Annotated in this window: 107 protein-coding genes and 3 pseudogenes (2 of these 110 running past the window's edge); 40 read left to right on the top strand and 70 right to left on the bottom strand. The window is 50.5% G+C overall.

All coding sequences use genetic code 11. The features are described from left to right. The 4 genes in view from C812_RS19885 to C812_RS19900 are tightly spaced (at most 37 nt apart) and all read right to left on the bottom strand, a layout consistent with a single transcriptional unit that may run on beyond the window. Positions 1 to 899, bottom strand: the 5' portion of a protein-coding gene (locus tag C812_RS19885; RefSeq protein ID WP_016314442.1) for a sugar ABC transporter ATP-binding protein. Its footprint begins 610 nt before the window's first position; the window shows 899 of its 1,509 coding nt (coding positions 1-899); it begins with the start codon at positions 897 to 899; the stop codon falls past the left edge of the window. A 16-nt stretch (positions 900 to 915) separates the two neighbouring features. Beyond that, entirely contained in the window at positions 916 to 1,311 is a 396-nt protein-coding gene (rbsD, locus tag C812_RS19890) for a D-ribose pyranase (RefSeq protein ID WP_016314443.1), read from the bottom strand. Between the two features lie 3 nt (positions 1,312 to 1,314). Next, on the bottom strand, positions 1,315 to 2,253 hold the full coding sequence (gene rbsK / locus C812_RS19895) for a ribokinase (protein WP_016314444.1): 939 nt from the start codon (positions 2,251 to 2,253) through the stop codon (positions 1,315 to 1,317). Positions 2,254 to 2,290: 37 nt separating this feature from the next. Further along, positions 2,291 to 3,295 (bottom strand): LacI family DNA-binding transcriptional regulator, encoded by a 1,005-nt coding sequence (locus C812_RS19900; protein WP_036626172.1) that lies wholly within the window; start codon positions 3,293 to 3,295, stop codon positions 2,291 to 2,293. Between the two features lie 217 nt (positions 3,296 to 3,512). Between C812_RS19900 and C812_RS19905 the strand changes: the two are divergent. Continuing rightward, positions 3,513 to 3,707, top strand: a pseudogene (locus C812_RS19905) (LacI family DNA-binding transcriptional regulator); the annotation flags it as partial. A 75-nt stretch (positions 3,708 to 3,782) separates the two neighbouring features. Here C812_RS19905 and C812_RS19910 read toward each other — a convergent pair. The 5 genes from C812_RS19910 to C812_RS19930 form a co-directional block, all read right to left on the bottom strand. Beyond that, positions 3,783 to 4,193, bottom strand: a complete 411-nt coding sequence (locus C812_RS19910) for a hypothetical protein (protein ID WP_016314447.1) — start codon at positions 4,191 to 4,193, stop codon at positions 3,783 to 3,785. 66 nt (positions 4,194 to 4,259) lie between these two features. After that, on the bottom strand, positions 4,260 to 5,177 hold the full coding sequence (gene hprK / locus C812_RS19915) for an HPr(Ser) kinase/phosphatase (RefSeq protein ID WP_016314448.1): 918 nt from the start codon (positions 5,175 to 5,177) through the stop codon (positions 4,260 to 4,262). Positions 5,178 to 5,197: 20 nt separating this feature from the next. Continuing rightward, positions 5,198 to 5,992 carry an AAC(3) family N-acetyltransferase gene (locus C812_RS19920; RefSeq protein WP_016314449.1) on the bottom strand — a complete coding sequence of 265 codons (795 nt, stop codon included), beginning with the start codon at positions 5,990 to 5,992 and terminating at the stop codon, positions 5,198 to 5,200. Then, a complete protein-coding gene (locus C812_RS19925; RefSeq protein WP_016314450.1) occupies positions 5,989 to 6,810 on the bottom strand; it encodes a sugar phosphate isomerase/epimerase family protein in 822 nt (273 codons plus the stop codon). Before C812_RS19925 ends, C812_RS19920 begins: the two co-directional genes overlap by 4 nt. Before the next feature lie 62 nt (positions 6,811 to 6,872). Beyond that, positions 6,873 to 7,442 (bottom strand): TetR/AcrR family transcriptional regulator, encoded by a 570-nt coding sequence (locus C812_RS19930; protein ID WP_016314451.1) that lies wholly within the window; start codon positions 7,440 to 7,442, stop codon positions 6,873 to 6,875. A 227-nt stretch (positions 7,443 to 7,669) separates the two neighbouring features. Here C812_RS19930 and C812_RS19935 point away from each other — a divergent pair, with 227 nt between their 5' ends. Then, positions 7,670 to 9,118, top strand: a complete 1,449-nt coding sequence (locus C812_RS19935) for an MDR family MFS transporter (protein WP_157274761.1) — start codon at positions 7,670 to 7,672, stop codon at positions 9,116 to 9,118. A 40-nt stretch (positions 9,119 to 9,158) separates the two neighbouring features. Here the strand turns inward: C812_RS19935 and C812_RS19940 are convergent, their stop codons facing one another. Next, positions 9,159 to 9,341 carry a hypothetical protein gene (locus C812_RS19940; RefSeq protein ID WP_016314453.1) on the bottom strand — a complete coding sequence of 61 codons (183 nt, stop codon included), beginning with the start codon at positions 9,339 to 9,341 and terminating at the stop codon, positions 9,159 to 9,161. Positions 9,342 to 9,544: 203 nt separating this feature from the next. Between C812_RS19940 and C812_RS19945 the strand changes: the two genes are divergently transcribed. Next, positions 9,545 to 11,785: a bifunctional 2',3'-cyclic-nucleotide 2'-phosphodiesterase/3'-nucleotidase gene (locus C812_RS19945; RefSeq protein WP_016314454.1), complete on the top strand. Its 2,241-nt coding sequence runs from the start codon at positions 9,545 to 9,547 to the stop codon at positions 11,783 to 11,785. A gap of 89 nt (positions 11,786 to 11,874) precedes the next feature. Here C812_RS19945 and C812_RS19950 read toward each other — a convergent pair whose 3' ends face one another. The 4 genes from C812_RS19950 to C812_RS22435 all read right to left on the bottom strand — a co-directional run bounded on the left by C812_RS19950 (position 11,875) and on the right by C812_RS22435 (position 15,233). Beyond that, positions 11,875 to 12,366 (bottom strand): pyridoxamine 5'-phosphate oxidase family protein, encoded by a 492-nt coding sequence (locus C812_RS19950; RefSeq protein ID WP_016314455.1) that lies wholly within the window; start codon positions 12,364 to 12,366, stop codon positions 11,875 to 11,877. 356 nt (positions 12,367 to 12,722) lie between these two features. Further along, a complete protein-coding gene (locus C812_RS19955; protein WP_016314456.1) occupies positions 12,723 to 13,676 on the bottom strand; it encodes an SMI1/KNR4 family protein in 954 nt (317 codons plus the stop codon). Between the two features lie 97 nt (positions 13,677 to 13,773). Continuing rightward, positions 13,774 to 14,697, bottom strand: coding sequence for a PadR family transcriptional regulator (locus C812_RS19960; RefSeq protein ID WP_016314457.1), 924 nt, complete (start codon positions 14,695 to 14,697; stop codon positions 13,774 to 13,776). A 365-nt stretch (positions 14,698 to 15,062) separates the two neighbouring features. Next, complete coding sequence (locus C812_RS22435; protein WP_016314458.1) at positions 15,063 to 15,233, bottom strand: hypothetical protein; 171 nt, start codon at positions 15,231 to 15,233, stop codon at positions 15,063 to 15,065. A 38-nt stretch (positions 15,234 to 15,271) separates the two neighbouring features. On the opposite strand from C812_RS22435, the gene C812_RS19965 reads away from it, so the two are divergent. Continuing rightward, positions 15,272 to 15,901 (top strand): TetR/AcrR family transcriptional regulator, encoded by a 630-nt coding sequence (locus tag C812_RS19965; RefSeq protein WP_016314459.1) that lies wholly within the window; start codon positions 15,272 to 15,274, stop codon positions 15,899 to 15,901. A gap of 296 nt (positions 15,902 to 16,197) precedes the next feature. Then, positions 16,198 to 16,842: a peroxiredoxin-like family protein gene (locus tag C812_RS19970; RefSeq protein ID WP_016314460.1), complete on the top strand. Its 645-nt coding sequence runs from the start codon at positions 16,198 to 16,200 to the stop codon at positions 16,840 to 16,842. Here the strand turns inward: C812_RS19970 and C812_RS19975 are convergent, their stop codons facing one another. Together C812_RS19975 and C812_RS19980 are read right to left on the bottom strand one after the other, a co-directional pair. Further along, on the bottom strand, positions 16,843 to 18,735 hold the full coding sequence (locus C812_RS19975; RefSeq protein WP_016314461.1) for a heavy metal translocating P-type ATPase: 1,893 nt from the start codon (positions 18,733 to 18,735) through the stop codon (positions 16,843 to 16,845). Continuing rightward, the gene (locus C812_RS19980; protein ID WP_016314462.1) at positions 18,719 to 18,958 is read right to left on the bottom strand and encodes a heavy-metal-associated domain-containing protein; all 240 of its coding nucleotides are present in this window, start codon (positions 18,956 to 18,958) and stop codon (positions 18,719 to 18,721) included. Before C812_RS19980 ends, C812_RS19975 begins: the two co-directional genes overlap by 17 nt. Positions 18,959 to 20,266: 1,308 nt before the next feature. Here C812_RS19980 and C812_RS19985 point away from each other — a divergent pair. From C812_RS19985 to C812_RS19995, 3 genes are all read left to right on the top strand, one after another. Beyond that, positions 20,267 to 21,520 carry a saccharopine dehydrogenase family protein gene (locus tag C812_RS19985; RefSeq protein WP_016314463.1) on the top strand — a complete coding sequence of 418 codons (1,254 nt, stop codon included), beginning with the start codon at positions 20,267 to 20,269 and terminating at the stop codon, positions 21,518 to 21,520. A gap of 1 nt (position 21,521) precedes the next feature. Continuing rightward, positions 21,522 to 22,649 carry a carboxynorspermidine decarboxylase gene (gene nspC, locus C812_RS19990; RefSeq protein ID WP_016314464.1) on the top strand — a complete coding sequence of 376 codons (1,128 nt, stop codon included), beginning with the start codon at positions 21,522 to 21,524 and terminating at the stop codon, positions 22,647 to 22,649. A 304-nt stretch (positions 22,650 to 22,953) separates the two neighbouring features. Further along, positions 22,954 to 26,940 (top strand): carbohydrate-binding protein, encoded by a 3,987-nt coding sequence (locus tag C812_RS19995; RefSeq protein WP_036626030.1) that lies wholly within the window; start codon positions 22,954 to 22,956, stop codon positions 26,938 to 26,940. Positions 26,941 to 27,054: 114 nt separating this feature from the next. On the opposite strand, the gene C812_RS20000 is transcribed toward C812_RS19995, so the two are convergent. From C812_RS20000 to C812_RS20025, 6 genes are all read right to left on the bottom strand, one after another. After that, entirely contained in the window at positions 27,055 to 27,726 is a 672-nt protein-coding gene (locus C812_RS20000; protein ID WP_016314466.1) for a GNAT family N-acetyltransferase, read from the bottom strand. A 16-nt stretch (positions 27,727 to 27,742) separates the two neighbouring features. Continuing rightward, positions 27,743 to 28,423: a GNAT family N-acetyltransferase gene (locus tag C812_RS20005; protein WP_028538442.1), complete on the bottom strand. Its 681-nt coding sequence runs from the start codon at positions 28,421 to 28,423 to the stop codon at positions 27,743 to 27,745. Between the two features lie 37 nt (positions 28,424 to 28,460). After that, entirely contained in the window at positions 28,461 to 29,318 is an 858-nt protein-coding gene (locus C812_RS20010) for a carbon-nitrogen hydrolase family protein (RefSeq protein ID WP_016314468.1), read from the bottom strand. 91 nt (positions 29,319 to 29,409) lie between these two features. After that, positions 29,410 to 30,096, bottom strand: a complete 687-nt coding sequence (gene sfsA, locus C812_RS20015; protein ID WP_016314469.1) for a DNA/RNA nuclease SfsA — start codon at positions 30,094 to 30,096, stop codon at positions 29,410 to 29,412. Between the two features lie 22 nt (positions 30,097 to 30,118). Next, the gene (locus C812_RS20020) at positions 30,119 to 31,720 is read right to left on the bottom strand and encodes a gamma-glutamyltransferase family protein (RefSeq protein ID WP_016314470.1); all 1,602 of its coding nucleotides are present in this window, start codon (positions 31,718 to 31,720) and stop codon (positions 30,119 to 30,121) included. A gap of 180 nt (positions 31,721 to 31,900) precedes the next feature. Further along, the gene (locus tag C812_RS20025; RefSeq protein ID WP_167669346.1) at positions 31,901 to 32,959 is read right to left on the bottom strand and encodes an S-layer homology domain-containing protein; all 1,059 of its coding nucleotides are present in this window, start codon (positions 32,957 to 32,959) and stop codon (positions 31,901 to 31,903) included. A 40-nt stretch (positions 32,960 to 32,999) separates the two neighbouring features. Between C812_RS20025 and C812_RS22655 the strand changes: the two are divergent. Further along, positions 33,000 to 33,236, top strand: a pseudogene (locus C812_RS22655) (TetR-like C-terminal domain-containing protein); the annotation flags it as partial. A gap of 143 nt (positions 33,237 to 33,379) precedes the next feature. After that, positions 33,380 to 34,711, top strand: coding sequence for an NCS2 family permease (locus C812_RS20030; protein ID WP_425270105.1), 1,332 nt, complete (start codon positions 33,380 to 33,382; stop codon positions 34,709 to 34,711). Positions 34,712 to 34,791: 80 nt separating this feature from the next. Here C812_RS20030 and C812_RS20035 read toward each other — a convergent pair whose 3' ends face one another. Beyond that, on the bottom strand, positions 34,792 to 35,634 hold the full coding sequence (locus C812_RS20035; RefSeq protein WP_016314473.1) for an alpha/beta fold hydrolase: 843 nt from the start codon (positions 35,632 to 35,634) through the stop codon (positions 34,792 to 34,794). A gap of 178 nt (positions 35,635 to 35,812) precedes the next feature. On the opposite strand from C812_RS20035, the gene C812_RS20040 reads away from it, so the two are divergent. Next, positions 35,813 to 36,262 carry a MarR family winged helix-turn-helix transcriptional regulator gene (locus tag C812_RS20040; protein WP_016314474.1) on the top strand — a complete coding sequence of 150 codons (450 nt, stop codon included), beginning with the start codon at positions 35,813 to 35,815 and terminating at the stop codon, positions 36,260 to 36,262. Between the two features lie 4 nt (positions 36,263 to 36,266). Here C812_RS20040 and C812_RS20045 read toward each other — a convergent pair whose 3' ends face one another. Then, entirely contained in the window at positions 36,267 to 36,974 is a 708-nt protein-coding gene (locus C812_RS20045) for a MerR family DNA-binding transcriptional regulator (protein WP_016314475.1), read from the bottom strand. A gap of 153 nt (positions 36,975 to 37,127) precedes the next feature. On the opposite strand from C812_RS20045, the gene C812_RS23010 reads away from it, so the two are divergent. Both C812_RS23010 and C812_RS23015 read left to right on the top strand, forming a co-directional pair. Then, a complete protein-coding gene (locus C812_RS23010) occupies positions 37,128 to 37,694 on the top strand; it encodes an alpha/beta fold hydrolase (RefSeq protein WP_016314476.1) in 567 nt (188 codons plus the stop codon). A 41-nt stretch (positions 37,695 to 37,735) separates the two neighbouring features. Further along, entirely contained in the window at positions 37,736 to 38,008 is a 273-nt protein-coding gene (locus tag C812_RS23015) for a hypothetical protein (protein WP_341860326.1), read from the top strand. 194 nt (positions 38,009 to 38,202) lie between these two features. On the opposite strand, the gene C812_RS20055 is transcribed toward C812_RS23015, so the two are convergent. Beyond that, positions 38,203 to 39,714, bottom strand: coding sequence for a malate:quinone oxidoreductase (locus tag C812_RS20055; protein WP_016314478.1), 1,512 nt, complete (start codon positions 39,712 to 39,714; stop codon positions 38,203 to 38,205). 334 nt (positions 39,715 to 40,048) lie between these two features. On the opposite strand from C812_RS20055, the gene C812_RS20060 reads away from it, so the two are divergent. From C812_RS20060 to C812_RS20090, 7 genes are all read left to right on the top strand, one after another. After that, the gene (locus C812_RS20060; protein ID WP_016314479.1) at positions 40,049 to 40,531 is read left to right on the top strand and encodes a DUF2975 domain-containing protein; all 483 of its coding nucleotides are present in this window, start codon (positions 40,049 to 40,051) and stop codon (positions 40,529 to 40,531) included. A gap of 12 nt (positions 40,532 to 40,543) precedes the next feature. Then, positions 40,544 to 40,756 (top strand): helix-turn-helix domain-containing protein, encoded by a 213-nt coding sequence (locus C812_RS20065; RefSeq protein ID WP_009223422.1) that lies wholly within the window; start codon positions 40,544 to 40,546, stop codon positions 40,754 to 40,756. Then, a complete protein-coding gene (locus tag C812_RS20070) occupies positions 40,746 to 41,570 on the top strand; it encodes a DUF817 domain-containing protein (RefSeq protein ID WP_244268370.1) in 825 nt (274 codons plus the stop codon). The genes C812_RS20065 and C812_RS20070 overlap by 11 nt, the downstream gene beginning before the upstream one ends. A gap of 184 nt (positions 41,571 to 41,754) precedes the next feature. Further along, positions 41,755 to 42,321, top strand: a complete 567-nt coding sequence (locus C812_RS20075; RefSeq protein WP_016314481.1) for a TetR/AcrR family transcriptional regulator — start codon at positions 41,755 to 41,757, stop codon at positions 42,319 to 42,321. Between the two features lie 123 nt (positions 42,322 to 42,444). Next, a complete protein-coding gene (locus C812_RS20080) occupies positions 42,445 to 43,566 on the top strand; it encodes an ABC transporter permease (protein ID WP_016314482.1) in 1,122 nt (373 codons plus the stop codon). After that, on the top strand, positions 43,566 to 44,267 hold the full coding sequence (locus C812_RS20085) for an ABC transporter ATP-binding protein (protein ID WP_016314483.1): 702 nt from the start codon (positions 43,566 to 43,568) through the stop codon (positions 44,265 to 44,267). The genes C812_RS20080 and C812_RS20085 overlap by 1 nt, the downstream gene beginning before the upstream one ends. Before the next feature lie 23 nt (positions 44,268 to 44,290). Beyond that, the gene (locus tag C812_RS20090; protein ID WP_016314484.1) at positions 44,291 to 44,620 is read left to right on the top strand and encodes a heme oxygenase; all 330 of its coding nucleotides are present in this window, start codon (positions 44,291 to 44,293) and stop codon (positions 44,618 to 44,620) included. Positions 44,621 to 44,731: 111 nt separating this feature from the next. On the opposite strand, the gene C812_RS21685 is transcribed toward C812_RS20090, so the two are convergent. After that, on the bottom strand, positions 44,732 to 47,293 hold the full coding sequence (locus C812_RS21685) for a DUF7948 domain-containing protein (RefSeq protein ID WP_016314485.1): 2,562 nt from the start codon (positions 47,291 to 47,293) through the stop codon (positions 44,732 to 44,734). Positions 47,294 to 47,609: 316 nt separating this feature from the next. Between C812_RS21685 and C812_RS21690 the strand changes: the two genes are divergently transcribed. Further along, positions 47,610 to 49,988 carry an S-layer homology domain-containing protein gene (locus C812_RS21690; RefSeq protein WP_016314486.1) on the top strand — a complete coding sequence of 793 codons (2,379 nt, stop codon included), beginning with the start codon at positions 47,610 to 47,612 and terminating at the stop codon, positions 49,986 to 49,988. A gap of 240 nt (positions 49,989 to 50,228) precedes the next feature. Here the strand turns inward: C812_RS21690 and C812_RS20110 are convergent, their stop codons facing one another. Then, positions 50,229 to 50,954: a 3-ketoacyl-ACP reductase gene (locus C812_RS20110; RefSeq protein WP_016314487.1), complete on the bottom strand. Its 726-nt coding sequence runs from the start codon at positions 50,952 to 50,954 to the stop codon at positions 50,229 to 50,231. Positions 50,955 to 51,118: 164 nt separating this feature from the next. Here C812_RS20110 and C812_RS20115 point away from each other — a divergent pair, with 164 nt between their 5' ends. Both C812_RS20115 and C812_RS20120 read left to right on the top strand, forming a co-directional pair. Further along, positions 51,119 to 51,496 (top strand): MerR family transcriptional regulator, encoded by a 378-nt coding sequence (locus C812_RS20115; protein ID WP_036626035.1) that lies wholly within the window; start codon positions 51,119 to 51,121, stop codon positions 51,494 to 51,496. Then, positions 51,493 to 52,254 carry an SDR family oxidoreductase gene (locus tag C812_RS20120; RefSeq protein ID WP_016314489.1) on the top strand — a complete coding sequence of 254 codons (762 nt, stop codon included), beginning with the start codon at positions 51,493 to 51,495 and terminating at the stop codon, positions 52,252 to 52,254. Before C812_RS20115 ends, C812_RS20120 begins: the two co-directional genes overlap by 4 nt. 173 nt (positions 52,255 to 52,427) lie before the next feature. On the opposite strand, the gene C812_RS20125 is transcribed toward C812_RS20120, so the two are convergent. From C812_RS20125 to C812_RS20145, 5 genes are all read right to left on the bottom strand, one after another. Beyond that, positions 52,428 to 53,633 (bottom strand): MFS transporter, encoded by a 1,206-nt coding sequence (locus tag C812_RS20125; RefSeq protein WP_016314490.1) that lies wholly within the window; start codon positions 53,631 to 53,633, stop codon positions 52,428 to 52,430. Then, positions 53,620 to 54,072, bottom strand: a complete 453-nt coding sequence (locus tag C812_RS20130; RefSeq protein WP_016314491.1) for a MarR family winged helix-turn-helix transcriptional regulator — start codon at positions 54,070 to 54,072, stop codon at positions 53,620 to 53,622. The genes C812_RS20125 and C812_RS20130 overlap by 14 nt, the downstream gene beginning before the upstream one ends. A 195-nt stretch (positions 54,073 to 54,267) precedes the next feature. Then, positions 54,268 to 55,659 (bottom strand): MATE family efflux transporter, encoded by a 1,392-nt coding sequence (locus C812_RS20135; RefSeq protein WP_016314492.1) that lies wholly within the window; start codon positions 55,657 to 55,659, stop codon positions 54,268 to 54,270. A 144-nt stretch (positions 55,660 to 55,803) separates the two neighbouring features. Further along, positions 55,804 to 56,229 (bottom strand): SRPBCC family protein, encoded by a 426-nt coding sequence (locus C812_RS20140; RefSeq protein ID WP_016314493.1) that lies wholly within the window; start codon positions 56,227 to 56,229, stop codon positions 55,804 to 55,806. 75 nt (positions 56,230 to 56,304) lie between these two features. Beyond that, on the bottom strand, positions 56,305 to 57,261 hold the full coding sequence (locus C812_RS20145) for a sigma-70 family RNA polymerase sigma factor (RefSeq protein ID WP_016314494.1): 957 nt from the start codon (positions 57,259 to 57,261) through the stop codon (positions 56,305 to 56,307). A 346-nt stretch (positions 57,262 to 57,607) separates the two neighbouring features. Here C812_RS20145 and C812_RS20150 point away from each other — a divergent pair, with 346 nt between their 5' ends. Further along, a complete protein-coding gene (locus C812_RS20150; protein WP_016314495.1) occupies positions 57,608 to 59,995 on the top strand; it encodes a glycoside hydrolase family 16 protein in 2,388 nt (795 codons plus the stop codon). A gap of 93 nt (positions 59,996 to 60,088) precedes the next feature. On the opposite strand, the gene C812_RS20155 is transcribed toward C812_RS20150, so the two are convergent. Beyond that, positions 60,089 to 60,841, bottom strand: coding sequence for an SDR family oxidoreductase (locus tag C812_RS20155; protein ID WP_016314496.1), 753 nt, complete (start codon positions 60,839 to 60,841; stop codon positions 60,089 to 60,091). A gap of 21 nt (positions 60,842 to 60,862) precedes the next feature. Beyond that, a complete protein-coding gene (locus tag C812_RS20160; RefSeq protein ID WP_307719224.1) occupies positions 60,863 to 61,675 on the bottom strand; it encodes an SDR family NAD(P)-dependent oxidoreductase in 813 nt (270 codons plus the stop codon). 136 nt (positions 61,676 to 61,811) lie between these two features. Between C812_RS20160 and C812_RS20165 the strand changes: the two genes are divergently transcribed. Together C812_RS20165 and C812_RS20170 are read left to right on the top strand one after the other, a co-directional pair. After that, entirely contained in the window at positions 61,812 to 62,378 is a 567-nt protein-coding gene (locus tag C812_RS20165) for a TetR family transcriptional regulator (protein ID WP_016314498.1), read from the top strand. 144 nt (positions 62,379 to 62,522) lie between these two features. Then, positions 62,523 to 62,909: an ester cyclase gene (locus tag C812_RS20170; RefSeq protein ID WP_016314499.1), complete on the top strand. Its 387-nt coding sequence runs from the start codon at positions 62,523 to 62,525 to the stop codon at positions 62,907 to 62,909. Between the two features lie 57 nt (positions 62,910 to 62,966). Here C812_RS20170 and C812_RS20175 read toward each other — a convergent pair whose 3' ends face one another. Continuing rightward, on the bottom strand, positions 62,967 to 63,443 hold the full coding sequence (locus C812_RS20175; protein ID WP_016314500.1) for a hypothetical protein: 477 nt from the start codon (positions 63,441 to 63,443) through the stop codon (positions 62,967 to 62,969). Between the two features lie 21 nt (positions 63,444 to 63,464). After that, positions 63,465 to 63,950 carry a GyrI-like domain-containing protein gene (locus C812_RS20180; protein WP_016314501.1) on the bottom strand — a complete coding sequence of 162 codons (486 nt, stop codon included), beginning with the start codon at positions 63,948 to 63,950 and terminating at the stop codon, positions 63,465 to 63,467. A gap of 99 nt (positions 63,951 to 64,049) precedes the next feature. On the opposite strand from C812_RS20180, the gene C812_RS20185 reads away from it, so the two are divergent. The 3 genes from C812_RS20185 (at position 64,050) to C812_RS20195 (ending at position 68,433) form a co-directional block, all read left to right on the top strand. After that, positions 64,050 to 65,021: a helix-turn-helix transcriptional regulator gene (locus C812_RS20185; RefSeq protein ID WP_016314502.1), complete on the top strand. Its 972-nt coding sequence runs from the start codon at positions 64,050 to 64,052 to the stop codon at positions 65,019 to 65,021. Positions 65,022 to 65,175: 154 nt separating this feature from the next. Next, positions 65,176 to 66,699 (top strand): MFS transporter, encoded by a 1,524-nt coding sequence (locus C812_RS20190; RefSeq protein ID WP_016314503.1) that lies wholly within the window; start codon positions 65,176 to 65,178, stop codon positions 66,697 to 66,699. 240 nt (positions 66,700 to 66,939) lie between these two features. Continuing rightward, a complete protein-coding gene (locus C812_RS20195; RefSeq protein WP_016314504.1) occupies positions 66,940 to 68,433 on the top strand; it encodes a peptide MFS transporter in 1,494 nt (497 codons plus the stop codon). A 73-nt stretch (positions 68,434 to 68,506) separates the two neighbouring features. On the opposite strand, the gene C812_RS20200 is transcribed toward C812_RS20195, so the two are convergent. From C812_RS20200 to C812_RS23120, 11 genes are all read right to left on the bottom strand, one after another. Beyond that, positions 68,507 to 68,902, bottom strand: coding sequence for a VOC family protein (locus tag C812_RS20200; protein ID WP_016314505.1), 396 nt, complete (start codon positions 68,900 to 68,902; stop codon positions 68,507 to 68,509). A 158-nt stretch (positions 68,903 to 69,060) separates the two neighbouring features. Continuing rightward, the gene (locus tag C812_RS20205) at positions 69,061 to 69,966 is read right to left on the bottom strand and encodes a hypothetical protein (RefSeq protein ID WP_016314506.1); all 906 of its coding nucleotides are present in this window, start codon (positions 69,964 to 69,966) and stop codon (positions 69,061 to 69,063) included. Next, positions 69,963 to 70,514, bottom strand: a complete 552-nt coding sequence (locus tag C812_RS20210; RefSeq protein WP_016314507.1) for a GNAT family N-acetyltransferase — start codon at positions 70,512 to 70,514, stop codon at positions 69,963 to 69,965. The genes C812_RS20205 and C812_RS20210 overlap by 4 nt, the downstream gene beginning before the upstream one ends. A gap of 137 nt (positions 70,515 to 70,651) precedes the next feature. Further along, entirely contained in the window at positions 70,652 to 71,422 is a 771-nt protein-coding gene (locus tag C812_RS20215; protein ID WP_016314508.1) for an MgtC/SapB family protein, read from the bottom strand. A 35-nt stretch (positions 71,423 to 71,457) separates the two neighbouring features. Next, complete coding sequence (locus tag C812_RS20220; protein WP_016314509.1) at positions 71,458 to 72,237, bottom strand: endonuclease/exonuclease/phosphatase family protein; 780 nt, start codon at positions 72,235 to 72,237, stop codon at positions 71,458 to 71,460. A 46-nt stretch (positions 72,238 to 72,283) separates the two neighbouring features. Further along, positions 72,284 to 73,999 (bottom strand): ABC transporter permease, encoded by a 1,716-nt coding sequence (locus C812_RS20225; protein ID WP_016314510.1) that lies wholly within the window; start codon positions 73,997 to 73,999, stop codon positions 72,284 to 72,286. Then, positions 73,996 to 75,024, bottom strand: a complete 1,029-nt coding sequence (locus C812_RS20230) for an ABC transporter ATP-binding protein (protein ID WP_016314511.1) — start codon at positions 75,022 to 75,024, stop codon at positions 73,996 to 73,998. Before C812_RS20230 ends, C812_RS20225 begins: the two co-directional genes overlap by 4 nt. An 84-nt stretch (positions 75,025 to 75,108) precedes the next feature. Further along, the gene (locus C812_RS20235) at positions 75,109 to 76,200 is read right to left on the bottom strand and encodes an extracellular solute-binding protein (protein WP_016314512.1); all 1,092 of its coding nucleotides are present in this window, start codon (positions 76,198 to 76,200) and stop codon (positions 75,109 to 75,111) included. Between the two features lies 1 nt (position 76,201). Beyond that, complete coding sequence (locus tag C812_RS20240; protein WP_016314513.1) at positions 76,202 to 77,380, bottom strand: GntR family transcriptional regulator; 1,179 nt, start codon at positions 77,378 to 77,380, stop codon at positions 76,202 to 76,204. Between the two features lie 277 nt (positions 77,381 to 77,657). Then, the gene (locus tag C812_RS20245; RefSeq protein WP_084770890.1) at positions 77,658 to 78,968 is read right to left on the bottom strand and encodes an MFS transporter; all 1,311 of its coding nucleotides are present in this window, start codon (positions 78,966 to 78,968) and stop codon (positions 77,658 to 77,660) included. A gap of 243 nt (positions 78,969 to 79,211) precedes the next feature. Then, complete coding sequence (locus C812_RS23120) at positions 79,212 to 79,514, bottom strand: CPBP family intramembrane glutamic endopeptidase (RefSeq protein WP_084770891.1); 303 nt, start codon at positions 79,512 to 79,514, stop codon at positions 79,212 to 79,214. Here C812_RS23120 and C812_RS23125 point away from each other — a divergent pair. Next, positions 79,513 to 79,668: a response regulator transcription factor gene (locus C812_RS23125; RefSeq protein WP_084628839.1), complete on the top strand. Its 156-nt coding sequence runs from the start codon at positions 79,513 to 79,515 to the stop codon at positions 79,666 to 79,668. The two genes, C812_RS23120 and C812_RS23125, sit on opposite strands and share 2 nt — an antisense overlap. Before the next feature lie 136 nt (positions 79,669 to 79,804). Here C812_RS23125 and C812_RS20250 read toward each other — a convergent pair whose 3' ends face one another. The 11 genes from C812_RS20250 to C812_RS20300 form a co-directional block, all read right to left on the bottom strand. Next, positions 79,805 to 80,557, bottom strand: a complete 753-nt coding sequence (locus C812_RS20250) for an SDR family oxidoreductase (protein WP_016314515.1) — start codon at positions 80,555 to 80,557, stop codon at positions 79,805 to 79,807. A 133-nt stretch (positions 80,558 to 80,690) separates the two neighbouring features. Next, positions 80,691 to 81,143 (bottom strand): helix-turn-helix domain-containing protein, encoded by a 453-nt coding sequence (locus C812_RS20255; RefSeq protein ID WP_016314516.1) that lies wholly within the window; start codon positions 81,141 to 81,143, stop codon positions 80,691 to 80,693. A 134-nt stretch (positions 81,144 to 81,277) separates the two neighbouring features. Further along, positions 81,278 to 82,507: an MFS transporter gene (locus C812_RS20260; RefSeq protein WP_016314517.1), complete on the bottom strand. Its 1,230-nt coding sequence runs from the start codon at positions 82,505 to 82,507 to the stop codon at positions 81,278 to 81,280. A 16-nt stretch (positions 82,508 to 82,523) separates the two neighbouring features. Further along, the gene (locus C812_RS20265) at positions 82,524 to 83,399 is read right to left on the bottom strand and encodes an NAD(P)-dependent oxidoreductase (RefSeq protein ID WP_016314518.1); all 876 of its coding nucleotides are present in this window, start codon (positions 83,397 to 83,399) and stop codon (positions 82,524 to 82,526) included. A 117-nt stretch (positions 83,400 to 83,516) separates the two neighbouring features. Then, positions 83,517 to 84,221 (bottom strand): TetR/AcrR family transcriptional regulator, encoded by a 705-nt coding sequence (locus C812_RS20270; protein ID WP_232228305.1) that lies wholly within the window; start codon positions 84,219 to 84,221, stop codon positions 83,517 to 83,519. A gap of 46 nt (positions 84,222 to 84,267) precedes the next feature. Next, complete coding sequence (locus tag C812_RS20275) at positions 84,268 to 85,857, bottom strand: methyl-accepting chemotaxis protein (protein WP_167669348.1); 1,590 nt, start codon at positions 85,855 to 85,857, stop codon at positions 84,268 to 84,270. 43 nt (positions 85,858 to 85,900) lie between these two features. Beyond that, positions 85,901 to 86,395, bottom strand: coding sequence for a hypothetical protein (locus C812_RS20280; protein ID WP_036626042.1), 495 nt, complete (start codon positions 86,393 to 86,395; stop codon positions 85,901 to 85,903). A 591-nt stretch (positions 86,396 to 86,986) separates the two neighbouring features. Then, complete coding sequence (locus C812_RS20285) at positions 86,987 to 87,568, bottom strand: DinB family protein (protein ID WP_036626045.1); 582 nt, start codon at positions 87,566 to 87,568, stop codon at positions 86,987 to 86,989. Between the two features lie 67 nt (positions 87,569 to 87,635). Continuing rightward, positions 87,636 to 88,583: a helix-turn-helix transcriptional regulator gene (locus tag C812_RS20290; protein WP_036626198.1), complete on the bottom strand. Its 948-nt coding sequence runs from the start codon at positions 88,581 to 88,583 to the stop codon at positions 87,636 to 87,638. A 55-nt stretch (positions 88,584 to 88,638) separates the two neighbouring features. After that, entirely contained in the window at positions 88,639 to 89,205 is a 567-nt protein-coding gene (locus tag C812_RS20295; RefSeq protein WP_016314525.1) for a hypothetical protein, read from the bottom strand. Between the two features lie 151 nt (positions 89,206 to 89,356). Continuing rightward, positions 89,357 to 89,968, bottom strand: coding sequence for a stalk domain-containing protein (locus tag C812_RS20300; RefSeq protein WP_016314526.1), 612 nt, complete (start codon positions 89,966 to 89,968; stop codon positions 89,357 to 89,359). A gap of 248 nt (positions 89,969 to 90,216) precedes the next feature. Between C812_RS20300 and C812_RS20305 the strand changes: the two genes are divergently transcribed. The 6 genes from C812_RS20305 to C812_RS20330 all read left to right on the top strand — a co-directional run bounded on the left by C812_RS20305 (position 90,217) and on the right by C812_RS20330 (position 97,090). Continuing rightward, positions 90,217 to 91,395, top strand: a complete 1,179-nt coding sequence (locus C812_RS20305; protein ID WP_244268371.1) for a sensor histidine kinase — start codon at positions 90,217 to 90,219, stop codon at positions 91,393 to 91,395. Further along, positions 91,382 to 92,020, top strand: a complete 639-nt coding sequence (locus C812_RS20310; protein WP_016314528.1) for a response regulator transcription factor — start codon at positions 91,382 to 91,384, stop codon at positions 92,018 to 92,020. The genes C812_RS20305 and C812_RS20310 overlap by 14 nt, the downstream gene beginning before the upstream one ends. Positions 92,021 to 92,107: 87 nt before the next feature. Further along, positions 92,108 to 92,950: a CPBP family intramembrane glutamic endopeptidase gene (locus tag C812_RS20315; RefSeq protein ID WP_016314529.1), complete on the top strand. Its 843-nt coding sequence runs from the start codon at positions 92,108 to 92,110 to the stop codon at positions 92,948 to 92,950. Between the two features lie 137 nt (positions 92,951 to 93,087). Then, the gene (locus tag C812_RS20320) at positions 93,088 to 93,558 is read left to right on the top strand and encodes a pyridoxamine 5'-phosphate oxidase family protein (protein WP_016314530.1); all 471 of its coding nucleotides are present in this window, start codon (positions 93,088 to 93,090) and stop codon (positions 93,556 to 93,558) included. Positions 93,559 to 93,734: 176 nt separating this feature from the next. Then, complete coding sequence (locus tag C812_RS22440) at positions 93,735 to 94,889, top strand: stalk domain-containing protein (protein WP_016314531.1); 1,155 nt, start codon at positions 93,735 to 93,737, stop codon at positions 94,887 to 94,889. Positions 94,890 to 95,065: 176 nt separating this feature from the next. After that, positions 95,066 to 97,090, top strand: coding sequence for a right-handed parallel beta-helix repeat-containing protein (locus C812_RS20330; protein ID WP_016314532.1), 2,025 nt, complete (start codon positions 95,066 to 95,068; stop codon positions 97,088 to 97,090). A 122-nt stretch (positions 97,091 to 97,212) separates the two neighbouring features. Here C812_RS20330 and C812_RS21695 read toward each other — a convergent pair whose 3' ends face one another. The 3 genes from C812_RS21695 to C812_RS20350 all read right to left on the bottom strand — a co-directional run bounded on the left by C812_RS21695 (position 97,213) and on the right by C812_RS20350 (position 102,366). Next, positions 97,213 to 99,891, bottom strand: a complete 2,679-nt coding sequence (locus tag C812_RS21695) for an S-layer homology domain-containing protein (RefSeq protein WP_016314533.1) — start codon at positions 99,889 to 99,891, stop codon at positions 97,213 to 97,215. A gap of 439 nt (positions 99,892 to 100,330) precedes the next feature. Continuing rightward, positions 100,331 to 101,481 (bottom strand): IS3 family transposase gene (locus C812_RS20340; protein ID WP_248931314.1). Its coding sequence is split into 2 segments (ribosomal slippage): positions 100,331 to 101,226 and positions 101,226 to 101,481, totalling 1,152 coding nucleotides; the frame shifts between segments, so codons are not numbered across the junction. 30 nt (positions 101,482 to 101,511) lie between these two features. Then, positions 101,512 to 102,366, bottom strand: a complete 855-nt coding sequence (locus C812_RS20350) for a helix-turn-helix transcriptional regulator (protein ID WP_016314534.1) — start codon at positions 102,364 to 102,366, stop codon at positions 101,512 to 101,514. A 117-nt stretch (positions 102,367 to 102,483) separates the two neighbouring features. Between C812_RS20350 and C812_RS20355 the strand changes: the two genes are divergently transcribed. Beyond that, positions 102,484 to 103,326, top strand: coding sequence for an NAD-dependent epimerase/dehydratase family protein (locus C812_RS20355; protein ID WP_016314535.1), 843 nt, complete (start codon positions 102,484 to 102,486; stop codon positions 103,324 to 103,326). A 53-nt stretch (positions 103,327 to 103,379) separates the two neighbouring features. Here the strand turns inward: C812_RS20355 and C812_RS22055 are convergent. Beyond that, positions 103,380 to 103,662, bottom strand: a pseudogene (locus C812_RS22055) (zinc ribbon domain-containing protein YjdM). A gap of 95 nt (positions 103,663 to 103,757) precedes the next feature. Further along, positions 103,758 to 104,156, bottom strand: a complete 399-nt coding sequence (locus C812_RS20360; RefSeq protein ID WP_016314536.1) for a nuclear transport factor 2 family protein — start codon at positions 104,154 to 104,156, stop codon at positions 103,758 to 103,760. A 522-nt stretch (positions 104,157 to 104,678) separates the two neighbouring features. Here C812_RS20360 and C812_RS20370 point away from each other — a divergent pair. Next, complete coding sequence (locus tag C812_RS20370) at positions 104,679 to 105,596, top strand: LysR family transcriptional regulator (protein ID WP_016314537.1); 918 nt, start codon at positions 104,679 to 104,681, stop codon at positions 105,594 to 105,596. Between the two features lie 345 nt (positions 105,597 to 105,941). Here C812_RS20370 and C812_RS20375 read toward each other — a convergent pair whose 3' ends face one another. The 6 genes from C812_RS20375 to C812_RS20395 form a co-directional block, all read right to left on the bottom strand. After that, entirely contained in the window at positions 105,942 to 106,538 is a 597-nt protein-coding gene (locus tag C812_RS20375; RefSeq protein ID WP_016314538.1) for a dihydrofolate reductase family protein, read from the bottom strand. A 113-nt stretch (positions 106,539 to 106,651) separates the two neighbouring features. Continuing rightward, on the bottom strand, positions 106,652 to 107,131 hold the full coding sequence (gene rlmH / locus C812_RS20380) for a 23S rRNA (pseudouridine(1915)-N(3))-methyltransferase RlmH (protein ID WP_016314539.1): 480 nt from the start codon (positions 107,129 to 107,131) through the stop codon (positions 106,652 to 106,654). A gap of 177 nt (positions 107,132 to 107,308) precedes the next feature. Then, on the bottom strand, positions 107,309 to 107,476 hold the full coding sequence (locus C812_RS22060) for a CxxH/CxxC protein (RefSeq protein WP_009223395.1): 168 nt from the start codon (positions 107,474 to 107,476) through the stop codon (positions 107,309 to 107,311). Between the two features lie 177 nt (positions 107,477 to 107,653). Beyond that, positions 107,654 to 109,075, bottom strand: coding sequence for a CAP-associated domain-containing protein (locus C812_RS20385; protein ID WP_016314540.1), 1,422 nt, complete (start codon positions 109,073 to 109,075; stop codon positions 107,654 to 107,656). Between the two features lie 130 nt (positions 109,076 to 109,205). Then, entirely contained in the window at positions 109,206 to 110,909 is a 1,704-nt protein-coding gene (locus C812_RS20390) for a glycerol-3-phosphate dehydrogenase/oxidase (RefSeq protein WP_016314541.1), read from the bottom strand. 105 nt (positions 110,910 to 111,014) lie between these two features. Then, positions 111,015 to 112,283 (bottom strand): S1C family serine protease, encoded by a 1,269-nt coding sequence (locus C812_RS20395; RefSeq protein ID WP_016314542.1) that lies wholly within the window; start codon positions 112,281 to 112,283, stop codon positions 111,015 to 111,017. 404 nt (positions 112,284 to 112,687) lie between these two features. On the opposite strand from C812_RS20395, the gene C812_RS20400 reads away from it, so the two are divergent. After that, positions 112,688 to 112,897: a hypothetical protein gene (locus C812_RS20400; RefSeq protein ID WP_016314543.1), complete on the top strand. Its 210-nt coding sequence runs from the start codon at positions 112,688 to 112,690 to the stop codon at positions 112,895 to 112,897. A gap of 72 nt (positions 112,898 to 112,969) precedes the next feature. On the opposite strand, the gene C812_RS20405 is transcribed toward C812_RS20400, so the two are convergent. After that, positions 112,970 to 113,851 carry an AraC family transcriptional regulator gene (locus tag C812_RS20405; RefSeq protein ID WP_016314544.1) on the bottom strand — a complete coding sequence of 294 codons (882 nt, stop codon included), beginning with the start codon at positions 113,849 to 113,851 and terminating at the stop codon, positions 112,970 to 112,972. Between the two features lie 135 nt (positions 113,852 to 113,986). Here C812_RS20405 and C812_RS20410 point away from each other — a divergent pair, with 135 nt between their 5' ends. Continuing rightward, positions 113,987 to 115,343, top strand: the 5' portion of a protein-coding gene (locus tag C812_RS20410; RefSeq protein ID WP_016314545.1) for a family 4 glycosyl hydrolase. Its footprint extends 41 nt past the window's final position; 1,357 of the gene's 1,398 nt are visible here — the first part of the coding sequence; it begins with the start codon at positions 113,987 to 113,989; its stop codon lies off the right edge, out of view.

Genomic DNA, 115,343 nt, shown 5'->3' on the forward strand with positions numbered 1-115,343 from the left:
GCTTTGGCCAGTTCCGTGCGTCCCGCTCCCATCAGGCCGGCGATGCCAACAATTTCACCAGCCCGGACGGAAAAGGAGATGTCGTGCAACACACCTTTTTGCGAGAGGTTCTCCACCCTAAGCTTCTCTTCGCCAAAATCGATGTGCGCTTTAGGGAAACGGTCCTTGATTTCCCGGCCAACCATCATTTTGACGATTTGATCCATGTTCGTCTCGGCCACCTTCTCCGTTCCGACATAGCGGCCGTCCCGCATCACCGTAATCCGGTCGCAAATCTGAAAAATCTCCTCCATCCGGTGCGAGATGTAGATCATCCCAACCCCTTGCCGCTTCAAGGAAGCGATCACCTGAAACAGCCCTTCAATTTCCCGGTTCGTCAGCGCAGCCGTCGGTTCGTCCAGCACCAAAATTTCCGTATTCATCGACAGGGCCTTGGCGATTTCGACCATCTGCTGCTGGCCAACGGACAATTCTCCGACTATGGCCTCCGGAGGAATCATCAGCCCAAGCTGCGACAAATACCGGGCCGACTCCCGCTTCATTTTGCACCAATCGATCAGCCGGGTGGGGCCAAGCGTAAATTCCCGTCCGAGAAAAATATTTTCCATCACCGTCAAATGCGGGATCAGATTCAGCTCCTGGTGAATCATCACGATGCCAAGCTCTTGCGCGGCCGACGGCGACAAAATGGACCGCTCCTTGCCCTTAACCCGCACCGTTCCGCTGTCTTTCGTATAGATGCCGTTTAATATTTTCATCAGGGTCGATTTTCCAGCGCCATTTTCCCCCATCAAGGCGTGCACTTCGCCGGCTTCAAGCGTAAATTTCACCTGCTCCAGCACTTTTACGCCGGAAAAGCTTTTGTCGATTCCTTCCATCTCCAAAAGCGGCGTATTCATCTATAGCCCCCCCATCCTAAAAAATGACTCCCGCGTGCAAAATTACGTTGGCGTACGGCGTACATTCGCCGGTACGAACGACCGCTTTGGCCTCGCGGGTCAACTGCTTGAACCGCTCGTGCGTTACGTTGCCTTCGGCCGCCCCTTCAAGCAGAAGCGCCGTCTTTTCGTACAATTCCGGGCTGGCCTCCTTCATTTCAGCGGCGACCGTGTACCGCTCCACCTGCATTTCCTCCAAAATCGTCTCCAGCGTCTCCACATATCCGGGCACCCCGCGCTTCAGCGCCAGATCGATCCGTCTTACGCCGGGAGGAATCGGCAGCCCGCAATCGGCAATGACGATGGTGTCCGTATGGCCGAGTTCGCTGATCACTCTTGACAATTCGCTGTTGATGATTCCGATTTTTTTCATCGCTCATTCTCCTGTCTTGTTTTTCAGCTTTGCGGCGAACCGCTCCGCTTCCGCTTCGGAAGGCATGCCCGCCTGAGCGCCGAATTTCGTAACGGCGAGCGCAGATACGAGCGCCGCATATTCAACCGCTTCGCGCAAGCTCCGTCCCTTAGCGAGCGATACGGCCAAACCGGCATTGTAGCAGTCACCCGCTCCCGTCGTATCCACCACCTTAACCTGATGGCCCGGGACGGTTCGCACCTCGCCGTCCTCCGTCAAATAAGCGGAACCGTCCGCTCCAAGCGTCGTAATAATGTGCTTAGCTTCCATCTCTTTCATACGCCGCATCGCCGCCGCAAGCTTTGTCCCGTCCGCATCCATACCGGTGTAACGGCTTAGCTCCGTACGGTTTGGCGTAACGTAGTCGACATAGCCGAACAATTCCGGCGGCAAAGGCTGCGCGGGCGCGGGATTCAGCACGACCGTCTTGCCGAACGACTTCGCTTTCTGCGCCGCGTAGAAGACGGTGTCCACCGGAATTTCAAGCTGCAGCAGCACGATATCCGCACGGCGAAGCTTGTCTTCGTTCTCATCGATGTCCTCCGGGCTCACCCGGTAGTTTGCGCCGGGCACAACCACGATGCTGTTGTCTCCTTCCGCGACATAAATCGAAGCTACGCCCGTCGTGCAGCCGGGCAGGCGCTTCACGCCGCTGATGTCAACGCCATCCTGCCGCAGAGCTTCGAGCAGTTCCCGGCCAAAAGCGTCCTCGCCAACCGCGCCGATCATCACCGTCTCCGCGCCAAGCCGCGCCGCCGCAACCGCTTGGTTCGCCCCTTTCCCCCCGGGGATGAAGCGAATCTGTTCGCCAAGCAGCGTCTCCCCAACCTGCGGATGCTGGCGCGTTTCCACCACAATATCCATATTCAAGCTGCCAATGACCGCCACTTTCGGTTTATTCATCGCACTCTATCCTTCCTGAAAATTGGGTATCTTTATCTTATTTAGGATCAAACGCCAACGTCGAGTCTCTGGCGATCAGCTTCACGTCAAGCTCGTAAAGCCGATCCTCCTCCAGCGTGCCTTCGATCTTCTTGATCAGCAGGCGCGAAATCAGCGCGCCCATTTCATAAATCGGCTGCGCGATCGTCGTCAGCTCGGGCACCGTAATTTCCGTCGTCTGGATGCCGTCGAAGCCGCACAGCGCCACCTGCTTGCCAACTTTGATGCCCATGCGGTTAAGCGCTTTCAATGCGCCGATCGCCATCAGATCGTTGCCTGCAAAAATGCCGTCGATATCAGGGTGACGCCGCATCAGCCGCTCGGTCGCGTTCATCCCGCCGCGAATCCGAAAGTCGCCTTCTTCAAGCAAGGTCGGCGTGTACCAATTAAACCGCTGCACCTCCTCTTCAAAGCCGATCAGCCGCTCCTTTCCGGTGATCAAATGCTGCGGGCCGTAGATGTGGGCGATTTTCCGGCAGCCGATCTCAAGCAGATGCCGAACCGCCATCGCCGCGCCTTCTTTGTTTTTTGATCGGACGACGCTGGAGCTTTGCTCCGACGGGCCGCGGTCCAGGCAAACGTAAGGAATGCCGAGCTTGGTCAGCATTTCCGCATCGCCGGGTCCGAACGTCTGGGAAGCGAAAATAAAGCCGTCGATATATTTCTTCTTGAGCGTTTCGATATATCGTCTTTCCTTATCCCCCTGATCGTCCGAATTGCCCAAAATCACCGTATATCCGTAAGTGGCGGCGACGTCCTCCACCGCTCGGGCCAGATCCGAGAAAAACAGGTTCGAAATATCCGGCAAAATGAGCGCAATCGTCTTCGTCTTCTTTCCGGCCAGCCCCCGCGCCACCTGATTCGGCGCATAATCGAGCTTCTCGATCGCGGCTTTGATCGACCGCTGCGTTTCCCCGTTGACATAACCGCTTTTGTTCAAATAACGCGATACGGTCGAGACGGACACGCCGGCCAATTTGGCCACATCACGAATCGTTGCGATAACAATCCCTCCCGCCGCTAAACATGGTATCGGTACCACAAAAATTTAAATAACATATCACGGAAAATTTATACATATAGAATTAAGATTTGTTATTTGAATGTGGTAACGGTACCACATTTCTTGCTGTAAATATACCATGCCGGCGAAAAAAAAGCAACCCGGCTTGTCGAATCCACAAACAGCAGGTTGTAATCTTCGTTTTTAGCGAGGTGCCATGGTTACTATTAAAGATATCGCGCGGGTCGCCGGCGTCTCGCATACCACCGTATCAAGAGCGCTGAACGGAAACCCGCTGATCAAAAAAGAGACTCGTGAGTGGATTGAAAAAATCGCCGCCGAACTAAACTATATTCCCAATTACAGCGCCAAAAGCCTGGTGATGAAAAGGTCCTATACGATCGGCCTCTTCAGAGAGACAAAATCCCCCAAAATTGTGAACCTCTGAACCCATTTCTTACTGCTTAATACTAAACCTCGCCAAACACTACCAGACCTCTCTTGCTCTAAGATCCGCACAAAACGTCAAACCCGCAATATAAAACGGATACAATCCACACGCAGCGATCATGACCAACCCCATCCCCGGAAGCGGCACCTCTTGGGGATCGGTGATCGGATAGGCGGAGGCAAACCCTTTGATGAATAGCAGGAAATAAGGAATCCACAAGATCGTTGCCAGGTATTTTCGTTTCCCCGGGCTTAGCTGGAACTTCGTCAGAACATAAGCGAGGATGGAGAACAGAACAATGAGCAGGAACACCGCCACAGGTACATAACGATCCATATGGGCGATTCCGGTAACTCTTTCAAGCCGATACACATTCATCAGAAGCTCCACTTGAACAAATAGGGAAAAAGCATACAGCACGCTAACTCCATTCACTTTCCACATCATCTTTGCGTTGAACCTCCCTCACTCACCATTGGGTTCGTTGGGATCATAGGAGCTCGCCAGCAGCCCCTACGACCCCATCTCCTCCTCGATCCGTTTCATAAACTCATCCACAGCGCTGTAGCCGAGCTGCTTCAGGTACCAGTTGTTCGCAGCGGCCTCGATCAGGCCGGCGACATCCCGGCCGGGTTGGAGCTGGATTTCGATGTGCGGGATTTGGACCCCTAAGTATTCCGTACACTGCGGCACCGTCTCCAGTTCGTTGTTGAGGGCATGTTCCTGCCACGGCACCAGCTCGATATCCAAGACAATCCGTGTCTCATCCTGAAAAGCCCGACGTCCATACTGCCGTACCACGTTGATCAGCCCGATGCTGCGTAGAGCCAGGAATTCGCGGGTCGTTTCGTTATGGGTTCCGAGCAGCGTGGTTGGGCTTAATTTTTTTAACACGACAATATCGTCTGCGACCAAACGGTGCCCTCTGCGAATCAGGGTATGCGCTGTTTCGCTCTTGCCGATGCCGGACTTGCCGCGTAGCAGGATGCCGATCCCCGAGACGTTCACGCACACCCCATGGATCGAGATCTCCGGAGCCAGCGCCTTAACCAAATAACTGTCCAGCTTGGCGATAAACTCCGTCGCTGTCTCTTCCGTACGCAGCAACGGAATGCCTTCCTCCTCGCAATACAGCTCCAGATAAGGAAACTCCTGCTGCCCGGACGTCACAATAAAGCACGGAGGGTGATATTTCACGATGTTCCCGATCCGCAGCTTGCGTTCCTCCACGCTTAATGTCAACAGGTAGTTGATTTCTTTACGGCCCAACACCTGCACCCGATTCATGGGAAAAAAATCAAAATACCCCACGAACTCCAGCCCCGGCCGATGCGTCCGAGGTCGCGTGATCTCACGATCCATCCGTTCCTCCCCGGCAAGCACTTCCAACTTAAACGTATCCACCAACTTCTGTACGGTGATCGTCTTCATCTGATTCTCCTCCTTCCGGTTCATTCTGATCGGCTCCCCATCCAGCGTTCCGGATCTTGAAGCGGTTCGTTATCGGAGAACAAATCCGGCTCCTCCTTCAACATTTCTGTAATGACTTCTGCCACGCCGGCCGCATCGCAGACCCGTACCACGGCATCTCCCAATTTCCCCTTGCGCAAGGCCCCTCGATACTCCAGCACTTCTTCCACCTTCCAAAAATGCTCCGACCAAGGCAACCCGCAATGTCTGCGGGAAGGGACCGGAATTTCCGTACCGTCCGGCGTGATCGTGTACAACATATCGTGATCGTCCGTAAGTCTCCCCGGAATATCCACCCACTCCTCCACCCCATGAATGAAGGTGTTCCGTCTCAAATCGACCCCAACGAGCAGGATCGTTGCTTTACGGTCGAGCAGCTTCCCCCATGAGGACCCTCGGGCACAAGGCGTATCAAACCGATGATCCTCCGCCGTAAACGCCTGAGCATCCCGACCTAACGCGGCGACCGAATGGGTTGGATGCCACGATCGGATAACGCCGGGTCTCTTCCGGAACAGCTCCGGCAGAATGCCAACGCACACCGGGGAAAGCTCCACCTCGAACCGCGGGTGATCTTTATTGATATATGACCAGGTATGCGTAGGAAACACTAACAACCCCTGCGCCATATACTCTGTAAGCGCATCCAAAACGGTATCTGCGCCGCCCTCGACTTCACCAATGCTTTTCATGGAGGAATGGACCAGCACGGTGCCTGTACCGTCCAACCCCAGAGCCTCCAGTTGGCGGGTTAAACTCTCTTTCGTATGCCTCATCCTTGGCTTCTCCCCTCTCGTACAAACCTCGCTGCCTCAGCGCATTGCTCCTCCGTCACCGCCTCCAGTGTCACGAAGCTACGGGGCTTATACTGCTCCAGCAGCCTCCAAAACAGCGGGTAGTTCAACTCCCCTAAACCTGCAGCGGTTTCCAGCAGTTCGCCGTTCGCGCCGCGTTGCAGATCCTTGGCATGGGCGCTGACGATACGCGGACCCAACAGATCGAAGGCCGTCTGGATCACCTGATCTTGGCGGTCAAAATTAGCGGTATTCATCAAATTGCACGGGTCGAGAACAACACCCACACAAGAAGAGGGGAAGCGTTCCAGCGTCTGCGCCATCGTCTCCGGCGAATCGATCAAGTGCCCTTGGGCCGCCTCAAGGCCGATGGTCACACCCCAGCGTTCGGCTTCATCCACCAGCTCCTCCAGCGCGCGGTTGAGGCGCTCCCAATACGCCGGCAGTCGTTCTGGGTCCGCCGGTTTGCCGACCTCGGTTGCCACAATCGGCGCACCGAAATGCCGCGCATGGCGCAGATGCTCCTTGAATCGGTCCACGTTGTGCCGGTAGCTCTCCTCATCCAGGTCAATCAGGCTGGCATAGCATCCTAACACGGCGATCCGTACGCGGTGATCCGCAAACGCGCCGCCGATCTCCATGGCCAAGCCCGGGCTTAACTTGCCCAGCGAGCAATCCACATCCGAAATGGCTTTGGACAACGCCAACTGCACATAAGGAAATTCATAGGCGGCCACCTTCGCGGCCAGCTCCCGATAAGGCTGCTTCCCCAATAAATGCGCCAAAATCCCTGCCGACACTTGCCTCTCCTCCTTTTTCCCATATCCCATAGGTTAACGACAGCGTACGCTCAACACGATCCTTAGGCCTTCGATGGACTGCTTCTTCGATATAATTGATTGATTTGGTTGGCCAGATAGCTCGGACTATAAGGGGTACCTTCCTCAATCCACCAGGTGACGATTCCCAACGTCGATGCGGCAATGACCTCGATGGGGACTTGCTTGGACGGATCTGCCGGCTTCCGGCGCGCCCGCCGCGTCGATACGATGTTCATCATGATCTCGAACAGTTGATGGCGGAACTCTTTATTTTCAAGCAGCACTTGAAATAAAGCCGCATTCTCGTAAATCTCCTCCAGGAAGGAGACGAGCGGATTGTTGTCCTTGGTCAGACCACTCTCAGTGAGCGGGTGAATTCTCCGAGCCAACTCGTCTAACACTTCCTTCGTCAGCTGCTCCAGTAAATCCTCCACATCGCGATAATGCAGATAAAACGTAGCGCGATTTAACCCGGCCCGATCAGCCAAGCCCTGCACAGTGACTTTGCGCAGATCGGTATTCTCGTGCAGCAATGCGATTAACGCCTCCCGGAACATTCGCTTCGTCCGAATGACGCGGGGGTCCACCTTGCCCTCCTTATTGCTCAACATTGCGCTTCTCCTTTGACGATCATCCGCAAATTATTCAACACAGACCTGACAAACTGTTGATTAATCTACACTTCGGCGGAATGTGTAAATGGTCATTTGCAGCGTTGCGTGGTAGTATTTTTTATCGACAGATTATCAATTACTTGACGACCCGTCAATGAAATGGTCATTACGAAAGGAGCAACACCGTGAACACCGCAGCACCCCATGTGAATAAAAAAATCCTGATGCCCGTCCTGCTCTTGGGCTCGTTCTTATCGATCTTAAACCAAACGATCTTAAATGTCGCCTTGCCCGATTTAATGAAGGAATTCGCCATTTCGGCTACGACCGTGCAATGGCTGATTACCGGATTCATGTTGGTGAATGGGATCCTCGTGCCGATTACGGCTTTTCTGATGCAGCGATTCACGACCCGGCAGCTGTTTATCAGCTCCATGCTCCTGCTGCTCGCTGGAACATTCATTAACGCTGTCGCCCCCAGCTTTCCGCTTCTATTAACAGGGCGGTTGATTCAAGCCGCAGGGGCGGGCATTATCATGCCGCTGTTAATGATGGTCGTGATGGTGGTCTTCCCGAAGGAAGGGCGCGGCGCAGCGATGGGGCTCATCGGTCTGGCGATGATCGTTGCCCCGGCGATTGGCCCGACGCTGGCTGGTTTGGTGATTGAGCATTTCTCCTGGCGGTGGATTTTTATCGGAATGCTGCCGCTGGTTGCGATCGTCATTCCATTAGCATTGAAATACATGGTGAATGTGTCGGAAACCTCGAAGCCGAAGCTGGACCTGATCAGCATCGTCTACTCAACGCTGGGGTTCGGCGGTCTTCTCTTTGGCTTCAGCAATGCAGGGAATAAAGGCTGGGGAAGTGCCGAAGTGTTGACGTGCCTGATTATCGGCGGTATTTTCCTGTTGATGTTCTGCTGGCGTCAGCTTACTTCGCCCGTTCCACTGATGGATTTGCGAGTCTTTAAGGAAAAGATGTTCTCCGTCACCACAATCATCAGCATTATGATTATGATGGTCATGTATGCGGATATGATCCTGCTGCCGCTTTACTTGCAGAACAGCCGGGGCTTCTCGGTGTTGGACACCGGCCTGCTGCTGCTGCCTGGGGCTTTAATTAATGCGTTATTGTCGCCGATTTCCGGACGTTTACTGGATAAATTCGGGATCAAGCCCATTGTGATTATCGGGCTGTTGTTTACGATTCCGGCGATTTGGGGCGTTACGCATTTAACGGAAACCACGTCGTATACGTACCTGGTATTCCGTACGATTGTGCTGCGCATCGGCTTGAGCTTCTTAACGATGCCGCTAAATACCGCGGGACTCAACGCTCTGCCGAAGCAGTTAAATGCCCACGGTTCGGCGGTAACGAATACGGTCCGCCAGGTCGCCGGTGCGATTGGGACGGCCTTGGTGGTCACCATTTATACGACGCGCACCAAGAACCATGCCGCCGAGCTGATGCAATCCGGTCAAAGCTTGTCTACAGCCCAGTTGAAAGAGATGTCAACCATTCTCGGAACGAATGACGCTTATCTTTGCATGGGAATCCTGAGCATCGTGATCCTGGCGGTGACGATCTTCATGCCCAATCGCCGAGGCGAAGCGAAGGCGAAAGGAATCAAAGGTACACAAGAAATGGAGCAACCGTCCGTAGAAGAAATTTAAGGCGACCTGAGGTCGCCTTTTTTAATATGTTATGTAAATTTCAAGATCCCGACGACATAAATTGAATGACACCGACGAGGATCAACGCTAACCAAACGGAGCCAATAACCAGGAGAATATTTCTGATGACCTTCCATCGTTTATCTTGAGAATAAAGACGTTTCTCCAGCTCATTCAGCCGCTCTTCCATTTCCAGCTCCGATTTGTTCGAAGGCCCTCCCATAAACATCCCTCCTCGGCTATATCATATCAGACACCCAGAATATACACAATTTGTAAATTCCAAGCTCGAGGGACTGGTCGAAAATTCTCATGACAAGCCCTTCCAGATCCATTAAAATATTTAAGTAAAATTTAAACGATGTTGTCGGCACATGATTTCACCCGACATGTCAGGAAGTACCCAAATTCGAAGGAGGAGTGAACTTGTTCAAATCCCGCAGTCCTAAATTGATCCTTGCATCCTTGCTTGCGGCCAGCCTGGCAGCCCTGCCGTTCACGGCGTCCGCAGCAGACACGAGCAGTGCAGCAACCGTCGAGCTCCGCATTATGGAGACGACCGACTTGCATGTGAACATCGTGAACTATGACTATTTTACAGACAAGCCTACCGACGAGTACGGCTTGGCCAAGACCGCCACGCTGATCAAGCAAGCGCGTGCGGAAGCGAAGAACAGCTTGCTGATCGACAACGGTGACTTGATTCAAGGGAATCCGCTGGGCGATTATGTCGCGACAGTGGATAAGCTGCAAGAAGGCGAGACCCATCCGGTCTACAAAGCGATGAACTTGCTTGGTTATGACGTCGGCAACTTCGGCAACCATGAGTTCAACTACGGTCTGGATTTCTTGAAGACGGCGGTGGCCGGATCGGACTTCCCTTACGTCAACGCCAACATTTACTTGGATGATCAAGATCAAGACCCTTCGAACGACAAAAACGCCTTCACTCCATACATCATCCTCGACAAAGAGGTGACTGACAGCACCGGAGCGAAGCACACGCTGAAGGTGGGCGTGATCGGCTTCGTGCCGCCGCAAATTCTGTCTTGGGACAAGGCGAATCTGGAAGGGAAAGTCATCGCAAAGGATATCGTAGAAACTGCGAAGAAATTCGTACCTGAGATGAAAAAAGCAGGCGCTGACCTCATCATCGCGGTACCGCACTCCGGCTTCGAGGACATTCCACAAACCCCGCTGATGGAGAACTCCGTCCTCTACCTGAGCAAGGTGGAAGGCATCGATGCGATCCTGTTCGGCCACGCGCATAAAGTGTTCCCGGACGCATCCTTCGAAGGCAAAACCGGCGTCGACCTGGCCAAGGGGACGATCAACGGTGTTCCTGCCGTAGAGCCGGGTTATTGGGGCAACAATTTGGGGATCATCGACCTGACACTGGAGAAATCCGGTGAGTCATGGACAGTAAAAGACTCCAAAGTCGATGTGAAGCCGATTTACGATACGGAGAATAAGAAAGCGCTGGTCGATGCGGACCAAACGATCTGGGACGCCATCAAAGAGGACCATGAGGCAACCCTGGAGTACATCCGCGGCCCGGTAGGCAAGACAACGGCTCCAATTAACAGCTTCTTCGCCCTGATCCAGGACGATCCCTCGATCCAAATCGTGACCAACGCGCAAAAATGGTACGTCGAGAAGCATCTGCAAGGCACGGAATACGAAGGCTTGCCTGTACTGTCGGCTGGCGCTCCATTCAAGGCCGGCGGACGCCAAGGCGCGAACTACTACACGGATATTCCTGCTGGGGATATCGCAATCAAGAACGTAGCTGACTTGTACCTGTACTCGAACACGGTGAACGCGGTGCTGGTCACCGGCGCTGAGATTAAAGAATGGCTCGAATGGTCCGCCGGACAGTTTAACCAAATCGATCCGAACAAATCGGAAGAGCAAGAATTGGTGAACTACGATTTCCCTACGTACAACTTTGACGTGATCGACGGGGTAACGTATCAAATCGATGTAACGCAACCGGCGAAATACGATGCCAAGGGCACCCTGGTTAATGAGAAAGCCAGCCGGATCGTGAACCTGTCCTATAACGGCAAGCCAATCGATCCAGAGCAAAAATTCGTTGTTGCCAGCAACAACTATCGCGCGTCGTCCAGCAAGTTTGCGAACCCGGACGGCAAGCGCATCATCCTGGCTTCGCCGGATGAGAACCGCCAAGTCATCATCGACTACATCCGTGAAAACGGCACGATCAACCCAACGGCAGACGGCAACTGGTCGCTTGCTCCGTTCGGTAACGCCAACGTGACGTTCGAGACTTCGCCTGCTGCCAAGGAAGCTGCTGCGAAGGCCGATAACCTGGAGTTTGTCGCTGATTCCGAAGGCGGCTACGCCAAGTTCAAACTGAGCTCGGCCGCTGAGTCGGTGAACCCGGCTCCGGAACCAACGCCAACGCCGGAACCAACACCAGAACCGGCTCCTGCCCCGGCACCGGCTCCTACGCCGAAGCCTGAGCCAGCCCCTGCGCCTTCAGCAGAGAAGGACATTGTCCACATCGTGAAGAAGGGCGACACGTTGTACCACATTGCCCTGGAGCATGGCACAACATGGCAAGCTCTGGCCAAGTACAACGAACTGAAGAACCCGCACTTGATCCGGATCGGACAGAAGATTTTGATTCCGGTGAAGAAATAAGAACAACGGGATAAACCCAAATGCCAAAGCCGCCTCCTGCAGGTCGTTATCGACCCGCCGCGAGGCGGCTTTTATTGATCGGTTCACACCTAAAATTTCACCGTCTTGTTCAGCTCCGCTTCGGTTTCTTTTCCCGTAAGCTGGGAGAACATGCGCTTGATCACTTTGACAAGATTGCCGGTCTCCCAATATTCCGCCGCTTCAGCCTTCACTTTGATCAGGACCAGATTCGGATCATCGCTGGTCGTATGCAGGAACTTGGCATACGCAGCGTTCCAAAACTGCTTAATCTTCTCCCGGTCATTGACCACCTCCGCTGTCCCGCGTACCGAAACGTAGGAGTCCCCAACGTAGGACACGTTCACGTGAGGGTGATCCTTCAGCTGGCTGTATTTGTCCGTCTCTTCCTTCGTGAGAAACCACAGGTCCCCGTCAAATTCAACCTCCTGGGTTTTCATCGGACGCGACACCAACCCTTCCTTCGTCACCGTGGTCAGCATTGCGATCTCGATGCCTTTGATCAATTTCCGCACCGTCTCCACAGCTTCTTGGTGCGCCGTCTGGTGATTTGCCACTGTCATGTCTGTTCACTCCGTTTGGGTTGTTTTTTCTTACCTGTTGTTAGATTGAACAGAACTTCTAAAAATAACCGCAAATCACCGATCCCCCCTCCCGAGCTAACGGACCTTAATGACGCTATTTATCCATTTCCCGAGAATTTCCCGTTGTAACGGACTTCAGGTGCCTTATTAGGCTCTTAGAAGCATCATTTGGGTTGATCTTTGGCAAATAACGCCCCGTGAGTCCGTTAGAATGGCCTAACGTCCCTGCAAGCGCAATTAACGTCTCAGGTGTCCGTTAGCTCAGTCCCGTGCCCCAGCCAAAAAAAATAATCCCGACAACCTCGTTGTCAGGATTACATACATGTGTGACTTACTTATTCTTGCGTCGTTCCCCCCGTCAATCCCCGTACGAACGCCTCGAAGTTCGGCGCAAGAGGGATGACCTTCTTGCTGGCCTTCTCCACGTACACCACTTCCGGCTCGCCGACGTTGGTGGATTCCCGATAATCGAGCATCACGACCCCGGTGTCAGACGGCGTATCGCACAGGACGACACCGAACTCAGGATACCCTTCCCGCTCGATCGTAGCGCGGCTGCCGGCCGCTCCGCACAGAGAGTGCGGTTTTTCCCGTCCGATGCCCATGATTCCCAGAATCTCGATGGTCTCGCCCGTTTGGCTCCGGAAGTAACGGTTACGGGGGATACCGCCATTATGCACTTTCATCAGGTTCACGTAAAAAGCCGGCAACCGGAACACCAGCGACTCCTCCACTGACTCGACCAGCGCATCTGTAGGCGGCGCCGAGACGTACTTCTCTGCCGCAGGATTGTCATCGTCCCAGAAGCCTTCCGCATCAAAATCCCCTTCAAAAACAACCGGTTCCGCTGCGATCTTCTCACCTTCCGAACCCGCAGCTTCCGCCGCCTCAGACGCAGACGACGCTGGTGCAGCTTCCTCGTCCCCTGCATCGCCTGCAGCGGTCTTTTCCTCGATCCAGCTCAGGAACTCCAACGTATCCTCGTCTCCCGGCTCCAACCGATCTGCCGTCTCAAACGCAGTCCGCGCTTCGTCATACCGCTCCAAATAGTAATACGCCAAGCCGATTCGATAATGCCACAGCGGGTCATCCTTCCCTTCATCGGCAATCTTCAGGAATTGCTCAATCGCCTCATCATACCGCTCCAGATTGTTCAGCGCACGCCCCAGATGGCTGATCAGCTCATAATCTCTTTCTTCCTCCGGTATGTCTGTGACTGCTTCAACGATCTTTTCATATTCATCCTCTTCATGCCACGTCTGCAACTGTTCCAATAGCTCTTCTCTCATTGATTGGCCTCCCAAGCGCATTGTCCATAAGAAAATTATACCATCCCCGGGACATGCATCACCAGCGAAGCCCGTCGGCGTTGAAATCCTGCCCTCCTTAACTTTCCGCTAACCACTTCTCCGCCTCAGCTTGGCTGGCAAACACCCGAAGTGTATTCCCTCGCTTGGATTCCGCAAGCAGTTCCTTCATCCGACCTTTAATCAGGCTCCCATCCGTAACCACAAGGGCCGTACGAAGCGAGAAGTTCACGAATTTCTGCAGAATTTCTCCGGCCAATCCCGTTCTCAAGTTGAAAAAATCCGCAGACAGCGCCTCAGCATAAACAATAAGCCGTCCAGCGTTGTGCTCAATGCACGCTTCGATCAGTTGAATCGCGTCCTGACCAGTGGCGATTGGCGGTTCGGCGGACGTGACAACGACGATCGTTTGGTTATTGTTCTCCACTACATGATATTTCATAGGTTTCTCCCCTTTCTGATCCTTCGAATGAATCCCCAAGTCCTCGCGAAGTTGGCGGATCCAGTCCAGCTCACTCCGGTATTGCTCCAGAACTCGGCCATGGATTTGATCCCAGAGATAGGCTTCCCGAGAGGTACGGCGCGGCGAAAACTCCCCCCGGCGGAGCTTCTCCTCCTCTGCGGCAAGCTGTAAATATAATTCGTGCTCATACCCCGTAAGGAGGGCGTCCAGTTCGTCTTCCCCCAACGCATCCGCCCAGGCGAGGCGCACGAGGAAGGTGTTTTTGAACTCCGGCAGCTCCGGCGGTGACAGTACCCAAGCTTTCAACGCTTCCCGCCCGGCTTCGGTAATCGTATAGATCTTCTTCGATGGAGCACTGTCTTGATGCTGGACCTCATTCGTCACCCAGCCCTCCTCCAGCAGCTCGACTAACGCCTTGTAGATCTGATTGTTATTGCCCGACCAAGGCATAAAAGGCGAATCCTGAATGATCTTCTTCAAATCGTAACCGGTTAGCGACCGGGCGCTCAGCATCCCTAAAATCGCGTAATTGATCGACATATGAACCACCTCTGTTTATCTTAACCTATGTTAATAGTAACATATGTTTTTTTAATGTGCAATAGTCTAGGGTACAGCTTAGGGTCAAATAAAACGGAGAAAGCCAGAAACTAGGGCAGGTGAGGGGATGAAGGGGACTCCGGTGACTAGCGGAGCTAAGGAGTGCGAATGAGCTAAGGGACTGGAGAGCCGTTATTGGAGCGGAATAGTTTGGTTCCTAGCACCTAACGGACTCCACAGCCCTTATTTAGGGGGTTCGGTCGAATTCTTGCCCGTACCCGCTTATAAAGGCATTCCGGTCCGTTAGAACGGGAAATCGCCGGGAAATCAGATAATAAGGGCCATACGGTCCGTTAGCTGAAAACTCAAAAAAAGCACCAGGCTGCCAATAAGACAACCTGGTGCTTCGGCCGGAGCGTCGCCTCCCAGTCCGGCAAGCTGGCCCAAGCGTCCAGCGGGACGCGGGCCACGAAGTCGTAGCCCTGCCCCTGGCCGCGCGGGTGTACAATGACCGCTCCCATTTCGGGGACATTCATTTCTGGATGGTTAACTCCATTCTTGTTATACTAAGACTATGAAAACCACGACAACTACAACCCAATCGGAACCAAAGCTTACGAAGAAGGGGAGAGAAACGCGCAGCCGCATCATTGCGGCCGCCGCTAAACTGATGTTCGAACGCGGAGTCGCGGGAACGAGCGTAGAGGATGTGCAGAAGGAGGCCAAGGTCAGCTCCTCGCAGCTTTATCACTACTTCAAGGAGAAGCGAGACCTGGTGCTCGCCGTCATCCTGTACCAGAGCGAGCAGGTGTTAGGTTCACAAGAACCGTTGCTTAGCCATCTGGACAGCATGGAGGCGCTGCAGACCTGGCGCGACGCCGTCATCCAATCGCAGGTTGAACGGCAGTATCAGGGCGGCTGCCCCATTGGTTCATTGGCCAGCGAACTGGCCGATATGGAACCCGCAGCCCGCGCTGCGCTGGCTACCTGCTTCCTGCAGTGGGAGCAGTCGATTAGCCAAGGGCTTCGTGCGATGCGGGATCGCGGAGAAATGCGCGCCGACGCCGATCCGGACCAACTGGCATTAGCGCTGCTGACGGCGCTGCAAGGCGGCCTGCTCATGACGCAGGTTCGCAAAGATATCAAAGCTCTGGAGGCCGTGCTCGACGCGATGCTGGAGCATATCCGCACCCATTTGGTTTAGACACACCCGAAATAGAAACAGAATAAGGGCACTTTAGAAGGAGGGAAATCCGTAATTTCTTATCACCCCGTAACCGGCGGAAAGCGCTGGTTACGGGGTTTTTTGCGTTTTTCAGAATTGGAGGGCTACCAAGGTCGAAAAAATGGAGTTGACAATCCAAAAAATTTAAAATACAATGAGGTCGGTCAGAAATGGAGTGTTCACTCCAGAAAAATAGCGGAAATCCCATCAACCCTTCGCCAATCGTACGCTATAAATATGGGCCGCCGTAATCAACGAAAATGAGGTGTATAGAGATGACGTTCAAACAAGAATTGGAACAAATGAGACAAGAGTATGTCGCAAATTCCCCAGCGGATGTGTATAACGAAATCAACCGCTTGATTACTGAACAGCAGCAAGCAGGCCAGGCATTTGGCCTGGAGGTGGGCCAGAAGGCGAAGGATTTCACCTTGAATAACACGCTGGGGCAACCCGTGAATCTTTATGACGAATTGGCCAAGGGTCCGGTGGTGCTGACCTTCTATCGTGGCGGCTGGTGCCCGTTCTGCAATATGCAGCTGCGTTCGTACCAGAAGGTACTGCCGCAAATCGAGTCGATCGGCGGCCAATTGATCGCTGTCAGCCCGCAAAGCCCAGACAACACATTGACGCAAAAAGAGAAGGAAGAGCTCGAATTTCAGGTGTTGAGCGATACGAACGGATTAGTCGCCGCAGCTTACAATATTCTGTACGACGTACCGGATTATATTAAGGACATTTTCCTGAACAAATTCAACTTGGATCTGGCAGAATACAATGCCACCAATCGCTGGATTCTGCCGATTACGTCCACGTTTATGATCGACGAGTCGGGTATCATCCGCTCCGCCTATGTGGAACCGGATTACATGAAACGTCCTGATCCAGAGGATATCCTGGAGCGGTTGAGACATCTGTAATTATCGTCTTAGATCCGCGATCCGAAGCATGTCCCGGTCGATACTGGAACCCCACCCGCGCCGTGTCAGGCGAAGGGCATTCAAAATCACCAAAATCACGCTGAACTCATGAATAAACATCCCCGAGGCTAAATAAATCCGCCTCGTTAATACCCCCGCCAGCAGCAGAACCACGACCACGATGGCAAAGAATACGTTTTGCTTCATATTGCGAACCGTGCGCTTCGCCAGCTGGCGGGCATATACGAGCTTATCCAGCCGGTCCGCCATAATGACCGCATCCGCAGTTTCTATCGCAATGTCCGTCCCCGTGCCTCCCATGGCCAGCCCAATGTCCGCGGCGGCGATCGCCGGCGCGTCGTTGACGCCGTCGCCAAGCATCGCCACACGGTAGCCCTGCCGCTTCCACTCCTGAATCAACGCCATCTTATCTGCTGGAAGCAGCCCGGCGTGCACCTGATCCACCCCCAGCTGATCCGCAACCTTACTAGCCACATGTCGATTGTCGCCAGTCAGCATCACCACCCGCTTCACGCCTTGCCGCTTGAGCCCTTGGATCGCTTCCTTCGCTTCGGCACGAATCGGGTCTGTGATGGCGATAACGCCAATCAACATGCGGTTAACCGCGGCAAATACCACCGTACCCCCGCGCTTCTCTTGACGTTCTGCCTCGTCCCATACCTCCTTGCTTATGGACACGCCTTGCTGCTCCAACCACTCCCGCTTCCCGACCCGAACCGTCTGTCCACGAACCTCACCGCAAATCCCGCTTCCTTTGTGTACCTCCACCTGCTTCGGTCGATCCGCCGGCTCTACCTTCCGAGCCTTTGCCGCATTTACAATCGCTTGTCCAAGCGGGTGCTCCGAGGCCGCTTCCACTGCAGCCGTCAGCTCCAACAGCTCGCGTTCCTGCACGCCGCCGTAGGTGTGTACCGCAACCACGGAAGGGTTCCCCTCCGTTAATGTCCCAGTCTTATCGAACGCAACTACCTCCGCCCGGGCCAGGTTCTCCAGCACCTCCCCGCCTTTGATCAGCAAGCCGTTTGCGGCGCCGTTTCCCAATCCGGCAACCATTGAGACCGGCGCGGCAATCACCAAAGCCCCCGGGCAAGCGATCACCAGAAACGTCAGCGCGAGCTCGGGATTCCGAGAGACGAGGAACACCAGTACCGCCAACAGCAGCATCCCCGGCGTATAGTAGGAAGCGAACTTGTCCAAAAACCTTTGCATCTTCGCCTTAGATTCCTGGGCTTCTTCCACCAGCTCAATAATTTTGGCAAAGGTCGTGTCCTCCCCGACCTGCTCGGCAATGACTTCCAGGTAGCCCGTATCCACGGTCGTTCCGCTGAACACCCGGTCACGGACCTGCTTACCGACGGGTACCGGTTCGCCGGTAATCGCCGCTTCGTTAACTAGGGCTTGGCCGGAAGCAACCTGGCCGTCGACCGCGATCTTGCTGCCGGACGGCAGAAGCACCCGATCCCCGCGCACCACTTCGGACGCGAGCACTTTGACCTGAACGCCGTCCCGCAGGACGAGGGCTTCCGCCGGGGCCAGATCGATCAAGGCTTTCAAGGCGGAGCGCGTCTTGCCCAACGTGATCGCCTCAAGGTATGCCCCGAGCCGGAATAAGAAGGCCACCGCGGCAGCCTCAACGTATTCGCCGAGGATAACCGCCCCGATCATCGCGATCGTCACCAATAGCTCGATGCTGAAGACGCGCATGCGGAGCGATCGAAAGGCTCGGACAGCGATCGACCAACCGGATAGGGCCGAGGCCAGCAGCAGTGCGACGCTTCGAACCACCTCCCATCCCAGGAGGTGAAACAACCCCGCCAAGGCCAGTAGCAGCCCCGACGCCAACAGCGCCGCCGCTTTACGAGGCTTGGCCATCGCCATGCCCTCCCCCCGCCAGCACCGGATACCCCAGCTTCGCCAGCATGCTCTGCAGCGGCTCCTCCTGCACCAGGTTCTCATCGAACCGGACCTTCACTTGGCTAGAGTGGAATAACACTTTAACTTCCTGTACCCCCGGTTGTTTCAACAGCGCGCTTTCGATTTTCTTGATGCAGCTTGGGCAGGTTAACTCTTCTACGTTCCATTTAACGGTGATCATTGGACATATCCCCTTTCGGTTATCGATGGCTTCATCGTAACTCGGGTTCCAGGGGCTTTCCTTGATTCACGTCAATTTAAAGATATCCTAGAGTTAAGAAGCTCTGGGCCAGCCGCGGTGGAGCGGCGGATTGTTCAGGGTGCCGTGCTGGCCCTCGCGATAACGTAATCAGGATGCTGCCACTTGCAACGGTTATCTTCGCGATACCGCTCACGCACGATTGATCCAGGATAACGCCTTTTGCGACGGTTTGAACGTAATGCCAGCCTTTGCGACAGATTGAACGTGATACCAGCTCTTGCGGTGGATTGAACGCGATACCACTTCCTGCGACAGATTGATCGCCGAATGCTGCCTCTTTGCGACCTATTGATCGTGGTGCCACCTCTCGTAAGTCTAACGCTTGTGACAAACGCTATTGCCGCCAAAATGGCCGATTTCCAAATCTAACGCTTGCCACACACTCTATTTACTCCATTTTCCGCATTTCACCGCGCTTTTTCCGCAAATAAGCACGCTGACAAGCGTTAGAACGCCAGCCCCCCTGTTTTTCGCCAAATAAGACGCCTGGTAAGCGTTAGCGACACTTGGAGCAACACTTGGCACTATGAGCAACACTTGGCACTAGGAGCAACACTCGAAGCGACACTCAACGGATTTCGAAGCGACACTCGGAACAAATCTCGGAACGACACTCAAAGCAAAACTCCAATCGAGACTCCAATCGAAACTGCGAAACGAAACTCAAACCGTAAACAAGTCCCTCGCTTACCAAAAAAATATTTTAAATTTACTATTGCCCTCCGAATCAGTTCCTGCTAATATTAAGGAGCATGATTTTTGGAAAGGTTGTATTCAATATATCGCGAGTCTTTCCAAGCAGATAATTTTTTGACCACTTTCTTCGGAAAGTTAAGGCCATACGGACAGCCGGGTCAAATGCCGATTGGCAACTTAGTTGCCTTATTGATTGAGTTAAAAGCTCAAATTTTATAAGTTGGTTACTTTACAACCAGTGCATAATGCACATCAACTTGTGAAACGGTCAATAAGAGTGGTAAAGGCGAATTATTTGCTAAATAGACTCTGATCAAACATGATATATTGAATATTAAGAATTCCGGAGCGTGCGTTCGTGCGAAGTCATTTCGTGCGGCGATGAAGACGGGCGTTCGTCCGTTGTGATGGAGCATTTCTTAATATTGACTATATCAGAAGCAAGTGATGCGCAGGTTATGCGTTCAATCACTTGCTTTTTTTACGTTTCACAGCACTTGTCAAATTTTAAAGAAGGTAGGAGATGGACAAATGGGAAAAGCATTAATCATCGGCTGCGGCGGCGTGGCTTCCGTAGCGATCCACAAATGCGTGCAAAACAGCGAGGTATTTGAAGAAATCTGCATCGCCAGCCGCACCAAGTCGAAATGCGATGCGCTGAAAGCGAAGCTGGACGGCGGCAAAACCAAAATCACGACAGCTCAAGTGGACGCCAACAATGTCGACGAGCTGATCGCATTGATCAACGAAGTGAAACCAGACATCGTGATGAACCTGGCTCTGCCGTATCAAGATTTGACGATCATGGAAGCCTGCTTGGCAACCAAAACGCACTACCTGGATACCGCGAACTATGAGCCGGAAGATACGGCGAAATTCGAATACAAATGGCAATGGGAATACCGCGAGCGCTTTGAGAAAGCCGGCATTACTGCACTGCTGGGCAGCGGCTTTGACCCTGGCGTAACGGGTGTATTCTCCGCCTATGCACTAAAACATCATTTTGACGAAATCGAGTACATCGACATCCTCGACTGCAACGCTGGTGACCACGGCTATCCGTTTGCGACGAACTTCAACCCGGAGATCAACATCCGTGAAGTGTCTGCGAAGGGCAGCTACTGGGAGAACGGCCAATGGGTCGAAACCGAGCCGATGGAAATCAAACGCGTCTACAACTTCCCGGAAATCGGGGAGAAAGATATGTACCTGCTGCACCATGAGGAAATCGAATCCCTGGCCCTGAATATTCCGGGCATCAAACGGATCCGCTTCTTCATGACATTTGGTCAAAGCTACCTGACCCACCTGAAATGCCTCGAAAACGTCGGCATGACTTCCATCGAGCCGATTGAATTCGAAGGCAAGCAAATTGTGCCGCTGCAGTTCCTGAAAGCCGTCCTGCCGGATCCATCTTCGCTCGGACCGCGCACGAAGGGTAAAACGAACATCGGCTGCATTTTCAAAGGGAAAAAAGACGGCACAGAAAAAATGTACTACCTGTACAATGTCTGCGACCACGAAGAATGCTACAAAGAAGTTGGCTCTCAAGCCGTAGCTTACACGACGGGTGTTCCGGCCATGATCGGTGCGATGATGATCCTCAACGGCACTTGGAACAAACCGGGCGTCTACAACATCGAAGAGTTCGATCCAGATCCATTCATGGATGCACTGAACAAGTGGGGCCTGCCTTGGAAAGAAAGCTTCAATCCGGTACCGGTAGATGCCTATCCGGAAGAGGAAGTCGCCGAAGAGCGCAAAGAAACGGAGTACGTTAGATAATATGCGCTTCGAGGAACTGCCAACACCTTGTTACGTGGTCGATGAGAAACTTTTGGAGCAAAACCTGAAGATCCTGGCCGGAATTATGGAGCGGACGGGGGCCAAAATTATTTTGGCGCAAAAAGCATTTTCGATGTACACGACCTACCCGCTGATCGGCAAATATTTGAGCGGCACGGCGGCCAGCGGCTTGTATGAAGCGCGGCTTGGCCACGAGGCAATGGGCAAGGAGAATCACGTCTTTGCCCCGGCCTACCGAGAGGATCAAATCGACGAAATCATCGAGCTGTGCGATCATGTGATCTTCAACTCGTTCTCCCAAGTGGAGAAATATCGCGATCGGGTGCTGGCGGCTGGCAAAAAAGTCGGTCTGCGCATCAATCCGGAATGTTCAACCCAAGTGGGCCACGATATCTATAACCCTTGCGCATATGGCTCGCGGTTTGGCGTAACGATTGAGAATTTCCGTCCGGAGCTGTTGGATGGCATTTCTGGCTTTCATTTTCATACCTTGTGCCAGCAGAATTCGGACGACTTGGCCACGACGTTGGACGCGGTGGAAGAGAAGTTTGGTCCATGGCTGTCGCAAATGGAATGGATCAATTTCGGCGGCGGCCATCACATCACGCGCGAGGATTACGATATTCCGCTGCTGGAAGCGTGCATTCGGCGGATGCAGGACAAATACGGCTTAGAAGTATATCTGGAACCAGGTGAAGCGGTGGCGCTGAACGCCGGTTACCTGATCACGACGGTGCTGGATACGATGAAAAATGGCTTGGATATCGCCATCGTGGACGCCTCGGCTTCCTGCCATATGCCGGACGTGCTGGAGATGCCGTACCGTCCGCCGCTGTTTGGCTCGGGCGAACCTGGCGAGAAGCCGTATACGTATCGGCTGGGCGGACCAACCTGCCTGTCCGGGGATAATATCGGCGACTACTCGTTTGATGAGCCGCTGAAGCCGGGCGACCGCCTGGTGTTTGGCGATATGGCCATCTATTCGATGGTGAAGAACACCACTTTCAACGGTATGCCGTTGCCGGCGCTCGTCCTGCAGCATAAGGACGGCGATTGCGAAATTTTACATCAGTTTGGTTATGAAGATTTCAAAATGCGGTTGGCGTAAAGCACCTCAATCGCTTAAGCGGGGACTGCCCGGTCAATGAAATGACGGGCGGTCTCTTTTTTTGTCCAAAACCATAATCCTGCACACCATTTCCATAGAATTACACCTTTATTTGGAAAGGATTCCTCATTTACGATGGAAGTGCGGGACTTATACCGATCCTTGGGAAGAGGGGGGAATACGCCTTTTTGTGATATCGCTTACATTGGTATATTAAACAGAATTAGTTAACCATGCAGCGAGGCTCACCACGACAACTCTGCCAGATGTAAGAAAGGGAGAAATCTTCAAATCTGAAAGGAGAATGCATGACGTGAACAGCCAAAGACGCATTATCGCATGGATATGTATCGTCGCGATGTTCGCCACAACCTTCTTTACTTCAATGGGGTGGTCCGCACCGGTTCAGGCGGCAGGAGGGGCGAATCTGGCTGCAGGCAAGCCAACGACGGAATCCGGGCATGCCGATGTTTATCACGCCTCCAACGTCACGGATGGCAATGCCAGTACGTATTGGGAAAGCACTAATCACGCTTTACCCGGGTGGGTGCAGATCGACCTCGGCAATACAGTAGAAATTGATCAAGTCATCTTAAAGCTGCCTTCCAGTTGGGAAAGTCGGACGCAAACCTTATCCGTACAAGGCAGCACCAACGGGGCGAGCTTCACCGATCTGAAAGCCTCCGCCAGCTACACGTTTGACCCGGCTTCGGGAAATACGGTGACGATCAACTTTGCAGCTGCCAGCGTTCGTTACGTGCGGATTCACATTACGGCCAATACCGTCTGGCCGGCGGGCCAACTCTCCGAAGTGGAGGTCTACGGCGCTTCGCCAGCCGCACCTTCCGCGATTCCGGGCAAGATTGAGGCGGAAAATTACTCTGCGATGTACGGCATTCAGACGGAACCCACCACGGATACAGGCGGCGGGCTGAACGTCGGCTGGATTCATGTCGGGGATTGGATGGACTATAATGTCAACGTCGTTAGTTCGGGCACCTATACCGTCGAATACCGGGTTGCCAGCAATGCAAGTACAGGCGAAATCCAGTTGAAATCCGGCGCAACCACGCTGGCTACAACGACCGTACCCAACACCGGGGGATGGCAAAACTGGCAGACCGTAACGGCCACCGTAACGCTCAATGCCGGAACGCAAACCCTTCGCGTCTATGCCAGCGGATATGATTTTAATATCAACTGGATCCAATTTACGCAGGGAAGCTCCGCTGATACGCAGCCGCCAACGGCGCCGAGCAACCTGGCCTTCACCCAGCCAACCTCTGGCACAATCAAGCTGACCTGGAACGCCGCCACGGATAACGTAGGCGTAACCGGGTACGACATTTACGCCAACGGTCAGCTTCGCGGCAGTGTCAGCGGAACCACGCTGACTTACACCGACTCGCAGCCAGCAAGTACTACCGTCTCCTACTATGTCGTCGCCAAGGATGCAGCCGGCAACGTTTCGCCGCCAAGCAATACTGTGACGCGAAACGGAACCGGCGGAGAGGCCGGAACCAACCTCGCCATCGGCAAGACGATTACCGCATCCTCCTCGACGTATATTTATGTGGCCGACAATGCCAACGATAACGATGTCTCGACCTATTGGGAGGGCAACGGTCATCCGAGCACACTCACCGTGGACCTGGGGGCCAATGCCAACATCACGTCGATTGTCCTGAAACTGAACCCTTCCAGCGAATGGGCAACACGAACGCAAACGATTCAAGTGCTGGGGCATGACCAAAATTCCACCACCTTTACGAACCTGGTCTCCGCCGCTTCCTATACCTTTAATCCGGCAACCCAGAACACCGTCACCATTCCGGTCAGCGCCACCGTGAGCCAAGTGCAGCTGCGGTTTACCGCCAATTCCGGAGCCCCCGGCGGGCAGGTCGCGGAGTTCCAGATCTTTGGCACACCGGCACCCAATCCGGATCTGACCATATCCAACCTGTCCTGGTCGCCGACGACACCGGATGAGTCCCAATCCGTTACGCTGACGGCTGCGGTTCGCAATGCAGGAACTGTTGCATCCGGCGCTACGAATGTGAACTTCTACCTTGGCAGCACTCTGGTAGGTACAGCTCCCGTAGGTGCGCTTGCCCCTGGAGCTACGACGAACGTCTCCGCAACAATGGGCGCCAAAGACGCCGGTTCGTACGTCGTGATTGCCAAGGTGGATGAGAACAACGCGGTCCTTGAAACCAATGAAGCCAACAACACCTACACCCATCCCACGCCGCTGACAATTCACCAGGTACAAAGCTCTGATCTGATCGCGACGCCAGCCTGGACGCCTTCGAATCCGAGCGCAGGTACGACTGTCACCTTTACCGTGAACCTGAAAAACCAAGGCACCATCGCATCCGCCGGCGGCGCGCACCCCATCACCTTAGAACTGAAGAACGGCTCGGGAACAACCGTACGCACGCTAAACGGTTCGTATAGCGGGACGCTGGCTCCGGGAGCATCCGTCAATGTGACGATGGGAACATGGACTGCATTGGACGGCAGCTACACGGTAACAACAACGGTAGCAGACGATGCTAACGAGGTCGCTGTGAAGCGGGATAACAACAGCAGCACCGTCAGCTTATATTCCGGTCGCGGCGCGAACATGCCGTTTACTGTGTTGGAGGCCGAAGCTCCTTCGAACAGCACCAATGGAACGCGGCTGGCGCCAAACTTTACGCCGGGTGATTTTGCCGGTGAAGCCTCTGGACGTTCAGCCGTTTATCTGGATGCTACCGGCGAATACGTGGAATTTACGCTGACTCAGCCGGCCAATGCGTTCGTGCTCCGCAGCGCCGTAGCCGAGAATACCACCGGTACGATCAGCATCTATGCGAACGGTGTGGATCAAGGCAATTTTACCGTGTCCTCCAAATTCGCTTACGTGTATGCCACACCTTCCACGCTTGGAGAGTTAGGGTACAATAACTCCGGCTCCAAGGCTTACTGGCTGTACGAAGACTCCCAGCTCTTGCTGGACCAAGTCTATCCGGCTGGAACGAAGATTCGAATCCAGAAGGATGCGGGGGACGTTCCTTGGATTTACGTGGATATGATCGAGACGGAGAACGTAGCGCCGCCAGCCTCCAATCCGGATCCTAGCAAATATGTTGAAGTGTCGAGTACGAAATCGATTGAGCAGGCGCTGAACGAGTTCCGTCAGGATCCGTCCAAGCAAGGGATTTTCATTCCGGCTGGAGAGTGGACGATCTCATCGAAGATTTTCCTGTATGGTCGGGCAACGGAAATCATTGGCGCCGGTCCTTGGCATACCAAGCTGATTGCACCGCAAAACCAAACGAACACCGACGTTGGATTTAACATCAGCTCCACCGCTAACGGATCCACCATCAAGGACTTGTCCGCCTGGGGGAACTATGTCTACCGTCAGGACGGCCCCGGCAAATTCATTGACGGGAACGGCATGCAGAACGTGACGATTGAGAACATTTGGGCGGAGCATTTCGTGTGCCTGTACTGGGGCGTGAACTCTTCCTACAATACCTTCAAGAATAATCGGATCAAAAATATGTTCGCCGACGGCATCAACATGACCAACGGCTCTTCCTACAACGTGATTGACAACAACTATGCCCGCGGTACGGGGGACGACGCCTTCGCCTTGTTTAGTGCGATTGACGCCGGCGGCTCGTACAATGTGGGGAACAAGTACACAAACCTCACCGCCGTCAACGTACGCCGGGCTGCCGCCTTCGCCGTCTACGGCGGTCAGAACAACCTGTTTCAGAACCTGTACGGCGCAGATACGCTCACGTATCCTGGCGTGACCATCAGCAGCTTAAGCTTCGGCTATAATACGCTGGGCTTCGGAGATCAGGATACGGTGATCGACGGTGTTACGCTGGATCGCACTGGCGGTGATTTCTGGACCAGTGTCGGGGCGGACGACAAAATTAACGATTATCAAAACTTCGGGGCAATCTGGTTCTTCGGCGGTGACCGGGACTTCAAGAACATCCTGGTGAAAAATGTGGACATTAATAACCCGGTATACTTCGGCTTGATGTTCCAATCCAAATCGCCGGAGAATCTGCCCATGCAGAACGTACGGCTGGAGAACATCACGATTAACAACCCAACCCGCTACGGCATTAAGCTGGTCGTGAGAGCCGAACAAGGTCAAGGACCTGTGGTTGGCGAAGCTCGTTTCACCAATGTTACGGTCAACAATCCGGGAATCACGGCCATCTATGGCGAGAATCAAACGCCGAATTTCAATGTGATCCGGGTTTCGGGAAATAACTGGTGATTCCATAAAGGCACACAAAAGGCGGTACCTGTCCAATGACGGGTACCGCCTCTGTTGCTGAAGCAACGGGATAACAATGAAAGTGTGGATCAGAAGATGGATTCCCTTCCTGAATTAAATCGGCAGCAGCTTCATGCGATCCTTCGCTTTCAGGCCTTCCACCATGTCGTACCACGCTTGCGGCTTGTTCGGCAACACCGTGTAATACCGCTCCAGGAATTGCACGATCAAAGCCGTTTCCAGGCTGTCCTCGTTGCCGTCCATCGGCAGGAAGCAGAGGTCGAGCCCGCTGACCGCTTCTCCGTCATTGTTCCAGGACGGATGCACGTACGGGAAGTCCAGGCGCATATATCCGAGATGGGACAAGACTTCGCGGCGTACATAAGGATCCATCGGCTTCACGCCGCCGAATTCGTGATGCTCCACCCGGTAAGGATCGTAGATTTCCGCGAACATACCGCGCAGCTTCTTGCCGTTCGCTTCGGCTAATGCGTGTAAATCGCGCAACCGATGATCTGCCAGGAACCGCCCGATACCCAGCCCAGCTTGGCCGATAATCGTGAAGTCGGTCATCGCCACGTTGAAGTCCTCATAATAGCGATACTCCGTCGCCCCAACGACCTGACCTTCGTGCACCGCCACAAAGACGCGAATGCCGGGGTCTTCCAGCGGCTCTTTCCATAAATCGAATTCCAGCACTTCTTCTGGCGGGAACACGTTTTGCATCAGCTGATGCATCGATTTGAATAAAGGATCCTGAATATTCGTAATTCGGATGTATTCCATAAAGGTACATTGCCTCCTATTTAAAATTGCGCTGGAGAAACGGGTTTCTCCATTCCATCAATGCGGCGTAATTCCGTGACTCCTCATCTTCCAGATAATCACGCACGACCGTGACCGGCGTACGGCCGCAACGCAGCAGGAAGGTGATCACCGGATCCTTCAGCTCACCGCTCACAACGGCATTGAGATACTGCTCCGCCGTCATTTCCTCTGCATACTTGTGATAGCCCGGCATTCTGCCGCCGCCCAGCAATCGCTCAAGGCCTTGCTGCACCACCAACTCGTACATGGACAGCATTAACCACTTGCCTAGGCCCCATTTCCGATAAGCCGGACGAACACTGATATCTACAACGTACAGAGTATTTCCATCAGGCCGGTGGTTGCGGATGTACCCTTCATCGGTGATATCCGCCCAGGCGTGCTCCGGCTTGCCGGGGTCAAAATCGACCTTGAGCCCGGTCATCGAGCCTACCAGCTCCCCGTTGACTTCCACGCATAACGCGCCTTCAGGAAACAACCGCACATGGTTGCGGAGCTGCTCCTCGTTCCACCATAATTCCGAAGGAAAAGGAGGCGGGAAGCTCTCCTGCTGAATGCGGATCAACCCCGGAAAATCCTTCTCTTCGTAGTTCCGAATGACCGCCGGCACCGGCCGGCCTTGATCATTAAACACGTACCATTCTTTCCGATACATCATGTCTCTCCTCCATGGACAACCTGTGTGGCTTGGTTTAGTTCCAATCGGTGTACAGATCGGTCCGACGATCTCGCCAAGTGGTCACCGAGCCTTTCTCCCGAACCTGATAAAGCAGCTCCAAATCGAGATCGGCGGTTACGATCATATCGTCGTTGATCTCGCCTTCCACCAGAATGCCGCGCGGTGGGAACGGAACGTCGTTTGGCGTGATGACTGCCGCCTGCCCGAAGTTGCCCCGCATGAAGTCCACCGTTGGCAGCGATCCGACCGTCCCCGTAGTGACGATGTATACCTGGTTCTCAACTGCTCGCGCATGGCAGCAGTAGCGTACCCGGTGGAAGCCGTGGCGATCGTCCGTACAGGATGGACAGAAAATCACGTCCGCCCCCTTCGCCTTCGCCATCCGGACGATCTCCGGAAACTCGATGTCATAGCAAGTCAACATGGCGATTTTACCCTTGTCGGTTTCGAACACTTCCAGACCGTCGCCCGGCGTCATGTTCCATTCCGTCACCTCGGTCGGCGTAATGTGCAGCTTGGCTTGCTCCGCAATTCGCCCATCGGGATAGAACAGATGCGCGACGTTGTACAGCCGGTCGCCTTTGCGCAGCACATGCGTCCCGCCGATGATATGCATGCCGGTCTGACGAGCCAATCCGCTAAACAGCTTACGGTATTGCTCTGTGAAATCCGGCAGCTCCTGGATGGTCAATGCTCTCCCCTCCGGTGTTCCAATCGACATCAGCTGCGTAGTGAAAAACTCAGGGAACAGCACGAAATCCGCGCTGAATTCCTCCGCGGTTTTGATATAGTGTTCGGCCTGCCGGGCGAACTCGTCAAAGCTGCCAATCGTATGCAAATGATATTGGACAGCGGATACTCTTAATTTCATGGGACTCCCCTCTCTTGTCTTACTCCATCTTCGTAAATTTCATCATAAAGTCAGCCAGAATGCAATTCCGCCGCCCTGCTGCGAACCCCGCTCATAGATGAACCGGGAGGCCGGCTCCCAATACAATCTCTTGTTCTGTCACTATGGATTCATATGCCAGAAGCCGCACCCCTTGCCGGGAAGCTTCCTCCAAAGCGTTCGCAAAAGCCGGATCCATGTCCCGGTAAGGAGTAAATTCGCGGCATCCCTTCATTTGGATGACGAACAGCACCGTCCCCGTGTATCCTTCTTGAACCGCCTTAGCCAACTCCATAACATGTTTGGTTCCCCGCGTCGTTGGGGCATCCGGGAACATGGCGATCCCATCCTGCTGGAGCGTCACGCCTTTGACCTCGATGAACCCTCGTTCCTCGCCTTTTTCATAGTAGAGATCAAACCGAGAATCCCCATAGGTGACTTCCCGCTTCACGCGGCTGACCGTTCCGATCTCCGCGATCCACCCCGCCTTCAGCGCCTCGAACGCCACCGGATTTGGCGCTTGCGAATCAACGTTCACCCAGGCTCCATCCTTGGCCGCTGCAATCAAGGAATATTTCGTCTTCCGCTCAGGCCGGTCTGACACCTCCAGCAGCACCTCGGTATCCGTTCGCAGAAGCTCTTTCAGCCGACCGGTATTTTTCACATGCACCTGTTCTAAAACGCCGTCCACCATCACCTCAGCGATAAACCGGTTCACCCGACGCTGAAGCCGTCCGTGGACGATGTTCCCATACTTCATCCTTCTTCACTTCCCTTAAGCGTTACCAAGCCGCGATCATGCCGTCCGTTCGGGATTCCGTCCCGCCAGCCAACACGCCGGTTTGCGGATCCCGCCAAATGATTTGGCCGCGTCCGAAGGCTCCTCCGTCCGGCATCACTTCGATATCATGCCCTTTTTGCCGTAGCGCCTCGATGAGTTCACCTGGAAACTCCGGTTCCACCTGTACCTTCTTGCCGCCAACCCACTGCCACCGCGGAACATCCAGGGCCGCTTGAGGATTCAACCGGTAATCCACCGTATTCATGATTACCTGCATATGGCCTTGGGGCTGCATATATCCGCCCATGACGCCAAACGGGCCCACCGCCTCTCCATCCTTGGTCAGAAACCCGGGGATGATCGTGTGATACGTTCGTTTCCCCGGCTTCACGAAGTTCGGATGCCGTTCATCCAGCGAAAAGTCGGCCCCGCGGTTTTGCAGGCTGATTCCCGTTCCCGGGATCACGACACCTGAGCCAAAGCCCATATAGTTGCTTTGTATATAGGAGACCATATAGCCTTCTTCGTCAGCCGCAGCTAAATAGACGGTCCCGCCCCGCGGCAGATCGATGGGCTTCGGATCCAGCGCGATGTCACAGATCTCTTGAGCTCGTAACGAGGCGTATTCCCTGGACAGCAGATATTCCGTCGTAACCGGCATGTCCGCCGGCTCCGTGATCCAGGCCTGGCCATCCGTAAACGCGAGCTTCAGCGCCTCAATCTGACGGTGCACGGTCTCCGCGTTAAGCCACTCGGGCTGCTCCAGCTGCTCGTAGATGTTTAAGGCCAACAGCGCAACCATCCCCTGCCCGTTGGGCGGAATCTCCCAAACATCATATCCCCGGTAATTCGCCGAAATCGGCTCAACCCACTCCGGCCGGTAGGCAGACAAATCAGCTTTTCTTAAAAAGCCGCCATGCTCCAACATCAAGTCCTCGATCCGCTGGGCCAGCTCCCCTTCGTAAAAATCCCGCGCTCCGCTGGCCGCAATCCGGCGCAAGCTCTCCGCATGACCCTTCGAGCTCCACACTTCCCCGATCTCGGGAGCCCGGCCTTGCGGAGCAAAGGTGTCGAACCAGGCTTCGAACTCGGGTCCCTCCTGTTTACGGTAAGACTGATAAGCCCGAGCCCAATATTTTCCTAAGATCGGTGTCAGAGGATACCCCTCCTCGGCATATCGAATCGCGGGCTTCAAGCTCTCCGTCAGCGGACGTCTGCCGAACTTCTCGGCCAGCTCCGCCCAAGCCGCAGGGACTCCGGGAACCGTAATCGGCACCAGCCCCAGCTTCGACATTTGCTCATGCCCCCGCTGTTTCACGGCCTCCGCCGTCAGTAAGGCAGGTGCCGGCCCGGACGCGTTCAAGCCGTGGAGCTTCCCCTTCGTCCAGACAAGAGCAAACGCATCCCCGCCGATCCCGTTGGAGGTCGGCTCAACGACCGTCAGCGCTGCCGCGGCCGCAATCGCCGCATCAATGGCGTTCCCCCCTTGCTGCAGAATTTCAAGCCCGGCCTGTGCTGCCAGCGGCTGGGACGTCGCCACCATTCCTTTTTTTGCAAAAACGGTATAACGCTTGGATGCAAACGGGTGATGCAGATAATCCATTGACCTCACTCCTTTGCTTAGGGTTCATGAAGAAGCGTCTAGGTGCAATGCAGCTTATCTCATGCTGGTATAATAACATAGACCTTTTCGCAGGAGTAGAATGGCACAAAAAAGACCCCCATAGCCTAAACACGTTGCTCAAAGCGTCTAGTCTATGGGGATCAGTCTATCTAGAGCCCATCAATCGATCATGCCAAGAGTTTGTAGCATTCTCACGAACACGGTGGCAGCCTGGGCACGTGTCGTTTCACCCTTCGGACTAAAAGTATCCTCGCTTGTGCCGGTCATGATGTTCAGCTTAACCATCAGACGAACGTCCTCCAAGAAGGCTGCGTTCACACTCGCCAGATCCTTGTATTCATTCAGAGTCACATTTTCCTTTGTTATTGGCAGCTGCTCAAGGGAAATCCCTGCAGCTAACATGCTCGCCATCTCCTCACGCGTAAGCGGCTGATCTGGTTTGAATTGAGTCCCGCTCACAAAGTCCAGCAGTCCAAGCTCCTTGGCTTTAACGACTTCATCGAAATACCATGCACCTTGTTTGAGATCGTCATAGGGAGCTGTATTACCAGTAGAAATGTCGCGTCCAAGCGCCCGGACCAACATGGCGGTAAACTCCGCCCTTGTTACGGATCTGTTAGGGTCGTACAGTCCACCGCCCACTCCTTCAACAAGCCCTTTAGCTGCAGCAAGCTGGATATACGGTTTACCCCAATGATTTTTCACATCGGTGAAGCTTACTGGATTTTGCGCTGCAATAAATACGCCGTTGAAATAAGAATGAATCGACGCATTCCACACATCGTCAGCTTTTACCGCTCGAGCGGGGACAAAATCAAACTTCTCCGTCGTTTCGTTATAGCGGAACACCCCCCATTGCTCCGACATGCCAGTGATGTTCTTCGGTATCGGAATTATCCGGGGAAGCGCCTTGCTGAACGAATCTGCCGTACCGACAACTTCTCTCGTCTTGGTGTTGATGATATCCGTGCGCAAATCTACGATCGCGCCCAGGACTTGGCCTTCTGGCACACCGCTTGCAAACGCCGCCAGGATGTCCTTGTCGTCAGATTTGTCGGTCAAGGTGACCTTGAAGCTGATATCCTGTGGTTTTAGATGGTTCGCGGCAAGCAAGTCCGTCAACCCCGGAATCAGCGATGCCAAATCGACCGGCACCTGGTAGCTGGCGTAAGGGGTTTTGAAGTCGATGATAAAAGCAGCGGCACGTTCTACGCTCACTATCAGGACAAATACGACCTGATGGAAAAGTGCGGACGTCCTGATCAATGAAGATGAATGCCTCGTTCCGCCCAAGTATTTTGCTACATATGTAGGATGGACGCACATCGGCGTAATTCAACAATGGCTGGAGAACGGCGGGCAAGAGTCGCCCGAGGAAATGGCGCGCATCCTGACAACGATTCTGGTGCACGGTCCATTGTATGCGGCAGGCTTGAAGAAACTTGCCGCGTCTGAACATCCGTTGCCGAATCTTCCAATAGGGAGCACAAACTAACTCTTGATATAAAAAAGTTCCGTGTAGTTTTGCACTACTTGTTCTCATTCTATGCCAAGGAACAACTTGTAAAGGGCATTCCACTACAAACCGTGGTATAATAGCCTCTGGCATAAACGGTTGGAATGCATATTCCTCGTTTGATGCGGGTGGGAGAGGGATATTTTGAAAGTGTGATTTTTATCATGAAAGGAGTTTTTAAGCTTAAGCAACACCAAACGAACGTGAGAAGAGAGCTCATCGCTGGATTGACCTCGTTCTTCTCGATCGTGTACATCATCGCCGTCAACGCCAACATCCTGAAGGATGCAGGAATTCCGCTGGAGGCCGGGATATTGGCCACCGTGCTGTCTTCGCTTGTCGGCTGTTTGTTGGTCGCGTTCGTAGCGAACGCACCGTTAATTCTCGTCCCCGGCATGGGGATCAACGCTTTATTTACCTATACCATAGTAGGATCGATGGGACTCAGCTACCAAGAAGCTTTGGGCGCAACAGTGCTTGCGGGCATCCTGTTCGTCGTGGTGGCTTTTACCGGTTTGTCCTCCCTGATCTCCAAAGCTATTCCGGCTTCCCTGAAGGAATCGATTTCCGTGGGAATCGGGCTGTTCATTGCCTTCATCGGCTTGCAGAAGAGCGGCATTGTCACCGGTAACCCCAGTCACTTTGTGGCGCTCGGGGACTTGTCCGCACCGCTGGTTCTCGCTTCGATCATCAACCTGATCCTGACGCTGTTCCTGTTCTTGAAGAAGGTTCCGGGGAATTTTCTGATCAGCATTATTTTAGGAACGTTGGTGGCTTGGTTGTTCGGCATCGTTGACCTGGGATCGTTCGCATCCGCATCGCTGTCGTTTCAAAGCTATCGTGACGTCTGGATGAGCGCGGACCTCCGCCATATGGCCAGCATTCCGTTCCTGACGGCGTGCTTCTCACTGGTGCTGGTACTGGTCTTCGAAAATATCGGGCTGGTTCACTCGCAAGTGGATGGCATGCTGAATGCTCCGGAGAAGAATGGGAAATCGCTCAAGGCCGTATCGATCTCCGCAGTGGCTTGCGGTCTCTTGGGCACGAGCCCAACGGTTTCGACGGTCGAGACAGCTGCCGGTATTACCGCAGGCGGAAGAACCGGGTTGACCTCAGTGACGACCGGGTTGTTGTTCCTGGGCGCTCTGTTCTTTATGCCCTTGATCAAAATGATCCCGGACGCTGCCATCGCTCCGATCTTGATCATCATCGGCGGGTTGATGCTGACGAATATCACGAAGATCGATTTCAGCGATTTTTCCGAGGCGTTTCCTGCGTTTCTTGTGATTCTGATGATCCCTTTAACGTATAGCATTGTTGACGGAATTGCTTTTGGCTTTATCGCTTATCCGCTGCTGAAGATGTTCTCGAAGAAGCGGGAACAGCTGTCGATCTCCATGTTCGTCATCTCGTTCCTGTTCCTGGTGAACTTCTTGCTGCAGTCGGTTCTATAAATCAATTTTGCATAAAAAAGTCGATCAGGATATCCTCCTGACCGACTTTTTCTATTTATTGGGATGGCCTTATCGGCTCATTAATCATGGTCTCGCAAAAATTTCACCAATGCCGCGTTAAACTCATCGGCATGCGTTACATTAAATCCATGCGGGCCGCCTTTGATCACTACAAGCTCGCTGCCAGGAATCATTTCATGCGCTCTTTGACCGCTGACTTCGAGCGGTACGATCGCATCCGAATCCCCGTGCAGGATCAGCGTTGGGATGTTAAACTTGGCCAGATCGCCGCGGAAGTCCGTGCGGGAGAACGCCCCGATACAATCCAGCGTCCCTTTCGGAGAAGCAAATGCCGCAATATCGCGGTTATACAAACGGAATGGTTCGCTGACCAGATCGGTACGGTCGCCGGCTGCGAAGAAGTTCGTCGTGAACGTATCCAGGAAAGCCAGCCGGTCTGCCTTCACACCATCCTCGAACGCTTTGATGGTTGCATCGTCGAGTCCTCCTTCTGGGTGATCTGCAGATTTGTACAGATACGGCGGAACCGCACCCGCGAGAACTGCTCTTTTCACTCGATCTGTCCCATAAGTACCAATATATCGGGCCACTTCCCCGCCGCCCATCGAGAAACCAACCAAAGTCACATCACGTAAGCCCAGATGTGTAATCAGCTGATGCAGATCGGCAGCGAACGTATCATAATCGTATCCGTTCCAAGGCTGCGACGACTGACCAAACCCGCGGCGATCATACGTAATGACCCGGTAGCCGGCATTCACCAACGCAGGTACTTGTTTCTCCCAAGATCTGCCGCTCAGCGGCCATCCATGAATTAAAATCACCGGTTTCCCGGAACCTACATCTTCATAATGAAGCTCTACCGGATGTCCATTCTCTTGCCCTACTGTTACTTTTGCCATTTGAAATCCCTCCAAATATATTTTTTAAGATTATATTGTGCACAATGTTTATGTTCACATCATACTCCCGTTGTTTTATATTGTCAACAATTAAATTGCAAAAAATATATATTCTTTTTGAATCATCTGCTATGATGAAGGTAAACCTTATAAATAAAGCCAACCGAGGTGCATCATCTTGAAAACGAATGAGCAAAATTTAAAATTGGGGGAACACCTTTGTTTTTCGCTATACGCCTGCTCCCGGGCCATCCTGCGGATGTACCGCCCCTATTTGGATGAACTGGAGTTGACCTACCCGCAGTACCTGGTCTTGGTCACCTTATGGGAGAGGGAGAAGAGCACCATTAAAGAGCTCGGAGAGGCCCTTGATCTGGACACCGGCACCTTAACACCTTTACTCAAGCGGATGGAAGCTGCCGGACTCATTGAGCGACAACGCGATTCCATCGACGAGCGCGTGGTGAATGTGTTGATCACACCGAAGGGGAAGGCGCTGCAAGAGAAAGCATCCTGCGTTCCGCAATCGCTGATTGACGCCACGGACATGGATCTTAAAGAGATTAACCAGTTGAATGAAAGCATCAACCTGCTGCTGCAACAAGTGAATGCTGCAGCGAAGAAATAAAAGGTCAAGTCAGAGATAGAATACGGATATACGCCATGAGCTCAGCGATTCCTTGATATTGGATCCTGAGCTTTTCATTTAGCTTCTCAAGTGCCACCTGAAAGGAACGATCGAGTTTAGGCAACCGGAACATTTCCACATCCTGCAATAGCTTCCGCAGATTCTCGATATAATATACTGTTTTGCGTAAACTACTGATCACCAGAATCTTGCGTAGTTCAATCACCGAATAGATTCGATACCCACTGACCGGGTGCCGGGTCGAGGTGACCAGCCCCTCCTTCTCCCAATGCCGAATAGCAGACGGATTCACCCCCGCCAGCTCCGCTACCTTCCCGATCGTCATCGCATTCGTCAGCTTCCGGTTTTTATATACCCTGAAGTCCGCATGGCGAACCATCGTTAACAACTCCTCCACCCGCTGCTTCTCATCCTCAACTTGGGCCAGTTGATGATTAATCAACCATAGGGCTTCCGTGACGCGACCAGCTTTGATTTTCCGCATCACTTCATAGACGGTGGGAATGTCATAACCCGCTAACAAGGTCCGGATGGCGACAAATGCCTGGTAATGCACCTTCGCATAGACTCTATGGTTGCCTGCCGTTCTACATACCTCCGGAATCAATCCTTGTTCTTCATATCTTCTCAAGGTCGTTGTGCTAATATTCAACCGCTCGGCAATTTGTGCAGGTGTATATGTATCTGTCATAAAACGACCCCCTTGCTTAAAGTAAAACCTTCAAGTGCTACGTTAACTTATTCATCTTTAGATGACTATAACATTGGGGATTCCATCGAGCAAAACCGAAAGATTGCATGAATGTTATATCCTGAAGGTATCACATGTAAGGGAGTGATATGAATGAGTCAAATCAAGCTTGTTACTTTATCTGACGGTTCAACATTGGAGGTTGGTCTGGCCGGGAAACCTTCCCGTCCGATCATCATGTTGCCCATCGCCAAAAAATCCGTCACGGACCAAGAAGCAGAAAGTTTGAAAATGTGGGGCGTCGATCCTGATTTAGGCCAACTCTTTGTGGAGGGCTTGTCCGATCTGTTCCAGGTGCTGCATTTTGATTATGAAGGCCACCGGTTTCAGCATCCCCAGCCTGATCATTTGACAGCGGAGTATATCGCCAATGATTTCTTACACATCGCTGATGAGATGGGAGTGGATACGTTCAGCTACTACGGCTATTCCTGGTTAGCCTTAGCCGGCTTACAGCTGGCACTCCGGACCAATCAGCTGGAAAGTTTGATAATGGGGGGATTCCCGCCTTATGAAGGACCTTATCAGGAGATGTTGACGGTCACCCCCAAACTCACGAACAAGCGCTGCAATCGTCCCCGTCCTCGTCTGCTCAGAATTCACATCAGGACACCGTCAGCCCAGAAGAATACGATTGGGATCAGGTTCAAGTCACATTAGATCCAGCACAAACGAAGCAAACTCTGACTCTATACCAAAGCTTGTCCGATTTCGATGACACCTCTGTGCATGGAGATCTCTCGTTGCCCAAGCTGGCTTTCGCGGGCGAAGCCGACCGTATCGTTTATGGCGAGAACTTTGGAAGGGTGACTGTGGACATCGCTGGGGCTTTACGAAAAAATGAACCCACCTTGCGGCAGTTCGGCTGGGATGTGGTGATTATACCGGGGAACGTGATGGATCATACGAAAGCGATGCAGCCAGAGACCGTACTGCCTGTGATCAAGCCCTGGCTGGCTGCGAACTTGTTGTAATAAAGGTTACCTTCGACCTTTCATTTGGGTACCTCTTTTCATGCCTCTTTGCCACCATTATCCCTTTTGATCCGCGTACCTTGTTCTTTCTATGACCTGATGCAACGGGATAATCTTCAAAAGTAAGCGCAAAAATAAAGAGCTAACCGCAGATTAACCACGGATTAGCTCTTCAACATTTCACTTATTTGAAATTAGGACACTGAAGCTTCTTCTTGCTTCGTTCCCGATAACCCAAGGGCCTGCGCGGTTGATTGCTGAAGCGTACGGAAGAGTTCTGGATTCTCCGACAGTGACAAGCCGTACGAAGGAATCATCTCCTTGATCTTCGGCTTCCAAGCTTCGAGGTACTGCGGGAAGCATTTCTCAATAACCTCCAGCATGACATGCACCGCAGTCGAAGCTCCCGGGGACGCACCAAGCAATGCGGCAATCGAGCCATCCGCAGCGCTGACCACCTCGGTGCCAAATTGCAGTGTCCCTTTTCCACCCTCAACCGTATCCTTGATGACCTGTACCCGCTGACCCGCGACGATCAGGTCCCAATCCTCGCTCTTGGCTCCGGGGACAAAGTCCCGCAGCTCCTCCATCCGTTGTTCCTTCGACAACATGAGCTGCCCAATCAAATATTTGGTTAATGCCATCTCCTTAACCCCGGCTGCCAGCATCGTCAGAAGATTATGCGGCTTCACAGAGGTAATCAGATCAAACATGGAGCCTGTCTTGAGGAACTTCGGCGAAAAACCGGCAAACGGTCCAAACAACAGCGATTTCTTATTGTCGATGAACCGGGTGTCCAAGTGGGGAACGGACATCGGCGGAGCTCCCACCGAAGCCTTGCCGTACACTTTGGCATGATGCTGTTCCACCACTTCCGGATTGTTGCACACCATAAACAGTCCGCTGACAGGGAAGCCCCCAATCCGCTTGCCTTCCGGAATGCCGGATTTTTGCAGTAAATGCAAACTCCCGCCGCCGGCACCAATGAAGACGAACTTGGCGGTATGACGCTCGGTAGCACCGCTGTTCAAGTCTTTAACCATCAATTCCCACAACCCGTCCTTCGTCCGCTTCAGCTTCTTCACGCTATGCTTGTAACGGATGTCCACGCCCTTCTCCTTCAAGTGGTTCAGCAGCATGCGGGTTAAGGCGCCAAAATTCACGTCCGTACCCGAATCGATCTTCGTCGCCGCAATGGGCTCTTCCAGCTTCCGATCCTTCATCATCAGAGGAACCCATTCTCTGAGTTTCCCCGGGTCCTGGGTGAACTCCATCCCTTGGAACAACGGATGGGCAGACATCGCTTCATAACGTTTGCTCAGAAATTTAACGTTCTGCTCCCCGCGCACATAGCTCATATGGGGAAGCGGCATGATGAAATCCTGTGGATTGTGGATCAGTTGACGCTGAACCAGATAAGCCCAGAACTGTCTCGATACCTGGAACTGCTCATTCACCTTAATGGCTTTGCTAATATCAACGGTTCCATCCGGCCGCTCGGTGGTATAATTCAATTCGCACAGAGCCGCATGACCGGTTCCCGCATTATTCCACTCGTTCGAGCTTTCCTCCCCTGCCCGCGCAAGTTGTTCAAACACCGTGATGTTCCAGTCCGGCGCCAATTCCTTCAGCAGGGTCCCCAACGTCGCACTCATAATTCCGGCACCAATCAAAATAACATCTGTACTTGTTTGTCCGTGATTCATGTTTACCGTCCCTTATGACCTTATTTTGCTGAAAGGATGTAAGCGCTGTCGATTTATCCTCGTTGCAAACTTTGAGACGAGCTGGCCCACACCTTTTCCGTAATTAGTGATCTATTTTAAGTGTAACAACAATAGTGAGGGATTGAAATATTTATTTCTTTAATATTAATAATTGATTTTTTTAAGCTATCCAAAAAGAACTTATCGGTTTACTCCTCCGAATTTATTCTTTTTCGATACATACACCTCTTTTATTAATAAATATTTATTGAATATCGATAAAAAACATGGTAAATTTACCTCACACTAATCCTACGCGAGGTGCTGTTGTGATATGAAACGTGAACAAGGCTCTACCCTCTTCTTAAGAGGCGTCGTCTTCCTGATGGGCATCGCGATCCTTGCGGTCTGCATATTCGCGGTCCCTCTGGCAGCCAAAGAAATGGTGGAGTATTATCCGCCATACATTTATCTGACCCTGCTTATTCCTATGTATGCCTCGGCTATTCCGTTCTACTATGCGCTTTACCAGACGCTGAAGCTTCTGGGCTATATCGATAAAAATACCGCTTTCTCCGAAGCCTCGGTGAATGCTCTAAAGAGCATTCGAAACTGCGCGATGGCAATCTGTATCTTATACGCGGTCATTTTGCCGATTCTATTCATTATTGCGGAGAAGGATGATGCTCCGGGACTCGCCGCAATCGGGCTGGTCATCTGCTTCGCTTCCCTCGTCATCGCCGTCTTTGCCGCCGTGCTTCAAAGGCTCTTAAGAAATGCCATCGACATCAAATCGGAAAACGATTTAACGATCTGAGGTGAGAAATCCATGGCCGTAATTATCAATTTGGATGTCATGCTGGCAAAACGGAAAATGAGCGTCACGGAGCTTTCGGAGAAAGTGGGCATTACGATGGCGAATCTGTCGATTCTGAAGAACGGGAAGGCCAAGGCCATACGCTTCTCCACGTTGGAGGCGATATGCAAGGCGCTGGATTGCCAACCTGGAGATATACTGGAGTATCGAGATGATGAAGAGTAGCTCAAATTCGATTCAAAATAAGAGGGTGCCCCTTATTGGCGTACATTTGGGATATGCTCTGCAGCAGTTGGTTCGCTTTGGTTGGCAGCAAGCGTTGTCCTGCGTTTTTCCCGTTGTGATCTTCGCTTCACTGGCATTGACGCAGTGGATTCCTCTTCCTTGGTTGCCCCGCTATGATTGGCTTCTGATCATCTGCCTCGCCATGCAGGTCTGGATGGTTCGGTCTGGACTGGAAACCCGCGACGAATTAAAGGTGATTACTGTCTTCCACCTGATCGGCTTGGCGCTGGAGCTGTTTAAGGTGCATATGGGGTCTTGGTCGTATCCGGAGGAGGGCTGGACGAAGGTTAACGGGGTTCCCCTCTACAGCGGGTTTATGTATGCGAGCGTGGCTAGTTATCTGTGCCAGGCTTGGCGACGCCTAAAGGTAGATCTCGTTCGCTTCCCTCCGCTCTGGCTGGTGGTTCCGCTTGCTGCCTCCATTTACCTGAACTTCTTCACCCATCATTATTGGATCGATGTTCGGTGGTGGCTGTCAGCGCTGGTGTTGATCGTCTTCTGGCGGACTTGGGTTACCTATGAGGTTGGCGGTAAGCCTTACCGAATGCCGTTAACCCTTTCGTTTGTGCTGATCGGGTTCTTTATCTGGATTGCAGAGAATGTGGCCACCTTCTTTAGCGCCTGGAGGTACCCGGACCAAGCCGACGGCTGGCATCTCGTCCATCTTGGCAAGATCAGCTCTTGGTTGCTGCTGGTCATTATCAGTTTCTTGATCGTCGCAGCATTAAAACGGATAAAGGGACGACGCGGATAAGTTAAATAAGCATCTACGCATTAACTGGGATATGAGCCGGCAGAAGCCAGCGCATATCCCAGCGCTGTTTTTAAGTACCTCAGGGAAAACTTAACGCTGGCTGAATGTTCACTGCAAAAGCGGACCTTGTGCTAAACTAAGATATAGAATTGAAGCCTGGCGGCAGAAGAAAGGAGTCCTTCCCTTGGGCAGAAAACAATCTTACTCCCATTCCGAATTATTAAACATTACGAAACGTTTGGTGTTAGAACATGGTTATGATGGGTTTAATCTTAAAATGCTCTCAGAGCACTTGCCAGGCGCTCGAAGCACAATCTATCAGTACTTTGCGAACAAAGATGAAATCGTTGCTGCATGCATGAAACGCGTGATTGCATCCATCGTTGATAAAGCCTCCGCCCTGGACGAGACTGACCCAATGCAGGCTCTTCAGGAGTTGCTTGGCATCTATCTCGAAGAATACCAGCTGCATCAGCTCTTAAACGATGCCTATAAAATCAAGACATCGAATTCCGATGTAGCGCGTCAGGATATCGAATATGTGGAGCAGGCCCACGAATTGCTCAAAGTTCAGCTGACCCGTCTGTTCCAGAGCGCCCAGCAAGAAGGCAAATTAAGAGACGATATCCCGCTTCCTGTCCATATCGGCGTTTTTTTCAACCTGATTAATACGCCAAATATGATGAACGTTCCAGTTCCCCAATGGAGCCAGATGTTATTTGACGTATGGATGGGAGGAGCCAAGAAGTAAGAGGGTTTTTTTCCATAAGTTTATTTTGACACACGTGTCAAAATAGTGTTTAATCAAAGAGAAGTTGTTAAGCTCGCACCAAATTCGACACACGTGTCAAAAATCAATGAGGAGTTGAACATCATGTTTCTAGCCATGAGAGAGATCATGCACAGCAAAGTGAAATTTGCCATGATTGTCATTATTTTTGTGATGATGGCTTGGCTCGTATTCATCCTGTCCGGTTTGGGCAATGGCCTATCTTCGCTGGCGGCGTCAGCTTTTAAGAATATGCAGGCCGATTATGTTATTTTTGAGCAAGGGTCCCAGTCTTCCATGAGCAAGTCCCTGTTATCCGATCAATTGGTGGAAGAAGCTGAGAAGCTGCCGAATGTAAATGCAGCAGCTCCTATGGGGAGCACGATGGCCACCGCTCTGAAAGGGGACAGCTCCAAGAGTGATGATAAAGTGGATATCGCAATCTTGGGAATTCTGCCTGGCAGCTTCCTTGAACCGGAAGTGATTGAAGGCGATAAGCTGTCCGAGGATAACCTAACGGGTGTGATCGTAAATGACAACATGAAAGACGAGGGGTTCCAGCTTGGCGATACGTTTAAATTGGACGGATCCACCGTGTCATTAACGATTATCGGTTTTGTTGAGAATCAAACCTATAACCACCTTCCAGCCGTGTTTATCCCCATGCCGAAATGGCGGGAAATTGCCTTTGCCGCCCCAGGCTCCGACAAAGGCATTGAGGGGCCGGTTAACGCGATTATGCTGCAAGGACCGGATATTGATCCGGATACAATCAACAGCAAACTTGCAAATATCGACACTGTGACACGTGCCAAAGCGGTACAAGGCATGCCGGGCTACAAGGAAGAGAGTGGTACCATCTTAATGATGCTGGCCTTCTTATTCGTAATCTCAGCATTTGTGTTGGGCGTGTTCTTCTTCGTCATGACGATGCAGAAGACCAATCAATTTGGCATTATGAAGGCGATCGGTGCCAAAAATGGATTTTTAAGCAAAGCGATCGTGTCTCAAGTCTTTATCCTTTCCCTGGTTAGTATTGTCATCGGCATCCTTCTAGCCTACGGGACAGCGGCGATCATGCCAAAGGGCATGCCGTTTAATCTTGACACTAATCTTGTCGTCGTCTACTCGATTGTCCTTCTGGTCATTGCCGTGCTAAGTTCCTTAGTTTCGGTTCGTAAAATCACCAAAATCGATCCGCTTCAAGCACTCGGGAGGGTAGAATAATGACAACAACAGGTTTGCAACTTACGAATGTATCGAAATATTATGGCGAGGGCAGCACTCGGGTCTGCGCGCTGGACAAGGTATCCATCACCGTGAAGCCGGGGGAATTCGTCGCTGTCGTCGGCCCTTCGGGATCGGGTAAAAGTACCTTCTTATCCATTGCTGGAGCGTTGCTTCAACCTTCTGAAGGTGAAGTTCACTTAAATGGACAACCTATTTCTAAGCTCTCGGATAAAGAGTTATCCAGTATCCGATTAAAGGAAATCGGGTTTATTATGCAGTCTTCGAACCTGGTGCCTTATCTCACCGTACTTGATCAGCTGCTGGTTGTGAAGAAGATGTCAGGGAAGATCCGCGCAGAGGATAAAGCCCTCGCGACGAAGCTGCTGGAGGAATTAGGGCTGGGTGCGAAGCTGAAGAGCTTCCCAGAGGAACTATCTGGCGGCGAGAAGCAACGTACCGCGATTGCACGTGCTCTGATGAATCAACCTAACGTGATATTGGCCGATGAGCCTACTGCCAGTCTGGATACTCGGCGTGCGCATGAAGTGGTCAACCTGATCGCGAATCAAGTGAAAACACGCGGGATTGCAGCTGTAATGGTCACTCACGATGAGCGCATGCTCGAATATTGCGATAAGGTGTATCGCATGGAGGATGGCAAACTGAAGCAAGCTACACAGGTGCATCTGGCACACTAAATTGGGCATAAGGAGGGGTGAAAATGATCGTCGTCACCAACCGAATTAAGGTAAGAACGGGAATGGGAGCGGTTATGGCTCCTGGCTTTACGGCCTCCGGTTCGCTGGATCAAACGAAGGGGCTTGTGAAAGTTGAAGTGCTTCTGGCGCAACACGCAGATCATGATGAGCTAAATGTGAACATGCATTGGGAATCCATGGACGATTTCACAGCGTGGAGAAACAGTGATAGCTTTAAAGAAGCCCATAAGCGTCCGGAACCAGGCACCCATGGGGAGGTCAAAGAATCCCCGATTCTCGAAAGCCAGCTGATCACCTACGAGGTCGCCTCACTGAAAGAAATCGCGAAATAACCTTAAGACGCAAGACCAGCTCATTCAGATGGAATGGGCTGGTTTTATTACATAAAAAACAAGCATCGCTAACGGATGCTCGTTAATAAGAAAGAATCAGAACGTTATTTTCTAAGCATATATTCTACACTTTATACCACTTTTGATTAACTGATAGCGATTGTAACTCAAGAGATATCGCACATTATTTATTGTATGAAACGTAAATTTATAGGTCTTGCCTTTGTGCTTTCGTGCATTTTTCCTAGTCATCTTTATAATTTTCGATGTTTTCCTTCTTTGGTTTATCTTTCTTTTGGGTTGTCTGACATGCCGTTTTTCCTTCCGTTTGCAGCGTTTCTGTTTCTTCCGAATGATAATAAAGCCTCGGGGACCACGCTCACCTTGGGGGCCAGGAACTCCTTGGGGCCCCTGTGGACCAGGTACACCCTGCATTCCCTGAGGGCCTCGCATACCGGGTTCCCCTTGTTGACCTTGCGACCCGGGCACCCCCTGAGGGCCTTGGGGGCCTTGCTCCCCTGGCAGACCTTGCGGGCCTTGTTCTCCTTGTGGCCCTTGGGGACCTTGAGCCCCTGGCAGACCTTGCGGACCCGGTTCGCCCTGGGGCCCTTGAGGACCGGGTGGACCGGGTGGACCCGGAACCGGTGAGAAAGTACCCAGTTTGGTGACAAATGCGTCTTGATCCCCCATAAGGGAGGTTTGAAAAGCTCCAGGACTCGTCGGGAAATTAACAGACGAAGTAGCGCCGGTTACGTAAATATTAAACGAGCTATCTACGGCAACTCCATTCCCCGCATCTCTTAAGCTTCCCCCTAAATAGGTAGAATAGACGAGCGCATTGCCAGCCGTATTGAATACTGTCACAAAGGCATCCTCCGTGCCGCCGAATATACTTTGAAAGGCCCCTGGAGTTATTGGAAAATCAGCGGACTCTGTTGAACCTACTACGTAGGCATTACCTGCTGTGTCAACGACAATGTCTAAGCCTATATCGGAGTCTGTACCGCCCAAATAGCTCGAGTAAAGAAACGCCGTACCCGAAGCATTGAGCTTGGTCACAAAGGCATCCATTGAACCCCCAAGTACCGTCTGAAAAGCACCTGGCGTTGTCGGAAAATTCATGGAGCTTGTAGAGCCGGTGATATACACGTTTTCTTGTTGGTCAATCGCGATGGCATCCCCTGTTTCAAAATCGCTGCCGCCGATGTAAGTGGAAAATTCCAGTGTGGATCCCGTCGGATCGAACCTTGTAACAAAGGCATCTTCAATTCCTCCAAACGCGGGTTGAGCTGCGTTTGCCGTGACTGGAAAGTCATCCGAGAAAGTACTTCCGCTTACAATCGGATTCCCTAGCGCTGTAATGACAATTCCCGTGCCAAAATTAAAGGAGGATCCGCCCAGGTAGGTTGAAAAAACAAGCGCACTCCCAGCAGCGTTTAATTTAGTGACAAAGCCGTTAATGATTCCTGGTGCAGAGGTCTGAAATGCCCCGGGTGTGACCGGAAAGTCACTCGACGTGGTTACCCCTGTGACATAAGCATTACCTGAGGCATCAATCGCAATATCATTACCGGTCTCATCACCGCTCCCCTCCAGATAGGTAGAATAAATCAAGGATGACCCGGTTGCATCCAATTTGGTGACAAAGACGGAGTTGACCCCCAAAAATGTCGTCTGGAATGCCCCTGGCGTAACGGGGAAATCTGGTGATCGCGTCTCTCCTGTAATAAACACATTACCAGCCGCATCAATGGCAAGGCTCGTCGCTCTATCAAAGGCGCTGCCACCCAGATAAGTGGAGAAAACAAGTGCGGTACCTGTCTCATTCAGCTTGGTAATAAACGCATCTGTATCCCCGGCAAAGGTCTGACTAAAGGCACCTGGAGTGGTCGGAAAGTTGTCAGAAGAGGTGCTCCCAGCAACATATGCTTGGCCTGAATCATCAACAACGATATGCAGTCCTGAGTCAATTTCATCCCCGCCAAGATAAGTAGAGTAAATTAAGACCGGATCAATAATGATGGGATATTCGGGATGATAATCGGAGTCCACCTGGAAGCCAAAGCTATGGCAGCCTTGAGCATTGCTATGAAGAACAAACCGGCTTTCTACTGGCACTCGTTTACCATCAATATCCTGATAACTTACCGGTTTAGCTTCCTGCTTTACGCCTTGTCTCATATGGATCTGAAGATTCCCATCCCTATCTAGGGATAGGCTCTCTGCACCACGGTACGCCAAGCGAATCGAAGCGATATCCGCTGATGGATGGACCACAAGATCATATTTCAGCTTATTGCCGTCGCCTTTGAAGATCAGATCTATACCTGCCCATAAGTCACGATAGATGATTTCATGGTAGGTTGGCAGGTTTCTCCTCCACTGCCCGGGATCGTTCCCAACTAAATAATGAATCTTTCCCTCCGCAGGGTCACGGCCTTCCATGGTTACGTTCGCATTGGACTCGAGAAACTGTAGAACAAGCTCCTCGTATTTTCCGCCTCCTTTGCTTACAAATAATACTTCCATTGGAGCAAAGTAAATCGATAAGCCGGGCTTCTTCGTCTGAAACCCTGTCGCCGAAGATCCTTGTTCCGTATATTCCCAGAAGGTCAACGGCAACTTGCCGAAATCGTACGTCGCCTTTTGCTGTATGTCCTGAACAGCCGTCAAAGGCTTAACACCTCTTTTCTTGGGATATAAGTCTATACGCTCCAATGTATGAGCTAGTTCATAATCACGACTGGACAATTCCCCTGAGTAATTAGCATATTTTTCCTCTATACAATAGGGATAGTTTAAGAGCAATGTCTCCTAACAAAAAAAGAGGCTGTCCCGAAAGTTATCGTCTAGGATGACTTTGGGGAAGCCTCTTCTTGTCGTTCTTAACTTGACAGACATTGTAGCCCTATATACAGTAATAATAAAACTGTACCGTACAGTATTAAATAGAGCTTGGAAACTTATTCCGGAGATTGGGGGGACCAGTATGAAGAAAACAATGATAAGGGCAATCCCGGCATTCCTTATCATTCTGATGGTGATGGGAAGCTTACCAGGATTGTTCACGAAATATGAGGGCAAAGCGTATGCGGCAGAGAGCTTTGCCGGAGGGGCAGGAACGGCCAATGATCCTTACCAGATCGCAACTGCTGAACAGCTTAATGAGGTCAGAAACCATTCGACAGCAGGCAAATATTTCGTCCTAACAGCTGATATTGATCTTTCAAGTATGGGTAACTGGGTGCCAATCCCTAATTTTCAGGGGGTTTTTGACGGCAATGGTTATGTGATTTCGAAATTGTATATCTATTCAACTCAATACAATGTAGGTTTATTTGAAAGAACCACAGGGGCAACATTGAAGAACATTTGGCTAGAGGACATCAGTGTTCATCGTGACAGTGTAGGTAATGTAGGCGGTTTGGCAGGTTGGATTGACGGCGGCATCATTGAAAACAGTTATGCAAGGGGGACAGTGAGTGGTGCTGATTTTGACGGCGGCTTGGTAGGATATAATAAAGGTACCATTCGAAACAGCTATGCAGCGGTAAACACAAGTGGTGGGGGTTATGTAGGCGGCTTGGCGGCATATAACCATGGTGTCATTCAAAATAGTTTTGCAACGGGTGCAGTAAGTGGTTATACGTTTACAGGCGGTTTGGCGGGATATAACTATGGTACGGTTCAAAACAGCTTCTATGACATCAATACGACTCGACAATCGGATTCAGGCAAAGGTATAGGCAAGTCAAATGAAGATATGAAATTGGCATCTACGTTTGCTGATTGGAATCATGTCATCTGGCGTATACAAGATGGTCAATATCCGGAAATCAGAAATATTCAGTTAACACCAGGCACGGATGCAGGAACAACGAAGCTGACGCAAGTTGAGAATGGAATGGAATTTTCGGTAGAGGCTTCATCATTCAATTCGATTACGAGTGCAGTATACGATAACATTCCGGTTAACGTGGGGGATAGAATTACGATTCAATTCGCCTCGCAACCAGAATTGGGTAGTGTAACCAAGACGGTCAGATATATCGACATCCAACCGGCAGAAGCACCTGCGGCCTTATTGGAACAGGGCTCAACGTCTGGTACGACGAAGTTGGTGGGCGTCTCCGATTTGATGGAGTATAGCGTTAACGCAGGCGAATATCAGGATATATCAGATACGTTCGTTGACAATATAGAAGTCGATGAAGGCGATCAGATATATGTTCGAATGAAGAAGACCCTGCTGCAACCCGCTTCGAAAGTGCGAATATTAAATGTAACATCAGCGGATATCAAGCCTGCGGCAACGATCAGCATAGCAGAGATTACTGGGGTGACGGTGCCGGCGAGGGGGCAGATTCCGGTTTCAACATTGCCGGGGACGTCTGAATATGCGGCAACGATCGAGTGGTCGCCGGCGAATAGCGTATTTAGGGCGAATACGGTCTACATCGCAACGATTACGGTTACGCCTAACATAGGATACACGTTAACGGGGGTTCCGGCGGATTTCTTTACGGTAGCAGGTGCGACATCGGTGACGAATGCGGTGAATTCGGGGGTGGTGACGGCTGTATTTCCGGCAACAGGGTCAGACCCGGTAAGTGACAACGGCGGCAGCAATGCACCTTCCGTAACTCCGGCAGATAATCCACCTCCAAGCGAAACTCCGGCAGATCCTGAGCCCGCAACAGAAGAGGATACGATTTATAATAAATACATTATTGATGAAGATGAACTCGTAGAGAGGCTTAAAATCAAAGCGGCAGAAGCGAAGGAAGCAAATGCGGAAAGCGAGTTTGCTGACACGAGGGAACATTGGGCTGTAAAGACCATTGAGATCTTCGACCGATTGAAGTTGATTACCGGTTATCCGGATGGCTTATTCAGGCCGAACAATGCGATCACACGGGCTGAGTTTGCAAGGATTCTAAATCGCGTGTTCCATATTCATAATAGAGACGGCAGCAATATAAGCATGGAATTGAAGGATATAGAGGGGAGCTGGGCTAAAGAGGATATTGAGAAGCTTGCGGCAGCGGGTGTAATAAGAGGCTATCCAGACGGTACGTTCAGGCCGAATCAGACGATCACGCGTGAAGAGATGGTGGTCATGATATCGTTTATTGTCAATCTGGACGTACTGGAGAAGGATACGATCAAAGGTCATTTCAATGATCTGGACGGTGCTTATGCAGCAGAGAAGATCATAGCGGAAGCACAGGCAGGTATCGTCAGCGGCAAAGGGGCGGGAAGATTCGAACCGAAGAGCCGTGCCACGCGCGCAGAAGCGTTGCGGATAATCTTGAACGCGCTGCAGCTTCACCCAGAGCTCAAGAAATCGTTAGATTCGCTTCTCTAACCCTTCATCTTCGTCCGTATACGTAGTGAGGGTCGAACAAACATTAGGCACATACGTATGACGGGAGACCGCTATAGACCGAAACAAACTGAGGATGGCGCAGGGTTATTTCTGCGCCATCCTCATCTTTTAGTTAAGTACTTTGATTTCTCATGACGAGCTGTCTTCTACAATTGATTATTATTCACTTATGGGACAGCTCCTTCCTGTTATTAAAAACATAACAACGTACTCTATCGCTTAAAACGGATTTGTCGCAATAAAGCTGGCCGTTTTCACATAAACGCGTTGGCTGAGCTTCAGTTGGTTGACGATGAATTCCGCCAAATCTTCCGCTTGAATATATTTGGACTCATTGTTGTCCTTGATCAGATTCAAATCCAGCGCCAAATCCGTTGCTACGGTACTTGGCGTTAGTGCCGATACCCGAATGTTGTTGCGGCGAACTTCTTGCGCAAGCGACTCGGTAAACCCGATCACCGCGAATTTTGAAGCGCTGTAGGCACTTGCGGTTGCCGCCCCGTTCAGGCCGTTCGTCGAAGAGATGTTGATGATGTCTCCGCTATTTTTTTCGACCATTTGAGGGAGTACAGCTCGTGTTACATAATAGGTACCCAACACATTGGTGTCGATCATGCCTTTCCATTCAGCCGGGTCCATCTCCAACAACGTGCCAAAGGTAGCGATTCCCGCGTTATTGATTAGAATATCCGCAGCTCCCAGCTCGTTCTTCAGCTTCTCAACCGCCGCATCCACTTGTTCCTTCGAGGCGATGTCGGCTGCCGCGTAAGCGACCTTCACCCCCAGCCCCTCCAGTTCAGCAGCAACTTGCTTCAACGTCGACTCCGTTCTTGCCATTAATCCAATATGAACGCCTTCCTTCGCTAAGGCAACGGCGGTTGCTTTGCCAATGCCCCGTGCTGCTCCGGTGATGATCGCAACTTTTCCTTTTAAGGATTGTGCCATTTTCTTTTGGCTCCTCTCTTTGTTTGGTCTTCACTCCTCCCTTATTATACTGCACTCGGACAAGCAAAAGTAAATGCGAAGAAGCACAGTTGACTTAAACTAAGGTTTAAGTCGTATCATATGGGTTGTCGACAAGAATTCCTTAAGATTAGGAGGCCTCCATGATGAAGTACTATACCATTGGCGAAGCTGCAGCCATGTATCATATACCAGAGTCCACCTTGCGTTTTTATGAGAAAAAAGGTCTTCTCCCGTTTATCAAACGGGACGAGGCGGGCAGACGATTATTTTCGGAACGTCAATTGGCGTTGCTTCAAATCGTCACCTGCCTCAAGAATACTAATATGCCCATCAACCAGATTAAGCAATATATGGACTGGGTTGTAGAGGGAGACTCTACAGTAGAGAACCGACTCGACATGCTATTGAAGCATAAGCAAAATGTGCTGGATGAAATCGTGCTAATGCAGGAACACCTGAAAGAGATTGATTATAAAATCGATCTTTATCAAAAACAACTACGAGGTAAAGAGAACCAATGAAACTTTCTGGAAATACGATCTTGATTACTGGCGGCGGCTCCGGGATCGGACTCGCCTTTGCAGAGAGATTTGTGCAAAGCGGTAATACGGTCATCGTTATCGGTCGGCGGGAAAGCGTGCTTGAGCAAGCTCGGAAGCAAGTTCCCGGTTTAATCACCCGGGTGTGCGACTTGGCCCAAGAAAGCGATCGTGTCGCCTTGTTTGATTGGGTAACAACCAACTATCCCGACGTGAACGTGCTGATTAATAATGCCGGGATTCAACTGCGCTACAACGTGCTCAAAGCGGATGCGAGAGACAACTGGCTCGAATACAGCAAGGAGATTACCACGAACCTCGATGCACCGATTCATTTGTCCCTGTTGTTCGCTCCATATTTCGCGACGAAAGAATCGGCAGCCATTGTGAACATTACTTCTGGTTTGGCGTATACTCCCTTTGCGATTGCACCAGTCTATTCCGCAACCAAGGCCGCGCTTCACTCTTTCACAATGAGCTTAAGACACCAGTTGTCTGCCACATCGGTTGAAGTGATTGAAATTGCTCCTCCGGCAGTAAACACCGATTTGGGAGGAGGCGGCTTGCATACCCATGGGGAACCGCTGGATGCGTTCACGGAAGGCATTTTCCAAGGTTTAGCCGAAGGCAAGCAGGAAATTGGGTACGGTTCTTCGGTTGCCCGCCTGCGGATGTCCCGCGACGATATCGACAAATATACGGAACAGCTCTACCAAGCCACGAAAGATTCTATTGAGTAATGGAGATGGAACGTAACAAGAAGAAGCCGCTTCGGGATGAAGCGAGCTTGAAGCTCAAAAGGAGATTGCCTTCTCCACGGACAGCAAGCCAGCCGCCTCAAACTAAATGTAAATGCATCAAGGGACGCCATCTCAGGCGCCCCTCCTTGTTTATTATGCGTGATCATTCTTTCTTAATTCGCTCTTGCAATTAATTGCTTGTCTCTCCGGCCATGCAGAAGCATATAAATGACCAGTGACAGGAGGGCAAGGACCGCTAAGCCGATAAACAAGGAGCTATAACCAATGATCGGTTCCACAATACCGAGAAGCGAAGGGCCAAAGCCAAGCCCTGCATCTAAGGCAATAAAGAAAGTGGATGTAGCCAGACCTGTACGTTCTGCGGGTGTAACACGAACCGCTATGGCTTGTGCCCCTGATTGCAGATTCCCAAACCCAGCGCCAATGATTGCCGCCGCAACCAATAGAATAAGTCCAGAGTAGGCACCGCTAACTAAGACAAGGCCCCCTGCAAAGAGAATAAAGCATGGAACCATCACATAATTCGATCCTCTGGTATCCATCAGACGGCCGCTGAATGGACGGGTTAACAAGATCGCTATGGCATAGACTAGGAAGAAGAAGCTCGATGCGGTAACAAGATCCCGTTCCTGGGCAAAGAAATTAATGAAAGATAGGATGGCCGCATAGCCAAAAGACATCAGGAAGGTCACAATGGCGATGGAAATCGCGTTCGGTTCAATATAGTGTTTAAAGCTGAAAGCCTGTTTTGGTTTCTCGGTTACCGTATGGGCTTTGGAGGTCGGTACTGCAGGTGCCTTCAGAATAAAGCTAATGATGAACGCGACAACGGCCAATGCCAAACAGAACAAGAAGATGTTCGTGTAGGACGTATTCTGGCTCAGGGTGATCCCCAAAAATGGCCCAATGGCCGTACCCAGCGTACTGCTCATACTGAAGTAGCCAATCCCCTCACTCTTCCGGGAGATGGGGACAATTTGCGCAACCATCGTGCCCGTAGCGGTGGATGCAATCCCGGCGGCCATTCCGTTCACTAGACGTATGATGAGAAACAGCCAGATCCCAGCATATACAACATAAAGTCCTGTCGTAATAATAAAGGCAATCAAGCCAATGACTAATACCTTTTTGGTACCAGCCGAGTTAATCACACGCCCTGTAAACAGGCGGCCGATCAATGTTCCGACGATATAAATCCCGGTAGCAAGCCCGCCTTGACTGGCTGAAGCATGATATTCACTAACGACGAACGAGGCTGTCGTAACCATCAATAAGTAAAAAATTAGAATGACAAAGAAGTTAATCACCGAAACGGTAAGAAAATCTTTGGTCCATAGTTTATCCTTAATTCCACTCACTGCCTTTCTCCCCAACTCCCTTGATTATATTTTGTCGAATTCGATGGATGATGTTCAAAAACAATTGTTGCTCTTCCTCCGTGATGCCGGCCGTAATCTCTCTGTCTAAAGCATCAATAAAAACACGCACTTGTCTATATATGGCGCGGCCTTTCTCAGTTACATGGAGATGTTTCTTGCGCTTGTCTTCTCTGGAAATCTCAACACTCACATACCCTGCCTGTACAAGGTCCTTGAGGATTCTTGTAACGTTTGGTTTTTCAATCGTTAGCCTTTGGGCCAAATCAGCAGCTGTTAAGGCTTCATCTTGAATCAACTCAACCAATACGATCCATTCCAAAGGTTGAATGCCATGTTCTCGCAATATTTCGTTGATTTGAACTGCGAGCGGTCTCATCATCAACCCAAGATCACGATATATTTGGGGTGGAGAATTCATCAAATCCCCCTTTCACCTCGAAAATCTCCAAATTAGTTATTAATGATAACTAAATTTTTGTGCATTTTCATCTTATTACATTAATTTTCATGTGTCAATGTATCATTTAACCAACAAACAGACCCAAGCCTGAAAGTTAGCTTGGGTCTGTTTTGATTTCGGATGTCGTATTTGCCTTTACTTTGCCGAGCGGCCTCAAGCAGATAACCCTACACCTTCCTCTGATACGGACACCGGCTTGACGAGTGCTTTCTTCTCCCAAGCCCGGCTTCTCCAGCGAAGCAGCATGATGAGTCCGCGCAGCCATTCATCCACCGCAAACGCAATCCATATGCCAAGGAGTCCTATCTCCAGGTGAACACCCAGCAGGTAAGCCAGCGGCACCGAGACGCCCCACATCGAGCATACGCCCATTAGAACGGGGAAGCGTGCATCCCCGGCGGCGCGGAGCGAATTAATGATTACCATATTGAAGGTCCGGCCGGGTTCAAGCACGATCGACAGCAGGAAGATGCTGGCTCCGGTTGCGATAATCGCAGGATCTTCGGTGAACAACCCGATGAGGTCATGTCGGAAGATCGAAGCCGTCCCCACAATGGCCAAGGTGAGCAGAAAGCTGATCCGTACGCTTTTCATCAATCGCTTGTAGGCGGCCTTCATCGCCCCTGCTCCAACCATTTGTCCGACGATAATCTCCGTCCCCGCCCCAATCGACGCGGCCAATGCCATAAAATAGTTGGAGATGTTCATCACATAAACATGCGTATTTAATGCAGTAATGCTAATCATATTAACGAAGCCCATGATCATCAGGTACTGCGATTGCCAAGCAAGATGCTCTCCCGCCGCAGGCAGCCCCACGCTTAGGATCTGCTTCGCATACGTCCCGTTCCAAGTCACGTAGTCTTTCCCGTGAATCGGAGCAGGAACCCGGCGATACAAGATGAAGAACAGAACAAGGATGCCGACAAACCGGCTGACGACGGTCGAGATCGCTGCACCGGTCACGCCCATTTCCGGAAATCCGAGGTTCCCGAAGATCAGCAGATAGTTGCCGGTCACGTGGAGAAGATTCACGCCCAGCGTCACATACATGACGCTTTTGGTGTTGCCGCTCGAACGAATAACCGACGATACGGCATAAGACAGCGCCTCGATCCACATAAAGCCGCCGATGATCTTCAGATAATGGCTGGCAATGCCAATTTGTTCCTCATTTAAGTTGAGCAGCCGCAGAAGCGGCTCGCCTAAGCCAACCAGAACGAGGCTGACGAAGATCCCGAAGATCAGGTTCATCGTAATGGCCAGCGCCGAGACGCGGCTTGCTTCTTTCTCTCGCCCAGCACCGATATACTGCGAAACGGCCACACTCGTTCCGATGCCCACAAATCCAAACATCAGAATACAGAAATAGATAATCTCATTCGCTAAGCCCACCGCGCCGGTTGCCGTATCGGAAATGCGGCTCAGCATAAACACGTCAACGGTGCCCAGCATCATCCGTAACACCGAATCGATAAAGATCGGCCAAGTTACAGCGAATAGGCTAAGTTTCTTCCATGATGGTATACGTTCAGTTAGTGTCACGTTTTTACGAGCTCCTACTAGGTAATTTGCTTTGACGCCTTCCCTAGTGTAGCTCGCGATCAATGATTCGTCTATGGGAAAAATTATGTTTAACGAAGCTTGCCAAAAGAATAAAGGCGCCCACTTTGGCGCCCGTTTTATACCTTAGGTTGCTTCCACATACTTTTTGAAGTTATCCATGATCGCTTGCCAGCCGGCTTGTTGGAATTCGACCGGATGCGTGTTCTCCGCATCAAACGTCTCAACGACCTTCGTCCCTTGGCCTTCGGCAGCGAAGGTGATCTCCACTCGTCTTCCATCCCCCATCGTATAGGAGATGAACTCATGCGTTTTCACGTCATCGTACACACCGCCAAAATCAAAGCCTTCACTGCCATCCTTCGCTTCCATCCGAGTCAGAAACTTCCCGCCGGGGCGCAAGTCATTCTCCGATCTTGGCGAATGCCAATCCTCGGATGCTTGATTCCACTTCGTAATGTGCTGAGGTTCCGTCCAGCAGCTCCACACCTTTTCTACCGGGGCTTGAATGACCGTTTGTACAGTAACTTTGGTTGGTTGATTCGTTTCCATTTTACAAAGGCACCTCTTTCAAATAGGATTGTTTTTTGACTTTACATTCCTATAGACGTAACGCAAATTCGAAATTCATCGGTTGATTTGCTCCGGCAGCCCTAAACGCAAAAATAATTTCGTATTAATAAAATTCTGCACATGCAAAATATGATCTTCTTTCGTTTCAAGGACATGAATCCCCCAAGGCACCAGGTGATCCCCTTCTCGGCTTGGCATGTACTGCGCAAGCGCCGGGTACCCACCGTTAACCTTTACCGGTATAAACCGAGAACCTTCGCAATGCCACCGGGTAAGCGAGAAGAATTTCGCCAAATCCTCTCGGCCGCGAATCCACATCGGGAATGGCGGCATGGACATGCAGCCTTCCTCATGAAATAAGGCGACCAACCGGTCGATATCAAATTGCTCGAAGGCATCTACATAACGCGACAGCAGCTCCGCGTCCGGCTCACCTTCCATGCGGCTGAGCTCATCGGAACGAAGCTGGGTCCGGTTCATCGTCTCCCTTGCTCTTTGCAACGCACTGTTCACGGCTGCCGCCGACATCCCCAGCGTCTCCGCGATTTGCTTGGATGACCAATCAAAGACATCCTTCAGAATTAATACGGCTCGTTGTCGGGGAGGCAAAGTCTGCAGAAGCGCAATGAAGCAGAGTTGCAGGGTATCCTTGCGGATGAGCGCCTCCTCGGGATTTTCGCCAAAATCAGGGGCCAGCCATATCCAGGCGGAATCGGGTAACGTCTCCCGAGGTTCCACGATCGAGCTCGCCGGATCAGACAGGTCGATGGGAAGCACCCGGCGTTTCGCTTGCCTTAGTTTATCCAAACAGAGGTTGGAAGCGATCCGATAGATCCATGTCTTCGGCGAGGAATCCTGCCGGAACGAGCTCCAGCTCTGCCACACGCGAATAAAAATCTCCTGAACCGCATCGTCCGCGTCATCGATCGATCCTAACATGCGGTAGCAGAACGCGGTAAGCTCCGGCTTCATTTTTTCCAATAACTGCAGGTCCAGGGGGGTTCCGTTCATATAAGCCTCCTTACAGGAAAAATGGAGATATCTAACCGATTTCCTCCCTAGTCGCCATTCGACTCCCGATATGAAATCGATTCGCCCAGGACGCCTTGGTGATAGGCAAAATCCGGAAGAGACCTCTATTATATTCTATTTCTCCTACTGAATCCCTTTCAGAGGAAGGTTCTTTTATTTAAAATTTTTAGCACTTGCTTGCCTCCCTAAAAAAAGAGCACCCTACCCGAAATCTGGTGCCTACTCATCAGATGACCGGATTGTTAGAATGAAAGCGTTCTCCTATGTAAGGATTTTCCTAGTGTGCACTGGTTAGGAGAATGAGGACAATAAAGGGAGGGTATTTATGAAACGGACTCACTATGTAGAAAGGCGGTTCGCTCGAAGCGTACTCAGCATGTTTCTGGCGGTCATCATGGCAGTTGGCATCGGTTTTGTGCCGACACCGGCTCAGGCAGCCGAGACCACCATTACATCGATGAGCTACTTCTCACCCGCAGACGGGCCGGTCATCACCAAGTCGGGAGTTGGACAAGCGAGCTACGGCTTTGTGATGCCTATTTTTAATGGCGGTTCGGCAACCTGGAACGATGTCGTGCAAGATTTAGGCGTTAAGGTGAAAGTGAACGGCAACTGGGTCGACATCGACAGTCTCAGCAGCTTTGTCTACAACCAGAACTGGGGCCACTGGTATGACAGCGGCTTTACCGGATATTGGTTCGTCCTTTCCGCAACCACAGAGATTCAGCTCTACTCCAAGGCAAACGGGGTTACCCTTAACTACACTCTCGTCTTCCAAAATATCAACACCACCACAATCACATCAATGACACCTACGCAAGGTCCGGTTATTACCGCTGGTTTTACAGGCGGGGCAGGCTTCACCTATCCCGTGTTCAACAACGATCCATCGATTCCTTATGCTGCGGTAGCCGACGACTTGAAGGTGTATGTGAAGCCAGTGAACAGCAGCACCTGGATCGATATCGACAACAATCCGGCCAGCGGCTGGATCTATGATCAGAACTTCGGCCAATTCACCGATGGCGGCGGCGGTTACTGGTTCAACGTCACGGAGTCCATCAACGTGAAATTGGAATCGAAAACTTCATCAGCGAGCCTCGTGTATACGATTATTTTTAATGAACCGGTAAGAAATTCGTACACTCTAACGCCTTATGAGGGAACGACGTTCACCGCAAATGAAAGCGGCGCCATTGGTCTGCCCCTGCCGAAAATTGACGGAGGCGCTCCCATTGCCTCGGAACTGGAGAACTTCGTGTATCAGATCAACATCAACGGTCAGTGGGTAGATCTGGCGGATTCCAGTCAAAGCGGGTTCGTCTATTCTGCGAATGGTTACAATAACCTGTCCAGCGCGAACCAATGGGGCTATTGGGCTGACTACATCTATGGCCTGTGGTTCCAGCCGATCCAACAGGATATGCAAATCCGTATCGGCTATCCTTTAAATGGGCAAAAGGGCGGTAACGTGGGCAACAACTACGTCACTTACACCTTTATCGGTAATCCTAACGCCCCGCGGCCGGATGATTCCGATCAAGAGGATATCCCGCTGAGTACGCCAAGCAATCCGAACATCGACGGGTTGACCCTCATCTGGCAGGACGAATTTGACGGGACTCAGCTGGATCTAAGCAAATGGAATTATGAACAGGGATACTACCTGAATGATGATCCGGGCACTTGGGGCTGGGGCAACGCGGAGCTGCAGCATTATACGGACAGTCCGCAAAATGTCTTCGTTCAGGACGGCAAGTTAAATATCCGGGCGCTGAATGATCCCAAATCGTTCCCGCAGGATCCTAGTCGTTATGCACAATACTCGTCCGGTAAAGTGAACACTAAAGATCACTTCTCGTTAAAATATGGCCGAGTCGATTTCCGCGCGAAGCTGCCTACGGGGAACGGCATTTGGCCGGCGCTGTGGATGCTGCCGCAGGATCAAGCCTACGGCACTTGGGCCGCTTCCGGTGAGATCGATGTTATGGAAGCTCGCGGTCGTCTGCCCGGCAAGTCTTCCGGCGCGATTCACTTCGGCGGACAATGGCCGGCCAATACCCATCTCTCGGGTGAATACAACTTCCCATCCGGGCAAACGATCGCCAATGACTTCCATGTCTACTCCGTCGTTTGGGAAGAGGACAACATTAAATGGTATGTAGACGGCAAGTTCTTCTTTAAGGCCACCCGGGATCAATGGTATTCCACGGCTGCGCCAAACAACCCGAATGCACCTTTTGATCAGCCGTTCTACCTCATCATGAACCTGGCGATCGGCGGTAACTTCGACGGCGGCATCGCCCCAGGACCTGGTGATATCCCGGCCACGATGCAAGTCGATTATGTGCGTGTCTATAAGGACAACGGCAATGGCAGCGGCGGTCAAAATCCCGGGAACCCGGGAGATCCGGGCACGCCCTCCACGATTGTGATCGGCGATCAAGTGAAGGGACTGAAGAAAACCGGCGATAACCTGTTGTTCTACGTTAACGGCGCGACTTTTGCGGATCTGCACTATAAGATCAATAACGGTGTGCAGCTCAATGTCGCCATGACCCCGGTGGGGAACGGCAACTATACCTATGCGGTGAACAACCTAAGCCAAGGCGATGTGGTGGAGTACTTCTTCACCTATAACCCCGGGCAAGGGGCGCTCGATACCCCCTGGCAAACCTACATTCACGGGGTTACTCAAGGGACGCCGGAATAATATATGAAAGATAGAAAGGCCGTTCCATATTGGACGGCCTTTCTGTCACCTTATTTAATATATGTTATGTCATCCCTCGGAGCAAACCGCTCATTATTGAAGGGCACCGCCGCTAACTAACAGACGTTGACCACTCACATAGGAGGATAAGTCACTGGCAAAAAATTCAGCTACATTGGCCACATCGTCCAACGTGCCTAATCGCCGCATAGGATGGGCTTGGATAAGAGCATCTCTAAGTTGTGCTCGTTCTCCCGGGTTTGTCCATAATCCCGCACCCTCGATAACCGTTGGTACGATCGTATTCACAGTGACCCCTCGGTATCCGATTTCCTTCGCCAGCGCCTCGACAAGATACATCGGTGCTACCTTGCTGCTGCCATATAAGGAGTACCCAGCCATAGCACTAGTGGTTGTGCTTGATGAAACATAGATGATGCGTCCGTTATCTGCTACGTGTTTGGCCGCTTCTTGAATGGTAAAGAATGCACCCTTGGTGTTGACTTGAAATAATCTGTCAAATTGTTCTTCCGTAATATCAACTGTCGGGATGTTTACAAGCTCGATACCGGCGTTCGCAACGACAATATCAATTTTCCCTAATTCCTGGAGTGCGATTTGGAACATTTTCCGGACCTCGGCTACTTGGCTGATATCAGCTTGAATAGCAATCGCCTTCACTCCGTATGCTTGCAAGCTGGAAACGGTAGCTTCTGCGGCAGCCTTATCACTCGTATAATTTACGGCAATATCGGCCCCTAAAGACGCATATCTTTCTGCGATGGCTTTACCGATTCCTCGTCCAGATCCGGTTATCAATGCGACTTTGTTTCTTAGGTTGGTCAAGAAATGCGCCCCCTTCTGAGATTAAAGAGACATGCCTCCTGAAACCTCAATACGTTGAGCATTAACCCAACGGTTCTCGTCGGACAGCAACGAAGCGATAGCCCCTGCAACGTCCTCTGGTTCCCCGACACGACCGAGCGCCGTCATTCCCCCGATCAGCTTCTTGAGATCATCATTCGTGCGGAGTCCGCTAAAATCTGTAGCGATCGCACCCGGCGCAACAACGTTGGCGGTGATTCCACGTGGTCCCAACTCTTTGGCCAAATACTTAGTGAGAACCTCAATAGCACCTTTCACGGATGCGTAAGCACCACTCTCCGGAACCGCAAAGCGTGTAAGTCCAGTGGAGATGTTTACAATTCGACCGCCATCATTGATAAGCGGCAACAGTTTCTGTGTCAGGAAGAAGACTCCCTTGAAGTGTACTTCGTACAAACGATCCAACTCTTCCTCTGTCGTCTTCTCGAATGAGTTATGGTGAGAGATCCCCGCGTTGTTTACGAGGTAGTCAAATTTGGTAGCGCCCATTTCTTTTAGCGCATCTTGTACATTTTGTACAAAAGCGTCAAAAGTACGGACATTGCTTGCATCAAGTTGTAGGGCGATTGCCTTACGTCCGGTTTCTCGGATCTCGGAGACAACTTTCTCTGCTTCTTCTTGATTAGAACGATATGTGAAGATTGAATCGACACCATGGTTTGCAAGGGCTAAAACAGTACTTCTGCCAATACCCCGACTTCCCCCTGTGACGATAGCAATCTTTGGATTGGTTTGTGTCATTGTGCATTCTCTCCATTCTTCATTGGATTCACCAGATAGTTTATCCAGTATCACTAGTCATCATCCTGGTAGGCGACACTGCATTAACTAACTGGTTGGTTATATAATAATACTAATTAACTAGTTAGTCAACTGTGTTTTTATGATATAATAAATCCTAAATCCAGGCTTCAATAAGGAGGGGCACCCATTGAGAAACGCTGAGGCAACAAGAGAGAGGATCATGGAGGCTGCTTTGGATGAGTTCTCTGCCTATGGTATTGCTGGAGCACGTGTTGACCGCATTGCTAAAAACGCGGGTTGCAATAAGAATTTAATTTACGTTTACTTTGAGAATAAAGAAACGCTATTTACAACCGTCCTCGAAAGACACTTAACACGTGTTTATGAGGAAATTGTTTTCACACCTGAGGATCTTGCGGGTTATGCCAAAAGAGTATTCGATTGGGCGATGACAAATCCACAAATTGTAAGGTTAATGTCATGGTATAGTTTAGAGCGGAAAGAAGACACGCTATCCGAGCGCGCCTCCGTGCGTGACAAGAAAATCAAAGCGATCATGGATGCACAAAACGAAGGTCTGGTGGGAAAGACATTCACTCCCGGCTTTCTTTTGACTGCCATCATGGCTTTAGCAACTGCCTGGACGCCAACTCATCCTTTCGGGCCTTCGCACGACCCGAATGCTGTGAACTTTCCGACGGAAACGAAGGAGGCTATTGCTAAGGCCGTTCGTCTGATTGCTAAAGGTGAATAAGTTGATATTCTGCTTCACAACCACCAGCAATAAGGGCCCCCGATTGGGGGCTTTTTTATGACCGTTTTGCATCCGTACGAAGTTCGTTGAATACAATAACTCGGATTGAGGGTGTTGAATCTGGACAGAAAGGATGTCACTTCCGTGGAATTTCTGTTGAAAGCCATCTACCGAGAATATATCAGCAGTTTGAATAAACGGGACTTGTCACAACTGGGCCGATTTGTGCATGAGGATGTTCGCTATAATGAGCAGCCAATCGGCTTAGCCGGTTACCGCCAAATGCTGGAGGGCGATTACCGAGATATTCCGGATCTCTATTTTAATATCGATATTCTCGTTTGTGAGCCGCCCTATCTTTCGAGCCGCTTACGCTTTGATGTCACACCTAAGGGGCAATTTATGGGTTTGCCGATCAATGGACGAAGCGTGTTGTTTTATGAAAATGTCATTTACAAGTATGAAGGCGGAAAAATCAAGCAAGTGTGGTCCGTCATCGACAAAGCCGCGATTGAAGCCCAAATTTCTTGATTTCGCCCGGTGTTGCATCAAGAAGAAAAGGCCGCTCAACGTTGAACGGCCCTCCTGTCAGCTATATGAATACTCGCCCTTAATCACGAAGAACGAGCCCCGGATCGTACCGGCCAATTTCGACTTCTGCCGGGCAAATTTGAACTTCTTCTCCTCCAGCTCCTTCGGAACCTCCATGCCTTCAGACAGCTTAAAGCCCACGGCCCGTTTCTTTGGATCGTCCAGGGTGTACATGACGTTAACCCCTAAGCCGTCCTCGTAGAAGACGAACGCCCACCGGATGTTTTCCACCTGAAAAAACGACGTTTCTAACGGCTTTGCCGAGAACTCGATCCCCCGTTCTTCTTTTAAGATTCGGTTCACGTAATCCAGGGTTTCCTGGCTTTCGCTGGCTGGCTCAACCGTAAACACATGCTTATATTTGTTCATAAAATAACGCGCCTCATTGGCTCGCAGTCCGGCTAATGCCTCTGCTACAGGAGAGGACTCTAAACCGACAGTAGATACATTTTTGAAATCAACGACATAGGACATGCTTGCCCCTCCTCTTCTTCTCTATTTCCTTACGACAGGGATCCACATTTCTCCCGCGACGCGGCCATTCGCTTGTTCCATCAAGACGGCGGTGTTGGGCCCGCCAACATAAGCAACTTGATTCAGTTCCGGCAGAACTTGGCCAAAAGCGATCCCCGCCAGCTGATTACTTAGTTCATCCGGCGCGGTGCCTTCCCCTTTGACAATTACGTACTCTCCCTTCGGGAACTGAATGACCCGGGAGCCTTCGGCATTCGGCAGCGTTTCACGGCTAAGTACGCCAACGTAATACATCATCTTGTTATTAACCGCTTCGTTGACGGTAAAGACATAATCGTTCTCCGCAATCGCTTTGAGTTGGTTGAGTCGACCGTCCTCAGTGACGGCTTGCCAGAAACTCGATTTTTCCTGATTGATGCCGGCAAAATCCGTGTAATGACTTTTTAATTCTGTGCCCAGACCAAAGACCGTAAAGCTGTCCTTCTCTTCCAAAACATAATTCGCCATGTTTTAAAACCTACTCTCTTTTTAAATTTGTTTTCTGTTCTTGATGGGTTTATCATAACTTTAAATCATGTCAAAAAATGAACCTGTTTAGGAGTCACGATGAAAAAAGTTGAACGGATTAACACCATCATGCGTTATATCAACAATCGGTCCCACTTTACCATCACGGAAATTATGCAGGAATTTAACATCTCCCGCTCGACGGCGATCCGAGACATCCGCGAGATCGAAGCTTTAGGAATGCCGCTCGTTGCTGAGGTTGGACGGGACGGCGGTTATTCGGTGATGCACAACTCGATCCTGCCTGCCGTGCGGTTTACGGATAACGAGGTCAAAGCGCTGTTCATCGCCTTCATGGCCACCAGAAACGCCCAGCTTCCGTATCTCAAGAGTCGCCAATCCTTAGCCGAAAAATTGCTGGGGCTGATCTCGAAAAACCAACAGGACGATCTCCTGCTCCTGGATGAAATCCTGCTCTTTGAAGGGACCAACCCGCATAATCCCGATCTATTGGAGCTTTCGGACCTTCCCCATCCAATACTGGAGAAGCTGATTCAACACCTGCTCATCGACAGCTATTTATGGATTACCCTGGAAGAAGGCGATGGAATCAACTCGTATCCGGTTTTTCTGTTGCACCTTTATCGTGAGAGAAGTCTGTGGTGGATGGAAGTATTGGATTTACAGGAAGAGAAGAAACGAATGTTCTCCGTCGACCAGCTTACTCAAGTCGAGCTCTACTCTCCCAAGAAACGAATGAGCCGAAAGAAAATTCTGGAGCTCCTTGGCAAGCAAGAGGAAGCATACAACCTAATCCTGGAACTCGGCCCCCGTGCCATTGCCCAGTACAAAAAATATCATCCCTTAAAAGCATTCATTTCCTATACCAATCCGTATCAAACCACCGCCATGCTGAAGATGGTTGTCCAAGTCAACGAACCCGAGGAACTCGCCGAGACGATTCATTGGCTGCTGTTCCTGGGGGAAGATTTGAAGTTCCGAAAAGTGCCGAAGGAAGTCTTGGAAGGATTGCACAAGAGAGGCAAAGAGATGGAGAAGCTGAACTTCTAAAGCAATCGTAATTACCTTTTTTAGCGCATGGGACGGGTTCGTTATGACTAAATATCGAATATGGAAGCGGCCAATGCCTTCGGGTGTCGACAGCATCCTGACGATGCGATGGGCGAAAAACAACGCCCTCAAAAAGCGGCAAGGAGGTCACGGGATGAAGATATTGGATAACCGATTGAACCCATCACGGCATCCGGGGTTAGTCTTGGCATGCGTGTGCGCCTGCACCGTCCTGGTCGTAGGCCTGGTCGCCGCCACCAATCTGGCCGTACCGATTCTCGCCTCCAGCAGCCTGCATCCGAGTTCATCCGAGCTGCTCTGGATCGTTGATATTTATGTCATCTTATTCGCGTGCCTCGTGATCCCGGGCGGCGCAGCCGGTGATCGATTTGGGCGTAAGGGCATTCTTATCGCCGGGCTTGTCACCTTCGCAGTCGGCGCGGCGATTTCCGCTGCTTCGGCCAATGTGACCAGCCTGCTGCTGGGACGTGCGATTACTGGGGTTGGTGCCGCGCTGGTGCTCCCCAACTGCGTTGGGGTGCTGGTACACGCAACCGCACCGGACCGGCGCGTCCGCGCGCTCGCCATCTGGGGGATGACCACCGGCTTGGGGGGACTTGTGGGCAATATCGCCGGAGGAGCCTTGCTGGCTGTCGGTTCATGGAGGGCTCTGTTCTGGGGCATCGTGCCGTTCGCGCTTCTCCTCGCGCTATGGACATCCCTTGCCGTTCAACGAAGCGAGCGCAGCCCCCGCGGTCTAGATCCCGCCGGCACCGTTTTACTTGTCGCCGCGATGGTCGCTCTCCTAATCGGCATTATTGGGGGGCCGGAATACGGTTGGAACAGCTCGTTGGTCATCACCGCATTTACGGTCAGTGTGATCCTCGGCGCGATCTGGGTCGCGGTTGAGCTAAAGGTCCGTCACCCTGTGCTGGATCCCCGTCTGTTCCGGATCCTCCTGCTCAGCACTGCCAGCCTAGGGATGCTTGTGCTGTTCTTCGGCAGCTTCGGTCTGTTCTATCTCAATGCATCCCTTCTTCAGTATGGACGTGATTATTCTGTACTCCAAGCGGGGTTTGCTATCGTTCCCATCTCGATCCCCATGATGTTCGGAACACGATTCGTTCCCGATCTGGTGAAACGCATCGGCATCCCCGCAACGCTGTCGGCTGCTTTCCTTGCCGTCAGCATTGGCTTATTCGGCTTGGCGTCGGCCGTCTACCAGCCTTATCTCGCTTACGCGGCTTGGTTGGTCCTGATCGGGGTCGGCATTGCCCTTGCGCTGCCCTGCTTGACCGCAGAGATCACGTCGGCCTTGCCCGCCGAGCAGGCTGGCGTCGCCGGGGGGCTTCAATCGGCAACCCGGGAACTTGGAAGCGCCCTTGGCGTCGCGATCGTGGGTACGGTACTCACTGAATCCTTTACCCGGCATCTTCCAGTAAATCTTCAGCAAGATGCCGTCCCCCATACAGTCGCAGATGCGATTTTGGCGGCCCCTAATCAACAAGCCGCCATCATCAGCGCCTTCGTCTCGGGAGCTCAATCCGCGCTGCATGTCGCTAGTATCATTACGTTCCTCATCGGCATTCTTGTCGTGGCGGCAACCTTTCGAGCCAGCCGTCACTTGCCCGATCAGGGCCTGAATGCAGCAAGTTCAACGACCGCTCCCAACAGATAGCACATACTGTCCCACGGGAGACCCCAAAATCAAATCGCCGTCCAGATCCAAGCAGGATCGGGGACGGCGATTTTTTTCAACATTTGCTTCTTTAGGCTCCAATGATCTGGTCAAGATGAAACCTATCTTACAGTTAAGGTCTGCCATCTTATGATATACTATATTTTCCGTATCCAGTTGAAAATGGCTGATTCGGGGTATTCTTATATAGTGATTGCCGCTTAGGGAGGAAATGACAGCATGACAGATTTAAACAAACAGCAAGTTGTGGAGAGTGTTCCGCAACGAGGATTTTTTGGACATCCCAAGGGATTGTTCACTTTGTTCTTCACAGAGTTTTGGGAGCGATTTTCCTATTATGGCATGAAAGCCATTCTAACCTACTACATGTATTACGAATTAAGTCGAGGCGGACTTGGCATGGAGGAAAGCGTGGCCCTTGCCATTATGTCCATCTACGGCTCCCTGGTGTACATGTCCGGTATTATTGGCGGTTGGTTCGCGGATCGGATCTTCGGGGAGTCGAGAGCCATATTTTACGGCGGCATCCTCATTATGCTGGGACACATCGCCTTGGCGATCCCGGGAAGCGTCCCGTTGTTCTTTGTATCCATGGTGCTTATCGTCTTGGGGACAGGCCTACTGAAGCCTAACGTATCGAGTGTGGTCGGGGAGCTTTACAGTGAACATGACCCGCGCCGGGATGCAGGATTTAGCATCTTCTATATGGGGATCAACCTGGGGGCGTTTATCGCTCCGCTAATCGTAGGCACCGTCGGCCTGGATTACAATTTCCACCTGGGCTTCGGCATTGCCGCCGTGGGGATGTTCCTGGGGCTTGCTATTTTTGCCTTCACGCGTAAAAAAAATCTCGGCCTCGCCGGGACGATTGTACCTAGCCCGCTTTCACCGGCGGAACGCAAGAAAGTGTTCCTGCAAATCGGCCTCGGTGTATTGCTTCTTGCGGTGATTGTCGCTATTACCATCCCGCTGGGTTGGCTAACCTTCGAATCGTTTATCGTGATCGTTGGCATCCTGGGGCTCTTGATCCCTACTGCCTATTTTGTGGTCATGTACCGCAGTCCACGCACAAGCAAGGTGGAGCGCTCCAGATTAATCGCGTATATTCCGCTGTTTATTGCGGCGATCATGTTCTGGGCGATTCAAGAACAAGGCTCGACGATCCTGGCGAACTATGCTGATAAGCGGACGCAGTTGGATTATGCCGGATTTCATATTTCACCGGCTTGGTTCCAATCCTTAAACCCTTTATTTATTATTACACTGGCCCCGGTCTTTGCCTGGTTCTGGCTCAAGCTGGGCAAGCGGCAACCTTCGATTCCGAAGAAATTCGCGTTGGGCTTATTGTTCGCCGGCTTATCTTTCCTGGTGATTCTGTTGCCGGCTTACTTTGGCGGCGAGGACTCCTTGGTGAATCCGTTATGGCTCGTGCTGAGTTATTTCATCGTGGTGCTGGGAGAATTGTGCTTGTCTCCAGTAGGGCTGTCGGCGACGACCAAATTAGCGCCTTCTGCCTTCTCTTCCCAGACCATGAGCTTATGGTTCTTGGCCAGTGCGGCGGCCCAAGCGATTAATGCGCAAGTGGTGAAATTCTATTCGCCGGCCACCGAAATGGCGTACTTTGGGGTCATTGGAGGAATCGCGATTGTCCTCGGCATCCTTCTCCTCGCCCTCTCTTCGAAAATTCAAGGGTTTATGAAGGGAATCCATTAACTCAGAACTTCCCAAGGACATGATCATCCCCACACGGGAAGCAACATCTGCCATGTGGGGATGAAGGGGAAGTTTAAAGCAACTGGGCGATTTCCCACACGTAACCGTCCGGGTCGGCAAAACAAGCTGTCCGCCGCCCCCAGGGACGTGTGATCGGACCATTGAGCAATTTTACACCCTGCTGTTCGAGTTGAGTAGAAACCCGGTCAACGTCCGGCACTTGGATCGTCAACAGAAATCGCGCCCCCCCTCCTATCCGAGCCACCTGAACCGGCTCAATCAATTCAGAGGCATTCTGTTGGTTTAAGAGATTGATGCAGGTGTTGCCATAATCAAATACCACACAATCCGCGTCTTCATAATGAATCGCCAGCTGAAACGCCTCTTGATAAAACGCCTTCGACCGCTGTAAATCTGCAACAAACAAAGTGATTTCGGTAATTGGGTTCACCCATCCCGATGTCTCCATGTTCCTCAGCCCCTCACGACTAGTATTCCTGCTACTCCTCTATTTAGACGTAATTCAACTGCATAACTCATCGGTCATTGGAGACGAGAAGGAGATAGGAGTTCGTCTTTTACGAAAAGAAGTTCTCCGACATTGAGTTTCATTTACCACCATCAGATTTAGACCGAGAGGGGGATAGGGACTATGTGATTGAGCGGCTGGCTCGCCTCCTGCATGAGCTCAATCTTCTCTTTCTCCCGTAAGTCTTGGATTCGAATTTGTTCGGAGGCCTTCGCATACGCCTCCCATACCAACACGCTGTCTGCTTCTTCCCAAAGGGTCATATATTCGTTCTCCACCAGATTGTAGAGCCGGCTTTTCTTGATGAGATTGTAAGTGAAGAAGTCGTTGGCTGTAATCCGATGATCATCTTCATCCCGATTATGCATATAAGGGCCGGTCACAATATGTAAATCGACTTTGTATGTATCGCTAAATAAAGGCTTCTGCGTAAACCGCACCTCGCATACTTCCTCAACCGGACGACCCGCCTCCCGGCAAGCTTTGGCGATCGCGCTGAACACTTTGCAGTAATTGTCGATGACGCGGTCACTCTCACCATAGACTAATTTGAACCCGTCCATCCAAGGAGGGGAGATCAGCAGCTTCAGATTAGCGCCTTGTTTGATCGCCTGCGATAGGCTGGGGGCAATTTTACTCGTCAGAATTAATCGGTAGCCGGAGACCCAGACTTCCCTGTCGCATGATTTCAACAGATGCTCCAACAGCTGCTGCTTATTAAAATGAAGATCATTGATGCCGAACTCGTGAATCCCTTCGAGGAGCTTGTCGTTTTCAAGGTTTTTATATTTCACATAAATATCCGAGACGAGCTGGAAGATCGAGGCGAGCAGCGAAGTGGCACAAGCCAGCGCTAACTCCGGGACGAAACGGCTCTCTCGCAGCGGTGAAACATAGATGAGGATGGACCCCGCCACGCTGACAGCTAACATAATAACGACATACACATTGTTGTGAAGCTTGTACGCCTGGAGCTTCTGCCAGATGGATCGTCTGCTATTCACGATGTTGGTCCCTCCTGTAGATCCTTGCGATAATAGACCGTGTCCAGCCCCGGTCCCCGTCCGTCTTGAATACGTTGGACTTCCCGCATCCCTATTTTGTGCAAGACTCGAATGTGGCTGTGATTCGTTGACCAAGTTCTCGTCATGATCGGTCGCTTCTTCTGCTGAGCGATGGCTTCCAGCTCTCCATATAGGCGCGTCGTCATGCCCTGGCCGCGATAGGCTTCATCAACAATGACGGTCGTTACATAGATCGTCTCCACGCGCTCGTCCGCATGTTCAAACACATAATGAGGGCGAAATGACATAAATCCGATCACTTGCTCTCGATCCAGTACCAGCAAGAACGCCTGCTCCTTTAATTCATCAAAGTATCGCTTGGGTAAAGCCGTTGCCGCTGCACCAGCGGTCAGATCGGACTGATAAGTGTGCTCACGCGCGGATAAGGGCGGGACGAATGCATGATCGTAACGGCACAGCAAATCCCATACCCCTTCTAAGAGAGCGGGGTCCGTCAGCGTTTCATCATATCGGTATTGGATCGGCAAAGCGGGTTCACTCCTCTAGAGGTCCTAAGATGTATTTATCTATTATACTGCATCCTTTGTGAACTTTGGCGATTAATCATCGATTGAAAATAGTAAAATAGAGCTACCCCAAGAGGGATAGCTCTAAACTTTCAGGCTCACAGCGTTCTGGTGCCGGATATACTGGAATGCGCCGGATGTGACCTTAGCGCCTCAGCCGTTTCAAAGGAATGGATGCAATCCAGGGTAAGCAGCTTATCGAAGACCCGAAGCAGATCCTTCGAGCGCGGTTTATGCAGCTTGATTCGCAGCGTTCGCACGCTTTCACCTTCATCTTCCTGATCATCGTTCGGAGCCTCTAGAGACATATTCACAATGAGCAGTCCCTCCTGCTCGAACAACTCCGCAACCTTAGCGACGCCGCCCTCCTTATTCAGGATCCGAACGGTGACTTCATTTCGACTGCGTTTGTTGTGGAAGCTCTTCTCAAACTTATTGAGCAGCACCAGTATAATAATAACCAGTACCGTCACAAGCACCGCGCCAAAGAAGAACCCTGCCCCTACGCATAAGCCAATCGCTGCCACCACCCAAATGGAGGCCGCCGTCGTTAAGCCTGAAATACTGGAGCCGTTGCGAATAATCGCCCCCGCCCCCAGGAAGCCGATGCCGGACACCACTTGAGCCGCCAGCCGCGCCGGGTCCATCCGGACGTTATATTCGTTGGAGAAATCACCAAACCCATAGATGGACAGCAGCATAATCATCGTGGACCCTACGCAGACGAGAATATGTGTACGGAATCCGGCGGCATGGTTATGCCACTCCCGTTCTAATCCAATCAAGCCGCCCAACAGAAGCGAAATTACGATTCGCAGCGATAAGTCCACATAGGAAATGTTCCACAAACCCGCGTCAATCAGTTTCATTGCATAGACATCCCCTTATCTACTCGTCATGGTCACTACACGGGTGACACCTCGGCGATCACGGGATAATGATCCGAAGGATATCGGCCTCCATACAGCTCTCGATCCACCGTAACGTTCTGAATCTGCAAGTCAGGGGATACAAAGATATAATCAATCGGCTCTCCCGATTCTCCGCCTATAAAGTTATGAAACGTCGCTCCCACTTCCTTATTTTCCAGATGCAGAACAACGGAATAGGCATTTCGATATCCTTCCTGCTCCAGTCCTTGAATCACAGCGTTTGCCGGTTCAACGTTAAAGTCGCCCGTTAACACAACCGGAAGCCCCGTCTGCGCACGAAATTGCTTCATCCGTTCTCGAATTAACTCCATGCCTTTCTGTTGTGCTTCTTCGCTGATATGATCTAAATGCGTATTAAACGCAGCAAATTCTGCGCCCGCTTGCGACTTAAATGTCACCCAAGTGCACATGCGCGTGTTTGAAGTATTCCAGCTCTTCGTCCCAAGCTGTTCCGGAGTTTCCGACAAGCTGAAATGCCCCGCACTCCCTGCACTCCACTTGTTCTTTTTGTAAAAAATCGCAGTATATTCGCCTTGCTTCCCGCCTTCTCGCCCTTCTCCGATCCAAGCGTATTCCGGGAGTAATGGCTCCAAATCCGTAAGCATATCATGCAAACCTTCTTGAATGCCAATGAGGTCTGGATCGTGACGTTTGATCACTTCAGCAACCGCGCTGACACGAAATGGCCAGGCATTTTCCCCGTCGGATGGTTCATTGTATCTTAAGTTAAATGTCATAATTTTCGCCAACATTGAGTTCCTCCACTTCTGGAAACATCCACATAGATTCTAGTGATACTTAATTATCTTTATTACTTCTACCGTAAACAAAGTACATCGTAATTCCCGACATAATCATCAACACGACGGAATAAACCAGTGACATTGCACGGGCCGCAACCCCTGCTTCTGCGTCTGTACTGCTTTTGATCACAAGCCCCAGCGTCTGATACACAGGATGATATAAGAATACAGTTAAATCGTAATCATCCAGTATTTTAATAAAGTTAAGCGCCAGCACGGCAAGGGTGGACGGCAAAATGATTGGCAGCAGAACCTTTCTAAAGGTATAGAACGTCTTCGCTCCCAGGTTCTTGGAGGCATCCTCCAGATTACTGTCCAAGCTGAAGAAAGACGCTTTGACCATTCGCATGGTAAACGGGATATGAATAATGATATAACCAATCAATAGCATCCAAAGCGTCCCCGTAAGCACCGTATTCCCCGTCACTAAACGCGGAACATTATAAGTAACCACCAAGCCGATTGCAATCAGCGTGGATGGCAGAACCCATGGAATCAGCAAGGAATATTCCAGAGCTGCTGCCAGTTTACTATTCTTGTGTCTGTGCAAGATTCGAGATGCAAACAGAGCCAGGGCCACAACCGAAAAGGACGCTGCCGCAGCATACAGAATACTTACCAAGTAAGGCTTGAATGCACTCATGGTGGTAAATAATCGGCCGTAGTTCTCCAAGGTGAAGCTGTCCAAGCTGAGCGTCGCTGTCGCAATACTCTGCGAATCTGTAAAGGAGAAAATCACGATCAGCGTTACAGGAATCAAGTAAATAACAAACAAGACATATCCAATCATATGCGTGATCACATTCGCGACCTTGTTGTTAATCTTTTGCTTCACCAAGACAGATTTGACTTTGGAAACAGACATATAGTTACCTTGTTTCTCAAAGCGAATCATGATCGACAGCAAAATGATCGTAGCCAGACCAAGCACAAGGGCGAGCAGAGCAGCCAGATCCTTGGAAGTGGAGCTCTTCGAGAACGTCAAGATCATGGGCGTAATCGTTTGAAACTCCGTCCCCCCCAGAATCAACGGGGCCGACATCGCCCCAAGACCCGTCAAGAAGGTTAAGATCGTCAAAGCAAAGATCGTGGGTTTCAACACCGGAAGGACAACCCGCCATAAAATATAAAAGGTCGACGCTCCCATACTTCTTGCTGCTTCAATGGTTTGGAAGTCCACTTTACGAATCGCGTTTCCCAAAAACAAGATGTGATTGGAGGTACACGCAAATGTCATTACAAAGAGTACGGCCCAGTATCCGTGGAACCAATCGGTATTAAAGGAGGGGAAAATGCTGGCTAACACGCGCGTAATAAAGCCATTTTCACCATATGCAAACTTGTAACTAGATGCTACGACCACACCGTGATACAGCAAGGTTGTAAAGAAACCCAGCTTTAAAATGTTCGCACCCTTGATTTTAAAGTACTCTGTGAGAAGGACTAACGTAATTCCTACGATATTTACCGTAAACACTAGAGATACGGCTAACACAAAGCTGTTGGACAAGCTGGACATGGCACGTTTCGATGACAAGAGCTTGTTGACGGCATCCAGCGAGAAGCTCCCATTCTTGAAGAAAATCTCATAATATATGTTTAGGTTCGGGTAAATGAGAAAAGCGATAATGAACCAGGCCAGCAGGACGTACAGCAGCAGCTGCCCATAATTCAGGGAGGCAAATTTGTTCTTTAGGGTCTGTGCGTTCAATTCGCTCCCTCCGTCCGATCATATTGCATGATATCCGCTGGTCTAATATACACATCCGCTTCGGTCCCGACCTCAAGCCCTACAGCCCCATTTTCCTTCTCAATGGTCTTCAACAGACTGCCGCCGGGCATTTCTAATACATACTTGCTATATAGTCCGTAAAACTCCCGATCCACAACCTTGGCCTTCAGGCGGATCACCTCACCGTCAGGCAACGGAGTTAAGTTTACTTTTTCATTGCGAATATAGGCGATCTTACCGGCTTGAACCACATTTTTCAATGGACTGTTGGCGATCAATGCCGAATCGATCTGATTAATGTCACCGATGAAATTACATACAAACTCCGTTTTCGAAGCATTGTAGATTTCATATGGTGTACCCACTTGTTCAAGGTTACCGTTGTTAAATACCGCAATACGATCAGATAACGTTAAGGCTTCTTCTTGGTCGTGCGTGACATAGATGGTCGTGATCCCAAACTGCTTCTGCAATTCCTTCAATTCATTTCTGAGCTGAACGCGCAGCTTCGCATCCAGATTCGATAACGGCTCATCCAAGGCCAAAATCGACGGTTTTAATACGAGCGCTCTGGCAATAGCTACACGCTGTTGCTGCCCGCCCGACAAATCCGATACACGCTTATGCAATTGTTCTTCCTTTAAGTCGACCTTACGCGCAATGTCTCGGACCTCCTGGTCGATTTCGGCTTTTGATGCTTTCTTGACGCGCTTGCCGAATGCAATATTTTCGTATACCGTCATCGTCGGAAATAACGCATAACTTTGGAACACCATACCGATTCCGCGTTTTTCAATCGGAGCATGTGTAATATCTTTGTCGTTTAATAGAATTCTGCCTCCAGATGGGGTGATGAAACCTGCAAGACTTCGAAGAATGGTGGTTTTACCACAGCCTGAAGGGCCTAAAAAGGTGAAAAATTCCCCCTCGTTGATTTTCAGATTAAAGTTCTTAATGGCATGGAAATCTCCAAAATGAATTTGTATATCCTGAAATGTGATCATCACGTTCACCTTTTCTATTTAGGTTGTTATAAGAAAGAACTGCATAGCCTGAACTAGCGCTATGCAGTTCCCCATCCATGCTGTTTAGTTCATGATTTGCAATTCAATTTTCTCTGCCCAGGCATCGAGATGTTCTGCAATGAAGCTCCAATCCAACGGCTGCGCCTTCAACTCGGCAAACATAGCTTTAGCTGAATCCGGAGCTTGTTCGGCTGCTTCTGCGATAACAGGCATCGCATTAAATTCCTTCGCAAAGGCTCCTTGCATTTCAGCGCTGCCAAACCACTCCACAAACCGTTCTGCCGTATCCTGCTTCTTCGTGCCATTAACAATGGCGATATGTTCGACAACCATAGGGACACCAATTTCAGGAATTACATAACCTGTTTTGACGCCGTATTCTTGTTCTCGCTTGGCGCGTTCGCCGGATACGATCGTTCCGATGGGAACTTTTCCGCTGGCCATATTCGCATACAGCTCCTCGCCTTCAATGACCGGAAGCCCATTATCGTAGAGTTGCTTTAACGCGTCCCAACCCGCATCAGAAATGCCCAGGTCTCCATTGGCGTCTTGATGGGGCGACAAAATCCCTGCGACAACCAGACGCATGGTAGCTCTATCAAGTCGTGTTGGCGCCTCATACTTCCCTTTAAACGCTTCGTTGGTATATAAGTCTGTCCAATCTTTCGGAGCCGTCTCCGGGGTATACATGTCCGCATTATAGCCAATCAGAATCGCTTGTTTTACGAGGCCATGATAGTAGCCTTCCAGATCGTTTAAGCCCTCGTCAACTTGCGAAGCCCACTGCGGGACGTATTTCGTTAGAACTTCCTCTTTCTTCAGATTTTCATAGAAAATATTATTTAAGCCGAATACCACGTCAGCAATCGGGTTATTCTTCTCTGCAATCAAGCGATTGGTTAAATCCGCACCGCCTGCACCCACGATTTCAATATCAAATCCCGCTTTTTTCGCTTGCTCCGTCCACCACTCGCCGCGGCCGTCCGAATTCGAGTTGGTGTATACGATCAATTTTTCATTTTTGACCTGGCTCCCCGAATTTTCGCCGGATTCCGCCGAGTTTCCGCCGGCATTTCCACTATTATTACTTCCGCAGGCCGTGATGACTAAACAACTAAGCACCACCATTGCCAACGCTTTCATCATTTTCGACATCTTATACTCTCTCCTTATCAAGTGATAATAAATGACTTCGATCGAATACTGATTTCCTTTCAACAATGTTCGTTTGTATTTTGATCGTGAGATGTTGTTCCTTCGAATGATGGATACGCTTCATGAGCAGGTCTACGGCTGCCGCAGCAAGCCGATCTGTATCTTGACGAACCGTAGTTAATGGGATGGGCGTTAATGCTGAAAGATAAGTATTCGAAAAACCAACAATAGACAACTTCTCCGGGACGGATATGTTCATATGAAGTGCAGAAAACAATGTAGAAATCGCCACTTGGTCATCCGCACACATGATCGCCGTCATTTGCGGATTGCTTCTAATAAATTCCCCTTGTTCGGCATCATACTCATGAAAGCGGCCCGGTTCACAGCGTTCCGTTCTAAAATGAATATATTCGCTCTTTACCGGAATCCCATGATCAAGCAAAGCTTGAATGTACCCCTGATATCTTTCCTCTCGACTTGTGATGTTCTCAAAAATGTTAGACGAATACCCAATGTCCCGATGACCCTTCGCAATCAAATACTGCGCCATTTCATAGGAGCCTTGAAAATGGTCGTGATAGACGCAATCAAACGGAATCTCACGAAAAATCCGGTCGATGATCACACTTGGAATTTGTTCCGTTTTTAATCGAAGCACTTGATCACTGCAGGTTCGACTTCCCCACGGAAATAAGATGATTCCGCTGATTCCTGCAGCCACAAGCTCCCGTAAGCATCGGTCTTGGTCGTCTTGGTCGCTGCTAATTTTTAAAATGAGCTCAAACTGATGTTTGCGTAACTCGTGCTCAACAGCCGAAATGATTCTGGATGTATAGTCGGACATATGCGGAATGATCAGTGCAATTTGTTTACTTGCCTTCTTTTCGGGTAACCGTTGTACCGGTTCCTGTAATGGCTCACGACGTCTTTCATGTCGATCACCGGAAAGGAACGTTCCTCTTCTCGGCAAGCGGTAGACTATGCCCTGTTCTGCAAGTTGTTCCAAGGCCAATTTACTCGTCATTCGGCTGACGCCAAACAACTTGGCCAGTTCACCCTCAGAGGGTACAGGATCATGCGCTTGAAGCCCCCGGGTCTCGATGATTTCCAATACCTTCTCCGCGACTTGCAAATACAGCTGTTGTTTCTCTCTTTTGGAAGTGCTTTCAGAACTCATGTCCGGACATTCCTTTATTATTTTTTAGTTGGTAAACCGCGCGTGCTCTACCAATCCGTTAGCTTAAGCTGACATAACCATACAATATGTCACTGACACATTCAATGATATTGAGATAAGGAATTTCGCATGAAATTATTGCCATTACGCTTTATTGAAATATGCTAGGATTGAAGATTTAAAGTCATTGACATATTTCAAGTCAAAAAGAAGACCCTGCACGAGACACCATGATTTCAGTGTCCCTTGCAGGGTACCCGCTAACGTCAGATCCTCTTTATTTTTGCTGTATAGGTGTACTTCGCAGCTCAGGAGTTCCGTTCTCCGGCTCTTCCCTTTCATAACTGGTATCATAATAAGTTTTCATATTCCGCAATACCGGGAACAGATACATCCAGAGTACAGCCACAACCAGTGTCCCGATTCCCCCAATAACGGTGGCAACCACGGCACCAAACCAATTGGCCATCGTGCCGGATTCGAATTCACCGAGTTGGTTCGATGTGCCGATAAACAGCATGTTGACCGCATTGACACGCCCTTGCATTTCACGCGGCGTATTTAGCTGAACCAGCGTAGAACGAATGACGACACTGACCACATCTGAGGCGCCGATTAGGAACAGGGCGACCAGAGATAATACGAGATTTTTAGAGACGGCGAACAGCACGGTAGACAAGCCAAAGATCGCCAGCGAGATAAACAAATACTTGCTGATCGAATTTTGGATTGAATAACGGGTCAGAACCAGCGACATCAGCAATGCGCCAACTGCCGGAGCTGTCCGGAGCAGCCCGAGTCCCCATGACCCCGTATGCAGGACATCTTCAGCGAAGATAGGCAACAATGCCGTAGCCCCGCCGAGCAAGACAGCGAACAAATCCAGTGAAATCGTGCCTAGAATAACTTTGCGCTTGAAGACAAAGCGCAGACCGTTCAGCAGCGAATCCATACTGATGGTTTCCAACTTCCGTACGGCACGCTTGACTTGGATGGAAAGAATCAAAAAGGCCGAAATCAACAAAGCCGCAATGGATGTGGTGTTCACGACCGATGGACCGAAGGTCAGCAACAATCCGCCAAGGGCGGGGCCGATGATCGAGGCCGTTTGCCCTGCCGAGGCCGACCAAGCTGCAGCTTGAGGGAGCTCTTCCTTGTCTACGAGATCCGGCACCATCGCCGAGTTTGTCGGGTTCTCAAAAGACCTCGAAGCTCCAAGAATCGCAGCGGCAATCAGGATATGATGACCTTGAATCCAGCCGCCTAGCGTTAACACAAGCAACAGCGCCACCACAGCGCATTCTACAAGCTGGCAAATAAAGATGATTTTGCGGCGTTCAAATCGATCCGCCACTTGACCGGCGATTAAGGTAAGCAGCAGCATCGGAATAAATTCAGCCAGACCCACCAGCCCTAACTTAAAGGCATCATGGGTTAATATATACATTTGCCAGCTGATGGCAACGGTAAGCATCTGAAAGGACGTCGTTGTAAAGATCCGTGCAAACCATAACCGGCGATAAGAGCGGTTTGTTCGGAGAACGTTGGGTCTTGATGCGGTGATGATAAACCCCTCCTGTTGTATCATTTTGTCCCGTCTAGTGTAGCACACACATCTCTACTGCGTAAGCCATCTTGTGTAAGAATTGCAGGAGGGGATACAGCCGGTTCAACAGAACGGCATGGTCCCGATTAAGGGTTTCAAACGAATGAGAATTGCTGTCTCAACCCAAGGATCCGATCAGTTGACGCAGAATGCTCGGCCACCAAGAACGAGCGGGTATATTCGTGTACAGGGATCTTCAAGATTGACGCCTCCTGTCGCTGCTAATTAGAAGAAGAGCCCATTAGCAATATAAAAGTAAGCCAGCAGGTTAGCTGCAAAGTGGGCAAGCCAGGAGACCCAGACATTTCGGGTTTGATAGTATATGATCCCAAATACAAGACTATCTAAGAACACCGATATCAAATCGATCGACACGATTTGCACAGATCCCTGAGACACATGCATGAGCGCAAATATCATGGAGGTTAGAGGGATCGCAAAATAAGGTTTAACATACCAGCTGAGTCTTTCTTGCAGCAACCCTCTGAATAAAAAATACGGCTGAGTAAACTCGGTATACCTCGGGATTTTAAATTACTTATCAAAGGGCCTAACCTATAAAGAAATTGCAACCCAAATGCATTACTCAGAGGGAACTGTGAAAAATTATGTTTCCATCGTCTATTCCAAGATGAATGTCAAGAACCGCATGCAGGCGGTAAATAAATATCAAGAAGTGTAACGACAAACAAAACAGATTGCACAAAAATAAAGCCCCCGAGAAGATTCGGGGGCCGTATTAAATTATACCACCAAGATCAGCCCAAAACGTTACCTCCGACGCGCCCTGCTCCCCCTCTTCATTTTGAATCTGTCTATTACCACGGAAGCGGACCAAACTCGTTGGAGAACGTGCCCATTGGGCCATTCTCGTCCAGGAGCGCCAGACGCACCGGTTCACGTGCGGCCTGTTCAACGGTTCGCGTCCCCGCGTAGTTATTAAAATCCGTTCCGGTGAAGCCCGGGCACGCCGCATTCACCTTGATGCCGGACGACTCAAGTTCGATGGCAAAGGCAAGGGTTATCGCATTAAGAGCCGCTTTGGACGGGCTGTAAGATGCGGTGAACACCGAGCGATGCGGAAAATTCGGATCGGAGTTCATCGTTAATGACCCGGATTCGCTCGATACGTTAACAATGCGGCCTGCCGGCGCTTCACGGAGGAGCGGCAGCATCGCTTGGGTAACAGCGATCACGCCAAACACATTCGTCTCGAATACGGCGCGCACTTCATCGAGCTTGGCAACACTCGGAAGGCTATCCTTCACCACCTCCTCGAGCGATCTGCCCGGCTTACCGGCATGGGAGATACCCGCATTATTGACAAGTACATCGAGTCGACCAAATTCGTTCCGAATACGTTCTGCCGCAGCGTTGATAGTGTCCTGGTTCGTAACGTCAAGCTCGATGGCATGTGCGCTCTCCCCAATGCTCTTCGCTGCAGTTACCCCATTCTCAAGATTGCGTGACCCGACGAGTACAGTAAATCCGTGCGCTGCAAGGTCTTTGGCGATTTGAAGTCCAATGCCTTTATTTGCCCCCGTGACCAAGGCAACCGGTTTATTATGCATAACGACTCTCTCCTTTTTTATGGATTGATGAAACAAACTTCCCTAAGCGATTAGGTTGATATGTCAACCAATGAAAGTCTATCTCCAGCAACTTCCCGTTCCCCATCCCAAGATTGAGCTGCGTCTTTTTATGTCAATCTTGCTTGTATCGTTCCTTAAGAATACCCGACCCGATTCCGGAGACAATCATCAGCACCAGTGGGCCAAAATTCCATAGGAATTTGCCGCCAAGCAGGTCAATATCGAGCGAGAATACTTTGTTCAGAATGAGGACACCGATCTTAATAAGTAGCAGAACAAGAGCTGCCAAAAATAGAACATCAAAGAAAAATTTTAGTTTCGGATGAGCCAACTGTTTACTTTCTTTGATCACCTTTTTTGTCAGCTCCTCATCACTTTTTAATAACTCATCAAGACTAATATCAAACAAGTCGCTTATCTTCAAAAGGGTTTCAATGCTCGGATAATTCAGCCCTTTCTCCCATTTGGAGACTGACTGGCGACTGACAAACAACTTCTCGGCTAATTCGTCTTGAGTCCAGCCCTTTTTCATTCGCTCCGCTTTTAACTTCTCACTAAAGATCATCACAACACAGCCTTCCTGAAATTGATAAGCTCATTTTAAGTGATGCCATCTCTAATGTAAAAGAACGGATTGGTTACATCCCAGCGCAACCTCAGGTTGCAAGCGTGATATTAAGCTAGACACGGCCTCTACGTCTATCCGCGCGAACGGCGCTCCGCCTTAAATGCGTAAGTCTTGCCTCTCCATACCGTAAACCAGATGATCAGTCCAAGAAGTGCAACGGCCCAAGCAAAAGATCCCGCCCCGGTGGAATCCAACAACAGTCCGCCAACGACGCCCCCTCCAGCAACGGCCAGGTTAAAGACGGTCACCAGCATCGATTGTGCCACATCCGCTCCCTCGCCTGCCGCATCCGCGATAGCCGTCTGCAGCAATGTGGGTGCACCTCCGAAGGTCAATCCCCAAATCGAAACACACAGATAGGTGATCGCATGGATTTCGCTAACCAGCCCAAGTGCGATGGAACCCAATACGAACAAAGCCAAGCTGATCAGTGTCAGGAAACGAAGCCGGACGTCTATAAATTGACCTGTGATCCAAATCCCAACGATGGATGAGCAGCCAAAGATCAGCAGAATGAGGTCCAGACGATTCGCAAGCCCGATGTGAGCCATAAATGGCGCGATGTAGGTATAGAGGATGTTGTGAGCCAAAATCCATACAAAAACGACGAATAGTACCGAGCGAACCCCAGGAATTAGGAAAACTTCGGGGATAGGCTGCCGTTGATCATGTCTTTGGCCTGGATAATCCGGCACTGCGGCAAGGATCCACACGATGAGAGCCAGCGCAAGGATGGAGATCATTCCAAAGATCCCCTGCCAATCAAGCAAAGTGCCAAGCCAGGTGCCCAGCGGTACACCTAGAGATAAGGCAATAGGCTGACCCACGCCCACAATCGCGAGTGCACGCCCCTGCAGATGATATGGCACCATTCTTCTCGCATAACCGGCTAGCAGTCCCCAGGTCAATGCTGCCGCCATACCTGCAACGAATCGAGCACCCAAGGTCAAGTAATAGTTGGTAGACAACGCGGTTACCGTGTTAAAAAGAAACAAGCCGCCGACTGCCAACAATAATACATGTTTCCTGCGCCATCCACGCGTTGCAGCGATCAGCGGAATGGCCGCCACCACCGAGCCAAAGGCATATAGCGATACAAGCTGGCCCGCCATCGCTTCGGAGATGCCAAAATCCTTGGAGATTTGCGGCAGCAACCCTGCCGGCATCGTCTCTGTTAATATGGCGATAAAACCAGCCATAGTGAACGCAAGAAGTCGCCAAACGGGAAGTCCAACTGATGCAGGTGCATCCTGAAAGTGAATGCCTGTTGGTGTAGATTCAATATTTTTAACTTTATTCATAGCGTTATCGTTCTTCTCACACCAATCCGGATGCAGCCATATCTTTGTCCTGATGCCCCGCTTCGAGCGCCCGCCGGAATCTTTGCAGCCCGGCAGCGGCAACTTCTGCAGTGAGATCCGCCTGCTCCACAGCTTCCATCACCAGTTGGGCGTCTTTGAGCGCATTCGCCACCGAGAAGCTGACAGGGTAATCATTCGCAAGGATTAAAGCCGCTTTAGACTGAAAAAATGCACTATCCATCGGTCCGCCCTTCACCACATCCACCACCAACGCGGGATCAACGCCCAGCCCCTTGGCGATAGCTAAGCTCTCCGCAACACCATGTGTCAGTGCGAACGCCCAGCTATTTAATGCAAGCTTGAGCCGGCTGGCCGCTCCAATCTTCTCCGACACCCACACGGTCCGTTTGCCAATTGCATCAAACACGGGTTGCACGGTATCTCGATCTTGAGTTGGCCCGGACGCCATGATAACAAGTTGGCCCTGTTCCGCCGGTTGACGAGTGCCCTGGATGGGGGCATCAAACAGTCTGAGTCCATGTTGCTCCGCGAAGCTCGCCAATTCTTCGATCGCTTGGATGCCAACTGTACTCATCTGAATCCAGATCGCTCCCTGGGATAAACCGGAGGCTGCACTTTTCATCACTTCCAGCACGGACGCCCCATCCTTCAGCAGCGTAAGAATTATATTCGCACCTTCCACTGCCTCCTGTGGCGAGTCAAAAACATCCAAACCGGATGCGGCAAGCGCCTCTGCTTTGGCACGTGTCCGATTCCATACACGCACAGAGAAGCCCTGCTTCTGCAGATTACGCGCAACGGGTGCCCCAATAATGCCGGTGCCAAGTACGGCGATCGTTTTTGGATTTGATTTCGTCTCTGCTGCTGTCATTCGAATAACCTCCTCTTTTTTGGAACGTTCATTACAATATTCTGCAAAAAAATTCCTGCAAGGTGTACTGCAGGTTTTTTTCAAGATAAATTTAGAGCGGTGCGATGTTAGCCATTATTAAAGTACCTGGAGAGTGACCTCCACAACATCGAGCAAAATTTGCCGCCGATCCTGCCCAAGATACCCTTTACTTAACACTCGCATCCCTTGAATTGCATTGAGGATAAAGCGAGACAGTGCGCGAACATCCTTGTCTGCAGCAATTTCTCCGCTCTCTTGGGCATATAACAAGGTCTCATAGATGGTTGATTCAAAGGATTTTAAATTTTGCGTCACAATGGCAGCCACTTCCGCATCATGGCTTGCAAGCTCAAGAGCTGCGCTGGCGGTCATGCACCCAAGCCCTTTATCATCGCTGAGTTCTTCATTCACCACTTCCATCAGCAAAGCTCTAACGCGCGCTTTAACTGAACCAGGTCCAGATAACACCGCAATTTTCTCTGCCTTCAACTCCTGGTATCGGCGCAGCGATTGCTCATACAGTTCATGCTTACTGCCAAAGGCATTGTAAATACTGCTTCGACCGAGTTCTGTGCCTTCGACTAAGTCTTGAATAGAGGTCGCCGCATAGCCGCGTTCCCAAAACACATGCATGGCAGCATCCACGATCTCGTCTGGATTAAACTCTTTGGGGCGCAAATGCTCACCTCCCTGCGTCATTTTGAAATGGTCATTACAAAATAGAACATAAATCTTTACCCTTTTTTTGTCAAGACTGATGTGCGTGAGATGAACCTGATTTGAAAAATAGCCGGTAAACATGGGAGTTGCATCTTTTACCGGCTTTTTTCAACATAGCGAGGCCTTGTCAGACTGCAGTATCTTCTCGCAATATAAATTTACTTAAATCTTCTTGCAATTTCCGGGACATATCCCTCAACTCCTCGGCAGAGCTTTGAATTTGCTCCATAGAGGCCAGTTGCTCTTCTGCAGCTGCCGCCATGTTCTCCGCTTCATCCGAAGTCTGATGAGAAATATCAGAGATCTCCGCAATAGAGGCGGTTACTTCCTCCATCTCGGCCGACATTTCTTCAGAGGTAGCAGATACTTCCTGAATCCGTTCGCTGACGAGCTTGACCTCATTCAGAATTCGATCGATGGCCGCTTGAGATCGTTCAATGGAATCCATCCCCGCATTCGTCTCGGTCTGCATCGAACTCATGGCAGTTACGGTATCTCCAACAAGGGATCGTATAACATTTAACAGTTCCGAAATGGTCTCCCCGGATTTGGATGTTTCTTCAGCGAGCTTTCCAACCTCTTGTGCAACAACAGCAAAACCACGACCATGTTCCCCTGCGCGCGCTGCTTCGATATTGGCATTCAGCGCAAGCAGCTTGGTTTGATTCGCAATATCCATAATGACTTGAATGATTTGTTCGATCTGCGCGGAATGCTCATCGAGCTTCGTTACAATCTGGGAGGACTCGAGCTGCGTCTTCTTAATGCTTGTCATTTGATTTACGGTCTCCACCAACTGCTGATTCCCATGATCTGCGTGATCATTCGCTTTCATTGCGATCATGGCAACCTCGGATGCAGCTTCAGCAACTCGCTGAACACCAATCGCCATCTCATTCATGGTGGCCGACGTTTCTGCGGTTGTTCTCTTCTGTGACGTTGTCCCTTCCGACACTTCCTGTACCGCAACAGCAACCTGCTGCATAGCCATGGTAGATTCATTGGAGATTTCAGTGAGTTTCAGGGAAGCTTGGAATGTGGTTGCCGCAATTTGTTGACTATTGCTTAGCACCCGATTCATCGATCTTTGCATTTCATTAAAGGCAATCCCGACAAGCTGCAGCTCATCCTTCGTATGCAAGACAATATCTTGAGAGAAATCGCCCTGGGCCATGGCTTCGGCACGCTGTTTTAAAGTACGAACGGTTTCGATCACGCTTCTATAGAAGGCTGCATAGAATTGGAACACCAACAGCAGTACCACAGCCGTAATTAATAAGAAAATATTTCGCATCGTCGTAATATCATGGATACGTCCCTGAAGCTTATCATCCAATTCGATAGCGGCTAACTCGAATAGCTCACCCGCTGATTTAATGGCCGTCGTCCCTTCATCAAAGAACACATTAGCATCCATGCTCATTCCTTTAGGGTTTAAAATTTCTTCATCCAGCAAGCCGAGAAATTGCTGAAGGTTCTGTACAGTCTGTTCCCCTTTCTTAAGGAGTTCCTCATTCATGGTGTTGTTCAACTCGTAAATTTTGGCCAGCGACTTGTTCAGATTGTCGAGTTCTACCTCACTCATTGAAACTTCTACTTGCAACTGAACTGCCATATCATTCGACAGTTTTCCTGTGACGAGAACCCCGTTTCCCTGTCCCCGGAAGACCGCTGCACTCTCAATTAATTGAGGCAGTTCCTCGACGGTCATTTTCATCAAGTAATAGGAGTTAATCTCATTATCCAGAGATAGGCTCGACTCATCCGCCACTGAGAACGATCAGCTCTTTAGCCAAGGACACCAGATCAGAATGACGATCAAAACTCTCGGTTGCCTTTAAGCCTTCATAAGAGCTGAGCAGGACTTCCCATTCTTTTTTGAGAGAATTCCATTTTTCATAGGATTGGGGAAGACCATGCTCAAGAAAATGATGGTCCATTTCTTCAATCAATTGAGAGATCTCTTGTTGCTTCGCCGCAATTTGAGCCTTGGCTTCTTTATTTCCGTTCAGGTACCCGTTTACAAGTCCGCGATGCTCTTGAACCCTCAGGATGAAAGGCATCAAGTCTTCGACTTGCTCCAAGCCAATTCGCTCATTCTTCATCGTTTTCAAATCATTTTGCTGCGTTGAGATCCAGATAGCTAGAAGGATAGCAATCGGAATCAGAAATAACAAACTGATCAGCATGAATTTTTGTCCATATTTGAGCCTCGTAATGATTGAGGTAAATGGACTTAGAAATTTGTCTAGCATCTTACCACACACCCTTTGCATATATATGTATTTCCTTTGATGCCCTTGTGTGTTGCCAAGATATTCGACCTGAGATTTAGTAGAAAAACCACAATCTATCGATTGTGGACTGAGGTAAACGAACCTTAATCTTTATTCACGATATCCGATCTTGATGTGTAAACCTGCTAGCTCCTGCTCGAATCCGGTCATACTTGGCTTCATAATCTTGAAAATTAACAATAACCCGTTCAATCTGCACGGGTAATCTCGCTCTGATCATCCTGCTACATAAGTCCCCGCAACAAATTGGATCAGATCAAAGATGAATCCTTGAATTCCATACTCTTATATTTAAAGTATCGGCAAAATTTTCTCTATTGTGAATAGATGCACAAGTAAATCTAAAATTTCTCCTCGCTTATCTTCATGCAGACGCAAAAAAGTAACCAGCTTAATGGCAATCTTGAACATACGAACTCCTCCCAAGACCTTACAATACCTATGATACAGCTATCCGTACCGTTCACAAGAACATACTAAAGGCCATCCTTCATAGGATGGCCTCACGCTCGCTACCGTGATCATCATCAAGAAAACTCTCTGGTCAACCTACCCCTGCGCTTCCCTCCAAGCCTTGTCCAGACGCTGCTTCTGAAGCAAATGGTGGCGATAGTGCATTTCGATCAGGTGGAGCCATTCCAACGCATTTAATCCGCCGAATTGCGGATGGGAAACTGTATTTCGAGCGATCTCTTTACTCGATTCTGATCGGCCCTCGGTAATCGGATCGAACACCAATGCAATCTCAGGCTCGATCTCGCTCATCTTGCGTAATGTATCCTGCATTCCACCCACAAGCTGTTCTTTGCTTTCCGGTTGCGGCGGTGTGTATTGTGGGGACGGGGGAACTCGGACTCGATCTGGCGGAAAGCTCCCCATTGTGAACAGCTTCTCACCCAGCTGCGTCTTCCCCTCCCGTGAGACTTCCGTGCCGCCGCCCGGTTCAAGGCATAGTGCGACATTCCTCAACTGCCACTGTGCAGAGCGGATTAAATGCATGTACATCTGTCCCAGTGACCATTCGTCCTCCGCCGGCTTCCATAGCAGTTGATCCAGACTTACACCATCCAATTCGCGTATATAAGTGGTGACGGTCTCCTCGAATTTACCCAATATTTCTTTCGTATCCATTACTGAACCCAACCCCTTCCTGTTCAAGTTAGATTCAGCATACCTAAACACTACTGACAACAGTTTGTCAGTAGTGTTCCAGCATTTTTTGGATTTCCTCTCGAACTTGGGCACGCAACGATTCCGGCTCCAGTACACGTACCGCCGCTCCCCATCCAAGCGTCCATGGAAGAAGGTCCTCCACCCGCCGAACGCGGAACGTCGCCAACCCGCCTTCCTCCCCCAGTTCGAACGACTCCATATAGAAATTGTCTGATTCCTGAACCCGGTCTGCAATGGCATGATCGACCCACATGCGGACGGTCACATTCCGATCGTCTACAGATCGGTGATCCTGAAAGCTAAAGCCCGGCACGATGTTGAACGACTCTTCCAGTACAACAAGCTCGCTCATACGAGACAGCCGAAAGTGCCTGATGTCTTGCCTCAGTTCGCAGAACGCAACAAGCATCCACACCCCTTGAGAAAAAACGAGCCCATAAGGATGCACCGTCCGCACGCTATGACGATCTCCATCCGGATCCGGCCATTTTTTGGAGTAGCCAAACCGAACCTTCCGCTTCCGCAGAACCGCTTGGCGTAACTGTTCGAACGTCTCTTTTTCCTGCCCGCGCGTTTTCGTTCCATGTTCATTCAGCAGTCGAATTGTCGATCGAATCCGCTCGGTCTCCTCGAATACGTTCTCCGGCAAAATCGCCTCGATCTTCTCCTGCGCACTGCGCGCCTTCGCCCCGTACTCCGCGTCCAACCTCATGTTGACGAAATCCGCTCCGATAAGCAGCGCCACCGCTTCCTCCGATGTGAAGCTAACCGGAGGGAGAAAGTATCCATCCATTAAGGAGTAACCAACTCCCGGTGCCCCCGCCACCGGAACCCCCGCTTCGCTTAGCGCTTGGATGTCACGGTATATCGTGCGGACACTCGTCTCGAACTTGGCGGCCAAATCCTCGGCGCGCAGTACACCTTTACGCTGCAACTCAATCACGATGGCCAGCATTCGATCGGTTTTGTTCACATCATCCGCATCCTTTTTTTGAAACATCAAAATAACCTTTGTCTTTTATTCGCTTTCAATTGCCCCGTTGCGTGTTCTCATATAGCTGAAACATATCCATTTGCTCGCCTAGAGACTTCGCATGATGGAAAGCATCCTTAACGCCGCGTCTATTCTGTATAAGCTCGTAAAAGAACCTCAGGACAAACATGAGCGCATCATTTCCATCTGGATAGTCATTAGGTCCAATATAGAATTCGCAGCCACTGTCAAGGAATGCTTGTGCCGTCTCAAATGCTCCAACTGAGCACCCGGTGCCGATGACCGTTTTCCCTGCCAGCTTGGCAAATCGTCTGATCTCCTCCGGCCCAAAGTTCCCCTTAGGTTCCTCCGGTTCGTAGATGCTTTCTTCCAGCTCTGGCATGATCAGTTGGCCTTCGTCGCCATGGAAGCTAAGAATGATCGTGTCCGTATTCGGATATAGATCCCTGCCGGATAGGATATCTGTCAGGTCACTTGGTCTGCCGACCCAATAAGTAAACACTCTTGCACCAAAATACTCCAGCGTGGCTCGAATGGATTGGACTTCCATATCGCAATCAGGCCCGCATACCAATGCGACGTTCTTTTCAGGTTTACTCATCTTTTCCCCCTCAAATGGAGGTCCGTCTCCTCCTATCATTTCCCAATATTTTACCATCAGGTGAGATGCGAGGGCAATTTGGGTGAGCATGATAATATTAAAAGGCTCTCGATTTGCGAGAGCCTCTTGCTTTGCTTATGTGTTTATATAATCAGCGATAATACGAAGTAGTCAACGGGACAAAGACAGCTCCTCCATTTTTCGCATTCCCATTAACATATAGGGAGTTGAAACCGCTAATATCAACCTCGATCGTCACAAGTCCATCTTCCGGTTTAATGACATCGACAGTTTTCAGTACCGTTGAACCTTCAGCATCTTTAATTTCAAACTTTTCAATGTTTTCCCCGATGGCTGCAATTTGAAGATAGAGCTTTTGATATTGCTTCTTGGGATACAGCATAAAGCTGCTGCTACGATCGCCGGAAGCTGAATTATAATATACCTCTTTGTAATCTTTGCCTTGATAAGTTGTATATTGAGGGTCTTTCGTATGGTACATATCATCGAAGCCTTTGGCAATGGATGTTCCTTCAACTTTTTCTCCTAAGTTGACAGTATTCGTTGCTGCATCGAAGCTGACCGCAACGCCTAGAGCTTCTGATACCGCACGAACGGGCAAATAAGTTGTATTATCGTAAGAGATTGGAACGACTTGCTTTCCATTTTGATTGGTAAGTTGCACAGCAGTTCCATTGACTACAATCTTGATGTCATGGTTTAAGTACGCTTTAATTTCCTGGAGTTTAGAACCTAAGGACACCCCTGCCAGGCATCCTTCACAGATACGATCTAAGTGATTCCTGTCATGTTTTCAACTGTGAATGAGCCCTGACTCCCTCAAATGGATTAATTCTAATTTAGCATGGTTAATTCCCACATTTACGAAATGTAAAGAAAACTTTAAGTAGAACGAACCCCCGATTTTTCAATTGTCTTTGCACCATAAAATCGTATAATGTATAAAACTGAAGTTCTGAAGATCTTTATCGGAATGGAAGCTCGGAGATCATGATGAAAAAAATTCTACCTTTCATGGATTGGGGCATATTCGCTCTTCGTTCATACCATTATATTTTGCTGTTGTCCCAACTTTTCATGGACGGCATGCCCTCAACCCGCACATCGTTATACATGATCTGGTTGCTGGCAGCGTTTATCGTCCCTATCCTATTCTGGTTCCCTGGGCGGCGGATGAACAAAACCTGGTTCTGCATCATGGAACTGCTGCTAGGCGGCTCTTATTATGTGAACTCGGTGTTCCATCCTGATTTGGCATCCAAGGCAGACTATTTGTTGCCGAGTCTTGCAATGGGGTATTTGTGCACTCGATACACACTCTGGATCATTCCTATCGCTGCTTTGATTCCTTTTACCTTTCAATCTCACTTCAAATTGTCTTGGGAGCAGACCCTCGGTATCGGAACAGATAACCTGATCTTTTGCTTTATCGGGGTATGGGCAAGCTCCGTAGCCAATGCGTACGATCAGAAAAATAAACTGGTAGCTGAAGTGGGGCAGCAAAATAAGCTGTTAACCCACTACGCTGCGGAAGTTGAGAAGATGACTTTACTTGAAGAACGCCAGCGCTTGTCCAAGGAGCTTCACGATACGCTTGGGCACTCTTTTATATCGCTTATTATGAGCCTCGATGCTGCCATTGCCCTGTTGGATCACAAGCCGGCCGAAGTCAAGGATCGGTTAAATCGCTTAAGAGAATTAGCTGAGCGCAATCTGAACGAAATGAGAAGCATCGTCCATGAGATGGGCGACGAAGGAGAATCAAATCTTTACCAACAGATTGAGACACTTGCGTTCAATTTCCGGGTACATACAGGAACTGATGTGGCTTTAAACCTGTCAGGAACTGAGCCAGCGTTGCGTTTCCAAGCGCGTCAGACCATTCTGCGAGTCATACAAGAATCTTTTACAAACGCATTAAAACATGGAAAAGCAACTCAACTGCATCTGGAGCTTCGGTTTTCTGAGACCCACGTGCATCTATTCATCCGAAATAACGGCAAGCCGATTAATCGGCTGGAATATGGCTTTGGCTTGACTGCTATGAAACAACGGGTTGAGCATTTGGGAGGAACCCTGTCTGTATCATCTGAAGCCGGAACGGACCCGGTTACCGAGGTCAGCTGTCAATTTCCTCTGAAAGGAGTAATCCTGCATGTCCAAAATTAAAATGCTGATTGCGGATGATCAGGAATTAATTCTTGAGAGTCTCCATATCGTGCTGTCGATGGAAGAGGATTTTGAAATTGTCGGGTTAGCCAAAAATGGCGAAGAAGCCGTCAAATCCTGCGAGCAGTTACAGCCGGATATTGTACTGATGGATATCAATATGCCAGTCATGGACGGCGTCGCTGCAACAGCAAAGATTAAAGAGCGAACACCTGCAACCAAAGTCATTATCCTCACCTCTTACCGGGAAGTGGAATATGTGTTGACGGCATTAAGCCATGGCGCGGAGGGCTATTTGCTCAAAGCGATTCATCCCAAGGAACTAGCTGCGGGCATACGTGTCGTTCATGCGGGAGGAACATTAATCACGCAGGAGATGGCCAGTAAAATGATCAAAAATTTGAACCTCAGCCCTGCCCCAAAAATTAACGAATACGGACTTAGCGCTCGCGAAATTGAAGTGCTGCATAAGCTGGCTTCAGGCATGCGTAATCAAGACATTGCCGAGGCCCTGCATCTTAGCGAGGGAACCGTTAAAAATTACATCTCAACGATCTATTCGAAGCTGAATGTGGGAGGACGGCAAGAGGCCGCCCGTAAAGCCCGAGATTCAGGGATCATATGACTTTTTAATGACTATAGCGCACTATGGTTTATGACTTTTTCAGCCTACACTCGTAATAAACGAGCAAAAAAAGGGGATGAAACAACCATGAACAGCAAGTTCTCACGTTTTCCTATCACATGGATGTTGGCGGGGGCTTTGGGCATCATTTTGATCGATTCCCTACTTCGACCCTTGGCCTATCAGGCAGGAGAAGTCGCTTCCCTTGCGATTACATTCGTGGAAGGTTCGATTGCTATTCTCGTATATAGGCTGACAATGAAATACCTTGCTAACCGTCCAACTCCTGAAATAACAAAACAACGCGCAGGTATTGAAGCTGGGATGGGGCTTGTAACAGGGGTACTCTTTATCCTAGTGTCCATTTTGATAATTGTTGTTGCGGGAGGGTACACCTTTCAATGGGCGAGCTCTGCAGATACAAGCTCCATTCTGGCATCCTCCATTACCTCAGCTTTAGGCGCAGCCTTTGTAGAGGAGCTCATCTTTCGCGGGCTTATGTTTCAAGCTATTACGAAATTGGCCGGGCCCTGGCTCGCACTCGCTGTAACCTCACTCTTCTTCGGAGTAGCCCATCTTGGGAATACAGGGGCAACACTATGGAGTGCGTTCGCTATTTCCATTGAGGCGGGCGTTCTGCTTGGAGCGGCATTTATATGGCGGCGGAACCTGTGGTTTGTCATGGGACTGCATTTCGGCTGGAATGCCGTCGAGGGCTTGCTTGGTATTCCTGTTTCTGGGCACTCAACATCCGGTCTGTTTACGGTGAAAGCAGAAGGTGCCGCACTTCTCACTGGGGGAACGTTTGGCCTTGAAGCCTCTATTGTTCCCGTTGTGGTCAGTCTGGCGATCGCCATTCCGATGCTGATGGTTGCCAAGCGGAAACAGCCCTCGTTTAAAGAAATTTCATCTGATCTTACCGGCTGCTGATCATATTCGTCTCCTGCTTCCGGGGCGGGCATCATCCTTGTTCACTTCCACTTTTTCGTATTATTTCTCACATCCACTAGGATTTTACAATGCTATGTTAATGATAGAAACCTTATCCTGCTTTAGGAGGTAATTTGATGAGCAAGTATGATGAAGCCATGAAGTTGCTGGAAGAACAAGTAGGTAACAAGGACTGCCTCATCTCCCTGTCCACCATCGCACTGGAACCGGGTGCGGGTGGCAGAAGCCGCCCCGCCGCCCGTATTGTTGACGCCTATTATGAGGACGGCGCGTTCTACATCGTCACCTATGCGACCTCCAACAAAATGCTGCAGATTGCCCAAAACCCCGAAGTGGCCATTTGTATCATCGTCGAGAACTTTACGGCGGATGGTATTGGTGAAAATCTGGGCTGGGTATGTGACGAGAAAAACGCGGAGATGATGACCAAGCTGCGCAAAATATTCGCTGAGTGGTATTACGAAGCCAATAACGACGAGGACCCTAACACCTGCCTGCTGCGCATTCGCCTGACAAAGGGTCTGTGGAATGACGCTCACAAAGGGATCCGAACTGAGATTGATTTTGTCAATAAGACAGTAAATTAAGTAAACCTTTGCTTATGGTGATTTCCGATCCGGTTAGGGGGCGACCCATTGTGGATGGCAGCAACCTAAAAAAGGGTATCTTCCCCAATCTATGACTTGACCACGCAGTCATATCGGTAAATAATGAAACAATGTGCAAAACGATCTACCGAATATGACTTCAGGAGAATGCCATCATGAAAAAACACCAATCATTAACACGTATCACCGTTGCCTGCACGCTTTTTGCAGTAATTTTCACGGGTGTAGCCTACGCCTCTAGTACTGAAACCAGCATCAAAGTCAGTTTCAGTAACATCAAGTACCTCTTCAACGGCGTTGAAAAGAAAGCACCAGAAAATAATAAAGGATTTATTTACAACGGAACAACCTACGTACCTCTTCGTTTCGTTGCAGAATCCTTGAATCAGGACGTCAAATGGAACGGCAACACGAACACCATTTCAATGATCCCACAGGAAGCAACGAGCACGAACTCAACCGATGCAGAGAAACTTAAGGAAGCAGAGCAACGAATCGCTGAGCTTGAACAGCAGCTCAAGGATCAAGGAACCTCTTCGTCCGCGACTGCTCAAGATGGTTGGATCACCTATGAAACGAAGAATCTCATGCTTCATTTCACACCTAAAGCCGACCAAAGGTTCCATTATCTTTACACAGAGGCTGAGGACATCTTAAAGGCGCAAGATCAATTTTTCGGATCGGATACCTTGAAGAAAAAGGTTGATGTGTGGATTCATGACAGCGACGGCATCTTTAAGATTGACTCTGGATCGTTCCACAATCCACAGCATAATGCCATAAAACTTGCCGTCGAAGAAAACTATAATATGGCGGGTGATGAAAGCGTTCGGTTTGTCTTTGCGCATGAACTGGCACATGCTTACCAGCATCAGAAATGGGATATCTACAAGCTTGGATCTACGCTAAGCGGCAGAACGAGCTGGTTGCTTGAAGGACAAGCAGATTACGTTGCCAAGAAGATCAATGGCTATTCCCAGTACGGTCCTTCCTCTGATCCCGCTGGCGACAAGCGTGACCTTACCTATTACAAGAACGAACTCAAGAGACGGAATAGCGCTTCAGGTTGGTCACCTATCGATTGGAACAAGATCACGTCGTTTACCGACTTAAACTCGTATCCAGACGAGTATTTCTCGTTTGAAAGCATGGTATTCTTCCTCGAACAAAACTATAGCCACGAGCAATACCTGGACCTGCTTAATGAATTCTCGAAGGGCTCTCAGCCTGCAGCGGCTTTTCAGAATGCATTTGGAAAATCAGAAGAAGCGTTGGTTTCTGAATATAAGAAGTATCTCGGCGTAGAGTAACCGCCTAGCATGAATATACGGCCCCTCATCTTCGATGCTTTGCATCCGATTAGGGGCCGTTACTTTTTACAAATGGTTATGTGCCAATATTATGAAGGTATAGTACAATTATGATAATTTAGGATGAAGTTAAGGATTGGTACAGTGAGAATACGATAGAAAGAAGGAGCATTTCTATGGAATATCATGTATCCATACATGGGGATGATCAAGCAAAAGGCACTGCTGATCACCCCTTTCGTACAATCTCACGCGCTGCGGCTCTAGCCATGGCCGGTGATACGGTTATTGTTCATGCAGGAGTATACAGGGAATGGGTGAATCCGGCTAACGGAGGAACAGCCGAGCATCGAATCATATATCGTTCCGCAGGAGACGGAGAAGTCGTCATTACAGGTGCTGAACGGATTACCGACTGGAAGTTTGAACGAGACAACGTTTGGAGCACAGAAGTGCCCAATTCCATGTTTTCCGTTCGTAATCCCTTTGAAGTAGAGTTGAGCGGCGATTGGCTATTTGACGGAGCCTTCCCGGTTCATCTCGGTGATGTATATTTAGATCACAAATCATTATATGAATGTGATAGTGTCGATAAGGTTTACAATCCCGAAGTGTGGCCTGAAGCCAAATATCCCAAAGACTCACTGTTACAATGGTATGCCGAAGTTGGTTCTGTGACAACGAAGATCTGGGCCAATTTTGGCGGCAAAGATCCTCGTAAGGAGAACGTGGAGATCAGTGTCCGTCCTTATTGCTTCTGGCCTGAGAAACCGGGGCTTAACTATATAACCGTAAGCGGTTTCACACTTCGTCAAGCTTCTCCTCAATGGGCACCGCCTACAGACTACCAGGAAGGCCTGATCGGACCTCACTGGAGCAAGGGTTGGATTATTGAAAACAATATCATCAGTGAATCCAAATGCGTTGGAATCAGTCTAGGTACTCCTATCGGTACAGGTCACGCGAAGACTTCGGGGAAGCACAGTAAAGGCGGTACTCAACGGGAGCAGGAGGTGATTTTACGAGCATTACGCTCAGGCTGGCATAAGGACACCGTGGGCAGTCACATCGTTCGCGGCAATGTGATTCACGATTGCGAACAGGCAGGTATTGTAGGTCATATGGGAGCAGCCTTCAGCCACATTTATCAGAACCGTATTTACAATATTCATCACAAACGGATTAGACACGGTGCCGAAGTAGCTGGAATCAAACTGCATGCTGCCCTAGATACACAAATTAGCGAAAATGTCATCTATAGCTGTTACCGTGCACTTTGGCTTGACTGGCAGGCACAGGGCACCCGCATCAGCCGGAATGTATTTTTTGACAACCTTTCGGAAGATCTCTTCGTTGAGGTTTGCCATGGTCCGTATCTGGCCGATCATAATCTGTTCCTCTCCCCTATGAATTTCAGAAATATGGCACAGGGCGGTGCATTTGTCCATAATTTGTTTGCAGGTCATTTTGTAGTTCGTTCTGAAATAACCCGCACTACGCCGTATCACTTCCCTCACGAAACAGCAATGGCGGGATACTCCAATATTACTGGAGGAGATGACAGATACTACAACAACATATTTTTGGGGAATAACGAGGCTTTTACGGAACCTGTTCCAATAACCTTTTTTGAACATCTGCCATTGAAACCAAGGGATGAGGTTGGAGCGGACGGAAAGACCGTCATGGATGGCGTTCCGGACAATTCCATTTGTTATTTGCACGCTGTGGGGCTCGGAGGGTACGATAAACATCCTAATATCAAAGATAAAAAATGGTGGGAATACACGAATGAAGAGCTTGCCGAACTTGGTGATGCAGCAAAGGATTTCTTTATAGGAAATGCGGTTCTTCCGGTAGCTATGGGGGGCAATGTATATCTTAACAATGCGGTACCCAGCCTTCATGAATTGAATGCAAAAATCTATGTGCAGAAGGTCATAAACGTTGAAGTTAACCCTGAACACGGCAAGGTGAAAATTCAGGTCAACGACCCCCATCTGCTTCAGGGAGCCTCTCCTATGGTGATTACCACTGACCTGCTTGGCAAGACGTATCACGCCGATATGAACTATGAGGAACCCGATGGCACTCCATATCGTTTCGACTCCGACTTTGTCGGAATCAAGAGACCTGAGGCAGATGTCACACCTGGTCCGTTTGAATTGACCGACCATGGTAACACAGATTTTGAGATTTAGGTTAAGCCAGGCACACTTAACAGTACAGACAATTCCGACAACTTGCCGCTACTTATGATACGGTTTTCAGCAACATCTACAGTAAGAAAAAAGGACGCCCCAATCGGCGTCCTTTACGGATACTAGTGAAGTGATTCTAGCAATGTCTTCAACTCCGGCTTCAGCTTCAACACATTCAGGATAATCTGCAACGCTTCAGCACGTGTAGCATTACTCTTAGGGTTGAAGCTTCCATCCCCTTTACCGCTAACGATGCCTGCCTGAGCCGATGCTTGGATCTCCTCCGCTGCATACGCACCGTTCAGATCATTGAAATGGCCTTTCGTCTGATCTTTCTCCAAGTTGTCCAAGTTCATGATTCGCGACAGCATGACCACCATTTCTTCACGTGTAACCGTCTGATTCGGCTTGAACGTACCGTCCGGGTAGCCGTTAATTACCCCTGCCGCTACTAGGGTCTCAATATCTTCTTTAGCCCAGGAATCTTCAATGTCCTTCAATCCCGGACTCATTGTGCTGCCGCCTTGGATTTGGAACGCGCGATTCAGCATCACTGCGAACTCCGCGCGGGTGATCGGATTGTTGGGTCTAAACGAACCATCTTCATAGCCATTGATCAGCTTCAACTTGGTGAAAGTGTTGATCGTCTCCTCCGCCCAATGCCCCTGCATGTCTACAAAATTCATTGTAACGTTTGCTTTCTTCGCATCTTCTACTCTGGATGCGATCGTTTTTACTAAATCGGCTGCATTGACAATGCTTCTTTTAAATAAATCATTTGTGGACTCTGGCTCTGGTTTTGTTGGCGTTTGCTCTTGATCTGCCGGAGTCGTCAATGGTGTAGTACTACTTGGAGACGCTGGGCTTCCGCTTCCACTGCCACTGCCACTACCACTTCCACCCCCGCCAACTGTCTCAGATGCTGTTGCCGGGAATACCGCTGTAATTGTGTCAGAATTGGCTTCATTTGTCGTTGTTGCTCCAGCTACCGTGAAGAAGTTTGCTGGAACACCTGTTAACGTATACCCGGCTCTTGGTGAGACCACGATCGTTGCCGTATAAACCGTATTTGCCTTAAACACTGAATCCGCAGGCGACCACGCAACCGTTGCCGTATATTCTGCCGTTGACGGCAGTGTTATGACCGGTGTTGCCCCCCGCACTGGCACCGTGACTCCAGTGATCGCTGCTGTTCCGATAGGCACTACGGGTATTGGCTTAATATCTGCTAAAGTTACGCTCAATACCTGTACGGCCGATGCCGGTTGCTGTGCGGTTGGCTTGATTCGGACATATATTTTATCGCCTGCCGCAACCGTAATATTGTCTTCGCTTGTTCCGGTTATCGCCTGGTAAGCATCCGCATTGACTCTGTACTCCATTAAAGGAGACACACTAGTCAACCTCGTCGTTCCGCTCTGTAACCCCTGCTCCAAAGCCGCAGCAGGTGCATCTGCAGGTTTGATGTCGACATAACCGACCGTTAACGTGAATTCGCCTGATGTTACTGGCGGTGCCATACGGATAGTGATTGTATCGCCAATATTTACTGGAATGTTATCATAAACTGCGTTTGTAATCGATGTGTATGCTGCAGAACCGTTGATCGAAAACTCCATACCACTTTCAACACCATTTAGCTTCGTTGTTCCTACTGTCGCCCCTTGGGTTAGCTGAATCGGCGGTTTCAACTCCGGGTATTGACCAGGAAGTATACGCCACACCAGGGCATCCCAACCTGCGAATGTAGCTTCCAGTTGCATCTCTGCGGTTGTTTTGCCCTCGCCAGCACCCGCAGATTGGCCCGTTGTCACTTTGTCGTAGAAACTGTTATTATACGTTGTCTGAAAATTTGCTCCAACTAATCCACCTACAAATGACTGTCCACTGACTGTCCCAATTGCAAAGCTATTGCTTATTAACCCCTGAAAGGTATTCCCCACCAATCCGCCTATGTAGGATATCCCAGTAACCATACCTGCAGCGTAGCTGTTGCGGATGGTCGTTTGGAAGTAATCACCTACCAAGCCACCTACAACATAAGTCCCACTCACTGCTCCTGTCGCATAGCTTTCGCTAATCGTACTGTCGCGATAAGAGTAACCTACCAATCCGCCTACTTTTTCATTTCCATTCACATCTCCTGTTGCGTAGCTTTTGTGAATGACTCCTTCAAAAACATGTCCAACTAGTCCACCTATCTCATTATCAGATGTTAGATCTATCCCACTCACCGTTGCCGTTGAGTAACTTTCCGAAATTGAACTATTTTCAAAATTGCCCACGAGTCCGCCAACGATATTTTTACCATACACAACCCCCGTCACGCTGCTCTTATCGATCTGACCTTTACTTTGACCGGCTAGACCGCCTACATATCCTTGCCCCCTAACATTCACATTCTCCAGCTTCATATTGATCAGTTTTCCCGAATACCCGATATCCGCGAATAATCCGGCGTAGTCTGAGTCTGAACTTATCGATAAGTTTGAGATGACATACCCATTTCCGTCAATTCTCCCATTAAATCCACTTATCGGTACCCAGTTTCCGTAACCGGCTAAGTCAATGTGATTTGTAAGTATGTAATAAGTGCTGTAACCCGTATGGTTTCTAACCTCGTTTAGTTGTTCAGCGGTTGCGATCTGATAAGGATCTTGTTCTGTTCCCGTTCCTCCAGCAAAGCTGCCTACTGCCGCATACGCCTTACCATCTCCGGTTGCGAACCATCCGGGTAGAGTGCCTAGCACTAACAGCAAGACTAGAAAAATCTTCGATACTCCCTTTATAGCCGTATCCATGTCCGTCATTCCTCCCAAATTGGGTCATATCGTATAAATTGTTGATGAGCCTGCATCAAATTGACTTCTTCCTACTACTTTATCAAAGTGACTCGCTCCTGGATGAAACCTAAAGAAAACTTTATGTTTGAACCTGATAATGGAAAAAGCTCTGGTATATCCTGATGCGGGTGAGGAAATCGAAGAATGGATTGAGCAAATAGAAAGCAAAGATGCTTCCTGGGACTTTTGTTATCAAGCCAGAAAGATATAGCAAAAAAAAGAGACCCGTTTAATCCCAAGGGTCCCCTACTATCACTATAGCTTTATTGATGCAAGTATTTGCAAAGATTTGACTCCACTCTGTTGAATCTGATGCAACTTAGCCTCCCTATTGCTTTATGCTATCCAATAGACTTTGTACCTCTGTCAATAGAGTAGACACAAAGAATCGAGAAAATTATGCGGCAGATCGGTACATACGTTCGCACTCATTGGGCGTAGAATACCCAATCGCGGAATGGATTCGTTTTCCATTGTAGAAGCAGGTAATATATTCAAAAATGCGTTTCTTGGCTTGCTTGCGTGTTTTGAACTTCTCCAAGTAGACAAGTTCTTTCTTAAGCACACTGTGGAACGATTCAATACACGCATTATCGTAGCAGTTCCCTTTGCGGCTCATACTGCCTTTCATCTTGTAGGTGCGCAGCCGCGCCTGGTAGTCATGAGAAGCGTACTGGCTGCCGCGATCCGAATGATGCAGAACCTCTTCGCACGGTCGCTGCTGGCTGTGGGCGCGGTCCAGCGCCGTTAACACGAGTTCTTTCGTCATTCGCTCATCCATGTGAAATCCAACGATTTTACGACTGTACAGGTCCATGATGCTTGCCAGGTATAGCCACCCCTCATCGGTCGGGATATACGTAATATCAGCCACCCAGGCCTTGTTTGGAGCGGACGGATTAAACTCGCGGTTCAACACGTTCTCTTGGACAGGCAGGTTGTGCTTCGAGTTGGTTGTGGCCTTGTATTTCTTCACCGTGCGAGAACGTAAACCCAGCTCCTTCATGATCCGAGCGACTGTTTTCTCGGACACTCGTATGCCCTGCTTGTGCAGTTCTTTTGCTACTTTGGGGCTTCCATATAATCGACGGGATTCTAGAAAGATACGACGGATCCGCCGCTCCAGCTTGCGACGTCGCTTTTCACGTTTGCTGGCTTTTCGCTGGGTCCATTTGTAATAGCCGCTTCGGGATACTTCAAAGGCTTCGCACATCTTCGAGACTCGGCACTTGAAGCGATGATCGTGGATGAAGGCATAGATCAGCGCCGGTCTTTGGCGAAGTAGTGCATCGCCTTTTTTAAGATGTCGTTCTCCTCTTCCAGATCACGAAGGCGTTTCTGAAGATCTCTCATTGCTTTATCGTCGGCTTTCAGTTGCCCACTGCCTGGAAAGGCCTGTGCGCCGTCTTTCTTGTATTCCGCCATCCAACGATACAGGGTGTTGTCGCTGATCCCCAGTTCGCGGGCGACCTGCGCCACCGCTTTCCCTTCTTCCTGGATCATCTGAATCGTTTGCAGTTTAAATTCTTTATCGTATTTTTTCGTCATGGTAGCACCTCGAATTTGGATAGATTCATTTTACCCGATTCTCGGTTCTCCATGTCTACTTTTTAGTCTAGCAGCACTTCGCAAACGTGTTGCAGTATCTGTTGAAGCGGTGTATATCATGATCTTCAGGTCTGGATTGGTCGGCGGCTGCAAAACCACATGCTCGAACTCCATCTCACCGATCCGTGGATCGTAGCTCCGTTTACGGCGATCCGTTGCGACCTGAACGTCATGCAGTGGCCAGATCTCGCGAAACAACCGGCTGCTCTGCATAAATTCATCGATCAGTTCCTGAAACCTTGCATCATTCGGGAATCGCGCATAATCCGCACGAAAGTTCGCAATCAAGACACGTGCCTTGACTTCCCAATCCTTGATATTCGATCCTAGCTCGGGGTCCGTCAAAAGGTGTCTCATCCAATGGGGACGCTGGGGCAGGTTATTGCAGTACACCGGCAATCGAAAAACAAGCTCGGCGGCATGGTTCCACAGCAATAAATCCCAATATCGCCCGATAATGAATGCCGGATGCGGATCGAAAGCCCTTATCGTCCGTTCCAAACCTGCCGTTAATTGCTGACTCTCTGCCTTTTCCGGATGACTCGGTCTTGCGAGGTGATGGAGATGACGACGTTCATCCTCGGTCAATCGCAGCGCTTTAGCTATATTATTAAGGACGTCCTCTGATGGATTGACGCTTCGACCTTGCTCCAGAGAGGTATACCATGATGTTCCGATGTGGGCAAGGTGTGCGACTTCATCCCTTCGCAGCCCCGTGGTCCGCCGCCGGCCATAGGATACCAACCCCACTTCTTCCGGAGTCAGACGTTCTCGACGTGAACGTAAAAATTCACCTAACGCCTTCCTAGAGTTAACTTCCTCCATATACCACTCCTCCTATCCTGACACTTCCAATCGTACGATAAACGCAGGAAGGAAGCGGCTTGCACATTTTATTATACTCCTCGTGTAGCACCCGAATAAAATGCAGGAGGAATGAAAATGAACGTTTTTGTAACAGGAGCCACGGGTAAAGTAGGCAGCCGATTTGTTCCGCGTCTGTTGCAGCGCGGTCATCACGTTAAACTGTTGGTTAGGGATGCTGCCAAGGCGGATGGGCTTCACCAGCAAGGGGCTGAAGTCATTGAGGGCGATCTTTTGCAGCCGGACCATTATATTGATGCCCTCCAGGGCGTGGATGCCATCGTTCACTTGGCAGCACAGTTTCGTGGAGTAGACGAGCACACCACTCGAACGGCAAACTTCGATGGAACCCTGGCACTAGCCCATGCTGCACTAGAAACGAATGTGCCAAGGTTTGTTTTTTCCAGTACCAGTAATGTGTACGCTTCGGTAGTCCGTTCGAGACCAAGCCGTGAAGATGACGAGCTCAAGCCCACCCATGCTTATCCTCAAAGCAAAGTTAAGGCCGAGGAGGCGCTGCTGCAGCTCCATCGCGAACAGGGATTGGGCGTGCGCATCGTACGATTTCCCTTTGTTTATGGCGAAGGGGATCCTCACATCACCGAGGTGATGCCGATCTTCCGGAACTGGAATCCAGCCAAGCGGATTCACATGGCACACCATGCGGACATAAGCCAAGCCTTGATGCTCGCCGCATTCACGCCGGGGATTGATGGCCGAATCTATAACGTTGCCGATGATGCGCCGATCTCCGTGTTGGAGCTGTTTCAACTTCATCATAGCGAAGTGTCACCGGAAGCGTTACAACAGGACTATGATCCATGGGATATGATCGTAGATACGACGCGGATCAGAGAGGAATTACAGTATCGACCGATTTACCCTTCGTTCTATTCCGCAAGAGGTGCAGGAGCATTATAATGTAATTCAACGGCAAGATTTAAGGCCATCCCTTGTGGGATGGCCCTTAGACGTTAGCTCTTCTTTACAAATTCTGACTTCAGCTTCATTGCACCGAACCCGTCAATTTTGCAATCAATAAATATTATGATCGCCATCTACCAAGCGGATATTTATCACCTTTGTACCGATCTTCAACGTCGATGAGCTTCCTTTGACTTTCAGATCTTTAATGATCGTTACGGTGTCCCCATCGCTCAGGACGATGCCATAGGCATCTTTTACAATCTTTTCAGCAACGGGGCCATTCTCGGATTCCGCAGACCACTCATGGGCACATTATGGACATACGAGCATCAGCCCATCTTCATAGGTATATACGGACCCGCACCAATAGGATTCCGTAATCCCCAAGCCATTTCGGCATGTCCCTGATCCCCTTCGTGAAAAAATCAATCCCCTCTAAAAGAAGCCTCCAAAGCACCCGTATCTTCAAAGCCTCGAAAATACTTAATCTTGCCGTCTTCCACTTCGCAAACGATCGCCCAATAGCTTTCAAAAATTTTATCGGTAGGCCGAATCCGATGTTTAAATCTTCCCCAAGCAAAAGCTGTGATTTCATCAGCGAGGATCTTATAAATCTCGAATTCTTGGGTATCAAGATCTTTCTGGAACTTAGACAATAGCGTCCTCACACCGTCTATCCCATAATAGGTTCCATAAAAGTGATGTCTGTCCGTCTCCTTCTCGAATGCAGCGATAAACTTGGCATCACTGTGAACACAGCTGAGCGCTTTATCCATATCCACTAAGTTATCGAGATATGATTGTAACACTTGATCAGGTTTCATATCGCATCAGTCTCCTTTTTAGAGATGGAACATTTGTCGGTAGCACTCCATCCAATTCGTCATTTCTTTACCTTATTGCATCAATCCGAAGGTTTCGTTCCGGAGCCAAACAGCGTTTCATATTGAGGCGAAATTGCAGACGGGAATCCGAAGGATAAAGTGGTGTATTTGTCCATCCAATAAACCATATGACCAACATTCCAACGAATCGTGTTATTGAAATGCTTCGATTGAATGTCGAATTGATCTTGAGAAATGCCTGAAGCTGCCCGATCACGATCTGACGCAGAACTTTTCCAGTTGTTATTATCGAATTTCCCATGGTTAAAACACCTCTCAATACATTTATTGTAAGTGTTTCGGTTACATCCAGATTGTACCTTTGCCCCCACAAAGCAACAATCACGAGATTCCGATTCAAATGATCGGTTTGAGTAATGATTGAATGAGAGGGTTTGGGATAAGTTGGATTACTGTTTATAATTAAAAATTGAGGCCATTTATTATAAGGGGGAGTGAGGAATGGAACTTAGACAGCTTGAGTATTTTGCCGCTGTTTGTAAGGAAATGCATTTCTCAAGGGCTGCTGAGAACCTATGCACGACCCAGTCGAATCTGAGTCAGCAGATCAAGTTTCTGGAAAACGAGCTCGGGATGCCTCTCTTCGATCGGATTGGTAAACGGATCGCGTTAACGGAAGCGGGCAAGATCTTGCTCGATCAATGTCATATTATCTTCGATCGGATCGACTACATTAAGGGGGCAATTACGGATCTGAAGCGAATGGAAGGCGGTGTGCTAGACATCGGGATTCTTCCTGGAGACGGAGATTTGCTGTTTGATGCACTATTGATCAATTTCCACCGCACATATCCCAAGCTTTCCATACGCGTTACGGAGACCGTGGACGTTTATGAACAGGTTGTGGACGGCACAAGGGATCTTGGGGTTACCATTGTGCCTGCGAATCCGGAGGATCGCATCTCGATCATCCCTTTGTTCCACGAGGAGTTTGTTTTAGCCATCCAATCGGATCACCCTTTTGCAAAATCAAAGGCGATCCCCTTTGAACAATTACAGCAGTTAAAGATGGTAATGTTCGGTCCAGAGCATCAGATTACGAAGGTCATCCATTCTTGTTGTCAAGAAAAGGGAATTGCGATAGATAATTCAATTGTAACCTCTACATTATCGACGCTTCTGTCCTTAGTCGAACAAGGGGTAGGAGCGGCAATTCTTCCGCGACTGCTGCTTGATTACCTGAAACGCGATAACATTTCAGCCGTGACGCTGCTCGATCCTACACCAAGTCAGGATATTTGCATCCTACATCGAACGGACAAATTTATGGGGCAAGCTGCCAAAATATTTATAAACGAATTGCAGTCTTTCATTCAAAGTGTAATGAAACTTTCCAATCGGTCTTTGGGGGGATTTTAGTCGTCACTTATGGTATCGTTCATGCGAATTGGGCAATTCCGTTCTTTAACACGCCTAATTCAGTCAGTAATCGATTATGGGAATAATCAAACCAGCAAAAACCTAAGTCACCTTTAAACGTCTGCTTCTCTTCATCTCACCGTACCCTCATTGGAGCCGTAACCTACCGTAGCCCCTGCCTTGATAGTCTGTATGACCCCCTCGTTCTAAAAAATAGAAATCCATATATGCTAAGGTGAGATGGTGATTTGCGTCACTTGTGATACGGTTCTCCGCGCTGTCTGTAACGGCAAGTTTTAAAGGCCATCCTTTTGTGGGATGGCCTTTAAAACTATACTTGAGTATTCATAAACTTCCGATTGTAATTGCACCTGCACGCTCATAATTTGCAACAATAACGCCACTCGGGGTAACCTTGCTTTCCGTCACCTTGAATGCCGCCGGGATCGTACCTCCAGCAAATAACCGCTTCCCGCTGCCCAAAGTAATCGGATAAATCATCAGCCAGAACACATCGATCAAATCATGCTTCATAAGCGTCTGAATGAGATCACCGCTTCCCCATACGTGCAAATTCGGCCCTTGCTGTTGTTTAATCTTGGTAATTTTCTCTGCGATATCTCCACTTAAAAACACAGAATGCTGCCATTCACCAGAGGTCATTGTATTTGAGGCAACATATTTAGTCGCCTTGTTGGCCCCCGGCCATACATCCGCATGCTGCGGCCAGTACGGTGCCCAGATTTCATAAGTTTTACGCCCTAACAACAGATCGAAGGGTATATTCATCTGCCTGCTCAGTAACGTTCCAAGGATCTCATCGGAATATGGTGCTGACCAACCGCCATTCACGAAGCCGCCGCTGTTATCTTCGTCTGGCCCCCCTGGGGCTTGTATGATCCCATCAAGGGAGACATGTTCAAGCACAATAATTTTTCTCATGAACGAGATCCTCCACTCAAAATCATAGTCCGATCTTTTCATTGCACTTCCATAATTCAACAGACATATATTGAAATCCTTGTCCCGTAAGGAATTCTATAAAAACACTTGCCCTACTTGTGATACGGTTCCCCCCGATTGATCTTCACCGCGCGATAAATCTGCTCGGTGAGCACCAGGCGCATGAGCTGGTGGGGCAGCGTCATGCGCCCGAACGACAGCCGCTGCTGCGCACGGCGGAGGACCGCATCGGCGAGCCCGAGGCTCCCGCCGATGACGAACACGACATGGCTCGTCCCGTAGGTGCCGAGCCGGTCGATCTCCGCGGCCAGCTCCTCCGAGCTCCAGAGCTGGCCGTCAATCGCGAGCGCGATGACATGCGCATCGCTCTTGATCTGCGCGAGGATGCGTTCGCCCTCGCGCTCCTTCACGCCGATGAGCTCCGCCTCGCTCATCGTCTCCGGCGCTTTCTCGTCGGGCACCTCCACGACTTGAAATTTCACATAAGGCGCCAGGCGCTTGGCGTATTCCGCAATGCCCTGGACCAGATATTTTTCCTTCAATTTGCCAACCGCCACGATTTGAATCTGCACCGTAACACCCTCCGTTATCGTCCGTCCAAAGTCCAAAAACTCAGATATCTAAAAAAAACAAGCGGGGCCCGCATCCCCTGCCGTCGCCCCGTTTCTTTGTGTCTCATTCCGTTGTGTGCCTCGCCAGTCACCTGTCAGTCACCTGACACCGGTCCAGCACCTTCACCTGCCCCGCACTTACACCACCAAAAACCGCGCCTCCTGGTCACATTCCTGACATTTCACCGGCGGCTCCCAATCAATAAACTTGGTGTGCTCCAAATCGACCACATCCGGGGCATCCTCAAACTCATCCACGAACATATCGATGGCCAGTTCCACATGATCTTTGCAAACGACGTACATAGTCAAAGCATCCTTTCTCTGTACCGCACTCCTGCGGCCGACTTACGTATTAACAGGTTGTCCTTTATCTTTTCTACCATACTCCGTGCAAAAAAGGAACCGCCCCCGTCACTTCCGGCAAGCGGTCCCTCCCCTGCTGGCCAACCCAACCGAACAGGCAGAGAAGGCCGAACAGGTTTACAACGGCGTATAGAAGTTTTGCGTGTAGTACGTTCTGTAATCGCTGCTGCTGAGCCCATCTACCGCACCCACACCCAGCATCGTGAATACAGGCTCCAGCATATTCTCCCGGTGACCCCAGGAGTTCAGCCAGCCATAATGTCCGTCGATGGCATCCAGGTAACCGGCGGCGATATTTTCACCCCAAGCCCGGAACTGCGGAATCCCGCGCGCCATCATGCGGTCACCGGCCGACTTCCCCTCAGGATTATCATGCTCAAAATAATTCCGTTCCGCCATATCCCGACTATGCCCGCGCGCCACCTCAGCCACCGATTCATTCCAGCTCAGCACGCCTAAGCCTCGTTGCGCCCGGAACGAATTGGTCAGGTCAAAAATCTCCCGCTCTGTCGCCTTAAGCGACTCCGGTGTATTCGGCGCATACACATGGCTCTCCGTAAACTTTTGGTCCATCAGCAGCACGCCGTCCACGCGGTACTTCTCGTGCTTATCCAGATACAGGTTGATGTACAACCCTCTCGGCGTATACGTCTCGACATACTCCCGCGGCGGACGCTCGCTCTTCTTCCAAATACTCGCCAGGCTGATCCGCAGGTTCTCCAGCCCTTTCTCCGCATCAGGCGCAAACTGCCACTCGTCATGATTACCAAACAAGCCAACAACCTTGCCGTCCGCTACGCCAACCTGCGTATAATGCTTGTAATCCTTATTATAGATGTACCATTCCAGTCCATAGTTCGTAACATCCTTGCGCGCCGGCTCGCCGAGCAGCTCAATCACGCGTTCTGTCGAATCGCCGATACCCACGCCCTTCAGCTGGATTTCCGGTTTGATCAAATCCGGGCTGGTCGCCTTAGGCAGCGTCAGCTTCAACCGATACAGGAACGTCTGCGCTTCCGCCCGCGACAACGCATCCTTAGGCGCGAAGCCTTCCACACCGGCACCATTCTTCCCTTGAGCCAAGCCTTGTGCCAGAATCCATTGGACTGCCTCATCTTCACTTAAGCTCTGCCCATAAAAAGCCGCCATCAACCGAGCCACGGAACCGCGTGTAATCGGCTCATTCGGCTTATCGCTCACCGGCCATGCCAATTCAGAGGCCAAGTTGTAATATGGCGTATACCAGGCCTCCTGCTCTTTCACCTGATCCAGCTTAATCTCGGGATAGGCCCGCACCAGCATGCTTAGAAACTCCGCTTCCGTCACCGACTGTGCCGGGCGGAACGTGCCATCCGGATACCCGTCGGTCACTCCATTGTTCTTCGCCCACATGACATTGTCATACGCCCAATGGGTTGCCGGTACATCTTTAAAGTTCACCGCAGCCGCTTGTACCGCGGATCCCGCAGCCAACCAGGCGGCTCCGAACCCCGCGAGAATCACCAATCCGCGAATCCCGCGCTTCATTCCATTCTTCATGAACCCCTGCCCTCTTTCCATCCTCGATCTTTTGGCTTGCTCTTTTCGATGTAATTCGACAGATTGAGGGGAAAATCCTTGCAGCAGTTTTTTACATTTATTTGCATTTACATGCTGATTATCAAATGATTTACTCATCGTTTATAGGGAAAACTGCCTCCGTCAACGCTTGCTCCAATTCCTCCGCCCGCCGGCGCTTCACGTCCTCCGGCCAGTCGAAATACTGGGCCATCTCATCGAGGACCGGTACCTTCCACCGCCGCACCCAAGCGATGTCAAATAACAAAGCACCCGTTCTCCGAACAAAAAAATCCACCGGCGTCATCGCCATCTCCGCTTCCAGGGCATACCGCAGCGGAACCGCTACTTCCAGCGGGAGCTGAGCTCCACCGCCACCGGCCGTATCAGCAGGCACACCCGCAGTCACCGCATCATCGGCTATAGCCAGCAGCCGGTCTACGTTGGAGCCGTATCTGGCCGCCCATTTGGCCGCAAGATCCTGCGGAATGCCGCGCTCTGCCGCTTCCAGTGCCTTGCGCGCCACGAAGCCAGGCAACCCTTGTGAGCCGCCCACCTGCCCGCCGGAGATGGGCAGCAGCCGGGTTGCGCAAGGCGTGAAGCTCTGGCCGTATTCCCGCTTCAGCTTGGCGGCCACCCGGTCCACGACCAGCTCCGCCATCTTGCGGTAGCCGGTCAGCTTGCCGCCGGCAATCGTGATCAGGCCGGACGCCGACTCCCAAATTTCATCCTTACGGGAAATTTCCGAAGGCGATTTGCCTTCCTCGTAGATGAGCGGACGCACGCCGGCCCAGCTGGACTCCACGTCTGCTGCCGTGATCGCCAGCCCAGCGAACATGCCATTAATCGCATTCAAGATATAATCGCGATCTGCCTCTGTCATCCGCGGATGATGGATCTCGCCATGGTACACCGTGTCCGTTGTGCCTACGTAGGTCTTGCCATCGCGCGGAATCGCAAACACCATACGGCCATCCGGCGTATCAAAATACACCGCCTGCCGCAACGGAAACCGCCCCTGGTCGAACACCAGGTGCACGCCTTTGGTCAGCTGCAGCATTTTCCCCTGCTTCGACCCGTCCATCTCGCGCAGCGCATCCACCCACGGGCCTGCTGCATTGACGATCTTCCGGGCGCGCAGTTCATACGTCCGCCCCCCGGCCAGATCCGTCACCTCAGCGCCCACCAGCTGCGCGCCTTCGTACCGGAACCCGGTCACCTTGGCATAGTTGACCGCCATCGCCCCACGGGCCGCTGCTTCCTTAAGCACTTCAAGGGTCAGGCGGGCGTCATCCGTACGGTACTCCACATAGTACCCGCCGCCCAGCAGACCGTCTTGCTTCAGCAGCGGCTCTTTCGCTAACGTCTCCGCTGCCGACAACATGCTGCGCCGTTCCCCGCGCTTCACCCCCGCGAGGAAGTCGTACACCCGCAGCCCCAACGACGTGCTGAACCGGCCAAACGTCCCACCCCGATAAATCGGCAGCAGCATCCATTCCGGCGTGGTCACATGCGGACCGTTCTCGTAAACGATCGCCCGCTCACGTCCTACCTCCGCCACCACACCGATCTCCAGCTGCTTCAGGTAACGCAAGCCGCCATGGACCAACTTTGTCGAACGGCTTGACGTTCCCGCGGCAAAGTCCTGCATCTCTACCAGACCTACCCGCATTCCCCGCGCAACTGCATCGAGGGCGATTCCAGCTCCGGTAATTCCGCCGCCCACGACCAATAGGTCCAGCGGCTCCGTGGAACCCGCCATTTGCTCTAACAGGTGACGCCGATGCTTACCCGAAAACGAAAAGGCACTGCTCATCTCCATCCTCCTTCAGCTCCCGCAAAAAAAGAGATTCCTCCCCCACTCCAGTCGCTTCTATACTAACGTCTGTCATGACTTCGGAATCTCTCCATGAAATATGCTTTATTCGTTATCGTCTAACCCTTGTTCGATTTCCGTATCCGACGGCTTATCGGTCAGCTCCAGGGTTACTTTCTCTAAGTTGCCGTCACGGTAATACGTAACCTCCAACTCATCCCCGATCTTCTTATGCTCATACAAATACCGGCGTAACTCTAACGTCGATTTGATCGGTTGCTTATCGAGTTGGGTAATGACATCGTTTAATTTCAATCCCGCTTTCAGTGCCGGGCCATGCGCCTCCAAGACGATCACCCCTGCGGTGACATGGTTCGGCAGGTTGAGATCTTGGCGCTGCTCGTCAGTAATCGGAGAATAGCGGTTGTTGAGGTCCAACGTGTAGACGCCCATATAAGGACGAACTACCTTCCCGTGCAGGAGTAAATCGTCGACCGTCTTCATGACTTCATTGACCGGAATGGCAAAACCCAATCCTTCAACGCCCGTATCGGAAATCTTCATCGTATTGATGCCGATCAGCCGACCGTTCAGATCAACCAGCGCTCCGCCGCTGTTGCCCTCATTAATAGCCGCGTCCGTCTGGATCACTTCCTGCTCCCAATCGTACACACCATCCTGGTTCAGCGACACCGGGATCATCCGGCTGGTGTAGCTCACGATCCCGGAGGTCAGCGTCCCTCCAAGACCCAGCGGATTGCCGACAGCAATGACCGTTTCCCCGGCCCGCAATTTCTTCGAATCGCCAAGCTCGATCACCGTATCGATACCTTGTCCGTCGATGGCCAGCACCGCAATATCGTTGATCGAATCCTGTCCGATAACCTCGGCTTTACGTGAGGATCCGTCGCTTGTCACAATTTCCAGATCACTTGCACCGCTAATGACATGCGTATTCGTTATAATGAAGGCCTTCCCTTTTTCTTTCTTGAAAATCACGCCCGAACCCAGCGCCGCCTGCTCCGGATCGCCATCCGACAACTCTCCATGATTGAGGATGCTCACCACAGCAGGTGCAACCTTGGCCGCCGCAGAGCTGATCCGATCGAAAGGATCGCCGGTATCCGACAGCAACACTGCACTGCTGGTTGCCACATGTCGGTTCGATGAGGAAGGAAGCCCCGTAATGAAACTGAATAACAGCACGGCCACGACCGCACTAAGAACGGAAGAGATTAAAGAGATCTGTAACGTGGACAGCTCCAGGCGATGCCTGCGCGACCTTCCGCGCCAACGCCGCAAGCTACCGCCTTCGGACAACCGCATACGCCCCGGAACTTTGGTGGAATAAAAGTCATCGTCAAACCATCCCATCTCTATTCTCCCCCTCCATCATGCTTCCCAAAAGGACCGGCATCATCACATGCCATCTGCCCCAGGCACAGGTCCCCTTCAACTTTATGCCGTCACAGCAAAGCCATATTCATGTGTAGCCTTACTTTTATTAACGCCATGAACCGAAGATAGGTTGCCTGAAATTTGAGAAGTTTGCCGCTTTTTTTACTGAAAACTGGAATGTTTGACCATACACCTGACTACACTGTATTAATGCGATAGATTGATAGATTCATTTTACCATATTTTGATGGTTTAGAAGCAGAAATTGAACAGAGAAATGACGGCAATTTTAACCAACTTCCGCTGGCTACATCATCGCAGACCAAGCGAAGAAACATCATCACCGTGCGCCTTGTACGGTCATCTGAGGGAGGTAAACCATGGATTCCTATTATTCCACACCGATGAATGAAGTGAATGTGCTCGCCAAGCTGGCGGATATGAAGGAGGAGCATTATCACCAGCTGGTGACTTTAAGCGCTATTATGGAGCTGCTTATAGAGAAGGGGATCTTAACCCGGGAGGAAATCGAGAAAAAAGCGCTCGAAATCGACGGCTTCATGACCCCGCCCCCCTATCCCACCGTTTAATAAGCAAGCCTGACCGTCTCTTAAGTACGCACCAAACCCTTCCGTCTATAGACAGACGGAGGGGTTTTATTTTTACCGCACTCCCGCTCCGCCGCTAAACATCCGCTGCTCGCGCCGGTAGCTTTGTGGCGATACCGCCTTGGCCTTCTTAAACACGCGGCCGAAGTGAGTGCCGCTTTGATAGCCAACGCGGTATGCGATTTCGGTCACGGGCAGCTCCGTTTCGCGCAGCAGTGCGCATGCCTCCTCGATCCGAACGCGGTTGATGTAAGCGACCAACGTCAGTCCGGTGACTCTGGGGAACAGATGGCTGAGGTAGTATGGGCTGAGATGAAAGCGATCGGCGAGTTCACTTAGGCTGAGATTCTCGTCATAATGCGTATTGATGTAGCGGGCCACTTCGGCGATTTCCCGATAGGGGCGCTGTTCGCCCCCGTCTTCCCCATCATAACTCGGCCGGCCGTTCGCCATGCGAAGCAGGTGAAGCAGCAACTCCGCCAACAGCAGTTGGCAATATTCCTCATATCCAACGGCCTGCTGCTTCTGCTCTGCCAGCATACGAGCGAACAGCGGTTGCACAAGCTGCTGCTCCTCGGCGTTTAAACGAAGAACTGGGTACCTTACAAAAAGTTGCTCCAGCGCTTCCTCCCTTCCGGGCAGCAACGCGTTTACCACCTCCGTACGGAAGTTCACCAGAATCCGCTCATGTGGCTGCGACAGCTTCCCCGCGGGTGACGTCTTATGCAGGACATTCACCGGGATCAACACGAGATCGCCCGCGCTGATGCGATAGATTTGATCCTTGATGAAGTAACACCGTTCACCGGATACCAGATAATAAATCTCCCAAGCATCGTGAAAATGCTCCCCATCCATCGAGAACCGCCCGGGTTGCTTCGCCGCTTCGATAAACAGCCTCCGGCGAATCGGTGCTAATTGTCCTTCCAACGTCATTCTGCTCCCTCCCACCACGCGCATCTAACGACAGCAAAAAATGTAGAATATCCGCTCAAATCAACAAAATTGGTGCAGTAACCTTTCTATTTTTGCTCTATGTTTATTGTAACATCAATCAAGGGAGTGAACGATATGCAAGAAGCCACCACGGTCAAACATTTGAAAATCGCCTATATCGGCGGCGGTTCCCGCGGCTGGGCCTGGGGGTTAATGAGCGACTTGGCTCTGGAACCGGCGCTTTCGGGACATGTAGCCCTATACGATATCGACTTTGCGGCAGCCCAAGCGAATGAGATCATTGGTAACCGTTTGCAAGATCATCCGGATGCAGTGGGCCGCTGGCGTTATGAAGCGGTGCAGACCCTGCCAGAAGCGCTGAAGGGTGCCGACTTCGTGATCATCTCCATCCTTCCCGGAACGTTCGAGGAGATGCGCTCCGACGTGCATGCGCCGGAGGCTTACGGCATCTATCAATCTGTCGGCGATACCGTCGGCCCGGGCGGAACGATACGTGCGCTGCGCAGCATCCCAATGTACGTAGAAATCGCTGAGGCCATTCGCGATCATGCACCCAACGCTTGGGTGATTAACTACACGAACCCGATGAGCGTATTGACCCGCACGCTGTACGAAGTCTTCCCGGGCATCAAAGCCTTTGGCTGCTGCCACGAGGTCTTCGGCACGCAGGAACTGCTGGCAGAAATGCTTGAAGACATGGCGGGAGTGACCGATGTCCGCCGCCAAGAGATCGAGGTGAACGTGCTGGGGATTAACCATTTCACCTGGCTGGACCGCGCTTCCTATCGCGGTACTGATCTGTTCCCGCTGTATCAGGCTTTTGCCGAGAAGTATGCTGAAGAAGGTTTTAGCACCCATGGGCATAAAGACCATTGGATGAACAACAGCTTCGCCTCCGCGAACCGTATTCATTTCGATCTGTTCCGCCGCTTCGGCCTGATCGCCGCTGCGGGTGACCGCCATTTAGCCGAATTTATGCCAAACACCTGGTATCTACGGAGCCCCGAGCACGTAAAACAATGGAAGTTCGGCCTGACCACCGTCGATTGGCGGATTAACAATCTGCAGAAGCTGCGGGAGCGCAGCCGGCGACTGGTTGCCGGCGAAGAGACATTTTCGCTCAAATCTAGCGGCGAGGAAGGAATCGCGATGCTGCTCAGCTTGACCGGCGTCAGTGCTCCGTTGATCACCAACGTCAACCTGCCGAACCTCGGTCAAGTGGCTTCGCTGCCGCTGAACGCCGTTGTGGAGACGAACGCCGTATTTAGCGCGAACAGCGTCCAGCCGGTGATGGCGGGCAGCTTACCGGAGGACATCAACAATCTGGTGAGCCGGCACGTCTACAACCAGGAGACGATTCTGAGAGCTGCCTTAACCAAGGATCGCGACTTGGCCTTCCGCGCCTTCCTGAACGATCCGCTGCTCTCCACCCTGACGCCTTCGCAAGCAGAGGAGCTGTTCACCACCATGC

Origin of the sequence: Paenibacillus barengoltzii G22 (assembly GCF_000403375.2) — a bacterium.
GTDB classification, from domain to species: Bacteria; Bacillota; Bacilli; order Paenibacillales; family Paenibacillaceae; genus Fontibacillus; species Fontibacillus barengoltzii.

Excerpts from the sequence above, each read along its gene's own strand:
- C812_RS20360 (WP_016314536.1), bottom strand. The coding sequence starts at position 104,156 with ATGAAACCTGATCAAGTGTTACAATCATATCTCGATAACTTAGTGGAT.
- C812_RS23010 (WP_016314476.1), top strand. The coding sequence starts at position 37,128 with ATGAGTCAAATCAAGCTTGTTACTTTATCTGACGGTTCAACATTGGAG.
- C812_RS19975 (WP_016314461.1), bottom strand. The coding sequence starts at position 18,735 with ATGGCCAAGCCTCGTAAAGCGGCGGCGCTGTTGGCGTCGGGGCTGCTA.
- C812_RS20145 (WP_016314494.1), bottom strand. The coding sequence starts at position 57,261 with ATGAACGGAACCCCCCTGGACCTGCAGTTATTGGAAAAAATGAAGCCG.
- C812_RS20270 (WP_232228305.1), bottom strand. The coding sequence starts at position 84,221 with ATGTTTACCGGCTATTTTTCAAATCAGGTTCATCTCACGCACATCAGT.
- C812_RS19995 (WP_036626030.1), top strand. The coding sequence starts at position 22,954 with ATGCATGACGTGAACAGCCAAAGACGCATTATCGCATGGATATGTATC.
- C812_RS20030 (WP_425270105.1), top strand. The coding sequence starts at position 33,380 with ATGCGGGTGGGAGAGGGATATTTTGAAAGTGTGATTTTTATCATGAAA.
- C812_RS20310 (WP_016314528.1), top strand. The coding sequence starts at position 91,382 with ATGTCCAAAATTAAAATGCTGATTGCGGATGATCAGGAATTAATTCTT.
- C812_RS20240 (WP_016314513.1), bottom strand. The coding sequence starts at position 77,380 with ATGAGTTCTGAAAGCACTTCCAAAAGAGAGAAACAACAGCTGTATTTG.
- C812_RS20080 (WP_016314482.1), top strand. The coding sequence starts at position 42,445 with ATGTTTCTAGCCATGAGAGAGATCATGCACAGCAAAGTGAAATTTGCC.
- C812_RS20060 (WP_016314479.1), top strand. The coding sequence starts at position 40,049 with ATGAAACGTGAACAAGGCTCTACCCTCTTCTTAAGAGGCGTCGTCTTC.
- C812_RS22440 (WP_016314531.1), top strand. The coding sequence starts at position 93,735 with ATGAAAAAACACCAATCATTAACACGTATCACCGTTGCCTGCACGCTT.
- C812_RS20175 (WP_016314500.1), bottom strand. The coding sequence starts at position 63,443 with ATGTCCTATGTCGTTGATTTCAAAAATGTATCTACTGTCGGTTTAGAG.
- C812_RS20055 (WP_016314478.1), bottom strand. The coding sequence starts at position 39,714 with ATGAATCACGGACAAACAAGTACAGATGTTATTTTGATTGGTGCCGGA.
- C812_RS19910 (WP_016314447.1), bottom strand. The coding sequence starts at position 4,193 with ATGATGTGGAAAGTGAATGGAGTTAGCGTGCTGTATGCTTTTTCCCTA.
- C812_RS19970 (WP_016314460.1), top strand. The coding sequence starts at position 16,198 with ATGACGTTCAAACAAGAATTGGAACAAATGAGACAAGAGTATGTCGCA.
- C812_RS21695 (WP_016314533.1), bottom strand. The coding sequence starts at position 99,891 with ATGGATACGGCTATAAAGGGAGTATCGAAGATTTTTCTAGTCTTGCTG.
- C812_RS20385 (WP_016314540.1), bottom strand. The coding sequence starts at position 109,075 with ATGAAGAATGGAATGAAGCGCGGGATTCGCGGATTGGTGATTCTCGCG.
- C812_RS20070 (WP_244268370.1), top strand. The coding sequence starts at position 40,746 with ATGAAGAGTAGCTCAAATTCGATTCAAAATAAGAGGGTGCCCCTTATT.
- C812_RS20245 (WP_084770890.1), bottom strand. The coding sequence starts at position 78,968 with ATGATACAACAGGAGGGGTTTATCATCACCGCATCAAGACCCAACGTT.
- C812_RS19980 (WP_016314462.1), bottom strand. The coding sequence starts at position 18,958 with ATGATCACCGTTAAATGGAACGTAGAAGAGTTAACCTGCCCAAGCTGC.
- C812_RS19920 (WP_016314449.1), bottom strand. The coding sequence starts at position 5,992 with ATGAGGCATACGAAAGAGAGTTTAACCCGCCAACTGGAGGCTCTGGGG.
- C812_RS19940 (WP_016314453.1), bottom strand. The coding sequence starts at position 9,341 with ATGGGAGGGCCTTCGAACAAATCGGAGCTGGAAATGGAAGAGCGGCTG.
- C812_RS20190 (WP_016314503.1), top strand. The coding sequence starts at position 65,176 with ATGAAGATATTGGATAACCGATTGAACCCATCACGGCATCCGGGGTTA.
- C812_RS20330 (WP_016314532.1), top strand. The coding sequence starts at position 95,066 with ATGGAATATCATGTATCCATACATGGGGATGATCAAGCAAAAGGCACT.
- C812_RS20235 (WP_016314512.1), bottom strand. The coding sequence starts at position 76,200 with ATGTCGAAAATGATGAAAGCGTTGGCAATGGTGGTGCTTAGTTGTTTA.
- C812_RS20065 (WP_009223422.1), top strand. The coding sequence starts at position 40,544 with ATGGCCGTAATTATCAATTTGGATGTCATGCTGGCAAAACGGAAAATG.
- C812_RS20305 (WP_244268371.1), top strand. The coding sequence starts at position 90,217 with ATGATGAAAAAAATTCTACCTTTCATGGATTGGGGCATATTCGCTCTT.
- C812_RS20085 (WP_016314483.1), top strand. The coding sequence starts at position 43,566 with ATGACAACAACAGGTTTGCAACTTACGAATGTATCGAAATATTATGGC.
- C812_RS21690 (WP_016314486.1), top strand. The coding sequence starts at position 47,610 with ATGAAGAAAACAATGATAAGGGCAATCCCGGCATTCCTTATCATTCTG.
- C812_RS20285 (WP_036626045.1), bottom strand. The coding sequence starts at position 87,568 with ATGGATACGAAAGAAATATTGGGTAAATTCGAGGAGACCGTCACCACT.
- C812_RS20260 (WP_016314517.1), bottom strand. The coding sequence starts at position 82,507 with ATGAATAAAGTTAAAAATATTGAATCTACACCAACAGGCATTCACTTT.
- C812_RS20405 (WP_016314544.1), bottom strand. The coding sequence starts at position 113,851 with ATGACGTTGGAAGGACAATTAGCACCGATTCGCCGGAGGCTGTTTATC.
- C812_RS20010 (WP_016314468.1), bottom strand. The coding sequence starts at position 29,318 with ATGAAATTAAGAGTATCCGCTGTCCAATATCATTTGCATACGATTGGC.
- C812_RS20275 (WP_167669348.1), bottom strand. The coding sequence starts at position 85,857 with ATGAAAATGACCGTCGAGGAACTGCCTCAATTAATTGAGAGTGCAGCG.
- C812_RS20130 (WP_016314491.1), bottom strand. The coding sequence starts at position 54,072 with ATGAATTCTCCACCCCAAATATATCGTGATCTTGGGTTGATGATGAGA.
- C812_RS19985 (WP_016314463.1), top strand. The coding sequence starts at position 20,267 with ATGGGAAAAGCATTAATCATCGGCTGCGGCGGCGTGGCTTCCGTAGCG.
- C812_RS20320 (WP_016314530.1), top strand. The coding sequence starts at position 93,088 with ATGAGCAAGTATGATGAAGCCATGAAGTTGCTGGAAGAACAAGTAGGT.
- C812_RS20035 (WP_016314473.1), bottom strand. The coding sequence starts at position 35,634 with ATGGCAAAAGTAACAGTAGGGCAAGAGAATGGACATCCGGTAGAGCTT.
- C812_RS20120 (WP_016314489.1), top strand. The coding sequence starts at position 51,493 with ATGAAACTTTCTGGAAATACGATCTTGATTACTGGCGGCGGCTCCGGG.
- C812_RS19955 (WP_016314456.1), bottom strand. The coding sequence starts at position 13,676 with ATGAGAGAAGAGCTATTGGAACAGTTGCAGACGTGGCATGAAGAGGAT.
- C812_RS20375 (WP_016314538.1), bottom strand. The coding sequence starts at position 106,538 with ATGAGAAAAATTATTGTGCTTGAACATGTCTCCCTTGATGGGATCATA.
- C812_RS20110 (WP_016314487.1), bottom strand. The coding sequence starts at position 50,954 with ATGGCACAATCCTTAAAAGGAAAAGTTGCGATCATCACCGGAGCAGCA.
- C812_RS20215 (WP_016314508.1), bottom strand. The coding sequence starts at position 71,422 with ATGAAACTGATTGACGCGGGTTTGTGGAACATTTCCTATGTGGACTTA.
- C812_RS20045 (WP_016314475.1), bottom strand. The coding sequence starts at position 36,974 with ATGACAGATACATATACACCTGCACAAATTGCCGAGCGGTTGAATATT.
- rbsK (WP_016314444.1), bottom strand. The coding sequence starts at position 2,253 with ATGAATAAACCGAAAGTGGCGGTCATTGGCAGCTTGAATATGGATATT.
- C812_RS20265 (WP_016314518.1), bottom strand. The coding sequence starts at position 83,399 with ATGACAGCAGCAGAGACGAAATCAAATCCAAAAACGATCGCCGTACTT.
- C812_RS20195 (WP_016314504.1), top strand. The coding sequence starts at position 66,940 with ATGACAGATTTAAACAAACAGCAAGTTGTGGAGAGTGTTCCGCAACGA.
- C812_RS20115 (WP_036626035.1), top strand. The coding sequence starts at position 51,119 with ATGAAGTACTATACCATTGGCGAAGCTGCAGCCATGTATCATATACCA.
- C812_RS20255 (WP_016314516.1), bottom strand. The coding sequence starts at position 81,143 with ATGATCTTTAGTGAGAAGTTAAAAGCGGAGCGAATGAAAAAGGGCTGG.
- C812_RS20250 (WP_016314515.1), bottom strand. The coding sequence starts at position 80,557 with ATGCATAATAAACCGGTTGCCTTGGTCACGGGGGCAAATAAAGGCATT.
- sfsA (WP_016314469.1), bottom strand. The coding sequence starts at position 30,096 with ATGAAGTATGGGAACATCGTCCACGGACGGCTTCAGCGTCGGGTGAAC.
- C812_RS20200 (WP_016314505.1), bottom strand. The coding sequence starts at position 68,902 with ATGGAGACATCGGGATGGGTGAACCCAATTACCGAAATCACTTTGTTT.
- C812_RS20395 (WP_016314542.1), bottom strand. The coding sequence starts at position 112,283 with ATGGGATGGTTTGACGATGACTTTTATTCCACCAAAGTTCCGGGGCGT.
- C812_RS20090 (WP_016314484.1), top strand. The coding sequence starts at position 44,291 with ATGATCGTCGTCACCAACCGAATTAAGGTAAGAACGGGAATGGGAGCG.
- C812_RS20220 (WP_016314509.1), bottom strand. The coding sequence starts at position 72,237 with ATGTTGGCGAAAATTATGACATTTAACTTAAGATACAATGAACCATCC.
- C812_RS20280 (WP_036626042.1), bottom strand. The coding sequence starts at position 86,395 with ATGCTAGACAAATTTCTAAGTCCATTTACCTCAATCATTACGAGGCTC.
- C812_RS20355 (WP_016314535.1), top strand. The coding sequence starts at position 102,484 with ATGAACGTTTTTGTAACAGGAGCCACGGGTAAAGTAGGCAGCCGATTT.
- C812_RS20150 (WP_016314495.1), top strand. The coding sequence starts at position 57,608 with ATGAAACGGACTCACTATGTAGAAAGGCGGTTCGCTCGAAGCGTACTC.
- C812_RS19935 (WP_157274761.1), top strand. The coding sequence starts at position 7,670 with ATGCCCGTCCTGCTCTTGGGCTCGTTCTTATCGATCTTAAACCAAACG.
- C812_RS22060 (WP_009223395.1), bottom strand. The coding sequence starts at position 107,476 with ATGTACGTCGTTTGCAAAGATCATGTGGAACTGGCCATCGATATGTTC.
- C812_RS20005 (WP_028538442.1), bottom strand. The coding sequence starts at position 28,423 with ATGTATCGGAAAGAATGGTACGTGTTTAATGATCAAGGCCGGCCGGTG.
- C812_RS19930 (WP_016314451.1), bottom strand. The coding sequence starts at position 7,442 with ATGTTGAGCAATAAGGAGGGCAAGGTGGACCCCCGCGTCATTCGGACG.
- C812_RS20000 (WP_016314466.1), bottom strand. The coding sequence starts at position 27,726 with ATGGAATACATCCGAATTACGAATATTCAGGATCCTTTATTCAAATCG.
- C812_RS20180 (WP_016314501.1), bottom strand. The coding sequence starts at position 63,950 with ATGGCGAATTATGTTTTGGAAGAGAAGGACAGCTTTACGGTCTTTGGT.
- C812_RS20350 (WP_016314534.1), bottom strand. The coding sequence starts at position 102,366 with ATGGAGGAAGTTAACTCTAGGAAGGCGTTAGGTGAATTTTTACGTTCA.
- C812_RS20315 (WP_016314529.1), top strand. The coding sequence starts at position 92,108 with ATGAACAGCAAGTTCTCACGTTTTCCTATCACATGGATGTTGGCGGGG.
- C812_RS20020 (WP_016314470.1), bottom strand. The coding sequence starts at position 31,720 with ATGGATTATCTGCATCACCCGTTTGCATCCAAGCGTTATACCGTTTTT.
- C812_RS20370 (WP_016314537.1), top strand. The coding sequence starts at position 104,679 with ATGGAACTTAGACAGCTTGAGTATTTTGCCGCTGTTTGTAAGGAAATG.
- C812_RS20295 (WP_016314525.1), bottom strand. The coding sequence starts at position 89,205 with ATGAGTAAACCTGAAAAGAACGTCGCATTGGTATGCGGGCCTGATTGC.
- C812_RS19965 (WP_016314459.1), top strand. The coding sequence starts at position 15,272 with ATGAAAACCACGACAACTACAACCCAATCGGAACCAAAGCTTACGAAG.
- C812_RS20230 (WP_016314511.1), bottom strand. The coding sequence starts at position 75,024 with ATGATCACATTTCAGGATATACAAATTCATTTTGGAGATTTCCATGCC.
- C812_RS19960 (WP_016314457.1), bottom strand. The coding sequence starts at position 14,697 with ATGTCGATCAATTACGCGATTTTAGGGATGCTGAGCGCCCGGTCGCTA.
- C812_RS22435 (WP_016314458.1), bottom strand. The coding sequence starts at position 15,233 with ATGAATGTCCCCGAAATGGGAGCGGTCATTGTACACCCGCGCGGCCAG.
- nspC (WP_016314464.1), top strand. The coding sequence starts at position 21,522 with ATGCGCTTCGAGGAACTGCCAACACCTTGTTACGTGGTCGATGAGAAA.
- C812_RS19950 (WP_016314455.1), bottom strand. The coding sequence starts at position 12,366 with ATGACAGTGGCAAATCACCAGACGGCGCACCAAGAAGCTGTGGAGACG.
- C812_RS20140 (WP_016314493.1), bottom strand. The coding sequence starts at position 56,229 with ATGGAAACGAATCAACCAACCAAAGTTACTGTACAAACGGTCATTCAA.
- C812_RS20400 (WP_016314543.1), top strand. The coding sequence starts at position 112,688 with ATGGATTCCTATTATTCCACACCGATGAATGAAGTGAATGTGCTCGCC.
- C812_RS20390 (WP_016314541.1), bottom strand. The coding sequence starts at position 110,909 with ATGAGCAGTGCCTTTTCGTTTTCGGGTAAGCATCGGCGTCACCTGTTA.
- rbsD (WP_016314443.1), bottom strand. The coding sequence starts at position 1,311 with ATGAAAAAAATCGGAATCATCAACAGCGAATTGTCAAGAGTGATCAGC.
- C812_RS20185 (WP_016314502.1), top strand. The coding sequence starts at position 64,050 with ATGAAAAAAGTTGAACGGATTAACACCATCATGCGTTATATCAACAAT.
- hprK (WP_016314448.1), bottom strand. The coding sequence starts at position 5,177 with ATGAAGACGATCACCGTACAGAAGTTGGTGGATACGTTTAAGTTGGAA.